The 115,343-nt window shown below is 55.3% G+C and carries 102 protein-coding genes, 1 tRNA gene and 2 pseudogenes (1 of these 105 only partly in view); 46 read left to right on the top strand and 59 right to left on the bottom strand.

Features of this window, described 5'->3' with window-relative positions; all coding sequences use genetic code 11:
* Positions 1-672 precede the first annotated feature (672 nt).
* From KVT28_RS01080 to KVT28_RS01065, 4 genes are all read right to left on the bottom strand, one after another.
* Positions 673-1,287, bottom strand: coding sequence for a recombinase family protein (locus tag KVT28_RS01080; RefSeq protein WP_217546414.1), 615 nt, complete (start codon positions 1,285-1,287; stop codon positions 673-675).
* A 145-nt stretch (positions 1,288-1,432) separates the two neighbouring features.
* Positions 1,433-1,774, bottom strand: coding sequence for a hypothetical protein (locus tag KVT28_RS01075; RefSeq protein ID WP_217546411.1), 342 nt, complete (start codon positions 1,772-1,774; stop codon positions 1,433-1,435).
* A gap of 225 nt (positions 1,775-1,999) precedes the next feature.
* Positions 2,000-2,209 carry a helix-turn-helix domain-containing protein gene (locus KVT28_RS01070; protein WP_217546409.1) on the bottom strand — a complete coding sequence of 70 codons (210 nt, stop codon included), beginning with the start codon at positions 2,207-2,209 and terminating at the stop codon, positions 2,000-2,002.
* Between the two features lie 261 nt (positions 2,210-2,470).
* The gene (locus KVT28_RS01065; RefSeq protein WP_217546407.1) at positions 2,471-3,325 is read right to left on the bottom strand and encodes a helix-turn-helix domain-containing protein; all 855 of its coding nucleotides are present in this window, start codon (positions 3,323-3,325) and stop codon (positions 2,471-2,473) included.
* Between the two features lie 211 nt (positions 3,326-3,536).
* On the opposite strand from KVT28_RS01065, the gene KVT28_RS01060 reads away from it, so the two are divergent.
* From KVT28_RS01060 to cmoB, 4 genes and pseudogenes are all read left to right on the top strand, one after another.
* Positions 3,537-4,652 carry a hypothetical protein gene (locus KVT28_RS01060; RefSeq protein ID WP_217546404.1) on the top strand — a complete coding sequence of 372 codons (1,116 nt, stop codon included), beginning with the start codon at positions 3,537-3,539 and terminating at the stop codon, positions 4,650-4,652.
* Between the two features lie 556 nt (positions 4,653-5,208).
* A pseudogene (locus KVT28_RS01055) lies at positions 5,209-5,553 on the top strand (hypothetical protein); the annotation flags it as partial.
* Positions 5,554-5,632: 79 nt separating this feature from the next.
* On the top strand, positions 5,633-6,361 hold the full coding sequence (gene cmoA, locus KVT28_RS01050) for a carboxy-S-adenosyl-L-methionine synthase CmoA (RefSeq protein ID WP_101764154.1): 729 nt from the start codon (positions 5,633-5,635) through the stop codon (positions 6,359-6,361).
* Positions 6,358-7,326 (top strand): tRNA 5-methoxyuridine(34)/uridine 5-oxyacetic acid(34) synthase CmoB, encoded by a 969-nt coding sequence (cmoB, locus tag KVT28_RS01045; RefSeq protein ID WP_110866314.1) that lies wholly within the window; start codon positions 6,358-6,360, stop codon positions 7,324-7,326. Before cmoA ends, cmoB begins: the two co-directional genes overlap by 4 nt.
* A gap of 3 nt (positions 7,327-7,329) precedes the next feature.
* Here the strand turns inward: cmoB and KVT28_RS01040 are convergent, their stop codons facing one another.
* The 3 genes from KVT28_RS01040 to cutC all read right to left on the bottom strand — a co-directional run bounded on the left by KVT28_RS01040 (position 7,330) and on the right by cutC (position 9,904).
* Positions 7,330-7,950, bottom strand: a complete 621-nt coding sequence (locus tag KVT28_RS01040; protein WP_101764152.1) for a LysE family translocator — start codon at positions 7,948-7,950, stop codon at positions 7,330-7,332.
* Positions 7,951-8,124: 174 nt separating this feature from the next.
* Positions 8,125-8,982, bottom strand: a complete 858-nt coding sequence (locus KVT28_RS01035) for a hypothetical protein (RefSeq protein ID WP_101764151.1) — start codon at positions 8,980-8,982, stop codon at positions 8,125-8,127.
* A 169-nt stretch (positions 8,983-9,151) separates the two neighbouring features.
* Positions 9,152-9,904, bottom strand: a complete 753-nt coding sequence (gene cutC / locus KVT28_RS01030; protein ID WP_101764150.1) for a copper homeostasis protein CutC — start codon at positions 9,902-9,904, stop codon at positions 9,152-9,154.
* Between the two features lie 85 nt (positions 9,905-9,989).
* Here cutC and KVT28_RS01025 point away from each other — a divergent pair, with 85 nt between their 5' ends.
* Positions 9,990-11,129, top strand: a complete 1,140-nt coding sequence (locus KVT28_RS01025; RefSeq protein ID WP_101764149.1) for a MalY/PatB family protein — start codon at positions 9,990-9,992, stop codon at positions 11,127-11,129.
* Here the strand turns inward: KVT28_RS01025 and KVT28_RS01020 are convergent.
* Positions 11,126-11,686, bottom strand: a complete 561-nt coding sequence (locus tag KVT28_RS01020; RefSeq protein ID WP_101764608.1) for a VOC family protein — start codon at positions 11,684-11,686, stop codon at positions 11,126-11,128. The two genes, KVT28_RS01025 and KVT28_RS01020, sit on opposite strands and share 4 nt — an antisense overlap.
* Positions 11,687-11,997: 311 nt before the next feature.
* On the opposite strand from KVT28_RS01020, the gene KVT28_RS28130 reads away from it, so the two are divergent.
* The 6 genes from KVT28_RS28130 to aroQ all read left to right on the top strand — a co-directional run bounded on the left by KVT28_RS28130 (position 11,998) and on the right by aroQ (position 18,349).
* A complete protein-coding gene (locus KVT28_RS28130) occupies positions 11,998-12,120 on the top strand; it encodes a hypothetical protein (protein ID WP_007889544.1) in 123 nt (40 codons plus the stop codon).
* A 170-nt stretch (positions 12,121-12,290) separates the two neighbouring features.
* Positions 12,291-14,021 (top strand): arginine--tRNA ligase, encoded by a 1,731-nt coding sequence (gene argS / locus KVT28_RS01015; protein ID WP_101764148.1) that lies wholly within the window; start codon positions 12,291-12,293, stop codon positions 14,019-14,021.
* A 403-nt stretch (positions 14,022-14,424) separates the two neighbouring features.
* The gene (locus KVT28_RS01010) at positions 14,425-15,804 is read left to right on the top strand and encodes an aromatic acid/H+ symport family MFS transporter (RefSeq protein ID WP_110866319.1); all 1,380 of its coding nucleotides are present in this window, start codon (positions 14,425-14,427) and stop codon (positions 15,802-15,804) included.
* A gap of 18 nt (positions 15,805-15,822) precedes the next feature.
* Positions 15,823-17,082 (top strand): gallate dioxygenase, encoded by a 1,260-nt coding sequence (locus KVT28_RS01005; RefSeq protein ID WP_217546402.1) that lies wholly within the window; start codon positions 15,823-15,825, stop codon positions 17,080-17,082.
* Positions 17,082-17,921 (top strand): amidohydrolase, encoded by an 840-nt coding sequence (locus KVT28_RS01000; RefSeq protein WP_217546400.1) that lies wholly within the window; start codon positions 17,082-17,084, stop codon positions 17,919-17,921. Before KVT28_RS01005 ends, KVT28_RS01000 begins: the two co-directional genes overlap by 1 nt.
* Entirely contained in the window at positions 17,918-18,349 is a 432-nt protein-coding gene (aroQ, locus tag KVT28_RS00995) for a type II 3-dehydroquinate dehydratase (RefSeq protein WP_217546397.1), read from the top strand. The genes KVT28_RS01000 and aroQ overlap by 4 nt, the downstream gene beginning before the upstream one ends.
* Here the strand turns inward: aroQ and KVT28_RS00990 are convergent, their stop codons facing one another.
* On the bottom strand, positions 18,350-19,576 hold the full coding sequence (locus KVT28_RS00990; RefSeq protein WP_217546394.1) for a LysR family transcriptional regulator: 1,227 nt from the start codon (positions 19,574-19,576) through the stop codon (positions 18,350-18,352).
* A 130-nt stretch (positions 19,577-19,706) separates the two neighbouring features.
* On the opposite strand from KVT28_RS00990, the gene galB reads away from it, so the two are divergent.
* The 8 genes from galB (at position 19,707) to KVT28_RS00950 (ending at position 27,169) form a co-directional block, all read left to right on the top strand.
* Positions 19,707-20,447: a 4-oxalmesaconate hydratase gene (gene galB / locus KVT28_RS00985; RefSeq protein WP_217546392.1), complete on the top strand. Its 741-nt coding sequence runs from the start codon at positions 19,707-19,709 to the stop codon at positions 20,445-20,447.
* Complete coding sequence (locus KVT28_RS00980; protein ID WP_217546389.1) at positions 20,444-21,157, top strand: 4-carboxy-4-hydroxy-2-oxoadipate aldolase/oxaloacetate decarboxylase; 714 nt, start codon at positions 20,444-20,446, stop codon at positions 21,155-21,157. The genes galB and KVT28_RS00980 overlap by 4 nt, the downstream gene beginning before the upstream one ends.
* A gap of 3 nt (positions 21,158-21,160) precedes the next feature.
* Positions 21,161-22,252 (top strand): 4-oxalomesaconate tautomerase, encoded by a 1,092-nt coding sequence (locus KVT28_RS00975; RefSeq protein WP_217546387.1) that lies wholly within the window; start codon positions 21,161-21,163, stop codon positions 22,250-22,252.
* Complete coding sequence (locus KVT28_RS00970) at positions 22,252-23,136, top strand: NAD(P)-dependent oxidoreductase (protein ID WP_217546384.1); 885 nt, start codon at positions 22,252-22,254, stop codon at positions 23,134-23,136. Before KVT28_RS00975 ends, KVT28_RS00970 begins: the two co-directional genes overlap by 1 nt.
* Before the next feature lie 116 nt (positions 23,137-23,252).
* Positions 23,253-23,708, top strand: coding sequence for a heme-binding protein (locus KVT28_RS00965; RefSeq protein ID WP_192411672.1), 456 nt, complete (start codon positions 23,253-23,255; stop codon positions 23,706-23,708).
* Positions 23,709-23,723: 15 nt separating this feature from the next.
* Entirely contained in the window at positions 23,724-24,251 is a 528-nt protein-coding gene (locus KVT28_RS00960; protein WP_101764137.1) for a sugar dehydrogenase complex small subunit, read from the top strand.
* Positions 24,244-25,845 carry a GMC family oxidoreductase gene (locus tag KVT28_RS00955; protein ID WP_217546382.1) on the top strand — a complete coding sequence of 534 codons (1,602 nt, stop codon included), beginning with the start codon at positions 24,244-24,246 and terminating at the stop codon, positions 25,843-25,845. The genes KVT28_RS00960 and KVT28_RS00955 overlap by 8 nt, the downstream gene beginning before the upstream one ends.
* 10 nt (positions 25,846-25,855) lie before the next feature.
* Positions 25,856-27,169, top strand: a complete 1,314-nt coding sequence (locus tag KVT28_RS00950) for a cytochrome c (protein WP_217546379.1) — start codon at positions 25,856-25,858, stop codon at positions 27,167-27,169.
* A 45-nt stretch (positions 27,170-27,214) separates the two neighbouring features.
* On the opposite strand, the gene KVT28_RS00945 is transcribed toward KVT28_RS00950, so the two are convergent.
* The 10 genes from KVT28_RS00945 to KVT28_RS00900 all read right to left on the bottom strand — a co-directional run bounded on the left by KVT28_RS00945 (position 27,215) and on the right by KVT28_RS00900 (position 42,915).
* Positions 27,215-27,622, bottom strand: coding sequence for a flagellar protein FlhE (locus KVT28_RS00945; protein ID WP_137385962.1), 408 nt, complete (start codon positions 27,620-27,622; stop codon positions 27,215-27,217).
* Positions 27,622-29,709 carry a flagellar biosynthesis protein FlhA gene (gene flhA / locus KVT28_RS00940; RefSeq protein ID WP_008110540.1) on the bottom strand — a complete coding sequence of 696 codons (2,088 nt, stop codon included), beginning with the start codon at positions 29,707-29,709 and terminating at the stop codon, positions 27,622-27,624. Before flhA ends, KVT28_RS00945 begins: the two co-directional genes overlap by 1 nt.
* Positions 29,702-30,853, bottom strand: a complete 1,152-nt coding sequence (gene flhB, locus KVT28_RS00935) for a flagellar biosynthesis protein FlhB (RefSeq protein ID WP_101764132.1) — start codon at positions 30,851-30,853, stop codon at positions 29,702-29,704. The genes flhA and flhB overlap by 8 nt, the downstream gene beginning before the upstream one ends.
* A gap of 87 nt (positions 30,854-30,940) precedes the next feature.
* Positions 30,941-31,804 (bottom strand): uroporphyrinogen-III C-methyltransferase, encoded by an 864-nt coding sequence (cobA, locus tag KVT28_RS00930; protein ID WP_101764131.1) that lies wholly within the window; start codon positions 31,802-31,804, stop codon positions 30,941-30,943.
* 11 nt (positions 31,805-31,815) lie between these two features.
* Positions 31,816-34,419, bottom strand: a complete 2,604-nt coding sequence (locus KVT28_RS00925) for a nitrate reductase (protein ID WP_110866335.1) — start codon at positions 34,417-34,419, stop codon at positions 31,816-31,818.
* Complete coding sequence (gene nirB, locus KVT28_RS00920; protein WP_217546378.1) at positions 34,416-38,483, bottom strand: nitrite reductase large subunit NirB; 4,068 nt, start codon at positions 38,481-38,483, stop codon at positions 34,416-34,418. Before nirB ends, KVT28_RS00925 begins: the two co-directional genes overlap by 4 nt.
* 10 nt (positions 38,484-38,493) lie before the next feature.
* Complete coding sequence (locus KVT28_RS00915; protein WP_217547516.1) at positions 38,494-39,282, bottom strand: ABC transporter ATP-binding protein; 789 nt, start codon at positions 39,280-39,282, stop codon at positions 38,494-38,496.
* 10 nt (positions 39,283-39,292) lie between these two features.
* Positions 39,293-40,165 (bottom strand): nitrate ABC transporter permease, encoded by an 873-nt coding sequence (gene ntrB / locus KVT28_RS00910; RefSeq protein ID WP_217547513.1) that lies wholly within the window; start codon positions 40,163-40,165, stop codon positions 39,293-39,295.
* An 11-nt stretch (positions 40,166-40,176) separates the two neighbouring features.
* Positions 40,177-41,430, bottom strand: coding sequence for a CmpA/NrtA family ABC transporter substrate-binding protein (locus KVT28_RS00905; protein ID WP_110866338.1), 1,254 nt, complete (start codon positions 41,428-41,430; stop codon positions 40,177-40,179).
* A 264-nt stretch (positions 41,431-41,694) separates the two neighbouring features.
* Entirely contained in the window at positions 41,695-42,915 is a 1,221-nt protein-coding gene (locus KVT28_RS00900; RefSeq protein ID WP_101764125.1) for a nitrate regulatory protein, read from the bottom strand.
* 487 nt (positions 42,916-43,402) lie between these two features.
* Between KVT28_RS00900 and KVT28_RS00895 the strand changes: the two genes are divergently transcribed.
* The 8 genes from KVT28_RS00895 to KVT28_RS00860 all read left to right on the top strand — a co-directional run bounded on the left by KVT28_RS00895 (position 43,403) and on the right by KVT28_RS00860 (position 52,387).
* Positions 43,403-43,894 (top strand): hypothetical protein, encoded by a 492-nt coding sequence (locus tag KVT28_RS00895; protein WP_101764607.1) that lies wholly within the window; start codon positions 43,403-43,405, stop codon positions 43,892-43,894.
* Between the two features lie 84 nt (positions 43,895-43,978).
* The gene (gene icmH, locus KVT28_RS00890) at positions 43,979-45,193 is read left to right on the top strand and encodes a type IVB secretion system protein IcmH/DotU (RefSeq protein ID WP_101764124.1); all 1,215 of its coding nucleotides are present in this window, start codon (positions 43,979-43,981) and stop codon (positions 45,191-45,193) included.
* Positions 45,193-47,307, top strand: coding sequence for a type VI secretion system membrane subunit TssM (gene tssM / locus KVT28_RS00885; RefSeq protein WP_217547510.1), 2,115 nt, complete (start codon positions 45,193-45,195; stop codon positions 47,305-47,307). The genes icmH and tssM overlap by 1 nt, the downstream gene beginning before the upstream one ends.
* Positions 47,308-47,320: 13 nt before the next feature.
* On the top strand, positions 47,321-48,019 hold the full coding sequence (gene tagF / locus KVT28_RS00880) for a type VI secretion system-associated protein TagF (RefSeq protein WP_110866339.1): 699 nt from the start codon (positions 47,321-47,323) through the stop codon (positions 48,017-48,019).
* 33 nt (positions 48,020-48,052) lie between these two features.
* A complete protein-coding gene (gene tagH, locus KVT28_RS00875) occupies positions 48,053-49,165 on the top strand; it encodes a type VI secretion system-associated FHA domain protein TagH (protein WP_217546375.1) in 1,113 nt (370 codons plus the stop codon).
* Positions 49,162-49,938 carry a PP2C family serine/threonine-protein phosphatase gene (locus tag KVT28_RS00870; RefSeq protein ID WP_137385968.1) on the top strand — a complete coding sequence of 259 codons (777 nt, stop codon included), beginning with the start codon at positions 49,162-49,164 and terminating at the stop codon, positions 49,936-49,938. The genes tagH and KVT28_RS00870 overlap by 4 nt, the downstream gene beginning before the upstream one ends.
* 13 nt (positions 49,939-49,951) lie before the next feature.
* Positions 49,952-50,902 carry a hypothetical protein gene (locus tag KVT28_RS00865; RefSeq protein ID WP_110866342.1) on the top strand — a complete coding sequence of 317 codons (951 nt, stop codon included), beginning with the start codon at positions 49,952-49,954 and terminating at the stop codon, positions 50,900-50,902.
* Between the two features lie 66 nt (positions 50,903-50,968).
* A complete protein-coding gene (locus tag KVT28_RS00860; RefSeq protein ID WP_217546373.1) occupies positions 50,969-52,387 on the top strand; it encodes a serine/threonine-protein kinase in 1,419 nt (472 codons plus the stop codon).
* Positions 52,388-52,393: 6 nt separating this feature from the next.
* On the opposite strand, the gene KVT28_RS00855 is transcribed toward KVT28_RS00860, so the two are convergent.
* Together KVT28_RS00855 and chaB are read right to left on the bottom strand one after the other, a co-directional pair.
* Positions 52,394-53,065 carry a gamma-glutamylcyclotransferase gene (locus tag KVT28_RS00855; protein ID WP_168197458.1) on the bottom strand — a complete coding sequence of 224 codons (672 nt, stop codon included), beginning with the start codon at positions 53,063-53,065 and terminating at the stop codon, positions 52,394-52,396.
* Positions 53,066-53,302: 237 nt separating this feature from the next.
* Entirely contained in the window at positions 53,303-53,533 is a 231-nt protein-coding gene (chaB, locus tag KVT28_RS00850) for a putative cation transport regulator ChaB (RefSeq protein WP_217546371.1), read from the bottom strand.
* Positions 53,534-53,900: 367 nt separating this feature from the next.
* Between chaB and chaA the strand changes: the two genes are divergently transcribed.
* Positions 53,901-54,986 carry a sodium-potassium/proton antiporter ChaA gene (gene chaA / locus KVT28_RS00845; protein ID WP_101764115.1) on the top strand — a complete coding sequence of 362 codons (1,086 nt, stop codon included), beginning with the start codon at positions 53,901-53,903 and terminating at the stop codon, positions 54,984-54,986.
* Positions 54,987-55,105: 119 nt separating this feature from the next.
* On the opposite strand, the gene kdsA is transcribed toward chaA, so the two are convergent.
* From kdsA to hemA, 6 genes are read right to left on the bottom strand one after another with little or no spacing between them, the layout of a single operon-like run.
* Entirely contained in the window at positions 55,106-55,960 is an 855-nt protein-coding gene (gene kdsA / locus KVT28_RS00840; RefSeq protein ID WP_101764114.1) for a 3-deoxy-8-phosphooctulonate synthase, read from the bottom strand.
* Positions 55,961-55,990: 30 nt separating this feature from the next.
* Positions 55,991-56,800, bottom strand: a complete 810-nt coding sequence (gene sirB1 / locus KVT28_RS00835; protein WP_101764113.1) for an invasion regulator SirB1 — start codon at positions 56,798-56,800, stop codon at positions 55,991-55,993.
* Entirely contained in the window at positions 56,797-57,195 is a 399-nt protein-coding gene (locus KVT28_RS00830) for a SirB2 family protein (protein WP_101764112.1), read from the bottom strand. Before KVT28_RS00830 ends, sirB1 begins: the two co-directional genes overlap by 4 nt.
* Positions 57,196-57,197: 2 nt before the next feature.
* Positions 57,198-58,037, bottom strand: a complete 840-nt coding sequence (prmC, locus tag KVT28_RS00825) for a peptide chain release factor N(5)-glutamine methyltransferase (protein ID WP_101764111.1) — start codon at positions 58,035-58,037, stop codon at positions 57,198-57,200.
* Complete coding sequence (prfA, locus tag KVT28_RS00820) at positions 58,037-59,119, bottom strand: peptide chain release factor 1 (protein ID WP_217546369.1); 1,083 nt, start codon at positions 59,117-59,119, stop codon at positions 58,037-58,039. Before prfA ends, prmC begins: the two co-directional genes overlap by 1 nt.
* A gap of 41 nt (positions 59,120-59,160) precedes the next feature.
* Positions 59,161-60,417: a glutamyl-tRNA reductase gene (hemA, locus tag KVT28_RS00815; RefSeq protein ID WP_061718543.1), complete on the bottom strand. Its 1,257-nt coding sequence runs from the start codon at positions 60,415-60,417 to the stop codon at positions 59,161-59,163.
* 216 nt (positions 60,418-60,633) lie between these two features.
* Here hemA and lolB point away from each other — a divergent pair, with 216 nt between their 5' ends.
* The 4 genes from lolB (at position 60,634) to KVT28_RS00795 (ending at position 64,598) form a co-directional block, all read left to right on the top strand.
* Positions 60,634-61,257, top strand: coding sequence for a lipoprotein insertase outer membrane protein LolB (lolB, locus tag KVT28_RS00810; RefSeq protein ID WP_101764109.1), 624 nt, complete (start codon positions 60,634-60,636; stop codon positions 61,255-61,257).
* Positions 61,254-62,123 carry a 4-(cytidine 5'-diphospho)-2-C-methyl-D-erythritol kinase gene (ispE, locus tag KVT28_RS00805; protein WP_217546367.1) on the top strand — a complete coding sequence of 290 codons (870 nt, stop codon included), beginning with the start codon at positions 61,254-61,256 and terminating at the stop codon, positions 62,121-62,123. The genes lolB and ispE overlap by 4 nt, the downstream gene beginning before the upstream one ends.
* Positions 62,124-62,247: 124 nt before the next feature.
* Complete coding sequence (gene prs, locus KVT28_RS00800) at positions 62,248-63,195, top strand: ribose-phosphate diphosphokinase (protein WP_006118899.1); 948 nt, start codon at positions 62,248-62,250, stop codon at positions 63,193-63,195.
* A gap of 227 nt (positions 63,196-63,422) precedes the next feature.
* Complete coding sequence (locus tag KVT28_RS00795; protein WP_217546365.1) at positions 63,423-64,598, top strand: GGDEF domain-containing protein; 1,176 nt, start codon at positions 63,423-63,425, stop codon at positions 64,596-64,598.
* Here the strand turns inward: KVT28_RS00795 and ychH are convergent.
* Positions 64,595-64,870 (bottom strand): stress-induced protein YchH, encoded by a 276-nt coding sequence (gene ychH, locus KVT28_RS00790; protein WP_061723496.1) that lies wholly within the window; start codon positions 64,868-64,870, stop codon positions 64,595-64,597. The genes KVT28_RS00795 and ychH overlap by 4 nt on opposite strands.
* Positions 64,871-65,127: 257 nt before the next feature.
* Here ychH and pth point away from each other — a divergent pair, with 257 nt between their 5' ends.
* Both pth and ychF read left to right on the top strand, forming a co-directional pair.
* A complete protein-coding gene (gene pth / locus KVT28_RS00785) occupies positions 65,128-65,715 on the top strand; it encodes an aminoacyl-tRNA hydrolase (protein ID WP_008107639.1) in 588 nt (195 codons plus the stop codon).
* A 111-nt stretch (positions 65,716-65,826) separates the two neighbouring features.
* Positions 65,827-66,918 carry a redox-regulated ATPase YchF gene (gene ychF, locus KVT28_RS00780; RefSeq protein ID WP_008107633.1) on the top strand — a complete coding sequence of 364 codons (1,092 nt, stop codon included), beginning with the start codon at positions 65,827-65,829 and terminating at the stop codon, positions 66,916-66,918.
* 67 nt (positions 66,919-66,985) lie between these two features.
* Here ychF and KVT28_RS00775 read toward each other — a convergent pair whose 3' ends face one another.
* Together KVT28_RS00775 and KVT28_RS00770 are read right to left on the bottom strand one after the other, a co-directional pair.
* On the bottom strand, positions 66,986-68,221 hold the full coding sequence (locus KVT28_RS00775) for an MFS transporter (protein WP_110866351.1): 1,236 nt from the start codon (positions 68,219-68,221) through the stop codon (positions 66,986-66,988).
* Positions 68,222-68,283: 62 nt separating this feature from the next.
* On the bottom strand, positions 68,284-69,237 hold the full coding sequence (locus KVT28_RS00770) for a sugar phosphate isomerase/epimerase (RefSeq protein ID WP_101764104.1): 954 nt from the start codon (positions 69,235-69,237) through the stop codon (positions 68,284-68,286).
* A gap of 323 nt (positions 69,238-69,560) precedes the next feature.
* Here KVT28_RS00770 and KVT28_RS00765 point away from each other — a divergent pair, with 323 nt between their 5' ends.
* Positions 69,561-70,442, top strand: a complete 882-nt coding sequence (locus tag KVT28_RS00765; protein ID WP_137385979.1) for an SIS domain-containing protein — start codon at positions 69,561-69,563, stop codon at positions 70,440-70,442.
* Positions 70,443-70,453: 11 nt separating this feature from the next.
* Positions 70,454-71,386 (top strand): ribokinase, encoded by a 933-nt coding sequence (locus KVT28_RS00760; RefSeq protein WP_217547507.1) that lies wholly within the window; start codon positions 70,454-70,456, stop codon positions 71,384-71,386.
* Between the two features lie 76 nt (positions 71,387-71,462).
* Here KVT28_RS00760 and KVT28_RS00755 read toward each other — a convergent pair whose 3' ends face one another.
* From KVT28_RS00755 to KVT28_RS00745, 3 genes are read right to left on the bottom strand one after another with little or no spacing between them, the layout of a single operon-like run.
* Positions 71,463-72,443: a LacI family DNA-binding transcriptional regulator gene (locus KVT28_RS00755; protein WP_217546363.1), complete on the bottom strand. Its 981-nt coding sequence runs from the start codon at positions 72,441-72,443 to the stop codon at positions 71,463-71,465.
* A 57-nt stretch (positions 72,444-72,500) separates the two neighbouring features.
* Positions 72,501-73,574: a sugar phosphate isomerase/epimerase gene (locus KVT28_RS00750; RefSeq protein ID WP_217546362.1), complete on the bottom strand. Its 1,074-nt coding sequence runs from the start codon at positions 73,572-73,574 to the stop codon at positions 72,501-72,503.
* Between the two features lie 16 nt (positions 73,575-73,590).
* Positions 73,591-74,829: an MFS transporter gene (locus tag KVT28_RS00745; protein ID WP_217546360.1), complete on the bottom strand. Its 1,239-nt coding sequence runs from the start codon at positions 74,827-74,829 to the stop codon at positions 73,591-73,593.
* Positions 74,830-75,043: 214 nt separating this feature from the next.
* Here KVT28_RS00745 and KVT28_RS00740 point away from each other — a divergent pair, with 214 nt between their 5' ends.
* Positions 75,044-75,430 carry a cupin domain-containing protein gene (locus tag KVT28_RS00740; protein ID WP_167391207.1) on the top strand — a complete coding sequence of 129 codons (387 nt, stop codon included), beginning with the start codon at positions 75,044-75,046 and terminating at the stop codon, positions 75,428-75,430.
* On the opposite strand, the gene KVT28_RS00735 is transcribed toward KVT28_RS00740, so the two are convergent.
* Positions 75,427-76,101, bottom strand: a complete 675-nt coding sequence (locus KVT28_RS00735) for a GntR family transcriptional regulator (protein WP_110866359.1) — start codon at positions 76,099-76,101, stop codon at positions 75,427-75,429. The genes KVT28_RS00740 and KVT28_RS00735 overlap by 4 nt on opposite strands.
* Before the next feature lie 115 nt (positions 76,102-76,216).
* Between KVT28_RS00735 and KVT28_RS00730 the strand changes: the two genes are divergently transcribed.
* The 4 genes from KVT28_RS00730 to KVT28_RS00715 are packed head-to-tail and all read left to right on the top strand — an operon-like array spanning position 76,217 to position 80,193.
* The gene (locus KVT28_RS00730) at positions 76,217-76,897 is read left to right on the top strand and encodes a DUF2848 domain-containing protein (RefSeq protein ID WP_217546358.1); all 681 of its coding nucleotides are present in this window, start codon (positions 76,217-76,219) and stop codon (positions 76,895-76,897) included.
* A gap of 8 nt (positions 76,898-76,905) precedes the next feature.
* Positions 76,906-78,249: an amidase gene (locus KVT28_RS00725; protein WP_217546356.1), complete on the top strand. Its 1,344-nt coding sequence runs from the start codon at positions 76,906-76,908 to the stop codon at positions 78,247-78,249.
* A 2-nt stretch (positions 78,250-78,251) separates the two neighbouring features.
* Complete coding sequence (locus KVT28_RS00720; protein WP_101764094.1) at positions 78,252-78,887, top strand: DUF4286 family protein; 636 nt, start codon at positions 78,252-78,254, stop codon at positions 78,885-78,887.
* Positions 78,880-80,193 (top strand): MFS transporter, encoded by a 1,314-nt coding sequence (locus KVT28_RS00715; protein ID WP_101764093.1) that lies wholly within the window; start codon positions 78,880-78,882, stop codon positions 80,191-80,193. The genes KVT28_RS00720 and KVT28_RS00715 overlap by 8 nt, the downstream gene beginning before the upstream one ends.
* Positions 80,194-80,267: 74 nt before the next feature.
* On the opposite strand, the gene KVT28_RS00710 is transcribed toward KVT28_RS00715, so the two are convergent.
* On the bottom strand, positions 80,268-80,471 hold the full coding sequence (locus KVT28_RS00710) for a hypothetical protein (RefSeq protein ID WP_101764092.1): 204 nt from the start codon (positions 80,469-80,471) through the stop codon (positions 80,268-80,270).
* A gap of 61 nt (positions 80,472-80,532) precedes the next feature.
* A complete protein-coding gene (locus KVT28_RS00705) occupies positions 80,533-81,150 on the bottom strand; it encodes a TetR/AcrR family transcriptional regulator (protein ID WP_101764091.1) in 618 nt (205 codons plus the stop codon).
* A gap of 307 nt (positions 81,151-81,457) precedes the next feature.
* Here KVT28_RS00705 and KVT28_RS00700 point away from each other — a divergent pair, with 307 nt between their 5' ends.
* Positions 81,458-81,667: a CsbD family protein gene (locus KVT28_RS00700; protein ID WP_007892931.1), complete on the top strand. Its 210-nt coding sequence runs from the start codon at positions 81,458-81,460 to the stop codon at positions 81,665-81,667.
* 43 nt (positions 81,668-81,710) lie between these two features.
* Here KVT28_RS00700 and KVT28_RS00695 read toward each other — a convergent pair whose 3' ends face one another.
* From KVT28_RS00695 to KVT28_RS00670, 6 genes are all read right to left on the bottom strand, one after another.
* Positions 81,711-81,989 carry a hypothetical protein gene (locus KVT28_RS00695; protein ID WP_101764090.1) on the bottom strand — a complete coding sequence of 93 codons (279 nt, stop codon included), beginning with the start codon at positions 81,987-81,989 and terminating at the stop codon, positions 81,711-81,713.
* Between the two features lie 332 nt (positions 81,990-82,321).
* Entirely contained in the window at positions 82,322-83,701 is a 1,380-nt protein-coding gene (locus KVT28_RS00690) for an NtaA/DmoA family FMN-dependent monooxygenase (RefSeq protein ID WP_217546354.1), read from the bottom strand.
* A gap of 19 nt (positions 83,702-83,720) precedes the next feature.
* Entirely contained in the window at positions 83,721-85,343 is a 1,623-nt protein-coding gene (locus tag KVT28_RS00685; protein ID WP_217546352.1) for an ABC transporter ATP-binding protein, read from the bottom strand.
* A complete protein-coding gene (locus KVT28_RS00680; protein WP_217546349.1) occupies positions 85,343-86,200 on the bottom strand; it encodes an ABC transporter permease in 858 nt (285 codons plus the stop codon). Before KVT28_RS00680 ends, KVT28_RS00685 begins: the two co-directional genes overlap by 1 nt.
* Positions 86,197-87,219, bottom strand: coding sequence for an ABC transporter permease (locus KVT28_RS00675; RefSeq protein WP_217546347.1), 1,023 nt, complete (start codon positions 87,217-87,219; stop codon positions 86,197-86,199). Before KVT28_RS00675 ends, KVT28_RS00680 begins: the two co-directional genes overlap by 4 nt.
* A complete protein-coding gene (locus KVT28_RS00670) occupies positions 87,216-88,826 on the bottom strand; it encodes an ABC transporter substrate-binding protein (RefSeq protein WP_217546344.1) in 1,611 nt (536 codons plus the stop codon). The genes KVT28_RS00675 and KVT28_RS00670 overlap by 4 nt, the downstream gene beginning before the upstream one ends.
* Before the next feature lie 299 nt (positions 88,827-89,125).
* Here KVT28_RS00670 and KVT28_RS00665 point away from each other — a divergent pair, with 299 nt between their 5' ends.
* From KVT28_RS00665 to gap, 3 genes are all read left to right on the top strand, one after another.
* Positions 89,126-90,361, top strand: a complete 1,236-nt coding sequence (locus KVT28_RS00665; RefSeq protein WP_217546342.1) for an acyl-CoA dehydrogenase family protein — start codon at positions 89,126-89,128, stop codon at positions 90,359-90,361.
* Positions 90,362-90,492: 131 nt separating this feature from the next.
* Positions 90,493-91,473 carry a GlxA family transcriptional regulator gene (locus KVT28_RS00660; RefSeq protein ID WP_217546340.1) on the top strand — a complete coding sequence of 327 codons (981 nt, stop codon included), beginning with the start codon at positions 90,493-90,495 and terminating at the stop codon, positions 91,471-91,473.
* Between the two features lie 78 nt (positions 91,474-91,551).
* Positions 91,552-92,562 (top strand): type I glyceraldehyde-3-phosphate dehydrogenase, encoded by a 1,011-nt coding sequence (gene gap, locus KVT28_RS00655; RefSeq protein ID WP_101764088.1) that lies wholly within the window; start codon positions 91,552-91,554, stop codon positions 92,560-92,562.
* Positions 92,563-92,600: 38 nt separating this feature from the next.
* Here gap and phoA read toward each other — a convergent pair whose 3' ends face one another.
* Positions 92,601-94,007 (bottom strand): alkaline phosphatase, encoded by a 1,407-nt coding sequence (phoA, locus tag KVT28_RS00650; RefSeq protein WP_217546337.1) that lies wholly within the window; start codon positions 94,005-94,007, stop codon positions 92,601-92,603.
* A 244-nt stretch (positions 94,008-94,251) separates the two neighbouring features.
* Between phoA and KVT28_RS00645 the strand changes: the two genes are divergently transcribed.
* Positions 94,252-94,339 (top strand) — tRNA-Ser (locus KVT28_RS00645).
* A gap of 117 nt (positions 94,340-94,456) precedes the next feature.
* Here the strand turns inward: KVT28_RS00645 and KVT28_RS00640 are convergent.
* The 16 genes and pseudogenes from KVT28_RS00640 to KVT28_RS00565 form a co-directional block, all read right to left on the bottom strand.
* On the bottom strand, positions 94,457-95,806 hold the full coding sequence (locus tag KVT28_RS00640; protein WP_217546335.1) for a VasL domain-containing protein: 1,350 nt from the start codon (positions 95,804-95,806) through the stop codon (positions 94,457-94,459).
* Positions 95,807-95,842: 36 nt separating this feature from the next.
* Positions 95,843-96,298 (bottom strand): type VI secretion system baseplate subunit TssE, encoded by a 456-nt coding sequence (gene tssE / locus KVT28_RS00635; protein ID WP_217546332.1) that lies wholly within the window; start codon positions 96,296-96,298, stop codon positions 95,843-95,845.
* The gene (tssJ, locus tag KVT28_RS00630) at positions 96,295-96,831 is read right to left on the bottom strand and encodes a type VI secretion system lipoprotein TssJ (protein WP_217546330.1); all 537 of its coding nucleotides are present in this window, start codon (positions 96,829-96,831) and stop codon (positions 96,295-96,297) included. Before tssJ ends, tssE begins: the two co-directional genes overlap by 4 nt.
* Entirely contained in the window at positions 96,809-97,876 is a 1,068-nt protein-coding gene (gene tssG / locus KVT28_RS00625) for a type VI secretion system baseplate subunit TssG (RefSeq protein ID WP_217546327.1), read from the bottom strand. The genes tssJ and tssG overlap by 23 nt, the downstream gene beginning before the upstream one ends.
* A complete protein-coding gene (tssF, locus tag KVT28_RS00620) occupies positions 97,840-99,594 on the bottom strand; it encodes a type VI secretion system baseplate subunit TssF (RefSeq protein ID WP_217546325.1) in 1,755 nt (584 codons plus the stop codon). Before tssF ends, tssG begins: the two co-directional genes overlap by 37 nt.
* 63 nt (positions 99,595-99,657) lie before the next feature.
* A complete protein-coding gene (gene tssA / locus KVT28_RS00615; RefSeq protein ID WP_101764081.1) occupies positions 99,658-101,229 on the bottom strand; it encodes a type VI secretion system protein TssA in 1,572 nt (523 codons plus the stop codon).
* Positions 101,229-104,609 (bottom strand): ImcF-related family protein, encoded by a 3,381-nt coding sequence (locus tag KVT28_RS00610; RefSeq protein WP_217546323.1) that lies wholly within the window; start codon positions 104,607-104,609, stop codon positions 101,229-101,231. The genes tssA and KVT28_RS00610 overlap by 1 nt, the downstream gene beginning before the upstream one ends.
* Complete coding sequence (locus tag KVT28_RS00605; protein WP_101764079.1) at positions 104,609-106,048, bottom strand: hypothetical protein; 1,440 nt, start codon at positions 106,046-106,048, stop codon at positions 104,609-104,611. Before KVT28_RS00605 ends, KVT28_RS00610 begins: the two co-directional genes overlap by 1 nt.
* Positions 106,048-106,311 carry a PAAR domain-containing protein gene (locus KVT28_RS00600; RefSeq protein ID WP_101764078.1) on the bottom strand — a complete coding sequence of 88 codons (264 nt, stop codon included), beginning with the start codon at positions 106,309-106,311 and terminating at the stop codon, positions 106,048-106,050. The genes KVT28_RS00605 and KVT28_RS00600 overlap by 1 nt, the downstream gene beginning before the upstream one ends.
* Before the next feature lie 392 nt (positions 106,312-106,703).
* Positions 106,704-108,695 carry a DUF3274 domain-containing protein gene (locus KVT28_RS00595; RefSeq protein ID WP_217546320.1) on the bottom strand — a complete coding sequence of 664 codons (1,992 nt, stop codon included), beginning with the start codon at positions 108,693-108,695 and terminating at the stop codon, positions 106,704-106,706.
* Positions 108,692-109,465, bottom strand: coding sequence for a hypothetical protein (locus KVT28_RS00590; RefSeq protein ID WP_146001314.1), 774 nt, complete (start codon positions 109,463-109,465; stop codon positions 108,692-108,694). Before KVT28_RS00590 ends, KVT28_RS00595 begins: the two co-directional genes overlap by 4 nt.
* Before the next feature lie 315 nt (positions 109,466-109,780).
* Positions 109,781-110,533: a hypothetical protein gene (locus tag KVT28_RS00585; protein WP_146001313.1), complete on the bottom strand. Its 753-nt coding sequence runs from the start codon at positions 110,531-110,533 to the stop codon at positions 109,781-109,783.
* 15 nt (positions 110,534-110,548) lie between these two features.
* Positions 110,549-111,556 (bottom strand): annotated as a pseudogene (locus tag KVT28_RS00580) (DUF2345 domain-containing protein); the annotation flags it as partial.
* A 158-nt stretch (positions 111,557-111,714) separates the two neighbouring features.
* Positions 111,715-113,658 carry a DUF3274 domain-containing protein gene (locus KVT28_RS00575; RefSeq protein ID WP_217546315.1) on the bottom strand — a complete coding sequence of 648 codons (1,944 nt, stop codon included), beginning with the start codon at positions 113,656-113,658 and terminating at the stop codon, positions 111,715-111,717.
* Positions 113,651-114,694, bottom strand: coding sequence for a hypothetical protein (locus tag KVT28_RS00570; protein WP_101764072.1), 1,044 nt, complete (start codon positions 114,692-114,694; stop codon positions 113,651-113,653). Before KVT28_RS00570 ends, KVT28_RS00575 begins: the two co-directional genes overlap by 8 nt.
* 1 nt (position 114,695) lies before the next feature.
* Positions 114,696-115,343: the 3' end of a type VI secretion system Vgr family protein gene (locus KVT28_RS00565; RefSeq protein WP_217546313.1), read on the bottom strand. The gene runs 1,848 nt beyond the window's last position; 648 of the gene's 2,496 nt are visible here — the last part of the coding sequence; its start codon lies off the right edge, out of view; its stop codon occupies positions 114,696-114,698.

Here is a 115,343-nt window from a genome sequence, read left to right as displayed (position 1 = left end):
TAGACACAGGATTTCGACAGACAAAGTATCTTTGCGAATATGGCTGATGGAGTGTTTTAAAATAGGCGGTGAAGCAGAAGTCACCGCACTATGGGCATCTTGAAGAGAGTGGCGTTAACTGACCAGTTAACAGATTACAAGGAAATTTTAACATAATGGTAACATTTGTCAAGCTTTATGTGTTGACTTGTCGTTAGATAAGTGATATGGGCAAGCAATTTAATGATACGCTATAACCTTCACTATTCGTATATCTGTGAGCAGGTTCAGTTGGAAGAGCGCGGAACATCGAGGCTTGAGCGCGTACATCACGCATTGCTCGTTGACGTTTGATTTCGCGCTGGCGATCTTCCTCAGAACAGTTTCTATTGTACTGAATCTCGGATTTGGAAAGTTTATCAGACATTGATGGTGACCTTTTGGGCAGGATAATTTGTTGTTTTCAGATTCTTTTCTAAAAAATCTGGAGGGATGGATTTAACCGGGATGATTGCTGGAGGGGGAAATATTTTTGGTCGAAAGTATGCGGTTATGTGCTTAGAGAACCCAGACTTAAGCTAAGCCCTCTGTGCAGAATATTAAAATATGGCGAACAGAATATTACCAGAGTGTGGCTCATGGCTTCTGGTTGAATCTGGTCACACAACCACTCGATCTAACCATAGATAGCCATCAAGCCAAAGTTTTAAGGACTTTGTTTACGAGACCTACAGAACAGCCTGAGAGTTTCGCTAATTCCTTCTGAGACATTGTTGGGAACTTGGCACGGTTAACCAGGATCTTCGAACGTAGCACCGTGTCTGCTGCCCTACCCTTATACAGACCAGCCTCTTTAGCCTTCTGAATACCCTGAAGCTGACGCTGTTTACGCTTCTCATAATCTTCACGAGCCATCGTAGCGAGGATCTCAACCAGCATCTGATTAATCGCCTTCATGATCCCATCAGTAACAGCGTTACCCGTTTGCATATTCATGTAGCTGGTGGGTACGTCTGCGATTACGAGTCTTAACCCACGTTCAGTGAGCAGTGTCTTGAGTTGTTCCCACTCTTCAGCGGATAAGCGGGTCAGGCGGTCTGTAGACTCAACTAAGAGGACATCATTCTTACGGGCATCCTTGAGCAGTCTGTTTAACTCTGGGCGCTGCAACGATGCGCCTGATGCGTTATCGACGTATTCATTGATGATGTTCAGATTATGTTCAGCAGCAAACTGAAGCATAGACTCACGAGCACGGTTAGCGTCCTGTTCCACTGTACTGGCCCTGAGATATAGCAGCGTATCCATATTAACCCCTGATGATATTCACGTTAAGTTGATTTAGACCCATTATACGTGAATCACTCACGATAAATCAATAACAGGACTTATCATGAACAGGAATATCTGCAAAATCACTTGAGGTATTAAGGCATACCCTATGTGAACAGGATTAGCTGGCAGATTTAAGCGGGGTAAGTTTAGAGTGGCGCTGGAATGTGGCTTGCGGTGAAGGGGTCACAGTTGAAGCCGGTTTGTTGTTATCGCTGGTGGTGCTTAGTCCAGCCTGTGCAGCAAGGACACGTTTGGACTGAGCACGTTTGTGATTGTTGTCAGATGCGAGGAGCTTATGTGCAACATCAATCTGCGTCTTCAGGTCAATTGTGCTGGTGGTCTTATCGTCAACACCGTATTTGCGAAGGGTTACAGCGTCTTTGTTCAGAATGGCTTGGAGGAAGTCATAAGCAGGTGAACTTGCCTCTGCTTCTGGTGCTGCTGTGTTTTCAGTGGTCATTATCAATGAGCCTTAGTTTGAAATGTTTTATACAGAGGAGATATCTGGGTAATCCTGACGGTGAACCTTAGAAGTTCACTCACAGAGTGATACCCATAATATTTCAATATAATCAATATTTTAATCTATATTGGTAGCTTTCAGGCCAATCAGGAAGATGATTGAGGGAAGTACGATAGGAAGACTGTGTGCGAGTAGGTTGAAGAGTTGCATTGAGATCTGTGGTTAGATGTTTGATGACATAACGCGATAACACTGGCGTTCAGAGATACCGAGCAGGCTGCTGATGGTGACCATCGTCAAGCCGAGTTGACGGAGCTTCGAGATCTCTGCTCGTCGGGTCACCGTTGATTTGTTGCTACTGATACCGAGTGTCCAATCTGGATTTTCCCGAAGGAAGATGATCAGCGCTTTTTCATGGCTGTTGAGTTTCAAATAGTGGCCTCCACGGTGATTGAATAGTACCAAGTGCCTTATATTGTCTGCTGTAGATACTGTGAAGATTGTCGATGTAGCTTTTTGAATAGCCAAGTTCATCGGCAATTTGCTTGTGAGTTTTGCCAGCAATCTTTAGCGTGAGGATCTGAGAGAGAAGCGTTGGACGGTCTCGTAATTGTGCGAAGAGTTGGATTTCTTGAGGAGTCATTAAAGGGCCTTACAGTGATAGTGCCCAGACTTGATAGTCTGAGCGGAGGATTAGTAATTGGGATTAGAGCGGTAGGATTGAGAGCGGTTAAATTGCTTAGGCTTCTTGTTCAAAGCAGTAATTCTGTTTGCACTCTTATGTAGTAAATCATGGTAGCTTTGTTCTGGTGTCTTGAGATCATTGTAAAGACCGACTGGACTTGTAGTGGATTCGTCATCCTTATCTGTCAGGTCAGGTTCATCTTCAAAGTTAGCAGTAATGTAATCTTCTGATCTGAGAACCATAGAATCATTATTAAAGTCGGTTAGCTCGTCTTCATCTTCGAAAGGATCAGAAGGCATACTGGCGTATGTCTCGGTCACATCTTCATCCTTCTGTTCAGATTTTTGTTCAGTTAGATTAAGACCGCTAACGCTCTCATCACTAATGAAATCATCTACGGTTAAGTCAGTATCCTTCGATAAGCCATTACCCTGTGATAGCGAAGCTTTAATGTTTTGACTTAGACCTTCATTTTCTAAACTGATCTTATCTTTATTATTATCAGTATTCTTATAGGAGGTCATTTTGACACCTCTGGAGGTAGCAGATTGACACCTCAGGACGTTGCACTTTGACACCTCTACAGGATTAACAGTTACCAGGTTGGAGTTGTTGAATCGACGAATTTTGGTAATTAGCCCTGCTTTTTCTAATGCACCTGTGGAACGGATGACCGTAGACTTAGAAAGCCCAAGCGACTTAGCAACATGTTCATTAGACGGGAAAACTTGAAGGCCGGCTTCTTGATAAGAAAGCAATGTCAGATATACAAGTTTATCAGTCGGGTTCAGGCCGGGAGACATCAGAACATCGTGATAAGCTTTTACGAAAGTACGTGGTTGGTTATTTAATACTGCATACATTAATACCTCATGGAACGCGTGGAAGAAAACTATATACAGATCCGCTACAGAAGCACCTATACCAGAGGTATCGCTTCCACACGTTTTAAAGTGCTAATGCAGAGGATTTGTATATTGTCTTGCGATGTGAGGTGAGAGAATCATTTCTGAAGAGATAATTTATGTTAACATTTATGTAACAAATGTCAACAATAATGTATAGAGAATGAGCATGAAAAGATTATCAAGAAACCCTGAAAAGTTCGAAGCATTAGACCTATTCACAGCATTCAGTCGCAATAGCGAGTTAAAGCTGCAATCACCTGAAGATGAAGAGAAGTTTCTTGATATGGTCAAGGCTTCGCTAAAAGTGTCTAAAGAGAACCCAATACTTTTGCACGGAAAACGTATGGAGGTTCTGTTCGGCCATCTTGCTGCTGGGCTGGGTGGCTGCCGAATGGTCAAAAATGAAGATACTGGTGGAGTAATTACCGACAACTCGGACATTCAACTACCCGATTACAGGTTAATACTGAAAGATGGTAGGCAGATATTCGTTGAAGTAAAGAATCAAGGACATCCGAGTCACAGGGCACAATTCCTTTTGTCCAAAGATTACGTAGAAAAGCTGCAAAGATATGGTGAAATGAACAATGTACCCATTTATTTTGCTATCTATTATCGCTGCTTCCGAATGTGGGCGCTTCTGCCTGTCAGCTCCTTTATCGAATTAAAGAAAAAATACACAACGAATCCTATTCACTCACTGGCTAATAGTGAAATGTCGATGCTTGGTGACCTTATGGTTGCCACTAAAGCACCACTCGTATTTGAACTTGTTGCTGATACATCCCAAGACAGAGATGTTAGTGACGACAATCAAGCCCAATTTATAATTGGAGATGTAAAAATATACTGCGGAGAGGATGAGGTTACGGATTCTGACGAGAAAAACTTAGCCTTTTATTTAATGCGCTTTGGTCGTTGGGATTGCGGTGACCCGGAGGCGATTATGGATGATCAGGATAATCTTCATAGTGTTCGCTATATATTCAACCCGGAGACACCAGAGAATATTGAGCGTGAGGGATTCGACTTCATAGGACATTTAAGTTCTATGATAACTGAAGCTTTCAATGAACAAACTGTATATGAGCGACAAATCACTGCAATCGACACAAAAAGTGAACCCGAAGTATTTTCCGTTAAGATTCCACAAAACTACAAAGGGAAAACTTTACCCCTATGGCGTTTCAAAATTGAGCCAAATCCAGACTTCAAAGGTGAACCAGGCGAACCGACGATGTTTGAATTAACTTCGGGGCAAAGGATAACTGATGATGACTAAGATTTGAGGTGCTATCAATTGAAAATACTCTTAGAGATACGTTAAAGAGAGGTTCAGAGGTCTGATCAGTGTTCTGTAAAGTGGGTCTGTTCAGAGAGAGGGAGTAAGCGACCGATAAGGCTCGTTAAGCGTAGCGGAGAGTAACTCTGTTTAGGTGACCAGAGTGTAAACAAAACTCTTAAAAGATCTGTTTAAATAAAAGCATTGGCGTCATGCGTGATTATGGATTAGATAAAAATTATCTCACACTGTCAATATCTATCAAGCACTTTTCATCGTACATTTTCTAATGCTAAATGTATGATAAATACTAATCCTAAAAAGGGGTATGTAGAGTGGGACATCTCAGTTCGTATAGTAAAGCAGAGTTAAGCTTGCAAGGTGGATGTGGAAAGGTCATCGGGGGTATCACCACTGCAAAGTGTGGTGATCGTCAACCAGATATGGAAGCGTGGCTGTGTGACGAATGCCATGATAAATGGCAAGCAGCCATCAGAAAGTTGCATAAAGCCAACGAAGAAAAGCCATGAATGACAGTGTATCAATGGATGGTTGAATCCTGGATAGTCGTCCGGTGCATGCCTCCACCTCACAGTCGGCCGCAGCGGTGCACGCTCGATCGCAAAAGCCGCGCGTGCCGCTGCATGTGGTGCGTACCGGTGCGCAACCGATGGTGCGTTTCATTGGCAGTGATAGCGTGGCGGAGAGCGTGCCGCTGTTTCAGCCATGGCACAGCAAGCTGCAAGCGTGGCAGCGGGATAGCGATCCGCTGCTGTTTATCCATATGCCGGATATGGGCGAGGTGTTTCCGCTGCTTCAGGCGTTGTGGCCACAGTTGCAGCAACTGGAACCAACCTTACGCGATCTGCCCGACTGGCCGCAGCAATCGAGCCTGTTCTAGACGCAACGCAAAGGGTGCAGCCTGCCCGCGTTTCTGCCAAAATAGCGCCCTTTCCGTTTTCTCTCCGGACCTTTTCATTATGTCTGATCGCGATACGCTATTTTCCGCGCCCATCGATAAGCTGGGCGACTGGACCTTTGACGAGCGCGTAGCTGAAGTTTTTCCCGATATGATTCAGCGCTCGGTGCCGGGTTATTCCAACATCATTTCGATGATTGGCATGCTGGCGGAACGCTTCGTTCAGCCGAATACCCAGGTTTACGATCTCGGCTGTTCACTCGGTGCCGCCACGCTGTCGGTGCGCCGCAATATTCATGTGCCGGGCTGCCAGATTATTGCCGTGGATAATTCACCGGCGATGGTGGAGCGCTGTCGTCGCCATATCGACGCCTTCCGCGCGGATACGCCGGTGCAGGTGATCGAAGCAGATATTCAGGACATCCATATTGAGAACGCCTCGTTGGTGGTGCTGAACTTTACCCTGCAATTCCTTGAGCCACCAGCACGTCTCGAGCTGCTGAAGAAGATTGTTAACGGATTGAATCCGGGCGGCGCGCTGGTGTTGTCGGAGAAATTCAGTTTTGAAGATGCCGATGTCGGCGAGTTGCTGTTTAACATGCATCACGATTTCAAACGCGCTAACGGTTACAGCGAGCTGGAGATCAGCCAGAAACGCAGCATGCTGGAAAACGTGATGCTGACCGATAGCGTTGAAGCGCACAAAGCGCGCCTGAAAAACGCCGGGTTCAAACATGCGGAGTTGTGGTTCCAGTGCTTTAACTTTGGTTCGTTGGTGGCGTTGAAATGATTGAGTTTGGCCGTTTTTATCAGCAGATTGCCACCGGCCCGCTCGCCAGTTGGCTGGAAGTGTTACCGGCGCAAGTCGCCGCATGGCAGCGTGAAAATTTGCACGGTAAATTCCGCGACTGGGAGAAGTCAGTTGATTATCTGCCGCTGCTGACGCCGCAGAAGCTGGATTTGTTGCATAGCGTGAGCGCCGATGTTGAGGATCTGACCGATCGTCAGCGTCTGGGCATTGAGAATCTGTTACGCAATTTGATGCCGTGGCGCAAAGGTCCTTATTCGCTGTACGGTACCGAGATCGATACCGAATGGCGTTCCGACTGGAAATGGGATCGCGTGTTGCCGCACATTTCGCCGTTGCAGCACCGTACGGTGTTGGATGTTGGCTGCGGTAGCGGCTATCACATGTGGCGCATGATTGGCGCGGGCGCCAAACTGGTGGTCGGCATCGATCCAATGCAGCTGTTTTTGTGTCAGTTCGAAGCGGTGCGTAAGCTGTTGGGTGACGATCGTCGTGCGCATTTGCTGCCGCTGGGCATTGAGCAACTGCCGGCGTTACAAGCGTTTGATACCGTGTTTTCCATGGGCGTGCTTTATCACCGCCGTTCGCCGCTCGACCACTTGATGCAGCTGAAAAATCAGTTAGTCAGTGATGGCGAGCTGGTGCTGGAGACGCTGGTGATTGAAGGCGATGAGAACGCGGTGTTGGTGCCGGGTGAGCGTTATGCGCAGATGCGTAACGTCTACTTTATCCCTTCTGCGGCGGCGCTGAAGAGCTGGCTGGAGAAGTGCGGATTTGTCGATGTGCGCATCGCGGATTACGCGGTGACGTCCGTGGAAGAGCAGCGTCGCACCAGTTGGATGACCAGCGAGTCGCTGGCCGAGTTTCTTGATCCGCATGACAGCAGCAAAACCGTGGAAGGTTATCCCGCCCCGCTGCGCGCCGTGCTAGTCGCGCGCAAGCCGTAATGTTTAACGCCGCGATAGCGCCAGCTTCGCGGCGAAGCCAATAAACACGCTGCCCGTCAGGCGATCCATCACTTTCAGCACCGCTGGGCGACGCAGATGCGCCGCAAAATACTGGCTGCTGCCAATTAGCACCGCATTCCATACCAAACCTATCACCATGTGCGTGAGCGCCATCAGCGTACACCACAGCGGCACCGACGCGCCCGCCGGAATAAACTGCGGCAGAAAGGTTACGTAGAATACGCCGACTTTAGGATTTAACAGGTTACCAAAGAGTCCGCGCGTGAAGCAGGCAACATAACTTTGCTCTTTACTCTGCGCGTGCTGCCCTTCTTCCGCTTGGGTGCGTGGGTTGATGAGTAATTTGACACCGAGATAGAGGAGATAGGCCGCACCGATCCATTTCAGCAGGTTATACGCCATTTCCGAGGCCAGCAGCAGCGCGCCCAAGCCTAAACCCACCGCAACGCCCCACACCAGACAACCCAGCGTAACGCCAAATGCCGTAGCCCAGGCACGTTTCCAGCCTTGCGCGGCGGCGGAACGCAGCACTAATGCAGTATCAAAACCGGGCGTGAGTGTGAGGATGGTGATGGCGAAAAGGAAAGATAAAATTAGTGTCATGCGATGTTCTCAATTGCTCCGGTGCGTTTCAGGCTGAAAACAAGGGCCGCTGCGTAAAGGCGTCGTGGACACATCCCTGTGGACTCTGCCGCCGCATCCATGCGGCGGAAGCTTTACTTCGCGGCCCTTGTTTCCAGCCTTTATGTGGGTTTTGTGGGTTTTGTTCGTTTTGCTTTAATCTTGTGCGGCGGTTTCGTTGGGTGCGTTCCAGTATTGGTATTTATAAGCGGAGCTGAGATGGCGTTCAATGGTGCCTTTGGCGAACACTTCGGTTTCATGCAGATAACTGAGCGTGCAGTTGCCCACTTCATCCCACAGCTGACACTCATCCACCGAGCGCAGCGTGCTGACTGGCGTGGTCGCGGTGCTGTTCAAACGCAGTTCTCGCCACTGGTTATCATAGCTATAAATATCTTTGCTGCGCGCGCTGGTGGATGAGGTTACCAATCCTTGTGGATTCCAGCGCCAGCTGCTTTCGCCGTTGGTCATATTATCGCTGCCGCGCGCCACGCTTTTTTCCACTCTGAACTGTTTGTCATAGCGATAAGTGGTATCGGTAAAGCCATCTTTGCCCATGCTGGTGAATTTATCGGATGAGCTGACAATGTTGCCATGCTGGCCGATTTGCCAGCTGATGGTGCCCTGACGGTTGTCGACCACTTCCTCTTGCCCTGCTTTAATCACCTTAACCATGTAGGCATATTCCGCCACCCAGCCGCGTTGAACGCGGGCGATATGCTGTTCCATCGTCAATAGAACATTGCCTTCATTTTTGTCGTAGGAGATATCGGCCACCATCAAATCGCCGCACTGATCAAACTGGCCGAGTACGCGCTTTTGCGAGTTCACATCTTTACCAAATTCACCTGCCACCACCTGACGCACCGCGCCTTTGGCATCGCCGCCCAGCATGATCCAGTTGTTGCTGCTGGTGATGTTTTTGCTCATCGGCGGACACGCGGTGCTGACCGCCAGCGCGACGCCGCAGTACGGGAATAGCAGCATTAAAAAGGTATAAGGGATGGATTTCATAAAGGTTATCCGTACGAAGCCATAGAGTAATCAAAGCATTATTTACGCGATCACGCTATCTCCGCGGGAATTGCAGATAAAAAGAACCCCAGTTAGAAGAACTGGGGTTGGTACTTGCAAACATCACGTCATTTGAGCTGGCGTGCTGCGCGGCAAAATCGGGGGGAATTCAGGCTACCCGGACGGCGCTCAACTGCGTCATGCTTTTCATGGCTTCAACCACATCACCATCAACGCAATAGCGACTGAATTCATCGGTTTCCGCTTCGGAGCACATGGAAACACCGGCTTTACGGTAGCGCATCGGCGAAGCGACTAAACGGCTGGCGGAGCTGTGGACTTCCTGCAATCCACTGTCGATGAACTTCTGGATATTGCTCAAACGTACGCCCGCACCGGCCATAATAATCGGACCTGTGCTGTGTTCATTTAGTTCCCTTAATAATGCAATTCCTGCTTCGGCACTCTGTTGCTGACCAGACGTCAGGATCCGCGCGATGCCTAAATCAGCCAGCACCTCAAGTGAGCGTTTCGGGCTGTGGCATAAATCAAAGGCGCGATGGAAGGTGACGTCCATGCCATCACACAGCTTCATAATCTGCTGCATACGAGCAATATCGACATGCGCATCTTCATCCAGCATGCCAATCACTAAGCCGGGAAAACCGAGTTCACGCATTAGCGCAACGTCCGATTTCATCGACTCAAACTCAAAGTGGGTGTAGCAAAAATCGCCGCCGCGCGGACGGACGATAGGATGTACCGGGATCGAAATTTCACGTCGTGCCGCTTCCAGCACGCCGGCTGAAGGCGTCAACCCACCTTCGCGCGGTGCACTGCACAGCTCCACGCGATCGGCACCGGACAGCTGCGCAGTCATTGCGCAGTCGATGCCGTAGCAACAAATTTCCAGTTTCGTCATACCATGCTCCTTCTCATGACTTCTGGCTCGGGATGAATGCTTCAGTTAGTCTACTTAATTGGACAGTTTACGTGGAACTCGCACTATGGCATTCGATTTTAATCAATGGATAGACCGTCGTCACAGCGATAGTTTGAAATGGCACAAATATGGTGATCGCGATGTGCTGCCGCTCTGGGTCGCAGACAGCGATTTTCGTTCGCCGCCGAGTGTGATTGAGGCCATTAAACAGCGCGCTGAGCACGGTGTATTTGGCTATGGCGCAACGCCAACCGGATTGATTGATATCACCCTTTCGCGTTTAGCGCAGCGCTACAACTGGCAGATTGAACCGGACTGGATTGTGTTATTGCCCGGCGTGGTGTGCGGTTTGAATCTTTCGGTCCGCGCATTCACGGAGTTTGGCGAATCCACCGTTTCCCCGACGCCGATCTATCCGCCGTTTCGCGGTGCAGCAAAGCTGGCCAACCGCGCACAGGTAAATTTACCGCTGCGTTTACAAGACGATCGCTGGGTGATGAATCTGGATAATAGCGCGATGCAGGGCAATGAACGCCTGCTGATGCTGTGTAATCCGCAGAATCCGGGCGGCACGGTTTATCGTCGTGACGAGCTGGAAGCGCAGCTGGCGTTTGCGCAGCAGCATGATTTGATCGTCTGCTCCGATGAAATCCACTGCGATTTATTGCTGTCACCCGGCGCACAGCACATTCCCTTTGCTACGTTAAGTGAAGATGCCGCACAGCGCAGCATCACGCTGCTGTCGCCATCGAAAACCTTCAATATTGCCGGATTGGGCGCGTCGCTGGCGATCATTCCCAATCCGGAGTTGCGTGCGCGGTTCAAACGCGTACGTGAAGGCATCGTGCCTGGCGTGGATATTCTGGCGTTGGTAGCTGCCGAAGCGGCGTGGCGCGATGGCGATACATGGCTGGCAGCGCAGCTGGATTATCTACGCGCCAATCGCGACTGGCTGGTGGCGCAGGTGAATGCACTGCCAGAATTGCAGATGGCCGCGCCGGAAGCGACCTATTTGGGATGGATCGACGCCAGCAAACTGGATGTCGCCAATCCGATGGCGTATTTCGAGCAGCACGGCCTCGGTTTTTCGCCGGGCCACGATTTTGGCGATGATAATTTCGTGCGCTTCAACTTTGGCTGTACGCGCGCCACGCTGGAACAGGCGGTCACGCGTTTGCAAAAAGCGGTCGCGGCGCGGCGTTAAGCCTGCTCACTGGCGACAATCTCTTCCAGTCGCCATGGATGAAACTTAATGGTGGTTTGCCCGTCCGTCACCGCCAGCGTCGGATTGGGCAACCGCTCGTTCTCGCCTTTGGGCGCGCTGGTTTTAAACGAGATGCCCGGCTGTGTCAGCGCATCATCAGAAAGCAGCGCCATCGCCCGCATGCCCAGCGTTTCCGGTTCTCCACGCAGTACAATCTCTACATGTTCCCACCCTTCGTGGCGATACAGCTTTTCGCCTGGCCACGGCAATTCAATCACATCAATTTGCCAGCCCGCCAGGTTCAGTGGCTGAAGCAGTTTGAACAGACAAATCGGGCGACCATTGATCATTGCCTCGGAAAACTGTGTGCCCATCTGCAATAAGCCAGATTTCCAGCGTTCTGCTGTTGCAAACTGGTGGCAGCGCACCGCGACGTGATCGGCTTCATGTTCAGCCAGGTTAATGCCTAAACGCTCAGAAAAATTCATCAGCGACTGCTCAAAACGCGCCATGTCTTGTTTTAAATCATCCAATTCCACAGGAAAGTGGGTCTGCATCATGCCTTACCTCTAATTCAGTTCAGGTTTACTAATCAATATGAAATTTGCTAACCGTTGATTCCGCTTGACAAAATTGTCGGATTCATCCGATTTAGGCGCTAAAAAGGCTAAAAACCGCATAAATAGACCATTCATTTCAGATTTATCACCTAATCAGGTCCAGCAGTTACTTTATGAAAGTAGGCTAAATATATGTTTTTAATCATAATAGTTAATACAATGAGATAAATCTTATTTAAATTGCAAACAATTGCAGCTTGAAACCCTTTCTTATAAATTTGGGTTTCACAACTACAAGGAACGGCCTTATGTCTATGCTCATTGTTGTCGCAGTCCTGATTGCATTAATGGGATTTGCAATTTCCCGCCATTGGAAGGTGCGTGAAGACAAAAGCGTTAAAAATCCTCGTCGTCACCCGCGGCGCCGTTAATCGGCGCTGGGGGCCCGATGTTGCCTGTCATCAGATACCGAATAGCTGACTCACTTTAACATTTCACGTATACTTCCCCTCTTATTTTTCCGTCCCGCCGCGCAGTTGCGGGATGACGACATCGGCTCGCCGCCTACAGGCGGGCCTTTTCAGCATATGAAGGTAACGCGGTGAATATTCAGGCTCTTCTTTCCGACAAAGTCAGTCAGGCAATGATTGCGGCGGGTGCGCCTGCCGATTGCGAACCTCAGGTTCGCCAGTCTGCGAAGGTACAGTTCGGTGATTATCAGGCAAACGGCATGATGGCCGTAGCGAAAAAGCTCGGTCAGGCACCGCGACAACTGGCTGAGCAGGTGATTCAGCATCTGGATCTTAACGGCATCGCCAGCAAAGTCGAAATCGCCGGTCCCGGCTTTATCAATATCTTCCTCGATCGTGCATGGCTGGCGGCGCAAACCGCGCAGGCGCTGCAGCTGCCGCGTCTTGGCGTGAGTGCGGTTGCGCCACAAACTGTCGTGGTGGATTACTCCGCGCCTAACGTAGCGAAGCAGATGCACGTCGGTCACGTCCGTTCCACCATCATTGGTGATGCCGCAGTGCGTACGCTGGAGTTCCTTGGCCATAACGTGATCCGCGCCAACCACGTCGGCGACTGGGGCACGCAGTTCGGTATGCTGATTGCCTATCTGGAAAAGCAGCAGAACGAACATCACGAAGAGATCGCACTGGCTGACCTGGAAGCTTTCTACCGCGAAGCCAAAGTGACCTACGATGCCGACGAAGCCTTCGCCGAGCGCGCGCGTAATTACGTGGTGAAGCTACAGGGTGGCGACGAATATTGCCGCAGCATGTGGAAGAAGCTGGTTGATATCACCATGAGCCAGAACCAGCAGGTGTATGACCGCCTGAACGTGACGCTGACGCGCAAAGATGTGATGGGTGAAAGCCTGTACAACGACATGCTGCCAGGCATCGTTGCCGATCTGCGCGAAAAAGGCCTGGCGGTGACCAGCGAAGGCGCCACGGTGGTTTTCCTTGATGAGTTCAAAAACAAGGAAGGCGAACCGATGGGCGTGATCATTCAGAAGAAAGATGGCGGCTATCTCTACACCACCACCGACATCGCCTGCGCCAAATACCGTTTCGAAACCCTGCATGCCGATCGCGTGCTCTATTACATCGATTCCCGTCAGCATCAGCATCTGCAGCAGGCGTGGACCATCGTGCGTAAAGCCGGTTACGTGCCGGAATCGGTACCGCTTGAGCATCACGCCTTCGGCATGATGCTGGGTAAAGATGGTCGTCCATTTAAAACCCGCAGCGGCGGCACTATTCGTCTCGCCGATTTGCTGGATGAAGCGGTTGAACGCGCGCATGCGTTGGTCAGCGAAAAGAATCCAGAGATGTCCGCGCAAGAGCTGAAGGATCTGTCGGAAGTAGTCGGCATCGGCGCAGTGAAATACGCTGACCTGTCAAAAAGCCGCACCACCGATTACATCTTCGACTGGGACAACATGCTGGCCTTCGAAGGCAACACGGCGCCTTACATGCAATATGCCTACACGCGCGTGCTGTCGGTGTTCCGTAAAGCCGGCATTGATGCCGATAGCCTGAGCGGTGACATCGTGCTGACTGAAGAGCGTGAAGCGCAGTTGGCTACGCGTCTGCTGCAGTTCGAAGAAGTGATAACGCAGGTCGCGCGCGACGGTACGCCACATGTGATGTGTGCTTATCTGTACGATCTGGCCGGTCAGTTCTCTGGCTTCTACGAACACTGCCCTATTCTCTCCGCCGAGGACGAGAACATTCGTCAGAGCCGCCTGCAGCTGGCCGCGTTAACCGCGAAAACGCTGAAGCAAGGTCTGGATACGCTGGGCATTAAAACCGTCGAACGCATGTAATACCTCTGGCGGAGAGCGCCGCAAACGGCTCTCCGCTTGCTTTCCCCCCTTTTTCCCCCTCTGACAAAATTCTGCTCTTCAGCCCGCTCTGAATAGCGCCTCTGCCGTGCCCAATACCCGCCATTCCTCAGCCTCGATACGCCCTCTCATTTTTCCGACACAGCTCACCAAATAAACAAAACTCATACCTTCATAACCATTTTATGGCAGACAAACTCGCACGCCATCCCTAATTTGGTTATGGAAGCAAGAACACAAAAACATGCAACAAGCTGTTTTAAAAGCTAAAAACTATAAAACTCACCCCCTGCAATCGGGTTAAAGTGATGCCCCCGGCCAATGTCAGGGCAGAAAAAAATCTCAACCCGATAACGTTATTAATAAAAAAATCAGAGCGTATCCTATGAGCAATCACGACATTATCGATGTAAAAGGCTGGATCGACGCCCGCCCGATCACCGGATACCAGTGGCTGACCCTCAGCCTGTGTTTCATCATCATCATGTTTGATGGCTACGATGCGGCAGCGATGGGTTTCATTGCGCCCGCGTTGATTGAAGACTGGGGCATCAGCCATGCAGAAATGGGGCCGATTCTCGGTGCCGCGATGTTTGGCGTGGCGATTGGCGCGCTAATTGCCGGTCCGTGGTCCGACAAATTTGGCCGCAAACGCGTGCTGCTGCTGTCGATTGCCGTCTTCGCCTGCTTCAGCCTGATGAGCGCCTTCGCGCGCACGCCGCTGGAAATGGGTGTGTTACGTTTTCTCACCGGTCTCGGTCTCGGTGCGGTGATGCCCAACTGCGTCACGCTGGTATCGGAATATATGCCGGAACGCCGTCGCAGCCTGATGATCACCGTGATGTACAGCGGATTTAATATCGGTTCCGGATTGGGCGGATTCATTGCCGCTGGCATGCTGCCACACTTTGGCTGGCAAGCGGTGCTGGGTTTAGGGGGCTTGCTGCCGCTGCTGATGTTGCCGCTGCTGCTGTGGCTGCTGCCGGAATCGGCGATGTATATGGTGGTGCGCAAAGTCAGTCGCGACAAGATTGCCGCCGTGCTCAAACGTCTGGGCGGCGAATTCTCTGCTGGCACCGCCTTTGTGCTCAATGCGCCAATCATCCCGAAAAAGGCGCAGGTGCTGCAGCTGTTCAGCCGCGGCTATGCAGGCGGCACGGTGGTGTTATGGCTCACCTACTTCATGGGGCTATTCGTCATCTACCTGCTTAACGGCTGGCTGCCAACCATCCTGCGTTCAGGCGGCGTGACGCTGGAGCGTGCGGCGATTGTGGCGGGCTTATTCCAGCTGGGCGGCACCTTTGGCGGCTTAATGGTTGGTGGGCTGATGGACCGTTTCAAAGCGAAATATGTGATTGCCCTGTTCTATCTGCTGGGCAGCTTCTGCCTGGTGTCGCAGGGCATCTGGAGCTTTGGCCCAAATGTGCTGGCGCTGCTGGTGTTCTTCGCTGGCGTCTGCATCAACGGTGCGCAAACCGGATTGCAGGCCTTCTCCCCGGCCTTTTATCCCACCGAAATGCGCGCCACCGGCGTGTGCTGGATGCACGGCATTGGTCGTAGCGGCGCCATTATCAGCTCGTCGCTGGGCGGCGTGCTGCTCGGCGTGTTCCCTGGGCAAACAGCCATTTTTATCGTTTTGTCGCTCCCGGCAGTTTTGGCGGCACTTTCCATCACCCGACATCACCCTGCACAGGTGGCCCGTCAGGTTAAAGGCATCGACCTTAACGACCTGCCGTCCCTGTCGCGTACCCTCAATAATCGATGAAGTAGAGGTCAAAAAATTATGGCTAAAATCATAGGCGGTTTAGCGGTTTCGCATACTCCCACCATTGGCTTTGCGGTCGATCACAACAAGCAGCAGGAAGGCGCATGGGCCCCGATTTTCGATGGCTTTGCCCCGATGCAGCGCTGGCTGGAGGAGAAAAAACCGGATGTGCTGCTGTATGTGTTTAACGATCACGTCACCTCCTTCTTTTTTGATCACTACTCGGCGTTTGTGCTGGGCATTGATGACGAATATGCCGTTGCGGATGAAGGCGGCGGCCCGCGCGATCTGCCGCCGGTAAAAGGCCATGCGGCGCTGTCACAGCATATTGGTGCCAGCCTGATGGCGGATGAGTTCGATATGTCATTCTTCCAGGACAAAGCGCTGGATCACGGCCTGTTTTCGCCGCTGTCGGCGCTGGCACCGTGGCAAGGCGGCTGGCCGATGCAGGTGGTTCCGCTGGCGGTCGGCGTGTTGCAGTTCCCGATCCCGACGGCGCGTCGCTGCTATAAACTTGGCCAGGCACTGAAGCGTGCGGTAGAGAGTTTCCCGGAGGATCTGAACGTTGCGGTGGTCGCGACCGGCGGCGTTTCACATCAGGTACACGGCGAGCGCTGCGGCTTCAACAATCCCGAATGGGATGCGCAGTTTATCGATCTGTTGATCAACGATCCTGAGCGCCTGACCGAAATAACGCTGGCTGAATACGCCACGCTCGGCGGCCTGGAAGGTGCGGAAGTAATTATGTGGCTGATCATGCGCGGTGCGCTGTCGGCCAACGTCGAGAAACTGCATCAGGATTACTATCTGCCTTCGATGACCGGGATCGCCACGCTGATCCTTGAAAATCGGTCACGCGAAGCGCCGGTCGATGTGCACCAGCGTCAGCGCGATAAGATCAACCTGCAGCTCAGAGGCGTGGAAAAACTGCCCGGCACCTATCCGTTCACCCAGGCGCGCAGCCTTAAAGCGCTGCGCATCAACCGCTTCCTGCACCGCATGATTCAGCCAGAGTGGCGCAAGCGATTCCGCGAAGCTCCACAGGCGTTGTATCAGGAAGCCGGACTGAGCGCTGAAGAGCAAACGCTGATTACCCAGCTCGACTGGCGCGGCATGATCCATTACGGCGTCAGCTTCTTCCTGCTGGAAAAACTGGGTGCGGTAGTGGGCGTCTCTAACCTGCATATCTACTCAGCGATGCGCGGTGAAACGCTGGAACAGTTCCAGCAGACGCGCAATCAGCAGGTGCTCTATTCGGTGGCGGGGAAAGCAGACTGATGTTTACGCAACCGGTCATCGACTGCCATCACCACGTTTTTGATCCAGTACACTTTCCCTGGGCGCCCGAGAGCGCCTATAACCCGGACGGGCACGAGCTGGCGACGCCGGATTACTATCGCGCCGTGATGCAGGCCTACAACATTCGCCACTCGCTGATTGTTGGCCCGACGTCGGGATATAACACCGATAACCGCTGCCTGCTGGATACCATCAAGCGCGGTGAGGGCCGTTTTAAAGGGATTGCCGTCACGCCGCGTGACGTGGATAGCGACACGCTCGCCAGCCTGAAAGATCAAGGCATCGTCGGCATTGCGCTTAACGTGGCGATGCTGGGCACCGAGCCATTTATTCAGCTTGATGCCCTGATGGGCAGGCTGGCGGAGTTGGATCTCTTTGCCCAGATTCAGGTGCAAAACGATCAGCTGCTGGCGCTGATGCCGCTGCTGTCACGCACCCGCACGCGTTTGCTGATCGATCACTCCGGTCGGCCTGACGTCAGCGCGGGCGTAGCACAACCAGCCTTTCAGGCGCTGCTGTCGCTGGCCGGCCAGCAGCGCACCAGCGTCAAGCTCTCCGGGCTGGCGAAATTCTCCCGGCAGCCCTATCCCTTCAGCGATGGACATCCCTATTTGCTGGCATTGCTGGACGCTTTCGGCGCGGAAAACTGCATGTGGGGATCGGACTGGCCTTTCCTGCGCGCCAGTGAACGCATGGATATGGGCACGCAACTGCTGCTGATCGAACAGCTGATCCCCGATGAAAAGAGCCGCCGTCAGGTGCTTTGGCACACGCCACAGCGGCTGTTTGGTTTTACTGAATTACAGGAGTCACGATGAGAACCATCTATGTACTGAACGGCCCGAACCTCAATCTACTGGGCACCCGCGAGCCAGAAACCTACGGTTCCGACAAGCTGCAAAGCGTCGAAGCGCTGTGCCGCGCAACGGCGGAAGAGCTGGGCGTGACGATTGAGTTTCGCCAGACCAACCACGAAGGGGAAATGATTGAGTGGATTCAGCAGGCGCGTCTCGAAGCGCAGGCGCTGGTGATCAACCCGGCGGCGTGGACGCACACCTCGGTGGCGATCCGCGATGCGGTCACCGGCGTGGCGTTGCCGCTGTGGGAAGTGCACATCACCAACGTGCACAAGCGTGAGCCGTTCCGTCATCACTCCTATCTTTCCGACGTCGCACAAGGCGTGATCTGCGGCTACGGCATACGCGGTTACCGCTATGCGTTGATGGAAGCGGCGCGCGCAGGTTGATTATTGGTCCCGCCCGCACACTTCACGCAGGCAGCGGATCAACGCATCCGCTGCCGGTGAGTGCAGACAGCCCGCCCGCACCGTCAGCCCGATAGCGCGATCGGTATCCGGCAAAGGCACCGGCAACGCCACCAGCGCGCCGGACGCCAGTTCCACTTCCAGCTGGTGCGCGGAGACCGCCGCCAGCATATCCGACTGCATCAGCAAGCCGCGCACCAACGCCAGATCGCCGGTCTCCACCACCGGATCGGGTGCCGGAATGCCCATCGCCTGAAAACTGTTATTCAGCAGATAACGCGCCGGCGTGGCCGAACGGGGCAGCACCCAACGCGCCGCGCGCAGATCTTCGGTAGAGAGCTCACGTCCCACCAGCGGATGATCGTGACGCGCCAGCAGCACCATGCGTTCGGAGAACAGCGTCTCGCGCGTGACGTCCAGCGCATCTTCATCGCGGCGCAGCGCGCCAAAAATAAAATCGATATCGCCCGAGCGCATCTCCGAGGCCAGCACGCCAAAGGCGCTTTCACTGGTGACCACGCGCACGCCCGGATAGCGCGCCGTCAGCATCACGATCGCCTGCGGCAGGATACGCGTGCGTCCCAGCGGCAATGCGCCCACGCGCACCGTTCCCTCAAGTATTCCGCTGCGGGCAGCAATATCGGCCGGAATATGGCGCAATTCATTCAGCGCACGCCGCACGTTGGCTTCGATTTCACGCCCGGCCAGCGAAGGCATCATGCCGTGCGGCGTGCGCTCCAGCAGCGCGATGCCCGCGCCGTTTTCCAGCACGCGCAGCGCGGCGCTCACCGCCGGCTGGCTCAGTCCGAGACGTGCCGCTACCGTCTGCATATGCCGCGTCTGGCACAGCGTGATAAAAATTTGCAGCCGACGCACGTTAAACAGCCACAGCGGTTCCGCATCGCTACGCTGCGCACCGCGTCCCTGCAATTTAGCCAGCCGCTGCGGCACCTGATGCAGTTCCTCAATCGCCCGCAGCGCACGCGGCAGCACACATTTACCGAAGTCAGTCAGCATCATGCCGCCGGCGTGACGTTCAAATAGCGTGACGCCTAAGGTGAGTTCCAGGTCGCGAATAGCGCGGGTAATGGCCGACTGGGTGCGAAATAATTCATCCGCTGCCCGTGAGACACTGCCTTGTGCTACCACCTGACTAAATGCCCTGATTTGCATCAAATTTGTCAGCTCCTGCGTGCCCTTTTCCGCCATCTTTCCCTGCCTGTTTTCACCACCGTTAGATGTCGCAATATAAATAAAACGCATACCCGCTGCAATGAAATGAATTATCGCCGCCAGGTGGGCAGTGACAGCATGGAAAAAAACAGCGGAGGAGTATGCCATGACTAACAACACCCCAAAAAAAACCGCGCTGGTGGTCAGCGCTCACTCAGCAGATTTCGTCTGGCGCGCCGGCGGTGCCATCGCGCTGCACCATGCGCAGGGCTATGATGTTCACGTTGTCTGCCTCTCATTTGGTGAGCGCGGCGAATCGGCCAAGCTGTGGCGCAAGGGGGAGATGAGCGAGGCGAAAGTCAAAGCCGCCCGCCGCAGCGAGGCGCAGGCCGCCGCCGAGATCCTCGGTGCCAGCATCGAATTTTTTGATCTCGGCGATTATCCGCTGCGTGCCGATAAAGAAACCCTGTTTCGCCTGGCGGACGTCTATCGCCGGGTGCAACCGCACTTTGTTCTGACCCATTCCTTGCAGGATCCCTACAACTACGATCACCCGCTGGCCACGCATCTGACGCAGGAGGCGCGCATTATCGCCCAGGCCGAAGGCTACCGTCCGGGCGAAAAAATCGTCGGTGCGCCGCCGGTGTACTGCTTCGAACCGCACCAGCCTGAACAGTGCAACTGGAAGCCGGATGTGCTGCTGGATATCACCTCAGTGTGGGACAAAAAATATCAGGCGATTCAGTGCATGGCCGGGCAGGAACATCTGTGGGAATACTACACGCGCGTAGCGCAGCAGCGCGGTGTGCAGGCCAAGCGTAACGTCGGCATTACCACCAGCCGCGACATCATTTATGGCGAAGGTTATCAGAGCATCTTCCCGCGCGTAACGGAGGATCTGGCATGAGCATCATCGCGAAAAAAGGCGTCGCGGTGCGCCACATCCCGCGTGCGGCAGCCACCGATATCGACGCGCTGGCGCGCTTTGGCGTCGCCACCGTGCATGAAGCGCAGGGGCGCAAAGGCTTGCTCGATCCCGCCCTTCGCCCGATTCAGCAGGATTGTGCCATCGCGGGCAGCGCGGTCACCGTGCTGGTCGCACCCGGCGATAACTGGATGTTTCACGTCGCGGTGGAGCTCTGCCAGCCGGGCGATGTGCTGGTGGTCGCGCCAACCTCGCCGTGCAGCGACGGCTTCTTCGGCGATCTGCTGGCGACCTCGCTGCAGGCGCGCGGCGTGCGCGGGCTGGTGGCGGATGTCGGTGTGCGCGATAGCCGCACGTTGCGTGAGATGGGCTTTGCCGTCTGGTCGCGTGCGGTATATGCGCAGGGCACGGTGAAAGAGACGCTCGGCTCGGTGAATGTGCCGCTGGTGTGTGCCGGGCAGCTGATCTGGCCGGGTGACGTTATCGTCGCCGATGACGACGGCGTGGTGGTGGTGGCACGCGATGAAGCTGCCAGCGTGGCGGCCAAAGCGCGTCAGCGTGAAGAGCTGGAAGAGAGCAAACGCCTGCGTTTAGCGGCCGGTGAGCTGGGCCTGGATATCTATCAGATGCGCCCGCGCCTGGCGGAAAAAGGACTGCGCTATCTCGACACGCTCGATCAACTGGAGGAGTAAACCATGCGCCAGCGTCGCATTCCCTGCTTACTGATGCGCGGCGGCACCTCCAAAGCCGCCTGCTTTCTGGCACAGGATCTGCCAGCCGAACCGGCGGCCCGCGATCGGGTACTGCTGGCGGTGATGGGTTCGCCCGATATCCGTCAAATTGACGGCCTCGGCGGGGCCGATCCGCTCACCAGCAAAGTGGCGATCGTCAGCGCTTCACACCGTGACGATGCCGATGTCGATTACCTGTTTGCCCAGGTCAACGTCGATCAAGCCCGCGTCGATTACGGGCAAAACTGCGGCAATATCCTCGCCGCCGTCGGCCCTTTCGCCGTCGAACGCGGGCTGGTCAAGGCAGGCAGCGAACGCACCCGTGTGCGCATTTTCATGCAGAACACCGGGCAGATTGCCGAGGCGGTGTTCGCCACGCCCGACGGTGAAGTCGACTATGACGGCGACTTACGCATTGATGGCGTACCGGGCAGCGCAGGCGAAATCGCCCTCACCTTCAAAGACATTGCCGGTTCGAGCTGTGGCGCGCTACTGCCAACCGGTCAGCCGCGCGATCGTTTTGATGGCATCGACGTCACCTGCATCGACAACGGCATGCCGGTGATCCTGGTGCGTGCAGCGGATGTCAATCGCAGCGGCTATGAAAGCCGCGACGCGTTAGATAACGACAGCGAGCTCAAGCAGCGGCTGGAGTCGATCCGCCTGCAGGCTGGGCCGCGGATGAATTTAGGGGATGTCAGCCAGCGTACGGTGCCCAAAGTCACGCTGCTGGCCGAAGCGCGTCACGGCGGCGCCATCAGCTCACGCACCTTTATTCCACACCGCTGCCACGCCTCAATTGGCGTGCTTGGCGCGGTCAGCGTTGCCAGCGCCTGCCTGATCCCCGGCAGCGTCGCCGACGGACTGGCACGCACCAGCCAGCAACCTCAACAGCGCCTGAGCGTGGAACATCCCAGCGGTGAATTTAGCGTGCTGCTACAGCGCGAAGGCGATAACCCGCTGGCAGGCTGCGGTCTGTTGCGCACCGCGCGTGCCATTTTCGCCGGTGAAGTCATGATCCCGGCGGCGGTCTGGCCTTCAACAAGGAGTAATTGATGAACATCACCTTTATCGGTTTTGGCGAAGCGGGCGGCATTCTCGCCCATGATTTACAGGCGCAGGGCAATGCGGTGACGGTATGGGATTGCAAAGCGCTCGCGGCAGAAACCCTGCCCGCGCTGCAGCAAAAAGCGCAGCAGAGCGGCGTGCGGCTGGCCGCTTCGCTGGCGGATGCATTGCAGGATGCCGCGCTGGTGTTCTCCACCGTTACCGCGTCGCAGGCCCTCAACGTGGCGCAGCAGGCGGCAGCGCGGTTACAGGCCGGGCAGCACTTTCTCGATCTCAACTCGGTGGCACCGCACACCAAACGCGCCGCGGCTGAAGTGATTCACGCTGCGGGTGCCAGCTATATCGACGTAGCGGTGATGGCGCCGGTGCCGCCTAAGCGGCTGGCCACGCCGCTGCTGATTGGTGGCGCTCAGGCTGCACAGGTGCAGCCGCTGCTGCAACAGCTGGGCCTCAACAGCCGCCTGCTGGGTGGCGAAGTGGGTGAAGCTTCAGCGATTAAGATGTGCCGCAGCGTGATGATCAAAGGCCTCGAGGCGCTGACCACCGAATGCCTGAGCGCGGCGCGCCAGTATGGCGTAGAGCAAGCGGTGCTCGACTCGCTGCACGCCAGTTTCCCGTCGCTGGGCTGGAACGATCAGCTGCCGCACTACCTGATTAGCCGCGTGGCGGAGCACGGCCAACGACGCGCCGAAGAGATGCAGGAAGTGGTGAAAACGCTGCAGGACGTCAAGGTACCGGCCGCCATGAGCGCAGCGATTGTTGCCACGCAGCAAGGGCTGATTGATGCGTTAAACGCCCGCTCCCTGCGCTATCAACAACTCACGCCGTTCGTCTGGCAACAGACGCTGGATAAGATCTATCCACCTCAATGAGTTATACGCATAGAGGTATGCGTTTTGTTTATCGGCAATTGTTTACATTTTTGCTACAGCGTAGCGTAAGCGAGACGAGAAGCAGGTTTTAAAACAATAACTATCGGAAGCAAAACATGAAGATTAGAGCATCTGTCGCCCTTTCCCTGCTGCTGGCAGCGGGTATTGGCCAGGCCAGCGCCGCCGCGCTGGACGCCAGCCACACCAACCAGGTAATGACCAGCGTCAAAAATAGCATCAGCGCGCAGCACAGCACCGGCTGTGTAGCGGTGGTTGATACCAGCGGTACGCTGCTGGCCTTCCAGCGCCTTGACGGCGCATCGCCGGGCTGCGTCGATGCCGCCATTGGTAAAGCGCGCACCTCGGCGCTGTATCACGCCCCTTCCCTGAAATTTATGCAGCGTCTGCAGAGCGGCGAAACCACGGTTCTCGCCATCCCGCACGCGGTGGCGCTCGGCGGCGGTTTCCCGCTCACGCTGCAGAATGAAGTGGTCGGCGCGGTTGGCGTCAGCACCCCCAAACAGGATCTGGATAATCAGGCTTCAGAGGCTGCCGCTCAGGCGCTGAAATAACTTTCGGGGATTTCCATGATGACTCTTTCACGCCGCCGGTTGCTGACCGGCACGGCGGGCCTGTTGGTGGCTGGCGTCCTGACGCAGGCGCTCCCCGGCAGCCTGGCCTTCGCCTCGCCACCGCTGGCCGCCGCAGTGGCACCGTCCGCCAGTTTTACTGCGATTTCCGTCCGATTAACCGGACTGGACCAGCCGGACGCCTTGCTGGCGCAGCGCCTCTACAGCTGGCTGCACGCGCATTTCCCGCAGCTGGACAGCCTGCTTGATACGCTCAGCGCGCTACTGCAGCAGCAACCTGCCGCCAACGGCAGCAGCCTGCTGACGCTGCTGAGTACCCAACCCAAAGCCCTCGGCGATCTTTATCAGGCGCTGGTTTCCGGCTGGTATCTCGGCGTTGTCGGCCCGCTGCCGCGCCCGCAATGTATCGCTTTTGAGAATATCGTCAGCTATCAGCTGGTGCGTGATTCCCTGTTACCACCGAGCTACGCGCCGGGGCAACCTAACTTCTGGACGCAGCCGCCTGCAAGGAGAGCACATGTCTGATTCATTAAGCGCCGATGTGGTGGTGATTGGCGCCGGCATTGCCGGTTCACTGGCGGCGCTGAAGATGGCCAAAGCAGGCGCTTCGGTATTGATGCTGGAGTCCGGTCCGGAGATTAAGCGCGATCAGGCGGTGGAGTATTTCCGCAACTCGCCGTTTAAGGGTGACTTCACCGAACCGTATCCGCCGCAGCCGTGGGCACCGCAGCCAAAATTCATTCCCAGCGATAACAATTACCTGATTCAAAAAGGCCCGGATCCCTATCGCGCCCAATATCTGCGCGGCACCGGCGGCACCACATGGCACTGGGCTGGACAGGCGTTCCGCCTGTTGCCGAACGATATGCGCATTCAGTCGCTGTACGGTATTGGCCGCGACTGGCCGATCAGCTATGACGAGCTGGAACCCTATTACTGCGACGCCGAATACCAGATGGGCGTGTCTGGTGACAGCGATCTGGCTTCACCGCGTTCGCGCCCTTATCCGTTACCGGGCATTCCGCTACCGTATGGCTTCGATCGTCTGAAGCAGCGACTCGGTCCGCTGGGTTATGAGGTGGGCATTGGTCCGCAGGCGCGTAACAGTGTCGCCTATGACGGTCGCCCGGCCTGCTGCGGCAACAACAACTGCATGCCGGTTTGCCCGATCGATGCGCAATACCACGGCGGCATCGCCGCGCGTAAGGCGCTGGATGCCGGTGTCAAAATCGTCACTAATGCGGTGGTGTTCCGCATTGAGGCTGACGACAAAGGCACCATTCAGGCGGTGCACTATCTCGATCAGAACAAAGCGCGCCATCGCGTCACTGGCAAACAGTTTGTCCTGACCGCCAACGGCATCGAAAGCCCGAAAATCCTGCTGCTCTCCACCAGCGATCGCTACCCGAACGGCATCGCCAACAGTTCCGGCATGGTGGGCCGCAATCTGATGGATCATCCAGGATCGTCGGTAGAGTTCTACGCCGATGAGCCGGTGTGGTTTGGCCGTGGGCCGATGCGTCCTGGCAGCATCAACAATATGCGCGACGGCGATTTCCGTGGTGAGCGCTCGGCGCTGCGTATCGACCTCGCCAACACCTCGCCGGTGCGTTATCTCACCGAACGTCTGGTGCGTCAGGGCTATTACGGCAAGGCGCTTAACGACAAGCTGGCCTTCCAGGCCGAGCGTTTTGTTCAGCTCAAGTGTCTGCTGGAGATGCTGCCGGAGCCGCAGAACCGCGTCACGCTGAGCAAAACCGAGAAGGATGCCTGGGGCATTCCCCGCCTCGAGGTTTACTACCGCTTCCCGGACTACGTGCATCGCGGCTATGACCAGTCGATGATCGACTTCCAGCGCATGGTGAAAGAGATGGGCGGCACCGAGGCGGTCTACAGCAAACGCGGCGTCTACGACAACAACCAACATATCACCGGTACCATGATCATGGGCAGCAATCCGCAGGATTCGGTGGTGGATGGTCACTGTCGCACCCACGATCACCCGAACCTGTTTATCGCCGGTACCGGTATTATGCCGTCGGCCTCGACGGTCAACTCAACGCTGACCGGAACCGCGCTGGCGCTGCGTATGGCCGATAGCGTTCTGGCAAGCTTGTAAGGAGCACCCGATGAAACCTGTATTGATTCAGGCCGCTATCGCGGTGGTCCTGATGCAGTGCGCCGTGGCGCAGGCGGCAGACAATGCCGCTCAAATTAAGCGCGGCGAATATCTGGCGCGCGCCGGTGACTGTACCGCCTGTCATACCGCCACCAACGGCCCGCTGTTTGGCGGCGGCTTTGCGGTCAGTACGCCTTTCGGCCAGATCTGGGGCAGCAATATCTCCTCTGATAAGCAGTACGGTATCGGCAGCTGGAGTGACGATCAGTTCGTTGCTGCGGTGCGCGACGGCATTGGCAAAAACGGCGAGCAGCTCTATCCGGCGATGCCGTATGACTCCTTTACCAAAATGAAGCGCGACGATGTATTGGCAATCAAAGCCTATCTCATGTCGATGCCGCCGGTGCATCAGGCTTCACCGCAAACCGACCTGCCGTTCCCATTCAACCAACGCTGGGGCATGCGCTTCTGGAAGTGGTTTAACTTCGATAAAGGCGAATTGCAGAACGATACGCAGCAGAGCGCGCAGTGGAATAACGGCCGCTATCTGGTTGAAGCGCTGGCGCACTGCGGCACCTGCCATACGCCGCGTAATCTGACCATGGGCATGGACAACGATAAAGCATTGGCCGGCGGCGATCTCGGCGGCTGGATGGCTTACAACATCACACCCGATAAGCAGGCAGGCATCGGTGACTGGAGCCAGCAGCAGCTGGTGACCTACCTGAAAACCGGCTTTGTCGCCAACAAAGCCAGCGCCTCCGGGCCGATGGCCGAAGCGATTGAGCACAGCCTGCAATATCTGCCCGAGAGTGATCTGCAGGACATCGCCACCTATCTGCGCAGCGTTAAGCCGCAGCCGGACGCGCAGCAAACCCGTGCGCGCGACAGCTGGGGACAACCTTCCACCGCGCTGATTGCACTGCGCGGCGCCGATGATGCGACCCGCAATGCTCAGCCCGGCGCGGTGGTGTTTGCCGGTAACTGTGCCAGCTGTCACGGCGCGGAAGGTGCGGGATCGGGCAGCGGTTTCCATGCCTATCCATCGCTGTTCCACCACACCAGCACCGGCGCGGCAGATGCGCTGAACGTGGTATCGGTGGTCCTCAACGGTGTGCATCGCCATATGCGCGAGGGAGAAGTCTTTATGCCGCCTTTTGCGCCTGAGCTGAGTGACCAGCAGGTGGCTGACGTCAGTAACTTTGTTACCCAGCAGTTTGGTAATCCGGCGGCGGCCAAAGTGGATGCGAAGCAGGTAAAAGGGTTAAGAGAGGATGCAAAACTGGCTTCACCCCCGATTTACGGTCAGGGAGATAAGCCTTAATTACTGCACTCGGCGGCGCGGCGCGCGTCGCCGAGGTAACACGCGTTACTGATAATTCACCGTCACTTCACTGCTCACCACGCGTAAGCCGGGCGGCAATGCGCCCTTCCCCTTAAAGCCAAATGCAAGATGCAGCGTCTCTTCCGCCGCCACGTTGGCTAAGCCGCGCGTACTGCCGCTGGCGCCTTCAATCTCGACACAACGATCGCCCGCACATAAGCGCACCACCAAACCCGAGGGCGCAGGACGGCTGAGCTGATAACGCCAGTACACCAGCGAAATATTGCCCGGCGCGCTGGAAGGCGCACGCAGCGCAGGCGTCATCAGCCAGTTACCGCGCACGCCAAGGCTTGGGCCGCTGGCGTTGGCTGTCCAGGCACCGCTGGACGCATCAACAGCCAGCGGCAGCGCCATCAACGGCATCAGCATTAATGCCCAGCACCAGCGACGCATTACTTGCCTCCAATGGTGGCGGTCATGCGGATTTGACGGTTGTCGGTCAGCTCCATATTCGACAGCACAATCAGCTGCGGCAGATTGCGCCGCAGGAAGCGTGCCAGCAAGGCACGCAGCGGATGATTGACCAGCAGCACCGGCGGCGCGCCTGCCATCTCTTGCTGCTGCAGTGCGCCTTGCGCCTGCACCAGTAAGCGATCTGCCAGACCTGGCTCGAGTCCACCGCCACCTTGCAGCGCCTGCAGCAACAGGCGTTCCAGCGTGGCATCCAGGCCGATCACCTGCACTTCGCCGTTGCCCGGGAACCACTGTTGGGTAATCGCCCGTCCCAGCGCCACACGCACAACGCTGGTGAGCTCTTGCGGATCGTTCTGCACTGGCGCATGTTCCGCCAGCGTTTCAATAATGGTGCGCATATCGCGAATCGAGACGCGCTCGGTCAGCAGGTTTTGCAGCACTTTGTGCAGCGTAGTCAGCGTGATGACACCCGGCACCAGATCTTCGGTCAGCTTCGGCATCTCTTGCGTGACGCGATCCAACAGCTGCTGCGCTTCCTGACGGCCAAACAGCTCGCTGGCGTATTGGCCAATCAGGTGATTGAGGTGCGTCGCCACCACGGTGCTGGCTTCCACCACGGTAAAGCCCTGAATCTGCGCCTGCTCTTTCAGGGCGCTGTCGATCCAGATCGCCGCCAGACCAAAGGCCGGATCGACGGTTGGCTCGCCCGGCAGCGAACCAGCGGCGGTGCCGGGGTTGATCGCCATCCAGCGGCCCGGATAAGCGTCGCCGCTGCCAATTTCTACGCCTTTCATCAGGATGCGGTAACGCGCGGGTGGCAGCTCCATGTTGTCACGGATATGCACCACCGGCGGCAGGAAGCCCACCTCTTGTGCCACCTTCTTACGAATACTGCGGATACGCCCCAAAAGTTCGCCGTTTTGCAGGTGATCGACCATCGGAATCAGGCGATAACCCACTTCCATACCGAGCGAATCTTCCAGCTGCACATCGGTCCACGACGCTTCCACCGTGGCCGGCGTTTCCTGGGTTTTCACCAGGCTTGAGGCTTCGGTTGGTTTCTTCGGCTGCATTTCGCGACCGCGTAACCACCAGGCAAGTCCTAATAGCGCAGCGGTAAACAGCAGGAACACCAGGTTTGGCATGCCCGGCACCAGGCCGAGCAAACCAATCACGCCGCCGCTCAGCATCAGCACGCGCGGGTTCTTGAATAGCTGCGTTACCATCTGCTCGCCGACGTCCTGATCGGTGCCCACGCGCGTTACGATGACACCTGCGGCGGTGGAGATCACCAGCGCCGGAATCTGTGCTACCAGGCCGTCACCGATGGTCAACAGCGTGTAAGTTTCACCGGCGTGACCGAGATCCATGCCGTGCTGCACCACGCCGACCAACAGGCCGCCGATGATGTTGATCACCATGATAAGGATGCCGGCGATGGCGTCACCACGAACGAACTTACTCGCACCGTCCATTGAGCCGTAGAAATCGGCTTCCTGCGTCACTTCGGTACGGCGTTGCTTGGCTTCCTGCTCGCCAATCAAGCCGGCGTTGAGGTCAGCATCAATCGCCATCTGCTTACCGGGCATCCCATCCAGCACAAAACGCGCGCCGACTTCGGCGATACGTCCCGCACCCTTGGTGATAACCATGAAGTTGATGATAACGAGGATGATGAACACCACGATACCGATGGCGAAGTTACCGCCAACGAGGAAGTGACCGAAGGCTTCCACCACGCGTCCGGCCGCATCGGCGCCGGTGTGGCCTTCCAGCAGAATGATACGGGTTGACGCAACGTTCAGCGCCAGACGCAGCAGCGTCGAGAACAGCAGAATGGTCGGGAAGGCGGCGAACTCCAGCGTGCGCTGGGTGAACATCGCCACCAGCAGCACCATGATCGACAGCGCAATGTTAAAGGTGAACAGCAGGTCAAGAATGAATGCGGGTAACGGCAGCACCATCATCGACAAGATCAACATGATCAGTACCGGGCCCGCCAGCACCTGCCATTGCGTGTCTTTAAAGTTGCCCGGTAAACGCAGCTTCTCGGCTAAATTAGCCATCGTTAGTGTTCTCTCCTGCAAAGTCCATGTCTGCCGGAACCGGCAGGTTTTTTGGTTTGTTTGGAATCAGGCCGCCTTCGCGCTTCCAGCGTCGCAGCTGCCAAACCCAGGCCAGCACTTCCGCTACCGCGCCATACAGCGCGCCGGGGATGAACTGACCAATTTCAGTGTGTCGATACAACGCACGCGCCAGCGGCGGTGCTTCAAGAATCGGGATGCGGTGCTCTTTGGCGAGCTCACGAATCTTCAGGGCGATATCGCCCGCGCCTTTGGCCACCACTTTGGGCGCGCTCATCTTGCCTTCCTGATACTTCAGCGCCACCGAGTAGTGCGTCGGGTTAGTGACGATAACGTCGGCTTTCGGTACATCGGCCATCATGCGACGGCGTGCCGCCGCGCGCATCGCCTGGCGAATACGCCCTTTAACGTGCGGGTCGCCTTCGTTTTGTTTATGTTCGTCGCGGATCTCCTGGCGTGTCATCTTCAGCTTTTTGAAGTAGCTGTAGAGCTGCCAGAACACATCAAAACCCACCATCGGGAACAGGCCCAGCATGATCAGCCCACAGCAGGCGGCGATCATCGACAAACCATGATGTAGCGCGTTGATCGGCGATTCGCTCATCAAACGCAGCATCTCTTCCCAATGGCTCCAGATGTACCAGCCAGCCACCAGCCCAACCAGCACCGCTTTCATGATCGATTTCACCAGCTCTGCAGCGGTTTGGCCGGAGAACATGCGGCCAATACCGGTGAGCGGGTTGAGCTTTTTGAGATCGAACTTAATGGATTTGCCGCTGAAGTTAAGGCCGCCCAGCGCCATCGGCCCGGCAATCGCCACCACCACTAAGCCGCCCATCAGCGGCAGCAGCGCGATCACAGCCTGCTTAATCAGGCTGCCGATATGACCAATGATCACTTTGTCATCGTTCACCATGCCGTGATCAAAACGAAATCCGGTGGCGACCATGCTGGCCAGACGCTCCGCCATGCTGTTGCCGCCGACCCACAGGATCAGCAATCCAATCAACAGCATCATCACTGAAGTCAGCTCGCGCGAACGCGGAATCTGCCCCTCCTCACGCGCTTTTTCAAGTCGGTGGGGCGTGGGCGATTCTGTTTTGTCCTCGTTACTCTCTTCAGCCACGACTTACCTCAGCTGGCAGGAATTCTGAGCATAGAATGCCAAAACCCTGACAGGCTAAAGCGCGGATTAAAGGGGGGAAATGTGAGCTTATTTAGCCATAAGTGAAATTGCGGGCTGATTGGTCGCCATAAATGGCGCCGCTACATTGCTCGAATGTGCATTAATCCTGACCGGTTGGCGATAAAAGTGCACCACGTCACCCACCAACAATAACGCCGGCGATTGGGCTTGTTGCACCTCAACAGTGTGTGCCAGCTCAGCCAGCGTAGTGATCATCACCCGCTGATCGGCACGCGTGCCATTCTCAATGATTGCCACCGGCGTCTGCGCGTTGCGGCCCTGCGCCTGCAGCTGTGCGCTGATGCTGGCGCTCCACTTCAGCCCCATATAAAACACCAGCGTCTGGTTATTGGCGGCGAGGCTGGCATCATCCAGCTGCGGTTCACCGCTTTTGCCGTGACCGGTAATTAACCGCAGCGACTGTGCGCAATCACGGTGCGTTAGCGGAATGCCGCTGGCTGCCGCGCATCCGGCGGCGGCGGTAATACCCGGCACGATCTGGCAGGCTATTCCCGCCTGTTGCAGATAGAGCATCTCTTCACCGCCGCGCCCGAAAATAAAGGGATCGCCGCCTTTGAGCCGCACCACTTGCCGCCCGCTGCGGGCTAAATCCACCAGCAGCTGATTAGTTTGCACCTGCTTTAACCCGTGGCTGCCGGGCTTCTTGCCGACATCAATCGCCAGCGTCTCCGGCGGCACTTCCGCCATGATCGCCTCGCTCACCAACCGGTCATACACCACAACGTCGGCGCTGTTGATCAGCCTCCATGCTTTTAAGGTGAGCAGTTCTACGTCTCCCGGCCCAGCCCCAACCAGCCAGACGCCACCTTGCGCGTGTTCGCCGTCACGCGGATTAAACAGCTTGTCGAGGGATTCACTGGCTTGCGTCATGATGTTTTCCGTTACTGCGCCACGCGCAGAGATGAGAGCAGTTGTTTGAGCTCCGGGATACAGGAGCCACAGTTGGTGCCGCATTTCAACACCGCGCCGAGCGCTGCCGGGGAATCACAGCCCTCAGCGATGGCCCGGCGAATCGCCACTTCACCGACGCCAAAGCAGCTGCAAAGGGTACGTCCGTGGCTGCCGCCCTGCGCCGGTCGCCCGCCCAACAGCGCATGTCGCTGCTGCGGCAAATCGGGCGGCTGGCTGAAGGCCCGCGCGATAAATGGGTGATCGATGTCTGGTAGCCAGGGCGCGGCATAAAAGGCGCATGCCAACTTGCCCTCGCGCCAGCCAAGCCAGTGCAATTGCTGTCCCGCCTGCGCCTGCTGCCATTGCAATGCGGACATGCCCGGCAGTTGCATCAGCCATTCGCCAGCATGAGCGCTGCCCGCCAGCACATAGCGCTGCACGCCGGGCTGTGGGGCTCGCGACCAGTAGAGTAGTGCAGGCGGCGTGATGATGTCCGGCAGCCACAGCCAGCCTTGCCACGCTGGACGCAGTAGTTGCAAGCGCACCGCCGTTTGTTTTAACGCTGGCTGAGCGGAATCGGGACAACAGCTGGCCGCGACTAATCCATCGACGTTGGCCTGCCCGCTGAACTGTCTTGTCCAGTGCATCGGCACAAAGATTTGCCCACGCTGCAGGCCGCTGTCGAGGGTGACGCGTCCGCTGCACCAGCCCAGCGCCGACTGCACGCGCGTCACATCGCCGTGGCTCAAGCCGTACGCCGCCGCATCCAGCGGATTTAGCGCGACAAAGGGTTCATCGTAATGCTGCATCAGTCGCGGCACGTTGCCGGTGCGCGTCATGGTGTGCCACTGATCGCGGATGCGGCCGGTATTCATCAGCAGCGGATAATCAGTGGTCATGAGGGTTTTAACCGGTATCGCGGGCGGCAGCAGACGCGCTTTTCCATCGGCATGGTAAAAGCGGCGATCGGCAAACAGCCGCGCGGTGCCGTTGGGTGACGCGGCAGTGATCGGCCACTGCACCGGGGCTAACTGGTCATATTGCTCACGCGTGATGGTTGCCAGCGCGCTGATATCAAAGGCGCGCGTGCCGCGATTCTCAAAACCAGACAGCGCGGCATGCTCGGCGAAAATCTCGCCTGGATGCTGCCAGGCAAAGGCCGCGCCAAAACCGAGTCGCTGCGCCACCTGCGCCAGCAGCCACCAATCCGCTTTGGCCTCACCGGCTGGCGCAATAAAACTGCGCTGGCGTGAGATACGCCGCTCCGAATTGGTCACGGTGCCGTTTTTCTCGCCCCATGCCTGCGCCGGCAGTAGCACATCAGCAAATTGTGCCGTGTCGCTGTGGGCGCTGACTTCCGACACCACCACCAGCTCGCATTTCGCCAGCGCGTGCGCCACGCGGTTACCTTCCGGCATCGAAACGGCAGGATTGGTACCCATGATCCACACTGCCTTGACGTCGCCGCGTTCGATGGCATTGAACAGATAAACTGCCGTCAGTCCCGGCTGCTGCGCAACACGATCGCTCCGCCAAAAGCGCGCAACACGATCAACCTCTGCTGCGCTAAAGCCCATGTGCGCCGCCAGCTGATTGGCTAAGCCGCCCACTTCACGGCCGCCCATGGCGTTGGGCTGTCCGGTCAGCGAAAACGGTCCGCAGCCCGCACGGCCGATTTTGCCGCTGAGCAGATGCGCATTGAGGATGGCGTTGTTGTTATCGCTGCCGGTTTGTGACTGATTGATGCCCATGCACCACAGCGTCAGCACGCGCGGCTGCGCTGCGAACAGCTGCCAAAATGCCACAATGTCATGCTCACTCAGCTGGCAGGCAGCGGCGACCGTCGCCACATCCCACGCCTCACAGGCGGCTAAGGTCGCTTCCACATTGGCCAGATGCGGCAACATACTGGCATCGATACCCGCATGGTGCGCCAGCCAGTTCAGCAGCCCGGCAAACAGCGCGCTATCAGATCCCGGTTGCAGCGCCAGATGAACATCAGCAAGGTCACAGCTGGCAGTACGACGCGGATCGATCACCACCAGCTGCATCTCAGGGCGTTCGGCTTTGGCCTGCACCAGCCGCTGCCACGCCACTGGATGCGCCCATGCCGCGTTGGAGCCGACTAACACCACAACATCGGCTTGTTCAAGATCGTCATAGCAGCACGGCACCGCATCGGCACCGAAAGCGCGTTTGTAACCCACCACCGCCGAAGCCATACACAGCCGTGAATTGGTATCGATGTTGGCAGAGCCAATAAAGCCCTTCATCAGCTTATTGGCGGTGTAATAATCCTCCGTTAGCAGTTGACCGGAGCCGTAAAAGGCCACCGCCTGCGGGCCATGTTGATCGATGATGCGCCGGAAACCCGCCGCCACATGGTCCAGTGCGGCATCGATACTGACGCGCTGACCATCAATCTGCGGCCAGAGCAAACGACCGTCATGCATCAGGGTCTCGCCCAGCGCTGAACCTTTGACGCACAGCCGACCGAAATTAGCCGGATGCTGGCGGTCGCCGCTCACCGGCGCATCGAGGGCTTTCACCTCCACGCCACAGCCCACGCCGCAGTACGGACAGGTGGTTTTCATGAGGCCGCCGCCAGCGCAATAATCGGCTGATGCCCGAGCCACACTTTGCCGCCCTCCACGCGCACCGGCCAGCAGCGCAGCTGATGCTCGGCGTTATCGAGACTTTGTCCGTCGCGCAGCCGCACGCGCTGCTTGTAGAGCGGTGATATCACCACCGGCTCGCCCGCTACGTCGCCGAGAATGCCACGCGACAGCACGCTGGCTTGCGTGCCGGGCTCAATATCTTCCAGCGCATAAATCGCCTCGCCCAAGCGGAACAAGGCCACACGCTGACCGCCTAACCGCGCACCCATGCCCGCAGACGGCGGGATAGCGTCGACAAGGCAAATGGCACTCCAGGGTTCTGCCGGCAACGTGGTAACGGGAATGCTGTCCGCCGTCGCGGGCTGACGCTGACCGCGCACCTGCACATAGTTGAGCGTCTCGTCAGGCTGCTCGCTGTTGACGGTGGCGGTAAACAAGGCGCGACGCGAAGGATCCTGCAGCGTGCTGTGCCATTCGCACTGATAGCGCTCCACCACGCGCTGCATCTCCTGCTCCAGTTGCACGGCTATACCGAGTGAATCTTCGATCACCACCTGACGCAGGTAGTCGAGTCCGCCTTCCATGTTATCCATCCACACGCTGGTGCGCTGCAGACGATCGGCGGTGCGCACATAGAACATCAAGATGCGGTCAACGTAGCGCAGCAGCGTTTCATCATCGAGATCGCTGGCGAACAAATCGGCATGACGCGGTTTCATCCCGCCGTTGCCGCAGACATACAGGTTCCAGCCTTTTTCCGTGGCGATTACGCCAATGTCCTTGCTCTGCGCTTCAGCGCATTCACGCGTGCAGCCGGAAACCGCCATTTTAATTTTGTGCGGGGCGCGCAGCCCTTTGTAGCGATTCTCTAATGCGATGGCGAAGGCGGTAGAATCCTGCACGCCGTAACGGCACCAGGTTGACCCCACGCAGGATTTTACCGTGCGCAGCGATTTGCCATAAGCGTGACCGGTTTCAAAACCCGCCGCGATTAAGTGTTCCCAGATATCCGGTAACTGATCGAGCCGCGCACCGAACAGATCGATGCGCTGACCGCCGGTGATTTTGGTGTAGAGATCGTAACGAGCGGCTACTTCACCAATCGCAATTAGCCCTTGCGGCGTAATTTCACCGGCTGGCACACGCGGTACCACCGAATAGGTGCCATCTTTCTGGATGTTGGCGAAGTAGCGATCGTTGGTATCCTGCAGCGGCAGATGTTCGGGCTTCAGTAAGTAGTCATTCCAGCATGATGCCAGCAATGATCCCACCAGCGGCTTGCACACTTCACAGCCCTGTCCGCGCCCGTTGAGCTGTAATAGCTGCTCGAAGGTGCTGATGTTGCCGACGCTGATCAGGTGATAAAGCTCCTGACGCGAGTAGGCAAAGTGTTCACAGATATCCTTCTTCACTTCCACGCCCTGACTGGCGAGCTGGAACTCCATCACCTGTTTGACTAATGCGCTACACCCACCGCAGCCGGTTGCCGCTTTGGTGCAGCTTTTGATCGCCGCCATGTCACCGCAGCCGCCCTGCACTGCCCCGCAAATGTCCGCCTTGCTGACGTTATGGCACGAGCAGATTTGCGCGCTGTCTGGCAACGCCGCGACACCCAGCGCTTTAGCCGGCGCACCCGCTAACTGGGGCAAAATCAGGCTTTCCGGCTCTTCTGGTAACGGTAACTGATTCAGCATCATCTGCAGCAGGCTGGCGTAATCTGCGCTGTCGCCCACCAGCACGCCGCCAAGCAGCGTTTTGCGATCTTTGCACACCACCAGTTTTTTGTAGATGCCCTTTGGATTATCGATCCACTGATAACTTTGGCTGTCAGCGGTGCGCCCGTGCGCATCGCCAAATGACGCCACTTCCACGCCGAGCAGTTTCAGTTTCGTGCTCATGTCGGCACCGCTGAACGCCAGTTCTTCCTGCGCCAGCTGCGCCGCCAGTACGCGCGCCATTTGATATCCCGGCGCAACCAAACCGAAAATTTGCCCTTGCCACAGCGCGCATTCACCAATCGCATAGACATCTGCGGCGCTGGTGGCGCAAGCGTCGTTGATCAGAATGCCGCCGCGTTCACCCAGTTGCAGACCGGCGGCGCGCGCCAGTGCATCACGCGGACGAATACCCGCTGAAAATACCAGCAGGTCCGTTGCCAGCAGGCTGCCATCGGCAAAACGCAGCTGCAGGCTGCCATCCGGCAGACTCTCAATCGCTTCAGTTTGCTTGCTGGTATGAACTTGAACGCCCAGCGCGCTGATTTTGCCGCGCAGCATCTGCGCGCCGCCGTCATCCAATTGCACCGCCATCAGACGCGGCGCGAACTCCACCACATGGGTTTCCAGACCGAGCTGTTTCAATGCGTTGGCGGCTTCCAGTCCGAGCAGCCCGCCTCCAATCACCACCCCGCGCGTCGCATTACGGGCACAGTCAGCAATCGCATCCAGATCGGCCAGTGTGCGGTATACAAAACAACGCGCGTGATCGTGGCCGGGAACCGGCGGTACAAACGGCACCGAGCCGGTCGCCAGCACCAGTTTATCCCAGGTCAATTCCGCGCCGCTGGCATCACGCAGGCTGCGTTTTGCACTGTCAATTGCCACCACTTCACAACCGCTGCGCAGTTCGATGCCGTGTTGCTGAAAGAAGTTATCGCAGACCAGTGACAAATCGTCCGCGCTTTTACCGTTGAAGTATTCGGTAAGATGCACGCGATCGTAGGCCATCTGCGGCTCATCGCCGTATACCACGATGTGATAGTGCTGATGCAGTTCACGACTCACCAGCTGTTCGAGAAAATGGTGGCTGACCATGCCATGTCCAACCACGGCGAGAAGAGGTTTGCTCATCATCTGGCTTCCTGCAGCGCTTGGCTGCGTTGTGTTGTCGTCAAGACCGAACAGTGCGTTAATGCCCACCTGCGCGGCCTGTTGAAGTTGTGGTAGCAGCGTGCCTGCCGCCTGGCTGTCGCCAAACAGCAGCACGCCGCGCAGTGCGCCATTGCGCAAAAACAGTCGGCGATAGTGCTGGTGCAGCGGGTCAAAGCTGCTGATGGCGTCGCCTTCGCTGATATCGCCCGCACTGAACATCTCAATGCCGCTGACTTTCAGCCGCGTACCGTTTTCCTGATAGTGAAAGTCGGCCACGGGTTCACCCGCCAGTTGTGCTGCCAGCACGGCGGCCTGCGTCAGACAAGGCGCAATCAAGCCAAAGGTTTCGCCGCTGATTTCGCAGCACTCACCCAGCGCATACACATGCGGAAGCGCGGTTTGCAGTTGACGGTTAACCAGAATGCCGCGCTGGCAAGGCACGCCCGCCGCCTGCGCCAGCGCGATCTCCGGCAGCACGCCGATGGCGATCACCACCTGTTCCGCTGCGATAACCGCCCCATCGCCGAGCGTGACGCTTTCGGCGTCAATGGCCTGCAAAGTGACGCCGAGCCGACAGCGAATACCGCGCTGTGCCAGATGCTGCTGCAACAGCGCACCCGCTTTGGCATCCAGCTGGCGATCAAGCAGCCACGGACGATGATGCAGCAGCGTGACGTCACGTCCACGCTGACGCAGCGCCGCTGCGGCTTCCACGCCAATCAATCCGCCGCCCAGCAGCACCACCGGACCTTGCTGCGCGAGCATGGCCTCCACGTCTCGTACCGTGCGGAAACCCTGCACCTGTGGGCGATGGATGCCGGGCAGATCCGGCATGCGCGGCCTCGAACCGCAGGCGAACACCAGCTTGTCCCAGTGCAGTGTGCGCTGGTCGGTTTGTACTGTGCGCGTAGGGATATCTACCTGCAGCGCCTCTTCCCCCATCAGCAACTGCACCTGATGTGCCGCATACCATTCGGGTTCGTGGAGCACCGTGTCAGCAAAGGCTTTTTCGCCCGCCAGCACCGGCGACAGCAGCACCCGGTTGTAATTGCCGTGCGGCTCACGGCCAATCACCGTGATGGCGTAGCGACCCGGTGCACGTTGCAGCAAGATTTCCACCATGCGCATCGCCGCCATGCCGTTCCCGATCACTACCAGTCGCTGCAACATGGTTGTCCCCTTACGCCACAGCCGTTTGCTTTTCATACAGGAAATGCAGAATCCGCTGACGCAGCTGGTGATAGCGCGGCTCGTCGGCCAGCGCTACCCGTGAACGTGGACGCGGCAGGTCGATGTTGAGAATGTCACCGACCTGCGCGGCGGGGCCGTTGGTCATCATCAGCACGCGATCTGACAGCAACACCGCCTCATCGACATCGTGCGTAATCAGCACAATGGTGGTATTGAGCTCCTGCTGGATGCGCATCACGCTGTCTTGCAGATGGGCGCGCGTTAGCGCATCAAGCGCACCGAACGGTTCATCCAGCAGCAGCACTCGCGGCTGCATGGCCAGCGCACGCGCAATCCCGACACGCTGCTTCATGCCGCCGGAGATCTCCGACGGACGCTTATGCAGCGCGTGACTCATCTGCACGCGATTGAGGTTGTGTTCGATCCACTCGCTCATCTCGCTTTTGCTCATTTTTCCTTTGAACACTTGCTGCACCGCCAGCTCCACGTTTTGGTAGGCGGTCAGCCACGGCAGCAACGAATGGTTCTGGAACACCACCGCACGCTCCGGACCGGGACCGCTGATTTCGCGGTTGTCACACAGCAACACGCCGCTACTCGGCTGCGTCAGCCCGGCTATCAAATTGAGAAGCGTGGACTTTCCGCAGCCGGAGTGACCAATCAGGCTGAGGGTTTCACCTTCGTGGATATCAAAACTGACGTTATCGAGGGCGAGGAACTCGCCGCCTGCGGTATTGAAGCGCTGGCTGACCTGCTGTACGCGAATAATTGGATTCATCATCGGCTCCTTATTTTTCCCAGCTAAAGCGGCGTGCCAGTAACATCAGCGCCTGTTCGAGCAGTAACCCGACCACGCCAATCACCACGATGGCAATCAGGATGTTTTCCACATTGAGGTTGTTCCACTCGTTCCAAATCCAGAAACCGATACCGAGCCCACCGGTTAGCATTTCCGCAGCGACAATCACCAGCCATGCGATGCCCATCGATAAACGCATACCGGTTAACACTGCAGGCAGCACCGCCGGGAACAGAATGCGGCGCATCACTGTCCACTCATTGAGCCGCAGCACGCGCGCCACATTGAGATAATCCTGCGGAATTCGCTGTACGCCTTCGGCGGTGTTGATCACCATCGGCCAGATGGAGCAGATGAAAATGGTCCAGCTTGATGCCGGTTCAGCGCGCTGGAACAGCAGCAGGCCAATCGGCAACCAGGCAAGTGGACTGACCGGACGCAGCAACGCGATGATCGGGTTGAGCATGTGCGCGATAAAGGTAAAACGGCCAATCAGGAATCCGGCGGGAACGCCCACCAGCGCCGCCAGACCAAAGCCGATTGCCACCCGCTGCAGCGAGGCGACCACGTTCCAGCCGATGCCCTGATCGTTGGGCCCGTTGTTGTAAAACGGATCGGCAAACAGCGTGACGGCGGCTTGCCAGGTGGCATATGGCGTGGGGAAGCCTTTACTGGACATTGAAGCCAGTTGCCAGACAAACAGCAGCAGAATCAGGCCGCAACTGGCGGGGATTAGCCGCTGCAGCAGGGGACGGAGCCAGCGTTGACCCGGACGCGGTGCGGGCGTTACCTTGAGTGCAATCACCTGCGCCGGTGGCGCGGCGATCGGCGCGGTATTGAGCGAGCGTGCTTCAGATTTCATCATGACCTCACTTAACGGCGTTTAAGGGCAAAACTGTCGGCATAAGCGGCGGGATTGCTGCCGTCCCATACTTTGCCGTCGAACAGTGTGCTGCTGCGCATCTCGCCGGCTGGGACGCTAATGCCGCCCACCGCGCTGGCGGCCTGTTTGTAGATATCAATACGGTTGATCTGACGCGCCACTGCTGCATAATCAGGCGCGGTTTGCACCATGCCCCAGCGCTTCATCTGCGTCAGGAACCACATGCCGTCGGAAATCCACGGGAAGCTCACTTCACCGTCGCGGAAGAAGCGCATACCGTGCGCGTCCTGCCAGCGCTGACCGAGGCCATTTTCGTACTGACCGAGCATGCGCCCTTCCAGCGTTTCCACTTTGGTGTTGATCCACGCGCGTCCGGCCAGCACCTGCGCGGTCTCTTTGCGGTTAGCGTCGGAGGCATCGATCCAGCGCGCGGCTTCCAGCACTGCGGCGGTCAGCGCACGGGCGGTATTGGGGTTCTCTTGCACCCAGGCGGCGCGCGTGGCGAGAATTTTTTCCGGATGATCCGGCCAAATTTGCTGTGTGGTGGTGGCGGTAAAACCGATGTTGTCGCTGATAGCACGCTGGTTCCACGGCTCGCCAACGCAGAAGCCACTCATGTTGCCCATCTTCATGTTCATCACCATTTGCGGTGGCGGGACCACCACGGTGCGCACATCCTCAAACGGGTCGATACCGGCGTTGGCCAGCCAGTAATAGAGCCACATGGCGTGTGTACTGGTTGGGAAGGTATGCGCGAAGGTAAAGCTGCCTTTGGCTTGGCTGGCGATTAATTTTTGCAGGCTGGCCGCATCAGTAACTTTCTGATCTTTAAGCTGATTCGCCAGGGTGATGGCCTGCCCGTTGTTGTTGAGCGTCATCAGGTTAGCCATCTCATGCTGAGGCCCGGCAATGCCCAACTGCAGACCATAAATCATGCCGTACAACGCGTGCGCGGCATCCAATTCGCCAGCGGTGAGCTTGTCGCGCACCGCCGCCCAGCTGGCTTCTTTACTCGGTTGCAGCGTCAGACCGTATTTTTTATCGAAGCCTTTTACTGACGCCATCACCACCGGCGCGCAGTCGGTGAGCGGAATAAAGCCGACGCGAATGTTGCTCTTTTCGGGCGCATCGGAACCGGCAGCCCATACCGCATTGCGTAATCCCGGCAGTAGATAGCTGCCACCGACCGCCGCGCTACCCAGGAGAAATTGACGTCGTGACAATGTGAACCGCGTTTTGCTCATCATGCGCATCCTGAAAAAAAGAATAAAAAAAGGCGTCCTCCCGCATGTCGCAAAAACATGGGGCCGGACGCCTTTATCCAAAGCACTCGCTTCACCGCCGTTGGCGAAACAAATGCGCAATGTCTGTAAGGTATTGCAAAACCTGTGCCAAAAATATCAGGCCGTTTTATCAAGGCTGGCGCTATAAATGCGCTGATGATGCGTCGTTTTTGCACTGCGCTGACGCACTCTACGCACAGGGTTTGTGCAGCTACCTCCTTCGAGTTATGCCTTGAGCGTGGCGGCAACCGCCAGCACCGCCAGGGCTATTTCCAGCACCCGTTTGTTCTGGTTCATGGCGCTCTTACGCAGCGCCTGCCACGCATCCTGCTCGCTGAAACCGTGCTGCTGCATCAACCAGCTTTTCGCCTGATCGATAATTTTGCGTTCATCCAGTGACGCGCGCATCGAGGCGAGTTCATCGGCCTGCGTCTGCAGACGCTGCGACTGCTCACGGATCAACGCCAGCACCGAACGCCCGAGCTGGGGCGCGAGGCCATTGCTGTCCAGCGTGGTTTCAACGCCTGACAGCCAGCTGGCACCCGCGATATAAAGCGAGAAACTGGCCTCTTCTCCGATGGCTATCGGCGGAGATTCACTGTGCTGGGCAGCCGCAATCGCACACTGACAGCGATTCATCAGCGTGGCGCACAGTGTATCTTCAATCTGTTTCATCTGATCGAGACGCGAACTGAGCAGACTAAACCACTGCAACACGCCATTTTCACCGCACTGTGCGCCGGTGCAGGCGATGCGTCTTAGCCGCTCAATTTGGCTGCCGGCATCGGCTATCGCCTGCCAGCGTTGTAGATTTTCCGCATCAGAAAATTGGCTGAAAGTCGCAAAGCTTTGCTCCTGCGCAGCGATCAACACCTGAATGCGCTGCCGTTGCGTCTCGGTAAATTCACCGGCAGCGAATCCCGCCGAACCGGTGGCGCGCTCCTGTCCGGCCAGCTCTTTGCCTTGCATAAAGCTAAATAGCGCGATTAACGCACGCGAGATGTCCGGCTCACTGGCGGTATCCGCCGCTTCAAATACCAGATTGAGTAAGGTGCAGATGATGTGATTAAACGCATCCATCGCCTGCGCCTGCGTCACGGTGCGGCTGTGTACTTGCTGACGCAGCGCCGGCAGACTGTCCAGCGCCTGAAGCGCAGTCGCGATCAGCATGCAAAATCGGCTATAGCCGGGCTGCGCCTCTGCTTCCGGCAGCACCGCCATTGCACGCTGTTCGCGCAGTTCTACCTCCGCAGCGCGCTGTGCTAGCTCTTCACCAAACAGTCGACCAGCCGAGCACAGCCAGATATTGCTGGCTCCACGTTCACGCTGCAGCACATGGATCAATTCACTGATGGCGGTAATCTGTTCGCCGGTCCGCAGCAACCGTTGCAGGCTCGCAATCTCGCTGGCGCGGCTAGCACGTAGATAGTTCAAAGCCCGATTCATTGCTTTCTCCAGCGGTTTAGCGGTGTAAACAGAGGGTTAAGCAAAAGCCATGCCGTGCTGCGTTTAAACGTGGCAGAATTGGGCCCGGAAATTCCGAAATTGAGAAAATTGTTTCGCAAGGCAATCTTTTTTGCTTCATACAAATAGATTAATCTTATTTACCATTTTCGTTTGGTACTAACAGCGACCAAATGCCGTTGCGCTGCCTCGCATCGTTAACTGCAGCGAATAAATTAACTAAGCTTATCTATCACCGTGACTATGTGTTTTATATCATCGGCCTGCGCTGCTTTTTCGCCCGCTAGCACGGGATTTCTCATGGTGCAATGGTTTGAATTCTCAAAAGTCTTAGGTAGACTTAGTTCAGCACTATCTTTCTGTAATCTGTCTGTTTTTTTGATGGCTTTCTCGCTGCTTAATCTGCCTGCCTTAACGGCCCGTGCCGCAGATTACTCTGCAGCTAATCTGATGAAATTTGAGGATCATGGTGAATAAGAGTCTCGTGCTTGTGTTGCTGGCGGTATTAAGTCTGGCTGCTTGCAAAGCGCCACCGCCACCCGTTACAGATGACACGCTGGTAACCAGTGAAGTGAATGGCGTCCAACTGGTCCATCGTCATGCGGTGGCAGCACCTGGCGAATTCACGCCGGTCAATGAGAGTTATCGCGCGCTGTATGCTGCCTCGGTAATGACCACGCCTGATTATGGTGGCAAGGTAGTGCGCTATCTTGATAACGCCAAACCGTTTGAAGTGCTCGGCCGTGTTGAACACAGCTGGCTGGCAGTGGCTGATGAGCCTAACGGCCAGTTAATTGGCTATATTCCGCCGAAAGCGGGCGTGGAGAGCAGCCGTTACGACGCGACCATTCGAAGCGATCGTCCGCGCCCCCGCCGCAACAGCAAACAGGTTTGTGTGGCCGTTGGCGGCGCCAGCAAGGCTTGTCGCACTAACGATACCGCGACCTGGATTTTAGACTGATAATGCAATCCGGCGCACAATGCCCGCAGAAGCGCTTGCTCTGCGGGCTGTGATTTTCGCCCTTGCCTGGATAACCAAGATTTAATGACTCAGGATTCCCTTGCTCGCGATGGCATTGTCGCGGGCAATGATAACCTTTTGCTTAATGCCGCAGCACCCATCCTGAATGCCGTGGTACGTATACGGCAGGCCGCGACACATGACGATCCTGCCGGATTGCGCCAGTTACTGATCGAAGAGATCCGCCAATTCGAACAACGCTGTAAACAAGCGGGCTTACCTTTTGAGATGATTATCGGCGCGCGCTACTGCCTGTGCAGCGTGCTGGATGAAGCCGCAGCGCAAACGCCGTGGGGCACGCGCGGCGTGTGGTCCGGCAACGGCATGCTGGTCACCTTTCACAATGAAAGCTGGGGCGGAGAGAAAGTTTTCCAGCTGTTGTCGCGCGTATCGCAAAGCCCGCAGCAGCATCTGTGGCTGCTGGAACTGATCCACTATTGCCTGCTGCTTGGTTATGAAGGCCGTTATCGCGGCAGTGACAGCGGCCGCGCGCAGTGTGAAGCCATCCGCAAACGCCTGGCACAACTCATTACGGAACATCGCCCGGCGAGCGCCAATCCGGCAGTGCCACTGGTGGAAGTGCATCCGCTGGTCAGCACCCTGACGCGTCCGATGGTGCCGCTCTGGGCCTGCGTTACCCTGGCCACGCTGGTGGCGAGCCTGATTTACAGCGGGCTGAACTGGCGACTCGGCAACGCCGCCGAACCGCTGCTGCGCACCATCTATCAAACCCCGCTGCCACAAATCACGCCAGGACGTCGCCCTACTTCCCCTCAAGCGCTGCTCGATCTGCATCAACGTCTGAATGATGTGATTGCCGCCGGACAGCTGGAAGTGAGCGACGGCGCGTTCGGCAGCAAAGTGATCATCCCCGCTGACAAACTGTTCTCCAGCGACGGCACGGTGGTGAATCAGGTGGGACGGGCGCTGCTGGCGCATGTCGCCAGCGCAATGAAAACCGTTAAAGGCACGGTGTTGGTGTCGGTGTACACCGATAACAGCCCGGTCGATGGCCGTTTCGCCTCCAGCTACGAATTCTCCTCTGCGCGCGCACGCGCCATCATGCAGCTGCTTAATCCGCAGCTCGCGGAAGGTCACAGCGTGAAAGCGGAAGGTCGCGGCGACAGCAATCCGCTGCTGCCGAACGACAGTAATGAAAACCGCGCCCGCAATCGTCGGGTGGAAATCACCCTGTTTGTGACACCGGAAACCCTCGGCAATCATCAGGGAGGCCAATGATGCGCGCATCACTGCAACATCTGTTAACCCATCGCCTGCTGTGGAGCCTGATTGGCGTCACGGCATTGAGCTGCGTGCTGTGGATGCTCGGACCGCTGTGGAGCTGGGGCGATACGCGCCCGCTCGAGCCGGTATTGCCGCGCCAGTTAGCGGTGGGTCTGCTCTATCTGCTCTGGCTGCTGTTCCAGTTTATTCCTGCACTGTGGCGCGGCTGGTTTAATAGCAAGTTGCTCAACCGGCTGCAGCAGATGAGCCAGGAAGAGTTATCCGATCGTCAGGCCACCGAAACCCTGCTGGCGCAGCGCTTCAGTGAAGCAGCGCTGCGTTTAAAGCGCACCCAGTTTGGTCGTCGTCATCAGCAGAGCTGGCTGGCACGTTTTCAAAGTCACTACCTTTATCAGCTGCCGTGGTACGTGATGATTGGCGCGCCGGGCGCCGGTAAAACTACCGCGCTACTTAACGCTGGCCTGCAATTCCCGCTCACCGACAGCCTCGGCAAAGCGGCAATTCGCGGCGTGGGCGGCACGCGCCACTGCGATTGGTGGTTCACCGACAGTGCAGTGCTGATCGATACCGCCGGACGTTACGCGCTGCAGGAGAGCCAACGCGCGCGCGATGGCGCGGAGTGGCACAGTTTTATCAATCTGCTAAAGCGCTATCGCACCCGTCAGCCGATCAACGGCGTGATCATGACCATCAGCGTCTCCGATCTGCTGACCGATTCAGCCGAAGCGCGCCATGCGCAGGCCAGCGCGCTACGTGAACGCATGGCGGAGCTGCATCAGCACACCGGCATTCACTTCCCGGTGTATGTGATGGTGACCAAAACCGACCTGCTGAAAGGGTTTATGAGTTTTTACGGCACGCTCAGCAAGCCGCAGCGCGATGCGATTTGGGGCTTCACTTTCCCGTGGGAACCGGGCAAACCGCATAAAGACGACTGGCACCGCAGCTTCAGCCAGCAATATCAGCACTTAGAACAGCGTTTACAGCAGCAGCTGGCCGACGTCATGGCCGGCGAGCGCGATCTCACCCAGCGCGCCGACAGCTTCCTGTTCCCGCAAGAGTTCAGTTCGTTGCGTCCGCTGCTGAATGAGTATCTCGATGTGGTGTTTTCCAGCCATCAGGAGCCGATCGCCTGGTCGGCGCGCGGCCTGTTCTTCACCAGCGGCACGCAGGAAGGTTTACCGTTTGACCGCATCATGGGCGAGCTGAACCGCAAGCTGCAGCTGCCGCATACCGGTGAAAGCAGCCTCGCGGCGTGGAATAGCGTCGATCGCAGCAGTCCGATCCCCGGCAACAAAGGACAGAGTTTCTTTATCCGCGATTTGCTGAGCGATTTAGTGTTCCGCGAGAGCGGCCTGGCGGGCAGCAATCGCCATTGGGAATACCGCAACCGCTTGTTCCACTGGATCGGTTATGGCGTGCTGACCGGCGCACTGCTGCTGCTCTCCTGTTTGTGGCTCACCAGCTATATTCAGAATCAGCGTTATCTGGACCAGGTTGCCGAACGCCTCGCGCCGATCACCACCCAGAGTCAGCAGGTGATCCATCAGCCCGCCGATAATATTTTTGATCTGCTACCCTTCTTAAATAGCCTGGTGAAACTGCCGCTCTCCGAGCGTTTTTCCCTCGACAATCCACCGCTTACCATGCGCGTTGGGCTGTATCGCGGCAATCAGGTCAGCGATGCGGCGTGGGCGCTTTATCAAAATGCGCTTAAGTCTTTACTGCTGCCGCGCGTGGCGCAGCAGATCACCAATTTGCTGCGTGACGATCCGGGCACCGATAACGAGTACAGTCGCAATGCGCTGCGGGCCTATCAGATGCTCTATCAGCCGCGCAATTATGACGGCGAGTTTCTGCGTGGCTGGCTGATGCAAAACCTGCAGCGCACGCTGCCGGATGATGTCAGCGCGCGCGATTTGCAGCAGCTCGACTGGCATCTGAGCCAGCTGCTGGATCAGCAAATTCAGTCTTCGCCGTATGCGCGTGACAATGCGTTGATGATGCGCAAGCTTGCGGAGAATCTGAAAAATGCCGGTGACAGCAGCAACACGCTGGCGATTGCACCGCACGTTGTTTCGCAGCGATTGACCAGACACAGTGAGTAATGGTGAGGTAATCATGCCGACACACACTGCGCCGGGCTGGTACGGCAAGTTACCGGCCACCGGCGATTTTTTGCGCCAGCGTCTGAGCGAAAATACCGTGACGCCGTGGAGCCACTGGTTTCAGCAAGGATTACTGCACTGGCATCAGCAAGCCGATGCCAGCACCGCACAGTTTTTACGTGCGCCGGTGTGGAATTTTGTGTTACCGCTTTCGCCGCTGCGTCAGCAGGTGCAGATGGGCTGCCTGCTGCCGTCGTGCGATCGCGTGGGCCGCAGCTGGCCGCTACTGGCGCTGCGCAGCTTCCCGCTGAGCCACTGGCACAGCGCGCAGCTGGCGATGTCCGGCGACTGGTTTCAGGAACTGGGCGCGCTGCTGCTGCACGCGGTGCGCGATCGGCTCAATCCCGATGCGCTGGAGCAGCAGATGCAGCGCCTGTCACCGCTGCTGGTGCCGGATACGCAGCGCAGCGACATCATGGATGTGATTGGTTTTGATGATTTACCCTGCACGCTGAGCTGGCGTGAAGTGGCTGACAGATTCGATCCGCAGCAGCACATGAGCTACTGGTGGAGTAATCGCAGTGACGGTTTTAGCCATGCCACCCATAAACACAGTGGCCCGCTGACTGCGCAACTTTTTTCATTATTGTTTAACCCGGCGTCTGGTGCACAGCCGGGCCGCAACGGCCTCTATCCACCGATGTTTGAATAGGCCGTGGCGTTTGCCTTGTTAACGGGATGACTCATGCAATTTACCATTGTGCAGTGCAATACGGATGTGCCCGCCAAGACGGTAGCCTTTAAACCGCCCGGCGGCACCATCGGCCGCAGTCAGGATAACGATCTGGTGCTGCCTGACGAATCGCGCGCCATATCGCGTCTGCAGGCGCTGGTGCATCTTTCGCCGGAGGGCGAGTGCCGCCTGACCAATCAGGGCAGCGTCACGTCGGTGGTATTGAACGGCGTCGCGTTGCAACGCGGCTCGCAAGTGGCGTTGCAGGATGGCGACACGCTGCAAATCGGTGAGTATGGGCTCGAAGTCCGCGACCCTAACAACCTGAAAGCCCGCCAGGACGATCCGCTGGCGTTCTTTGCCGACAGCAGCGACGACCCGCTCGGTATGATGCAGGAGTCGGAGGTGATTCCCGAGCCGGTTGCGCGTCAGGAGCGCCGCAACGATCCGCGTCTGGCGATTGATCCGCAAAGCGATGCGCCGACGCTGCCAGCCATGTTGCCGGGCGTCTCTCAGGACAAACTAATTGCCGCGCTGCTGGAAGGGATGGGGCTGAACAACGGCCATCAAACCACCATCACCGAAGAGCAGATGCGCGTAACCGGTCGCATGCTGAGCCTGTTTTCGCAAGGCACCGTCGCCCTGCTCTCCTCGCGCTCGATCCTCAAGCGCGGCGTGAAAGCCGACATGACGATGATCCTCAATGAGGCGAATAACCCGTTCAAGATTCTGCCGTCCGGTAAAACCGTATTGATGCAGATGTATCAAAGCCAGATGCCGGGCTTTATGCCGCCGGAACCGGCGGTGCGCGATGCGCTGGTGGATTTGCAGGCGCATCAGCTCGGCATGATTGCCGGTATCCGCGCCATTATTGCCGCCATGCTGCAATCGTTTAACCCGCAGCGCTTAGAAGAAGAAGCACGCAAAGATGGCGTGCTGCCCAAAATGGCGTTCAGTACCGGACGCAAAGCGGCGCTGTGGGATTACTTCTCACGCCACTATCAACGTACCGCTGGCGAAATTGAGGATGACTTCCATACGCTGTTCGGCGAAGCCTTCCTGCATGCCTATGATATGGAAGTGAATCAATATAAAGATTCTCAAACGCGGACCGAAGACGCATGAAGATGATGTTTGCCAGCCGCTGCCAGCAAGGCATGCGCGACGAAAATCAGGATCGTACCGGCGCCGAGCTGGACGATCATAAAGCCTGTTTTCTGGTGTGTGACGGCGTCGCCGGTTTGCCTGGCGGTGATATCGCCGCGCAGCTGGTGCGCGATACGCTGCTAACGCAGCTGCAGCACAGTGCGACGTTCACCCCTGAAAGCACGCGCGCCGCCATCGAACACTGCCAGCAGGTGCTGATTGAGGCACAGGGAAACAATCCGAATTTTTCACGTATGAGCACCACGCTCGCCGCGCTGTTTATCGACCGCGAAAAACAGCGCGCATGGTGGGCGCACGCTGGCGACAGCCGGGTTTATCACTTCCGTCATGGGGTGCTAAATCAGGTGACGCGTGACCACAGTCTGGCCCAGCAGTTACGCGAGGCGGGCTATGAAAATACCGGCATTAACAGTAATTTACTCTATAATGCGCTCGGTGTTGAGCCTGCCCGTCCGGCCACTTTTAGCGAGGTGATTACGCTGGCCGATGGCGATGCGTTTCTGGTTTGCAGCGATGGATTCTGGCTCAATCTCACCACCCACGAAATGGAACTGGCCCTGCGCATGGTGAATGCCTGCGAAGAGTGGCTGACTTTGATGGAACAAGCCGTTAACCGCAGTGTTAAAAGCGACAATCTCAGCGCTCTGGCCGTCTGGATTGGCGAACCGCAGGAAGCGACGCTGCTTTATTCCCAGGCTGATGCGGCACGTTTTCTGCCGTCACGTTATTGATCCAAGGATGCTTATGAAAGTGTGGTTGACGGGCTTCGCAACCCTGTTGCTGGCCGTAAATGCGCAGGCAGAAGATTATCGCGTGGTGTATTCCCCGAGCCTGTCATTAGAAGTCTACATTGATGACGTGGCGAGCAAAGCGCCCAACGACTGGTGCAAAGAGACGCTGCCGCTGCGCATCGTCTCGGGCAAAAGCACCGACTCCAGCATCCTGACCAGCTTCCTGCCGCGCGTCGGTACGCTGCTGGCGAATCAGTGCGGCCTGCTGGATGAACTGCCGTGGCAGATGACCAATAAAGAGGGCAGCGTGCTGGCTAACGGCAGCGCGGCCAAATTACAGAACTGGCGCCCGATCGTGCTGAACGATGCCACCGCCAGCGCCACCACCAGCAATGCCGCGCCGCTCGATTTGTCACGCCCGGCGGATAGCACGCCGCTGCAGCACTTTGCCTTGCCGGGCGGCTGCCATTTCCGTACCTGGTGGGATGACAAAGGCGAATCGCTGTTTATCCCGGATAACCCGAATCAGCACTGCTCCACCGAAGGCTGGCTGGAAGGCCCGAGCGAAATGACGCTGATGAGCGCTGGCAAAACCCATAATCTGGCGCTGAACTTCTATCAGGGCTACCCGATTGCAGATTTGAAAATGAGCGGTCCGCCGCTGGAAGTGGTCTCGGTGAATAACCAGCGCATGATTGTTACGCGTCCGGATGCCGATGATAGCTGGTTAGTGCTGCCGTTTGATGCACAACAGCATGTGTGGCGTTTTAGCGGCACACTACTGGTGAAGATGGACAAAACCGCCGATCAGGGCAGCGATGTGCTGAAAAAGCGGGTTGAGACGTTACGCGGCGTTTGGTCGCCGCAATTTATGCCACAGCAAAAAGTGACTGTGTTACTGATTGACACCCTGCATGCGGATCTCGCCGATCCGGCGATTGGTGCCTGGCGTAACATTAATTAATTAGCGGTCGTTGCCTGCCGTCATCGTGATGACGGGGCGCTACAGGACGTGTTCAGAGAGTTCACTATGTCGGCAAACGAAAACCATACACCTAACGCCCTCCCTGCGGGCTACCGGTTTAATGAATTTGAAATCAAGGAAGTGATTGGCGGCGGCGGCTTCGGCATTGTTTATCGTGCCTGGGATCATCAGCTGGAACGCACCATCGCGATCAAAGAGTACATGCCCGTCTCGTTGGCGGTGCGTGCGGCGGATATGTCGCTGGAACTGCGCGGAGAGCGTTTCCATAAGCTGTTTACCGCCGGTCGTAATAGCTTTATTCAGGAGGCGCGCCTGCTGGCACGCTTCAATCATCCCGGCTTGCTGCACGTGCTGCGCTTCTGGGAAGAGAACGGCACCGCCTACATGGGCACGCTTTATTACAGCGGCATGACGCTGAAAGAGTGGCAGATCACCAGTCCGGACAGCATTGACGAGAACTGGATCCGTCGTCTGCTACCGCCGCTGTTTGGCGCCATTGATACTATCCACGCCGCCGGTTATCTGCATCGCGATATCTCGCTGGATAACATCCAGATTCAGGAAAACCAGCTGCCGGTGCTGCTTGATTTTGGCTCGGCGCGCAAAGAGATCGGCAACCTCTCGGATGAAACCGAGATCATGCTGAAGCCCGGCTTTGCGCCGATTGAGCAGTACAGCGAAGAAGGCGAAATAGAGCAAGGTCCGTGGACCGATATCTATGCGCTAGGCGCAGTGCTGCACAACCTGATCACCGGCCATGCACCGCCGGTGAGCGTGGTGCGCTGCATTGAGGATAACTATCAGCCGCTGGTGGAGCGCAAGCCGGAAGGCTATTCGCTGCCGCTGCTGCACGCTATTGACTGCGCGTTAGCCATGAAGCCAGCAGATCGTCCGCAAAGCATTGATGCCTTTGCCAGCTTGATCGATCTGCCGGTCAGCGATGTCGAAGCGCTCTCCACCACTATTCCGCTCGTGGCTGAGCCGGTTGTGCCGGTGGAGCCGAGTGTTGCAACGCCGGAACCGCAAGTGTTGGCCGTCAATCATGCTGCTGCTGCCGTGGAACCTTTGACGCCGCGCAACGTGCGTCGTTTGTCGCCAGGTTTAGTGGTGGCCGCTGCGATTGCGGTGCTGGCGGTTGTGGTGGTGGTTTGGAAAGCGAATCATCACAGCGAAGCACCGCCGGTTGCCGCCAGCACCGCGCCCGCTGCGCCTGCTGCCGCAGCAGGCAACAGTGTAGCGAGCAGCGCACCGACGGTGGCGACGGTTTATCTGCGTTTGCAGGCGGGTGAGAATGTGATGCTGAATGGCGAAGCCCGCGATGTGAAGCCCTCCTCCAGCGGATTCGCTTCACTGAATCTGGCGGCGGGGAACTATCGCATTGAGGTGCGTAACGGCAACCAGGTGCATAGCCAATCGCTGACCATCGATAAGCCGGGAACCTGGCTGATTAATCCGGCGCAGTAATCCGTATCAGCGCGCTGCCGAATGACTCTGCAGCGCTCTGACATCTGCTGCCAGGCGCGTCAATGCCGCTTCCTGCATGCCACGTTTGCCTAGCTCCTGCTCCAGCGCGTAGAGGTATTGTGCGTTGGTGCCGAGCGGACCGCTGGCCTGAGCAATCAACGGCGCAATGGTGCTGCGGCAGGAATCGGTTTCATAAAGCGGATGACGCGGATCCATGATAAACACCAGCGCGGTAACGTTGCGTCCATCCTCCAGCTCCAGTTCACACCAGGTTGGCAGATAGCAGCCGGTGATCATTTCACGCTTCCACAGCAGCTCCAGCTCATCATGCAAACGCGATTCCGGTAAGCGGAACGCCAGTCCGCTGGTGGAACCGCCCTCTTTCAGCGCCAGCATGCGGCCAGGCGCGGTTACGGTGCCGCGACCGGCAATCAGACGCAGGCAAAACGCACGGTGCCAGCCCTCTAAACGACCCGGTGCCACTTCGGCCGCTTCAAAAATGGGATTCCACATCAGCGAGCCGTAGCCAAAAATCCACACCGGGCTTTGGTCAGGACGACAGGCCAGCGTCGCGGACAGCGATGCCGCACGCTTTTCACAGCTCCAGAACAGCGCTTCATCAATATCGCCAAACGATGTTTTACAATCTGCTTTTAACAAAAATTCCCGCGTTAACACTGTGGTCTCCTCTACTACGCTTACATCTTGCCGGTGTGGTTCCTCAAAACTGATGTCTACAGGCGACGCTCATTGCATCGTCTTAAGAGAAGACATTAATTCATTTTTAACAAAACATTCAAGATTGACCCCGATCACAAAAGGGAAATTCTGTGTAAATAGCATCGGCTGCCTGGTGAGGAACTTGAATGGCGAAGGGAAAAGTGCGAGGCGGGCCGCACCGGCCCGCAAAACAAACTAGTTTTTAGGGTGCCACTTGTCATCGTCACCTTTTGAGTACTCATGCTTGACTGCTGCCCAGGCGACTTTGTGTGCCACCTCTTCGCGCGACTCATCGCCACGCCGGTCGTCGGGATCTTTGTATTGGTCCCAGGCGCTGTTAAAGGTCTTTTGATAGATGGTTTGTGCGTGAGCCGGCAGGACATGACGCACGCTGTCTGGCAGCTCTTTGTTTGATGAATAAGGCATATTTCCTCCTGTTTCATACCCAGGGTTTAAGTCTGGATCATCTGGGTCAAAACGCAAACTGGTACTTTCACTGGCAGATGGCGTAAAACAGGTTTAAACCTCTATAAACTTCACCCTATACGACGATTAAACAGACCAATCTCATCTTTAATTGGGTGAGTGACTCATGCAACATAATGAATACAGGCGTTAATCCAGCGATAACACACTCTTTTGCCGTGTTATGCATAATAAACGCTTTTGGTAAAATCGCGTAAAGTCACAGCAGCACAGCTGATGAAAAGTTACACTGCGTTACGTCAGAAAACTCATTATATTTATCAGGCAATGATTGCCTGCTTTGTACTTTTTCCGGAGAGGATGGTAAATGCCTGGACATGAGAAAACCCGCCATACCGAGTACTCACTGATTTTCCCCGTTGCTGCGCTGGCGGTGCTGAGCTTCTTCGGCAACCAGACAGCGCTTCTGCCGGTTATCGGCATCAACCTGTTGGCATTAGTTGCCATTCTGTTTAGCGCCTTCAGCGTCGTGCGTCACGCCGACGTGCTGGCACACCGTTTAGGCGAACCTTATGGCTCGCTGATTCTCAGTCTTTCCGTCGTCATACTTGAAGTGAGTCTGATCTCCGCGCTGATGGCCACCGGTGATGCCGCGCCCGCGCTAATGCGCGACACGCTCTACTCGATCATCATGATTGTGACCGCCGGTTTAGTCGGCTTTGCCCTGCTGCTGGGCGGACGCAAGTTTGCCACGCAGTACGTTAATCTGGCGGGCGTAAAACAGTACATGATCGCCATTTTCCCGCTGGCGATTCTGGTGCTGGTGTTCCCCAATGCGTTACCTGGCGGTAACTTCACGACCACGCAGGCGCTGATCATCGCGGCGATTTCTGCGGCCATGTACGGCGTGTTCCTGCTGATTCAAACCAAAACCCACCAAAGCCTGTTCGTTTATGAGCATGAAGATGATGGCGACGATCCGCACCACGGTAAGCCTTCTGCGCACAGCTCGTTGTGGCACACCGCATGGCTGATCGTGCATCTGATTGCGGTGATTAGCGTGACCAAGATGAACGCCAATCCCCTGGAGAGTCTGCTGACAGAACTGAACGCCCCGGCGCAGTTCACCGGCTTCCTGGTGGCGCTGTTGATCCTGTCGCCGGAAGGTTTAGGTGCAATCAAAGCGGTACTGATGAATCAGGTCCAGCGCGCAATGAATCTGTTCTTCGGTTCGGTGCTGGCGACCATTTCGTTGACGGTGCCTGCAGTGACCATCATCGCTACCCTGACCGACCAGCAATTGGTGTTCGGCCTTGAGCCACCGCAGATGGTGATCATGAGCGCCGTGCTGATCCTGTGTCACATCTCGTTCTCAACGGGCCGCACCAACGTGTTAAACGGTGCCGCGCATCTGGCACTGTTTGCCGGGTATTTGTTGACGATTATGCTGTAAGACTAGCGGTCGGCATAGATGCCAACCATACGGAAATCGTGCATGTTGTAGGATCGCCATAAATGGCGACAAGCCAATAAAAAAGGCGCCATCGGCGCCTTTTTCACATTTCAAAACAATCAGTTGCTGGTATCCAGCTCTGGGAAGCTCTTCACCAGATCGTCGATTGCTTTCATCTGCACCAGGAAGGGTTCCAGCTTATCCAGCGGCAGCGCGGATGGACCGTCGCATTTGGCGCTGTTTGGCTCTGGGTGCGCTTCGATGAACAGGCCAGCAATGCCAACCGCCATGCCGGCACGCGCCAGCTCGGCGACCTGCGCACGACGACCGCCTGACGCAGCGCCGAACGGATCGCGCGTTTGCAGCGCGTGGGTAACGTCGAAGATCACTGGGCTATTTTGGGTGACGTTCTTCATCACGTTGAAGCCGAGCATATCGACAACCAGGTTGTCATAGCCGAAGTTGCTGCCGCGATCGCACAGGATAACCTGATCGTTGCCGCCTTCGACGAATTTGTCGTAGATGTTACCCATCTGGCCTGGGCTAACAAACTGGGGCTTCTTGACGTTGATTACCGCGCCGGTTTTCGCCATCGCTTCCACCAAATCGGTCTGACGCGCGAGGAAGGCCGGCAGCTGAATCACATCAACCACGTCAGCCACCGGCTGCGCCTGCGATGCTTCATGCACATCGGTGATGATTTTCACGCCGAAAGCCTGCTTCAGCTCCTGGAAAATCTTCATGCCCTCTTCCAGGCCAGGACCACGATAAGATTTGATTGAAGAGCGGTTCGCTTTATCAAAAGAGGCTTTGAATACGTAAGGGATCCCGAGTTTGTCGGTGACCTCAACGTAGTGTTCGCAGATGCGCATGGCGAGATCGCGCGATTCCAGCACGTTCATGCCGCCGAAGAGAACGAATGGCAGATCGTTTGCGACCTTGATATCGCCGATATTCACTACTTTCTGTGTCATGCCCTTTCCTTTCCTTTTATCGGGTAACGCTTAGTGCAGCGTTACCTGTTTCTGTTCAATTGCGTGAATCTGCACTTTAATCATCTCGCTGACCGGATCTTCAGGACACTGTTCAACGAAATAGGTCAAATCATTCAGCGCGATGTGTTCACACTCTAATTGCGCGTAAATCAAACCACGGTCGCGAATCTCGTAAGGATCGTCAGGATCGATCTGCAGCAGCACTTTGCTGACGTTCAGCGCCAGCTCCATCTGCTTCTCTTCCATCAGCGCGGATTTCAAGGTGTCGAGCATCTTGCGCATCACGTTGATGGTCTTGGCTTCGTCGAGATCGTCGTTATACAGCTTGGCGGTTGGGCTGATGTTGCCTTTCAGCCACACTTCCAGCGTATGCGTATCCAGCGTTTCGCCGTTGAACGGGTTGATCAGCCACATTTCGCCATCTAACCAGTCGGCACGCAGAATCAGCTGTGTCGGGAAAATCACCGGCATCAGCGGCAATTCCAGCTCATCGGCGATGTGCAGCAGGATCACGCCCAGCGACACCGCCGTGCCCTGACGGCTCTTCAAGACTTTGTCGATCCACAGCGCGTCGGAGAGATTGTAGACGCCGCTGGCGCCGCCAAATCCCCACTGACGATAGAACAGCTCCAGCAGCTTACCCAGCTGCAAATCGGCGTCCTGTTCGCTGCTGACAAACTCACGGGCTTCATCTACCAGCGCCGCCAACTGTTGTTGCACAGAAGGCGCGGAAAAATCATTGCGTATGGCGCATGTGGCACCAATCACCGCTTCACTCAACGGTGTTTTACTGTAATCGAGTTGCTCTGGCGAGGTCATACAATCCCCAATAACGGCATTTTGGTCATCGCCAGCTTAATCACAAACAGCAACGCTACGATTGCAATCAGGAAGGCGATCCAACGTGTCCCCATTTTACGTGGGCGACGGCTCAATGCCACGGAACCTAAGGCGATGTAGATAATAACCGCTAACAGCTTCTCCGTCAGCCAGCTTCCTTGCGGTGTGAACGGATAAAAATGCGTAATCATCACCAGCAGCGCACCGCTTAACAGCAAAAAGGTGTCGTTAACGTGCGGCGCAATGCGCACCCAGCGGCGTTGCAGCATCGCTGAGCCGGTGGTTTGCCAGTAGAAGCGCAGCAAAAACAGACAAATCGTCAGCGCGACGGTCAGCAAGTGAAAATGTTTAATCAGGGGATACCAGCTCGCCATCGTTATTCCTTATTAAAAAATTGTCCTAGTGTGACGCGCGGATTACCGCCGTAATCGTCAACGGTGCTCACCGCCTGATAACCATGCTGCGTCATGATGGCGCGCACGGCATCACCTTGCTGCCAGCCATGTTCCAGCAGCAGCCAGCCGCCAGCGTGCAGCCAGTGCGGTGCGGTGTGAATGATAAAACGTAAATCGGCCAAACCCTGATCGTCCGCCACTAACGCGCTGCGCGGTTCAAAGCGCACGTCGCCCTGCTGCAGATGTTCATCGGCGGCATCAATATAGGGGGGATTACTGACAATCAGATCAAAACGTTGGGCGGGAAGATCGTTAAACCAGTTGCTGAGGATGAAGCGGGCGTTATCAATGTGCAGACGCTGCGCATTGTCCTGCGCCAGTTCCACCGCCGCCGCGATGCGATCGCAGCCGATAACCTGGCAGCCTGGCCGTTCGCTGGCCAGCGCCAGCGCAATCGCGCCGGTGCCGGTGCCTAAATCCAGCAGTGAAGTCGCGGCGGCAGGCAGATGCGCCAGCGCTTGCTCCACCAGCACTTCGGTGTCCGGACGCGGGATCAGCGTGGCATCACTGACGCGCAACGGCAGCGACCAGAATTCACGCTCGCCGACCAGATGCGCAATCGGCTCGCCGTTGACGCGGCGCGCCAGCAGCGCATTCAGTTGTTCCAGCTGCTGCGCGTCCAGTTCCGCATCGTCAAAGGCAATCAGCCAACTGCGCGCTTTGCCCGTCACAAAACCCAGCAATATTTCCGCATCGCGCTTCGGGCTGTCGCCGCCACAGAGCGCTACCACAGCCTGCTGTAGCCAGCGACGGATGATCATTAATCCTGTCCAGCCAGCGCGGCCAGCTGATCGGCTTGATACTCCTGCACAATCGGCTCTATCAGCGCATCCAGCTTGCCTTCCATCACCTCATCGAGACGGTAAACCGTGAGGTTGATGCGGTGATCGGTGACGCGGCCCTGCGGGAAGTTGTAGGTGCGGTTACGATCCGAACGGTCGCCGCTGCCGAGCAGGTTACGACGCGTCGAAGCTTCAGCGGCATTACGCTTTGCCGTTTCCGCCGCGTGAATACGCGCACCCAACACCGCCAAGGCTTTGGCTTTGTTTTTGTGCTGTGAACGTTCGTCCTGACACTCCACCACAATGCCAGTTGGCAAGTGGGTGATACGAATCGCGGAATCGGTGGTGTTAACGTGCTGACCACCGGCACCGGAAGAACGGAAGGTGTCGATTTTCAAATCGCCGGCGTTGATTTCCGGCATTTCCGCTTCGGGCAGTTCCGGCATGACCGCAACGGTACAAGCCGAGGTGTGAATACGGCCCTGCGATTCGGTTTCTGGCACGCGCTGTACGCGATGGCCGCCCGATTCAAACTTAAAGCGGCCATACGCGCCATCGCCGATGATGCGGGCGATCACTTCTTTATAGCCGCCGTGCTCACCTTCGTTGGCGCTGATGATCTCAACCTGACAGCGACGCGCTTCGGCGTAACGGCTGTACATACGGAACAGATCGCCGGCAAAAATCGCCGCTTCATCACCTCCGGTACCGGCGCGCACTTCGACAAAGCACGAACGTTCATCGTCGGGATCTTTCGGCAGCAGCAGCACTTGCAGCTGTTGTTCCAGCGCTTCACGCTTCTCGCGTGACAGCTTTAATTCTTCCTGCGCCATCTCGCGCATTTCCGGGTCTTCCAGCATCATTTCGGCAGTTTCAACGTCTTCCTGCACCTGCTGCCATTCGCGGAAACAACGGGTGACGTCGCTAAGCTGGGCATATTCGCGTGATAACGCACGGAAACGATCCTGATCGGCAATCACGCCGGCATCGCCCAGCAACGCTTCCACTTCCTCGTGGCGTTCCTGGAGCGCTTCCAGCTTGGCAACAATAGAGCTCTTCATGTAATAGCGGGTATCCCAGTGATAGGTCGTGACTGACCAGATTACTCTAAACCGAGGCTGTCACGTAAGATCTGCAGGCGTTCGCTGTCGCCGTCGCGCGCGGCCTGCTGCAGTGATTTGGTTGGTGCATGAATTAAACGGTTGGTCAGCTTGTGTGCCAGTTCCTGTAGCACTTTTTCGGCGTCAGCGCCCTGCTGCAGCGCGGCCAGCGCGCGTTCCTGTAACTCGGCGCGCACCTGATCGGCCTGCGAACGGTATTCACGGATGGTTTCAACCGCGCTTTGCGCGCGCAGCCAGGCCATAAATTCGCCGCTCTCCTGCACCACAATGCTTTCAGCCTGCACGGCGGCGGCTTTGCGCTGCGCCATGTTCTGCTCGATGATCGCTTGCAGATCATCAACGCTGTAGAGATAGGCGTTCGCCAGCTTGCCCACCTCCGGCTCGACATCGCGCGGTACGGCGATATCCACCAGCAACATCGGCTGATTGCGACGTGCTTTCAGCGCGCGCTCCACCATCCCTTTACCGATAATCGGCAGCGGGCTGGCGGTGGAAGAGATAATGATGTCGGCATCGGCCAGACGGGTTTCGATATCGCCGAGGCCAATCACTTCTGCCCCGACTTCATCGGCCAGCAGCTGTGCGCGTTCGCGGGTGCGGTTGGCGATCATCAGCTTCTTGACGGAGTGTTCGCGCAGATGACGCGCCACTAATTCGATGGTTTCACCAGCGCCGACCAGCAGCACGTTAACGGTGCTGAGCGATTCAAAAATTTGACGCGCCAGTGAACAGGCAGCGAAGGCCACCGATACGGCGCTGGCGCCAATCTCGGTTTCGGTGCGCACACGCTTGGCCACCGAGAAGGTTTTCTGGAACATGCGCTCCAGTTCACTGCTCAGCGCGTGGTCGCGTGACGAATCAACAAAAGCTTTTTTAACCTGACCTAAAATCTGTGGTTCACCCAACACCAGTGAATCCAGCCCGCTGGCCACGCGCATCAGATGGCTGACCGCCGCGTTGTCCTGATGCCAGTAGAGGCTGTTGCGCACATCCTCTTCACGCAGATCGTGATAGTCACACAGCCAACGCACCAGCTTCTCCTGCAGGTCGGCTTGCTGCTCTACACTGAGGTAGAGTTCCGTACGGTTGCAGGTCGAAAGGACCACACCGCTCTGCACCATCGGCTGGGACAGCAGGCTATTCAGCGCCAGTTCCAGCGTGTCTGGTGTAAACGCAACGCGTTCGCGTAGCGCAACAGGTGCAGTTTTGTGGTTGATTCCGAGTGCAAGCAGCGTCATGTGATTCGGGTTGGGATATCCCAAGTGTTGTCAGGGTTTTGTGCAGCGCATTCTACAAGATGCCACAGGTCAAGAAAAGCCATACAAAGCCTATGACAGTAATAAGATTAAACTGATCGTGCGCAATTATTGCCATAACAGCATTGACGGCTTACATGCGGATGGTTAGCGTTACCGGTTACGAAGTAAAAACGTGTCTGAGGAGATGACCACGTGATGCATTTGCCCCCGCGCAAGTTACTGCGCCTTTTACCCCTTGCCAGCGTGTTACTGGCTGCATGTACCATTAACAAACCACAAGGTCCGGGCCCAAGCACCACATCACCGCAATGGCAGCAGCATCAGCAAGCCGTGGCGAAAATCAGCCAGTATCAGACGCGCGGTGCGTTCGCTTACCTGTCGGATAAGCAAAAAGTGTATGCACGCTTTAACTGGCAGCAAACCGCTGCGGATCGCTATCGCCTGCTGCTGACCAATCCGCTCGGCAGCACCGAATTGCAGTTGGATGCGCAAGGTTCCGTGGTGCAGATCGTGGATAACAAAGGCAAGCGCTACGTGAGTAACGATGCCGAGAAGATGATTTCACAGCTTACCGGCATGGATATCCCGCTCGCCAATCTGCGTCAGTGGATGATGGGCTTGCCGGGCGATGCCAGCGATTATCAGCTGAATAACAATTACCAGCTGCAAAGCCTCAACTACAGCCGCAACGGTCAGCAGTGGAAAGTGAACATTTCTGATTACGACAGCAAAGTGAATCCGCCGCTGCCGGCGAATCTGGAGCTGTCTGAAGGCGGTCAGCGCATTAAATTACGCATGGATAGCTGGACCACTCAATGATCACCACGTGGCCCGCGCCAGCAAAACTGAATCTGTTCCTGTATATCACTGGCCGTCGTGCTGACGGCTACCACAATCTGCAAACGCTGTTTCAGTTCCTCGATTACGGTGACACGCTGGAAATCACACCGGACAGCAGCGGCAAGATAACGCTGCTGACGCCGCTGACTGGCGTGCCGGATGACGAGAACCTGATTGTGCGTGCTGCGCAGGCGTTAAAAACCGTTGCCGCTGCGCGTGGCACCTTGCCCGCGCAGGCCGGTGCCAGCATCGCGCTGGAGAAGGTTTTGCCGATGGGCGGCGGGCTTGGCGGCGGCTCTTCAGATGCGGCAACGGTGTTAGTGGCGCTGAATCATCTGTGGCAAACCGGATTAAGTGTTGCTGAGCTGGCGACGATTGGCATCAAACTGGGCGCGGATGTGCCAGTGTTTATTGGAGGTCACGCGGCCTTTGCAGAAGGCGTGGGCGAACTATTGCAGCCGGCTGAACCGGCAGAAAAATGGTATCTGGTGGCGCATCCAGGCGTGAGCATTGCGACGCCTGATCTGTTCCGCGATCCCGAACTGACGCGCGATTCACCAATCCGCACATTAGATGAACTGTTACAGCGTCCTTTTCACAATGATTGTGAGGCTGTGGCAAGAAAACGTTTTCGTAAGGTTGATGAGCTGCTTTCCTGGCTGCTAGAATACGCGCCGTCGCGCCTGACTGGGACCGGAGCTTGTGTGTTTGCTGAATTTGACACCGAATCCGACGCACGTCAGGTGCTGGAGCTTGCCCCGAAATGGATTTGCGGATTTGTGGCGCGCGGGCTTAACCTCTCGCCGTTGCAGCGCACACTTTCTGGGCTAAAAGCGTCTACGTGACAGTGTCACCCGTTCCAGACACTGCATGTTGCGCATTAACACACCCGTATGAACATGCTCTTTGGTATTCGCCGGTTACTCTAGAGCCGTTCATTCTCTGGACGCCAAGCCTGAGGTTCTTCTCGTGCCTGATATGAAGCTATTTGCTGGTAACGCCACCCCGGAACTAGCACAACGTATTGCCAACCGCCTTTACACTAGCCTCGGAGACGCCGCTGTTGGCCGTTTCAGTGATGGTGAAGTAAGTGTACAGATTAACGAAAATGTACGCGGTGGTGATATTTTCATCATCCAGTCCACCTGTGCCCCCACCAACGATAATCTGATGGAGCTGGTTGTGATGGTCGACGCCTTGCGTCGGGCTTCTGCTGGTCGTATTACTGCTGTCATTCCTTACTTTGGCTATGCGCGTCAGGACCGCCGTGTGCGTTCTGCTCGTGTACCGATCACCGCCAAAGTGGTTGCCGATTTCCTTTCTAGCGTGGGCGTTGACCGTGTTCTCACCGTTGACCTGCATGCTGAACAGATTCAGGGCTTCTTTGATGTCCCGGTGGATAACGTCTTCGGCAGCCCAATCCTGCTGGAAGATATGCTGCAAATTGGCCTGGAAAATCCCATTGTAGTTTCCCCAGACATCGGTGGCGTAGTGCGTGCCCGCGCCATCGCCAAACTGCTCAACGATACCGATATGGCTATCATCGACAAACGCCGCCCGCGCGCGAACGTTTCTCAGGTGATGCACATTATTGGTGACGTTGCGGGTCGTGACTGTGTACTGGTCGACGATATGATCGACACCGGCGGTACGCTGTGCAAAGCGGCTGAAGCGTTGAAAGAGCGCGGCGCGAAACGTGTTTTCGCTTACGCTACTCACCCAATCTTCTCCGGCAACGCGGTGGAAAACCTGCGTAAGTCGGTGATTGACCAGGTTATTGTCTGCGATACCATTCCGCTGTCTGAAGAGATGAAATCTCTGCCAAACGTGCGTACTTTGACGCTGTCTGGCATGTTGGCCGAAGCGATTCGTCGTATCAGCAACGAAGAATCAATCTCCGCGATGTTTGAGCATTAATTCATCGCGTGAAACCGGGCCTCGTGCCCGGTTTTTCTTTGCACCCTGCCCTCAATCTGACTCACCGATTAAGCCACTTTCCCCATTGATATTTGCGCGATAAATTTCGTTAAATCTCGCTATTCTCGCTGCCATCCACTCTTTTCCATCAACTCGCATTGCCGCCCTTTAGCGCTCCAATAATTAATGGTATTTTCTTCCCCACTTTTTTAAGAGCTCCGACCACTATGACTCTCGACCTCTACACACTGTTTGTTTGCGAGCTCTTTGTGCTGGGGTTTTTGAGTATCATTTTGATTTTTGCCTGGGTCGGTGCGCAGTACGATCGCGTATTGGGCTGCACCACGCTGGCGCTGGTTTTAACCCTGGCGGCGGTGTTCCTTAGCAGCTTACGCAGTGCGGGATTCCATTTTTTACCGGTCGCGGTCGGCAACGTCATGCTGTTGCTGGCTTATGGCAATCTGCTCAATGCCTTCCGCATCTTCTGCGCAAAAGCGATTGGCCTCAGCTGGTTAGGCGGCGGTTTGTTGTGGGCGATTTTGTGCCTGTTCCCCGCGTTTTATCATAGCCAGCCGAAGCGCGTGCTGGTGGTTTGCCTGCTGTGCATCATCTACACCGGCGCGCTAATCCGCTTGCTGTGGCGCGTGCGCGCGTCGTTGACCGTCACCTTCTGGCCGGCGCAAATCCTGCTATGGATCCATTTGCTGTTTCACGTGGCGCGTATCTTTCTGGACGATGCGGTGGCGACGCCGGTGCGCGGTGCGATTGGCGGTTCCAGCTTCTCGGTGTATGTGATTCTTGAATCGATCCTGTTTGTTATTGGCCTGAGTTTCACCATTCTGGCGATGGTCAACGAACGCACGCAAATCGCCCATAAACAGGCATCAATGCACGATCCGCTCACCAGCGTGTGGAATCGCCGCGCGCTGTTCGAGCAGGCCGATAAAATGATATCGCGCAGCGCGCGACAGTCACAACACTTTGTCTATAGCGCGGTGCTGTTCGATCTGGACCATTTTAAAAGCATCAATGACCGTTTCGGCCATCAGCAAGGCGATCAAGTGTTAATCGATTTTTGTCAGGTGGTGCAGGCGTTGATGCCGGAGAGTGGACATTTTGCCCGTTTAGGTGGCGAGGAGTTTGCTGCGATCATTCCCGGCGATGCCGAGCAGGCGCAGCGGGTATGTGAACGTATCCGTTTGGCGACACAGCTGTCGCAACCTAACGACGTGCGTTATACCGTCAGCATCGGTTATGCCACCGCGCTGCAGCCTGGCGAACCCTTCCCGCTGTTGCTGGCGCTGGCCGATGAAGCGTTGTACCGCGCAAAAGCCAGCGGCCGTAACCGCATCGAACGTTATCTCGCGCAGTTACAGCCGCTGCAGCAAACCGTACTCACTTAATGTGATGAGTGATTGCGACGGCAACGCTTATCGCCGTAATGACGTAACCAGTAATAACGATCTTCCACGCGCTCACGTCCGCTGACGCGCGCGCCCACCAGCCACAGTAAAGCGCCAACAAAGATGCTGAACATCGCACCGTGCGCAAGGAATTGCGGCAGGTTGAGTGAAGGAAGCTGGTTGATAATGGAATAGCCGACGCCTAATACCATCGTCAGTAAACCCAAACACATCAAACCGTTACCTACAAAGCGGCAATTTTGACGTTTCATGATCCACCTCCATCCTTTTAAAAGCAAAACAGCACGTATGGTTAACTAGCCATAAGCTTAGGCAATACCTGCCGCTTAAGTTGCGTATAGGATCACATATCCTTCACAACCTTTGACAAATCTTTACCGCCAGCGCCTTGATTTCGATAGAAAATGATTAGTCACGTAGAGACATTATCTGTGGCGCGTGGCCTTTGTCATCCGTGCCACCAGGCAGTAAACTATCGCCCTTTCCGCAGCAAGACAGGATAAACATCGTGAGCAGCATTAAACTGATTGTGGGGCTGGCCAATCCCGGCGCTGAATACGCCGCAACCCGCCATAACGCTGGCGCCTGGTATGTCGATTTACTGGCGAGCCGCAACAATCAGTCCTTAAAAGACGAGCCAAAGTTTTATGGCTACACCGCGCGCCTGTCGCTGGCGGGAGAAGATGTGCGCCTGCTGGTGCCCACCACTTTTATGAATCTCAGCGGCAAAGCGGTGGCGGCGATGGCGACTTTTTATCGCATTGCGCCAGAAGAGATTTTGGTAGCGCACGATGAACTGGATTTACCGCCGGGCGTGGCGAAATTCAAGCAAGGTGGCGGCCACGGCGGCCATAACGGCCTGAAAGATATCATCAGCAAGCTGGGCAACAACAATAATTTTCACCGTTTACGCGTGGGTATTGGTCATCCTGGCGACCGCAATAAAGTGACCGGTTTCGTGCTGGGTAAGCCGCCAGCCAGCGAACAAAAGCTGATTGATGATGCCGTAGACGAAGCGGTGCGCTGCACCGAACTCTGGCTGAAAGAAGACAAGATTAAGGCGATGAACCGCCTGCACGCGTTCAAGGCGGGCTAAGGCCAATTCCCGCGCCGCAGAAGGCAATTCTGTGTATAATGCGCGAAATTTTTTGAATCTGTCGGCGCTATTGAACAGCGCTGCGCACTCAGTGAGAAAGGTAATCAGACCATGGGATTTAAATGCGGTATTGTGGGCCTGCCGAACGTCGGTAAATCCACCCTGTTCAACGCGCTGACTAAAGCGGGTATCGAAGCAGCCAACTTTCCGTTCTGCACCATCGAGCCAAACACCGGTGTGGTACCAATGCCCGATCTGCGCCTCGATCAGCTGAGCGAGATTGTTAAGCCACAGCGCGTCGTGCCCACCACCATGGAGTTCGTCGATATCGCCGGTCTGGTGAAAGGCGCGTCCAAAGGTGAAGGCCTGGGCAACCAGTTCCTGACCAACATCCGTGAAACCGAAGCCATCGGTCACGTGGTGCGCTGTTTCGAAAACGACAACATCATCCACGTTGCGGGTAAAGTTAACCCGGCGGAAGATATTGACGTGATCAACACCGAGCTGGCGCTGTCGGATCTCGACACCTGCGAACGTGCGATTCAGCGTTGCCAGAAGAAAGCCAAAGGCGGCGACAAAGATGCCAAAGCCGAGCTGGCTGCGCTGGAGAAGTGCCTGCCGCATCTGTCAGAAGCGGGCATGCTGCGCGCACTGAATCTGGATGCTGACGAGAAAGCGGCCATCCGCTACCTCAGCTTCCTGACGCTGAAGCCAACCATGTACATCGCTAATGTCAACGAAGACGGTTTCGAAAACAATCCGTACCTCGATCAGGTGCGTGCGATTGCCGAAGCCGAAGGTTCGGTGGTGGTGCCAGTGTGTGCTGCCGTTGAGTCTGATATCGCTGAGCTGGAAGATGACGAGCGCGACGAGTTTATGGCTGAACTGGGCCTGGAAGAGCCGGGCCTGAACCGCGTGATCCGCGCCGGTTATGCGCTGCTCAACCTGCAAACCTACTTCACCGCAGGCGTGAAAGAAGTGCGCGCATGGACCATTCCTGTTGGAGCCACCGCGCCACAGGCGGCGGGTAAAATCCACACTGACTTCGAGAAAGGCTTTATCCGCGCTCAGACCATCGCGTTTGAAGATTTCGTTGCCTTCAAAGGCGAACAAGGTGCGAAAGAAGCCGGTAAAATGCGCTCAGAAGGTAAAGAGTACATTGTAAAAGATGGCGATGTGATGAACTTCTTGTTCAACGTCTAATCTCTTAATCGCAATAAAAAGCCCAGTTAATTAACTGGGCTTTTTTATTATCAAAATCTCACTTCTTTCAGGCCGCTTTGTCCGTCATCGCCACCCGCGCATCCAACTCTTCAGGCGTTTTCAGGAATGGCGTCAATACACCGCTCAGAACATAAAGCCCGGCATAAATTCCCAGCACCCCGCCCGCACCCAGCGATGAGTAGAACAGCGCGGTGATGGCAGGTGCGATAAAGGCGCCCAAACCTGCGCCCAGATTCAGCACCGACATGGCCGCGCCTTTGCTGTCCGGGGCCAGCAGTGGGAACAGCGCCGACAGCGGCACATAACCGGCCATGGTAATACCGCACAGGCACAGCACCAATGCCATCACATAGAAGTTGTGACCCAGCAGCTGCGGCACGGCCCAGACCAAAATCAGCACCGCCGCATAGCCAAATCCACCGACCCACATGATGGTGGTACGCCAGCCAAACTTATCGCCGAAGAAGCCAAAGAACAGGTTGGCGAAAATCGCCACCAGGAACACCGCCGACCACATATGCAGCCATTCGGTTTTGCTGTAGCCGAAACTGATCAGATAGAGCGGCAGGAAGGTCGCCAGGCCATATTGGGCGATGCCGTTTACCGATTTCACCACCAATCCCATCGCAATCACCGGACGCTGCAGAATGGTGATGCCTTTAATCAACTCCGCCGCGCTGAAAGGATGAATTTCAGATGCCGGTACCACGTCGCGGTTCACCCAAATGCCTAACACGGAGCCGACGACCACAAATACCATGCCGACCCACAGCACATGAATTTCGCCCATCACCGGCAATGCCAGCGAGGAGAAGAACGGACCGATGACGCTCAAACCCAGCGAGAAGGTAAACCAGAACCAACCCACTGCGGTAGAACGGCGCTCCACCGGCGTGCTGTAGTTAATCCAGATGAGAAACGAGTAGGCAAACAGTGGATAACCGATGCCGCGAATGGCATAAAACGGCAGCATCCAGGCCATGTGCATGGTCTTGAGGCCAACGCCGATAAACCCGATACTGCCGATAACAAAGGTGATCAACCCATACAGCATCACTTTGCGCGGGCCGAGGGTTTGCACCAGTACGCCGGTCACCCAGGCCGCCAGCGTCACGGTGACACCGTATGCGGTGATCAGATAAGAGGCTTGCGCGACAGACAGCCCTTTATCCACCAGCCAGATGGCAATCCACGCTTGTTCTACACCATCGCCGATCATGAATATCGCGAGGCCGATATAGCCCCAAAGCAAGTTTTTAGGCAAACCTATTTTGTCGAACATAGTTTCCCCCGTGTCAGACACTGACTGGTGGTAGTTAATAGAGGTAAGTTTTGATTTTGTTTTTATTCAGCGATGATTTTCATCAGCATGCCCTGCACTTTCAGCGCATCCTGGCTTTTAATCAGCTGATCGATTTCATCAATGCTCAGGCGATCAATAAAGCTGGAGAGCGCTTTATACATGCGAATGTTTTGCGCGCATTCGGCAACCGGATCTTCACGGCTTGGGAAGGTATCGAAATAGATCAGGCCGCTGAAGTTAACGCGTTTTGCGTAATAGATGTATTCCAGCGTCTGCATCAGGTGCACGGAACCCAGCATCAATCCATCATCAAAATGGCCATAACCATCATTCAGGTGGAAGCCCACCAGACGGTTTTTGCGTGCCGACTGGAACAGTGAGAAAGCGGGATTCTCTTTCTTCATGATCATGTGACAGAAATCGAGGGTAATACCGAGATTGTCAGAGCCCACGTCATCAATCAGCATCAGCGTTGAAGAGACATCGCCAATAAAGGAGAAGGTGCGCGGCTCATACGGCTTATATTCAAAACTGAATTGCATATCCGCGTGTGCCTGGGTCACGGTCTGTAATGCGCTGACCAGCCACTCATAGGCGCGGAAGTAATCCTGCTGGAATGGATAATCATAACCATCATAGCCAAACCACAGCGTGACGGTATTGCCGCCGAGGTATTTGCACATCTCTGCGGCTTCGAGGGTAATTTCGATCGCTTTTTTACGCAGTGCGGCATCAGGATTGGTGAATTCACCCTCGATGAACTCTTTGTTATAACGCAGTGCGATGCCGCCCACCTGCAAATTGTTATCGGCGATGGTCTGTTTAATCAGCGCTTTATCCTGACCAATAAAGTGTTCCGGATAATTCAGCTCAATATGCGTCAAGCCCGCAACGCTACCCATACGCGTAATAAGATCGCAAGTATCCATGTTGTTCTTCGCCGCAAACAGATCGGCTCTGGAGCGAAATGAATTTATACGTGATGAGAATTTCATTTTTTAAATTACCTTTAATGGGATTTCCATGTTCTTATAAATGAGAATATTCATCAGGTAAATGCGATCAGCTAAATACTACCGCTAATAAAATAAATGATAGATTTATAATAGTAAAAATTTTACCGCGAGAAAAATCATTGTAATACAATAGCTTAAATAGCTATTTTACTGTTAATGAAATAACAATCGCAATAAGGATAGTTTTGTTTTACTGCCAGTAAAATGCATCAGTAAAACGTTTTACAACGTGTGATCCAGTTAACACTTTTCCCCTAACTGCCATGCTAGCTTAGCGACAACATTTTTAATGAGCGCGCAAAATGCATAATCGACTTAAAGGCAATGAGATATTCCTGCTGGCTCGCACCCTTGCGCCTGAGCTGGGAAAAAAGGAACGTTCAATTGCACGTTTTATTGACGACAATCCACAGTCATTATCTAAAATGTGCATCACTGATATTGCGAATTATCTGAATGTTAGCGTATCGAGCATTACTAAAGTATCGAAGAAACTCGGCTTTACCGGTTTTCACGATCTGAAAATCAATATTGCCCGGCAAGTCAGCACGCAGGAAGATATCATCGATATTCCGGTAATCCCCGATTCAGAAAAATATGTCGAGCAGGTGATTGAAAGCACCTTTTTAAATTCGGTGCTGGCACTGCAGGATTCCCTGAGCGTGATTAACAGTGCCGTGATAAAAGCAGTGGCGTATCTGTTTATTAATAAACCAGAAAGCGCACGCATAGTTATTGCCGGGTGCGGTGGCTCAGGTTCTATCTGTGATGACTTCAATCATAAGCTGCTGAAGATCGGCATCTTCTCGTCGGTGTTTAGTGACAGCCACAAGCAGCTGATGACCGCCTCATTGATGCAACCCGGCGATATCCTGCTGGCGATTTCTCACTCCGGCCAAACCACGGACATTATTCAGATGGTAAAAGCGGCGAATGAGAACGGCGCAGAAACCATCTGCCTGACCAATTATCCCAACAGCCCACTGAGTTTAATTGCCCGGCACTCGATTATCTCGTCGGTTAAAAACAATCCAATTACCGGAGAGAACGCCACCACGCGCATTGTGCATCTGAATATTCTGGATGCCATCTTTACCCTTATCGCCAGCAAGACCAGCGAAAAAAGTCAGACCAGTTTACACAACACCAGAAATGCGGTTGCGTCCAAGCGCACCGCCAATTAAGGGCCGAAATGATGAAACATAATATTGTTGTTATTGGCAGTCTTAACTACGACATTCTTGTCCAGCAGGATCGCCTGCCGGAAATTGGGGAGACGTTTACCGGCAACGAATTAATGTTGATGCCGGGCGGTAAAGGGGCAAACCAGGCGGTTCAGTGCGCCAAGCTGGGGCTGAACGTCAATATGGTGGGCTGTGTGGGCAATGATATCTATGGCAGCGAACTCATAAAATCACTAAATGAAAATGGGGTATCGGTAGATAACATTAGCCAGCGCGGAAAAACCTCGGGCATTGGCATCGTGCAGATTCTGGAATCCGGTGATTACTGCAGCACCATTATTAAAGGCGCAAACTACCTGATTAGCGAACCCGATATTCACGATGGATTATTTAGCGATCGGCCACTGTTAATCCTGCAGTCAGAAATTCCCGATCGTGTGGTTGAACGTGCCATCAGCGTGGCCCGCCGTCACGATTGCCAGATTTTGCTCAACAACGCGCCGGCGCGCGAAATCTCTCCGCAGACGCTGAGTCAGGTCGATTTACTGGTGGTGAATGAGACCGAGGCCAGCTTTATGAGCAAAACGGCCGTCACGTCGGTTAAGGAAGCGATGATCTGTGCAGCAGCGCTACAGCAGAAGGTAAATGGTCGGGTGATTATCACGCTGGGCGAGAAAGGCGCGGTGTTATCCGGTGATGCAGCTGCCAGACATTATCCCGCCGTGGTCTGCCCGGATGTGGTGGATACCACCGGCGCAGGGGATTCCTTTATTGGCGGCATCGCCTATTGCCTGGTGAACAACATCGCTCTGGAAGAAGCGATTCCTTTCGCGGCTGAAATCAGTTCCTGCTCAATCCAGAAATATGGCGGTCAGAGTTCTTTCCCGATGCTGCCTGATGTGGCGCACGCGCTGACGCAAAACCGCCAGCGCCTGTTTGGTTGAAAAATACGGACCTGAAGCTCTGAGCGTCACCTTAACATCATCAAACCATCAACTTCGCAGCGTTCGTAAACGCCGATTAAGTACTGGCGCGCACCACAAAGTGCCAGTCCATCATAATGCGTTGAGCCGGCGAATCAGGTTGATCGATCTTATTCAGCAGCAAGGTAAACGCCTTGCGCCCCATATCGCGCGACGGCTGCGCCAGCGTGCTCAGCGGCGGCGTGACCATTTCGGCGAGGTCTGATCCATCAAACCCCGTCACAGCTATATCCTGCGGCACGCGCAGCCCGGCGGCGTGAATGGCTGACAGCGCGCCCGCCGCTAAGGTATCCGACACGGCAAACACGGCATCTGGACGCTCGGGCGCTGCCAGCAAGGCCTCCATCGCCTGTTTACCGGCATTAAAACTCAGCTCGGTGGCGTACGTGATGGCCTGCCAGCTGCGCGCTTCATGGATAAGTTGCTGCTGATAACCCGCTTGCCGCAGCTGCGCATATTTATAGCTGAGATCGTGGTTGATTAAGGCAATACGCTGTCGTCCCCTGCCCGCCAGAAACGCCACGACGTGCTTTGATGCCTGCACATCATCAATGCCCACGCAGGAGACATCACCGGCATCGGCGTATTCCGCGCATTGCACCCACGGCGTTTCGCCAATCAGCTGCGCCAGTTCTGGCAACTTACTGAACGCATCCATAGTGATAATGCCATCCACCATTTTCCCGGCCAGCAATTGCAAACTGGAGCGGGAGCGCTCGATATCTGAGCCAGAATTGCACAACAGAATGCGATAACTGTTTTTCTCCGCCTGCTCCTCAATGCCTTTTACCAACTCGGCACAAAAGGGATTGGAGATATCCGACACCATCACGAGAATCATTGAGCTACGTGCAGTTCGCAACTGACGCGCTAATAAATTTGGCTGGTAATTACTCGCTTTAATAGCGTGCAGGACTTTCTCACGATTCAGCGCTTTTACCGTATCGCTGTTATTCAGTACCCGTGAAACTGTCGCCACAGAAACGCCCGCTAAGCGGGCGATTTTTTGGATGGACATGCTTGCAACTCTTGCTCAGTCAGATACTACGGAGGCTAGCATAATTTCGCGCCCGCCTTAATCATGCGAATCTGCCGCATTTAACCCCAACTGGGCGCGGATGCTGGCTGCCTGCTGCGGTTGTGCGGCAAAGTCATCAAATGCCCGTTCGGCCACCGGAATGATGTGGCGACGAATGAAGTCGGCGCCCTCGCGCGCGCCGGTTTCCGCCTCTTTCAGGCAACACTCCCACTCCAGCACCGCCCACCCGGCATAATCGTACTGCGCCAGCTTGCTGAAAATGGCCGGAAAATCGATCTGTCCGTCACCGGGTGAGCGGAAGCGACCAGCACGATCTATCCAGCGCTGATAACCGCCATACACGCCGCTACGTCCGTTCGGCAGATATTCGGCATCTTTAACGTGAAAGGCCTTAATGCGCTGATGGTAGATATCGATGAACTGCAGATAATCGATATGCTGCAAGTGCAAGTGGCTGGGATCGAACAAGATGTTGCAGCGCGCATGATTGTTCACTAACGCCAGGAAGCGTTCAAACGTCACGCCATCATGCAAATCCTCACCGGGATGGATCTCGTAGCAGACATCAATGCCGTAGCGGTCAAACTCGTCCAGCACCGGCAGCCAGCGCCGCGCCAGCTCTGAGAAAGCTTCACTCAATAGCTGAGGATTGTGTGGCGGCCACGGATAGAGATATGGCCAGGCCAGCGAACCGGAGAACGTCGCGTGGGCCTGCAATCCCAGGTTGGCTGACGCGGCAGCTGCCTGCTTCACCGTCTGAATCGCCCACGCGGTGCGCTTTTCTTTGTCGCCGTGCAAGGCGGCGGGGGCAAAGCCGTCGAAGGCGCGATCGTGCGCCGGATGAACGGCAATCAGCTGGCCCTCCAGGTGCGTCGATAATTCACTGATCTGCAAGCCGTAGTTGGCCAGCAAACCCGTCACTTCATCGCAATAGGTTTGACTGGTTGCGGCGCGCGGCAGATCAAAAATTAGAGGGTGATTACAGGGTATCTGTAGCGCCTTGTAACCGAGCGCAGAGGCCCATTGCGCCAGCCCTGCCAGCGAATTAAACGGTGGCTGTTGCCCAATAAACTGCGCGAGAAAAATTCCCGGTCCTTTTAACGTTTTCACCTACACCTCCCATCAATCAAACCGCTTCATCCCGGTATTTAAAGGTGAAGAGGAAAAGAACGGCGATCACCGCTGCGGCAATTGCGGGGATCCACCAGAATGTTGCCCAGTTTTGTGCCGTGCCCTGTCCGGCAATCAGGCGGTTATACAGCGCGCCCGAGATCTGCGAACCCAGCAGCATGCCAATACCGTAGGTGAACATCACCACCATGCTCTGCGCCTGCCCTTTCACTTTCTCGCCGGCGATGCGGTCGGTGTAGATAAAGCCCACCACAAAGAAGAAGTCATAACAGACACCGTGCAGCAGAATGCCCATGTAGATCAGTGCGCGGCTTTCATCGTTCATGCCCATGGCAAACAGCGCGTAGCGCACAAACCACGCCACCATGCCGACCAGCAACATGTATTTGACGCCAAGGCGGCGGAACAGCAGCGGGATCACCAGCATGAGGACGATTTCGGACATCTGACCAAATGACATCGCGGTACTGACGTTACTCACGCCCGCATCCGCCAGCCAGGACGCGGTGTAGGCGTAATAGGTGCCGAGCGGGATGGAGATCAAGGTGGCGCAGAGAGCAAACACGAAGAAGTGACGGATTTTCAGCAGCGCAAAGGCATCCGCGCAGAACAGATCGCGCACTTTTAGCGGCATGCCTTTCGCCGGTGCAGGCGTATGCGGCAGCGTCAGACTGTAAATTGCCAACGCCACCGAGCAGATTGCGGCCAGGGTGAAAATCGCGGTACTGGAGGCGATGCCGGTAACACCAATAAAGATGCCCGCCACAATCCAGCCAATGGTGCCGAACACCCGCACCACCGGAAAACTTTTGTCACTGCTGGCCAGGCTGTGAAAGGCAATGTTGTTAGAGAGCGCCAGCGTCGGCATAAAACACAGCGTATAGCCAAACAATAAGCCAATCAGCAGCGCGCCGTTTTCGGCCACCAGCGCGCCCGGGACAAACCATAAAATCACCGCGCCCGCCAGGTTCATCACCGCCATGACTTTCTGTGAAGGGAAGAAGCGGTCAACCAACATGCCCAGCACAAACGGCGACAGTATTGAGGCGATCGGCCCTGCTGAGAAAGCATCACCAATCAGCAATGACATGTTGTGCTGCGTCATCACCAGCCCGAGCGTAACGGACCAGCTTCCCCAAATGAAAAACTGCATGAACATCATCAATGACAAGCGGGGAATCAGCAGACGCTGCTGCCTCGCCGCGATCTCAGAACCTGTAGTTGTCGAAACCATGCTGACCTCGCGCCAAAAAGAAATCGATTACATTCCACTGAGAGAAACAAAGTAATCGATTACTTTAAGCAGTTCCTGGTGACCGATCACAATTCTTTTACAAGTGACCCGAGCATCACCGAGCGGCTTAGGCTGACAGTGATTGCACGCGCAGCCTTGCTGATTTGCACTATCCTGTGCGGGAGAGATTTTAATGACGATTCAGAGGAATGGGATGAGCGCCGATAACGAACATGAAAACAGTGCAGAAACGCTACTGCAAAGCGGGCAAGCCTGGAATGGCCAGCATATTGAACACTATCCAGCCGGTAAGCCCGAGATCACGGTGATGAAGATGACCATTCCTGCACATTCCGAGCTGCCGTGGCATACGCATCCGATGCCGAATACCGCGTATATTTTATCGGGATCGCTGACTATCGAAGACAAAGCCAGCGGCGAGACTAAAACGTTTAACGCTGGCGAAGCCTTTAATGAATCCATCGATATTGCCCATCGTGGTTTCACCACGGATCAGCGTGCCGAGCTGATTATTTTCTACGCCGGGGTTGAGGGCATGGAACTCTCTATTCCGCTGCCGGGTGAAGAAGCCGAATATTAATTATTCAGCAGCGCCTGTTTAAACGAATAGATATGCACCCGCGCCGCCTCTTCCGCTAGCTCGGCATTTCCCTGCTCCAGCGCCGCAATGATCGCTTCGTGTTCGGCGATGACTTCGTTCATGTGCGCAGCGCTGGAAAGCGTGGTGGCCCAGAAGCGCTGCGCCTGCGCGTGGATAATGCTGAGAATATCGGCCAGCCGACCGTTGGCGGCGATGTCCGCCAGTACCTGATGAAATTCGCGGTCCAGCAGCATCATCTGTTCGCGATCGCGTGAGGCGCTGGCATTGGCAATGCGCTGATTCATCTCCCGCAGATAGATGATCTGCGCCGCATTGACCCGCTGCGAAGCCAGCCGCAAGCAAAGCGCCTCATTCACCAGACGCACCTCAATTAACTCCAGCGCATCATCAATTGACAGCGGCGACACCATCACGCCCTTGCGCGGGATAATCTGCAACAGCCCTTCCGTCTCCAGTCGATGCACCGCCTGATTCACCGGCGTTCTGCCCATCTCAAGATCATCCATCACCTGCGCGATATTGAGATAGTCGCCCGGTTTGTAGCGCAGCGTGATCAGCCGGTGCTTGAACGCCAGATAGGCGCGCTCGTTAAGCGAAATGCTTTTCGGGGTCGTCGGCGAGCTCACATTTTCAGCCATCACATTACTCATCACGCAAATCCTTATTAGGTAACTGAGACATATTACACAAAAACCTGGCATGAAAATGGCTAGATTGAAATCACAGTGAAATTTCACACGCATTTCTCACCTGGAGATCGATCCCATGCAATTACGGTTTACAACAGATTACGCCGATGCGGCAGTGCTGGATGTTGAGATTAATCAACTTGTTATCGCGGGCTGGGTAGGACGCGATCAGGAAGCGGTGCTGCACCATATCAGGGAGCTGGAAGCGCTGGGCGTGCCCGCTCCTGGTGCAGTGCCGCTGTTTTATCGCGTCGCAACCAATCAATTAACTCAGGAAACGCAGCTGGAGGTGGTCGGCGATCAGACGTCCGGTGAAGCTGAACCCTTCGTGTTTTTCCATCGCGGCGAATATTGGGTTTCGCTGATTTCCGATCATACCGATCGTCATCTGGAAACGTTCAGCGTGGCGCTATCGAAACAGGCGTGCATCAAACCGGTGGCCGGTCACGCGTGGCGCATGGCGGACGTCAAAGCGCACTGGGATCAGCTGGAGCTGCGCGCCTGGATCAACGTCAACGGTGATTGGGTGACTTATCAGCTAGGCGCCCTCTCCTCGCTGCTGACGCCACTTGATCTGTTGAGCCGCTATTTTGCCGCGGGCCAGGTTGAGGAAGGTTTCGCCATGTCGTGCGGCACGCTCAGCGCCATCGGCGGGATTCGTCCTGCCAGTGAATTCCGTATGGCGCTGCACGATCCGGTGCTGAACCGCACGCTGGAACACACCTACATCACTGGCTCGCTGCCGGTTATCGCCTGAGGTTCCCTATGACAACGTTATGGCAAGCAAGCCAGCAGCTGCTCGCCGGGCAAATCAGCCCTGAAACCCTGACCCAGGATGCACTGAGTGCCATTGCAGCGGAAAGCGGAGAAGGCAAACGCGTCTACACCAAGGTATATACCGCTGCTGCGCAGCAGCAGGCCGCACAAGCCGGCGCGCGCTGGCAGCAGCAACAGCCACGCAGCGCGATTGATGGTCTGCCCATCAGCATCAAAGATCTGTTTGATGTCGCCGGAGAAGTCACTACCGCAGGTTCCCGCTTGCTCAGCAACACCAGCCCAGCCACGGCGAACGCCAGCATGGTGGATCGGCTGCAGCAGGCCGGTGCCGCCATCGTTGGCAAAACCAATATGAGCGAGTTCGCCTTCACCGGCCTCGGCGTCAATCCGCATTACGGCACACCCGCCAATCCGTGGCAGCGCGCGCAGCAGCGCATTCCGGGCGGTTCCTCTTCCGGTGCAGCGGTGGCGGTGAGCGACGGCATGTGTCTGGCGGCGGTTGGCACCGATACCGGCGGTTCGGTGCGCATTCCGGCGGCGCTGTGCGGCTTAACCGGTTTTAAACCGAGCGCCAGCCGCATCGATCAACGCGGAACGCTGCCGCTGGCGGCATCGCTCGACAGCATCGGTGTGATCGCTCACGACGTGCGCAGCTGCTGGTTGCTCGATAGCGTGATTGCCGATCGGCCGCTCACGCTGGATGAACGCACTCTATCGGACGCGCATTTCGTTATCCCGCAGACGCGCGTGCTGGCTGGCCTTGACGAACACGTCAGCGCCGCCTGGCTGCATGCGCTTGATGTGCTGTGCGCGCAGGGCGTGAAAATCACCGAGCTGCCGCTGCCAGAGCTGGCAGAACTGGACTCCATTAACGCGCGTGGCGGCATTACCGCGTGGGAAGCCTGGCAATGGCATCAGCATTACGCCCAATCCCAGCCAGAAGCCTACGATCCGCAGGTTCTGACGCGCATTAATCGCGGCAGCTTACTGAACGAAGAGGATGCCGCCGAACTTTACCAACTGCGCGCCGACTGGAAACAACGCGTCGAGCAGGCGGTTGCGCCCTTCGACGGCATCCTGATGCCGACGGTGCCGTTGATCGCGCCGACGCTGAGTGAGCTTGAGGATCCCGCGCGCTACATGCAGGTCAATCTGCTGATGCTGCGCAATACCAGCGTGATCAACATGCTGGATGGCTGTTCAATTTCTCTGCCTTGCCATCAGCCCGGCGCTGCGCCGGTTGGCCTGATGCTCTCTTCCACCCATGGCAACGATGCTGCGTTACTCAGCTGGGCTGCCGCGATTGAAACCACCCTGAAACGGAGTAGCTGATCATGACTCAACCCCACGGCATGCTGTTTGTCGCCACCCATATCGATGCTGCAGATGAAGCGGATTTCAACCAATGGTACGACCACGAACACGTTGAAGAGCGCGTGGCCATCAGCGGCTTTCTTAGCGGCACGCGTTACCAGGCGGTGGATGCCGAACGCAAATACCTCGGCCTGTATGAAACCGCATCGCTGGAAGCCTTTACCAGCGCGGATTATCACGCCGCCTTCACGCGCCAGACCGAATGGTCGGTGAAGAACCTCAACAAAATGGTCAATCCGATGCGCCGCGTCTGCGCCATCTCGCATCAGCATGGACAAGGCACCGGTAGCCATCTGGCGGTGCTGACCTTAAAAGCGGGTACAGATGTTGCATCGCTGGGCAGCTGGCAAAGCAGCGTGCAGCAAACGCCCGGCTATATCGCCTCACGTTTGCTGACGCCTGACACCACCCTGAGCTCGCCGCTGCCACGGGAAACCAGCGCAACGCGACCAATGCATCCGATGCTGCTGCTGACCTGCCGCGACGCCCAGGTGTGTAAAACCCTCGCCGCCGATGCCGCGCAGGCACTCAACGCGGACGTACAGCTCTACTCCCTCAGCTGGCAGTTAACCCAACAGGAGATGGCTCATGGCTAATACCGATTCAACGTTGCCGCACGCGTCAGGCGCGCGCGCCAGCCACAGCAAAACCGGTCGCCTCGCGGCGGCCAGCTCCATCGGTACCGCGCTGGAGTGGTATGACTTCACGGTCTACAACATCATGGCGGCGCTGGTGTTTAACCACGTCTTTTTCCCCAGCTTTGATCCGCTGGTCGGTACCATTCTGGCGTTTTCCACCTATGCGGTCGGCTACATTTCCCGTCCGGTGGGCGGCTTTATCTTTGGTCATCTCGGCGATGTCGCCGGGCGTAAAGCAGTATTGATCACCACCCTGGTGATTATGGGCGTTACCACCGCACTGATGGGCCTGCTGCCTGGCTATGCGGTGTGGGGCATCTGGAGTCCGGTGCTGTTGGTGGCCTTGCGCTTTATTCAGGGTATTGCATTAGGCGGCGAATGGGCCGGTGCAGTGTTGCTGTCGATGGAGCATGGCGATGCCAACAAGCGTGGCCGTAACGCCTCGTTTGCGCAGGTAGGTCCCTCGTGCGGTACCTTGATTGGCACCGGATTTATCACGCTGGTAACGGTTGCGTTGAGCGGCGAGCAGTTTCAGGAGTGGGGATGGCGCATTCCGTTCCTGCTGAGTCTGCTGCTGGTGATGTTTGGCTTATGGCTGCGTCGCGGCGTAGAAGAGACGCCAACCTTTGTCGCGATGCAGCAGGCGGAGAAAACCACGCATACGCCACTGAAAGAGGTGTTTGTTCGCTATCCGCGTGAGCTACTGATCGCTGGCGGTTCACGTATCGGCTCCGACGTGTTGTACGCGTTGGTGGTGGTGTTTACCCTCACCTACGTCACCACCGTGCTGCAACTGCCGCGTCCGCTGGCGTTAATGGCCACTATGCTCGGCGCGATTGGCAATGCGATTACGGTGCCGATGTTTGGTGCGCTCTCCGACAAGCTCGGCCGTCGTCCGGTCTACATTGCCGGTGCGCTGCTGGCGATGGTCTGGTCGTTTGTGTTCTTTGTGCTGCTGGATAGCTCGCAGCCGGTGCTGATTGTGCTGGCGGTCATTGGCGGCTTGCTGATTCATGCGGTGATGTACGGACCGCAGGCGGCGTTTGTCACCGAGCAGTTCCCCAGCCACGTGCGCTACGCCGGATCGTCACTGGCTTACACGCTGGCAGGAATCATTGGCGGTGGCTTTGCGCCCCTGATCATCACGACCTTGTATAAAGAGATGGGCAGCACGCTGTGGGTATCGCTGTATGTCAGCCTGGCGTTGCTGATCACACTGTTTGCGCTGTGGAAGGCGAAAGAGACCGCGCATCGCCCGCTTTAATCAGAGAGGTGTTTGGCGAGGGATTGCCAGACTTCAGCAGAGGAGAACAACAAGGCGCGGCACGCGCGACCCTATTAGTGCAGTTTTTTCGCCAGGATACGAATGGCTTTCTCGCAGGCGACTTTGGTTTTGCTGTCGGTGGAGCGCAAACTTAGGCGATACAACGCGCCTATGAGTTCCTGAACGGTAAGCGCTTCATCAGGACGCAGGATACGTGTCACTACCCTGCCCACCAATGCGCGAATCTCTTCCGTAATATCTGAATCTTCGTCTTTCACTTGCCCTCCGGCTTTACGCTTCGCTTATTTAGGAAGTATCCGACTCCTAATTAGACAAATTTTAGTCCAGCAGCTTCATAACTAACTTGATGGTCTCTGGTTCATCTTTTACATCGGTGATCTTGCCCACAACGCGCATGCCAAAGGCGATGCAGAGGATCAATCCCGCGGCGGTGTCCACATCCAGATTGGGCGTGACCGAGCCATCTTGCTGGCCCAGTTTGAGCAGCGAGGCGAGGAAGTTTTTATTACGAATGACCGCTTCACTCACCAGTTGCGAAAGATCGTCATCCAGCACCTGCAGCTCTACCGCGCTGCCCACCACTAAACAGCCGGTGCGACCTTCCACCGCCCGCGCGGAATCAAGGTAAAACTGCAGCAGCTCGCCGAGCTTCTCACGGCCGCTGGTGAACTGTGCCAGACGCTGGCGCAGATCGGCATTGCGCACCGAAAGATAGCGTTCAAACACCAGCAGAAACAAACTGCGCTTATCTTTAAAAGCCTTGTAGATGCTGCCCGCTGTCAACCCCATCGCTTCGCCCAGATCGTTAAGTGAAGCCGCATGAAACCCCTTCTGACGAAAAACAATCATGGCTTTGTCCAGAGCCTGTTCGATATCGAACTCTCTTGGGCGGCCACGTTCTCTGCTTTTCATGTCGGTGGGTTGCGTTTTACTCATACGGATGGCATCAGGGAATGCGGGTTTCCAAAAGTTGACGGAAATGTCTTATCGACGATTACTATATCGCAACCCACCCTTGCCTGTATAGCCGGGAAAAAATAATGCCTTACAGAGCAAAGAGTTAGTGAATCACTTTTGGCTATTAACGGTTTTTTTCTCCACGCTGGCTCACACATTCGCAAATTTATGAGTCAGCTCACAGCTCAGGCAAGCAAAGCGCAAATCCTGTGCCAGGATTAATTCACCCGCTGGCATCAGGCCAGCGAAGGGCAGCACACAGTCACCACGAAATAGGGAGATCAACATGAACGAAGATCGTATTAGCGGCAACTGGAAGCAGTTCAAAGGGAAAGTGAAGGAAAAATGGGGCGACCTGACCGATGATGACATGACCGTGGTTGAAGGAAAACGCGATCAGCTGGTCGGCAAAATTCAGGAACGCTACGGTTATGAAAAAGACCGTGCGGAAAAAGAAGTTAAAGAGTGGGAAGATTCGAATAAGTACCGCTGGTAACGCCGCGCCGTTATGCCGGACAACTTTGTCCGGCATACAGCGATCAGTGCTGCGTTGAGTCATCCGCCGAAACGTTTTTCGCTCTAAAGCTCATCACGTTCTCTTCCGATTGTTCAACCTTGTCGGCTGTGCTGCTGTTCGTCACCAGCTCTAAAGCCAGTCTGGCGATCCGTACCTCTTCCGCCGTCACACCCGCATGTATCATCTTCTCTAATTGCGCGAGCAGCGTGGTACGCGAAACCGGCGCATCCTGGTTAAATAATTCCATCACCGCATCACCAATCGCGATGTCGCATAACTGTTTGTCATTACTGTTTTTCATGGGCTCTCTGTAATCGTCTCAACCAACCCTGGCCGGGGGATCCTGACGTGGCTGAGCATACCCACTGAGAAAAAAACGTCAAATACAAAAAAATGTCGATGCAATCGAAAATGCTTCGACATTGAAGGCTATACGTTAAACGTCGAGTTTGCGGCCTGTCAGCCACTCCGGGATCGCGGGATCGCGGTGTTAGCGGAAGGAATTGTGAAGATAATGGCCTGAAAAAGTATTGAGTCTATGAGGATATTCATTAATATTTATTGCGCGATAAATCGCGCCGCTGCCAATACGTGCACTGATTCTGTAGCGACGCAATTTATTCCGCGACCGCATTAACTCAGCGTCAACTTCCGTTGCGGATGCGTCGCCGGCAGCTTGCTCTCCTTTCGGAAAATCTTCTCGCGCAGCGTGCCTGGCTTGTACGCCGTTTGCGCCAGGCCGCGTTTTTGCAGCACCGGCACCACGTGTTCAACCCACTCATCCCACCAGCCAAGCGTGGTGACCGGCACCACGTTAAAACCATCAACGCCGGCATCAGCAAACTGCTGCACCCGGTCGGCGATCTGTTCTGGCGTACCGGCGAAACGGCCGGGTAGCAGCGCGTGTTGAATCAGGTATTCGCGCCAGGTCAGCACGCGACCTTGCCCATAATCGGCATCGACCGCGATACGGAATTTCGAGCGCATGTGCTGGCTGAACTCCTCGCGCCGGCTCAGTTCGGTCAGCGGCGTATCGGGATCGATATTCGCCAGATCGATGCCCGAACCGCCGCTGTAGAAGCCCTGCAATGCATTGATATCAATGTTATCGAACAGATATTGCTGCTTACGCTTCGCCTCTTCCTCGGTCGATCCAATCACGGTGGAAAGCATCACCAGCTTCTTCAAATCCTCCGGCTGGCGACCGTAATCCACCACATCCTGATTAAGGATGGCGATATCTTTGCGCGCGGTGTCTGGCGTTTGCGATGGCAGGAACGTCACTTCGGCGTTACGCGCGGCAAAGCGGCGTCCGGCATCCGAGTTGCCGGCCTGGAAGAACACCGGGCTGCGCTGCGGTGACGGCTCAACAATGTGCGGCCCTTCCACCCGATAGCGCTTACCGACGTGGTTGATTTTGTGGATCTTGTCAGCATCGAAAAAGCGGTTAGTAGCGGGATCGTGCAGCACTGCGCCCTCTTCCCACGACAGTTCCCACAGCTTATATGCCACATCGAGATACTCCTGCGCCCATTCGTAGCGCTCATCGTGCGGCACAATGTCCTGATAACCGTAGTTGCGGAAGCCGTTGGAGAGATACGAAGTCACGATATTCCAGCCGATGCGACCGCGGGTAAATTCATCCAGCGAGGAGATTTGGCGCGCAAACGAGAACGGATGAGTCTGAATCACGTTGCTGGTCACCACCAGACCGAGATTTTCAGTCGCTAAACCCAGCGCCGAAAGAATGGTGATCGGATCGGGCTCGGGGAACTGGGTGCCGGCGCGCATGGTGGTTTTGCCGTCGCCATATTCGATGTCATACACGCCCACTACATCGGCGATGAACAAGGTATCAAACAGCCCTTTTTCCAGGGTTTTCACCGTCTGCACATAGGCTTCAAGCTGGTTGTAGTTGTACTGCACCTGACCTTCCGGCGTGCGCCAGTAACCGTGGCTGTGATGATTCGGTGTGAGATGCAAAAATCCGTTATAAATTAGTTCGCGTGACATGTTCGCTCCAGTAGCAAAGTTAGGCAGTTTCCAGCGCGGCCAGGCGTGGCAGCGAGGCAAGTAACGTCTGGGTATAGGGATGGCGCGGGCGGTAGAACACCTCATCGGCGGCGCCCTGCTCGACCGCCTGGCCGTTCTGCATCACCAGCACGCGATCGCTCATGTGATGGATCACGCCAAGATCGTGCGAGATAAACAGATAGCTGACGCCGAGCTGCGCCTGCAGATCGCTGAGCAGATCGAGAATCTGCGCCTGAATGGTGACGTCCAGCGCCGAGACCGCTTCGTCGAGCACAATCACTTTGGGATGGGTCGCAATCGCGCGGGCAATCGCCACACGCTGCCGCTGGCCGCCCGACATGCGCGCCGGCCATTGGTTGAGATGCTCCGCGCCGAGCCCAACCGCTTGCAGCAGGCTGATCGCCCGCTCGCGTGGCGTTTGCGTCGGCGCCTGCCGATCGAGTGCAATCGCATCCAGCAGGATGTCTGCCACGCGCCAGCGCGGATCGAACGAAGAGAGCGGATCCTGATATACCACGGCAATCTGGCGACGAATGGCACGCTGATCGGCGGCGGACGCATGGCTCCACGGCTGGCCGGCAAACAGCACCTCGCCGCTGTCCGGTGATTCCATCGCCAGCGCGATGCGCGACAAGGTGGTTTTACCGGAACCCGACTCGCCGACAATTCCCAGCGTCTCGCCGCGCTTCAGGGTAAAGGAAACGTCATCGACGGCGCGGTGCCCGCGAAAACGCTTCATGATATGCCGCGCTTCCAGCAGCACTTCATCCGAGGGCGTTACAGTTGGGATTGGCACGCTGGGTGCGCTGCCGGAAAGGCGTTGTCCTTTGGTGTGTTCGCTGGGAATCGCGTTTATCAAACCTTGGGTATACGCATGCTGCGGCTGTTGCAGCACCTGCTGCGCTGAGCCCGCTTCCACAATCGATCCGCCCTGCATCACCAGAATTTGATCGGCGATTTTTGCCACCACCGCCAGATCGTGACTAATCAAAATCACGCTGGTGCCGCGATCCAGCATCAGGCGCAGCACTTCCAGCACCTGCGCCTGTACCGTGACATCCAGCGCGGTGGTGGGCTCATCGGCGATCAGCACATCCGGATGCAGCGCAATCGCCGAGGCGATCAATGCGCGCTGGCGCAAGCCGCCCGACAGCTCTCCCGGCCGCTGGCTGGCGCGATAAGCCGCCTGCGGCACGCCAACCTCTTCCAGCAAGGCCTGCACTTTCTGCTGGCGGCTGGCGGCGTTGCCCCAGCCATGCAGCGCCAGCGCTTCGGCGATCTCTTTGCCCACCGGACGCAGCGGATCCAGCGACACCAGCGCGTCCTGCAAAATGAAACCCACTTTGCTGCCGCGCACCTTGCGCCACCAACTGTCGCTCCGCTGCTGCAGCGTCTCACCGTGCAGCCTCAGCGTGTCAGCCTGCACGTGTAATCCGTCACCGGCTAATCCCACCAGCGAACGGGCGGTGACGCTTTTTCCCGACCCCGATTCACCCACTAGCGCCAGACATTGCCCGCGTTGCAGCGCGAAGCTGACGTTCTTCACAATATGGCGCGGTTGCCCGCTTTCGCTGCTGGCCCAGATATTCAGGCCGCGCACATCAATCACATTGTTGCTCATTAGCGCGTCTCTCCTTCCGCTCGCTGTTGGATGTAGCGGCCAATCTGCGTAAACGACAGCGCCACCAGCACAATGGCAATGCCCGGCAAGACTTCCAGCCACCAGGCGACGGTGACGTTAATTTTTCCGGCTTCAAGCAGCGCGCCCCACTCCGGCGACGGCGGCACCACGCCTAATCCAAGAAACGACAGACCGGATGCCCACACCACCGATTGCCCGATGCCTAACGCCACCAGCGAGAACAGCGGCCGGAACACGTTGGGCGCGATGTGTTGGGTAAACAGCCGTGGCCACGGATGTCCGAGCGCACGCGCCGCTTCGACATAACCGGATTGTTTGACCTGCAATGCCTGGGCCCGCAACAATCGCGCATAGCCGGGCGCGGTGCCAATGCCGACCGAGATCAGCAAACTGCTGGCGGAGGGACCCAGCAGCGCGACAAACAGCAGCGCCAGCAGCAAGGTGGGAAACGCCAGCAGGATTTCCAGCAGACGATTAACCGGCTCCGCCAGCCAGCGCGGTCCCAGCGCGGCGCTAAAGCCGAGCACCACCGCACCCAACAGCGCAATCACCATCGCGCCGATGCCAATCAGCAACGACTGACGCGTGCCCCAGATAATGCGGCTGTAGAGATCGCGGCCGATGTCATCGGTGCCGAGCCAGTTGGCCCACGAAGGCGCTTGCAGCGCGCGATAGAGATTGGTGCTGAAGGGATCGTGCGTCGCCAGCACGCCAGGCGCGATGGCCGCGACAATAAAGAACAGCGCGACAATGGCGGAAAGCAGCACCGAAAGCGGCAGCTGCCAGCTGACGCGCGCGGTGCGCGGTCCGGCGTAATCCGTGAGATGAGTTGTCATGCGCGACCTCGCAGGCGGGGATCGACGATCAGGTAAATCAGGTCAACCACCAGGTTAATGACGATGTAGAGGAAACTGATGAGAATCACGATGCCGGAAACCAGCGCAAAATCCTTGTTGCTCACCGCATTGACCAGCACGTTGCCGAGGCCCGGGCGGGCAAACACCGCTTCCACCAGCACCGCGCCAGAGAGCAAATTGCCAATCGCCCAACCACTCAACGTGATGGCCGGAATCAACGCGTGGCGTAACACATGGCGCAGCCGCACGCCCGCCAGACTCATGCCGCGCGCCCGCGCCGACAGCACAAACGGCTGCTGCATGCTGCGTTCAAATTCGCCGCGAATGGCGTGACCCATAAAGCCCGCCAGCGGAATCGCCAGCGTGACGGCGGGCAGCACGGTGCCGAGCAGGCTGGTGCCGCCGACCACCGGGAACCAGCGCAGACCGATGGCGAAAACAATCAGCAGCAGAATGCCAATCCAGTACTGCGGCAATCCGGCCATGATGGTTTCCACTGCCGAACCGAATGCCGCCAGCCGACGGTTACGTCCGGCGGTGAGCAGCGTCCACGGAATGGCGATGATCCACGCCAGCAGCAGCGCGGCAATCGCCAGGGTAAAGGTCGGCAACAGCTGCTCGGCGATGATGTGCACCACCGGCCGCTGTAACTCAAAGGAGAAACCAAAATCGGCGTGCAGCAGCCGCCAGAAATAGTGCAGATACTGCTCGACAATCGGCTTATCGAAACCGTACTGCGCGTTGATCGGTGCCAGCTCCGCTGGCGTGCGTTCAATCACCTGCCCGGAAGTGATATTCAGCAGGATGGTAGCGCGATCGCCCGGCAGCACCGACAGCACCAAAAACGTCACGGTGATGGTGCCCCACAGCACGAACAGCGCGGAGGCGATGCGCAGTGAAATCCGCCGCAGCAGCGACGCCGTACGGCTGCGTGGCGCGGCAACGCTGGCCACATCGGCGGTGCTGTTTTGCGGCGACGATGACGTTAATTCACTCATGGCTGCTCCTGCACGAAGTAAGCATCGTTAAAGTTCAGCAATCCGTTGCCCTGATCCTGCCAAAGCCCGCGAATGTTGTTGGCAATGGCAACGTTGTAGGTGAAGTTGTAGCCGCCGATGGCAATCGCCTGATCGTCAAACCACTTTTGCAGCAGGTCGAACTTTTGCTGGCGCCGTTGCGCATTCGGCTCACGCTGCGCATCAAGGATTTGCGCTTCCACTTCGGGATTATTGAAAAAGCTGGTGTTGTTGCCGTTGAACGCGCCGTTAAGCGCATGGTTGTAGACGATGTCGAGGATGTTGGGCGACGGCCAAACCCAGTAACCAAAGCTGATTTCTTTATCTGCCGGACGCGAACGTGCGCCGGCAAAGCCTTCGGTTTGCGTTAGCGGGATCAGATCCAGCTTGATGCCAACGCGTTTGACCTGATCCTGCACCGCCTGCAGCATCAGCGCGCCCTCCTGGTCGATAATCGCCTGAATATACGGCAAGCGCGCATCCAGCGTTTTGCCGTCTTTGGTGCGATAGCCGGCGGCATCGCGCCCGGTCCAGCCCGCGGCGTCCAGCAGCTGATTGGCTTTGGCGATATTGAGTGAATAGCGATCGTCAACATTGAGATAGAGCGGCGTGCTTTTACTCAGTGAACCGTTGCCCTCATACGGCACCGCGCCTTTGAACACGGTTTTGACGATCTGCTTGCGGTCCAGCGCGTAAGCAAACGCCTGGCGCACCCGCTGATCGGTAAACGGACCGCGCTGCACATTAAAGGAGAACGCCTGCGGTCGTCCGGTGGCGACATAAGAGAGCGTTTGATAGTGACGCTGCAGCGCCTGCCACTGCGCGGACGGCGGCTGATAAATCACATCCGCGCCGCCGCTCACCAGCGCGCCCCAGCGCGTGGTGGCATCCGGCACGAACTTCCACTCCAGATGCTTGATATATGCCGGGCCGTTGTGGTGCGCGTTTGGCGGCGCCCAGCGATAGTCGTCATTGCGCACAAAACTGATGCCATCGCCGCGCACCCAGCGCGCCACTTTCCACGGTCCGGTGCCGACCGGTCGTAAGCACTTCTGCTCGCTGCTGTGATGCGCCAGTGAATCGGGTGATTGAAATCCATAATGACCATTTGCCAGCACGTTATAGATTTCAGGATTCGGCTCAGATAAATGTAGCGCCACGGTATAATCATCGACCTTGGTAAATCCGGTCATATAAGTAAAACCGTGCCAGCCTATGCCTTTTTGCCACGCCGGATAATTCGCAATAACCGCATCGGCATTAAACAGATCGCCATCGGTAAATTTAACGTCGTGGCGTAGATGAAAAGTAATGGTTTTACGATCGGTGGATTCACTCCAGCTGGCAGCCAGCCACGGACGAATCTGTCCGTTGTCATAACTCACCAGATAATCAAAAACCTGACGCGATAAATAAGCTTGCTGCACCCAGCCGCCCCACAAGCATGGCGGCTCCTGCTCGTGCAGATAAACCAGCGTGACGTCACTATAATGGGGCGGCACGGTCTGCGCGCTGACGCTTAAGGGCAACGCACCACTTATCGTCGCCCATATCGGTATGAATAAGCGCTGAAGAACCTGATATTTCATTTCTCACTATTTCCCGGTCAAACGCTAATAACAGATTTCGCGTGGATCTATTCCGCTTGAAATTATATTTTCTGGAAATTAATGGGTAATTTTCGGAGTCGCATTTGAATAGAACACAGATATAAAGCGCGGCAAATAACAATAGTGGCAGTCAATATGCAGAAATGAATCATCTGTTCCATATAGTGAAATAAGCTGAGTTTAGTTATTTGGCGAAATAGCTTACGCAGAAAAAGCATTAAATCGCGCCCGATGGCGATGACATAGTAATGAAAATTTCTATGCTGGAGAGAAGCGTCATGTCGCACATCGAATCAGGTTGGGGAGCTGGCCCGTCATCTCGTTATGAACAGCTGGCGGAGCGTTTCCGTCCTGTGTTCAGGAACATACGCGCGGGCGCGATTGAGCGAGAGCTGCAGCGTCAACTGCCGCTGGAGCAAATTGCGTGGTTGAAACAGAGCGGTTTCACCGCACTGCGCGTGCCGGAGAGCCATGGCGGACTCGGCGCGACGCTGCCTGAGCTGTTCGCGCTGCTGATTGAGCTCGGCGAGGCGGATTCTAATCTGGTGCAATCGATTCGCGGTCATCTCGGCTTTGTGGAGAACGTGCTGAACAGCGGCAGCAGCCCGTTTCAGGATAAGTGGCTAACGCGCCTTGGACGCGGTGAAATCGTTGGGCCAGCGTGGAGCGAAACCGGCGATGCGCGTCAGTCTGAATTCTCCACGCGCATTGCACGCAGCGGCGAATCATGGCGGCTCAATGGCCGCAAGTTTTACACCACCGGCTCGCTCTATTCTGACTGGATTGATATCGGCATCACCGATGAAAACGGCAAAGGCGTATCGGTGACGGTTTCCCGTACGGCGGAGGGCGTGACGGTGCTCGACGACTGGAACGGTTTCGGCCAAACCCTGACCGCCAGCGGCACGGCGATTTTTGCCAACGTGGCGATCGCCGCCGATGACATCAACGAAGAGATTCATTTCAGGTATTCACCGGCGTTTTATCAGCTGATTCATCTGGCGACGCTGGCTGGCATTGGCCGCGCGCAGAGCGGTGAAGTGGCGCAGCAGGTGGCATCGCGCACCCGCACTTACAGCAACGGCAATGCGCCGCGTGCCGCGCAGGATGCGCAGATTTTGCAGGTGGTTGGACGCCTGCGCGGCGCAGCCTACAGCAGCGGCGCGATTGTGCTGCACGCCGCCAGCGCGGTGCAGCGAGCGTATGACGCCCACTTTAGTGGCGATCAGGAGGTGGAGAACCATGCGGTGGCGATCGCCGAGTTGGAAGTGTCGCAGTCGCTGAATGTGGTGAGCGATCTGCTGCTCAATGCCAGCTCGACGCTGTTTGATGCGCTGGGCGCGTCGGCCACGCTGAAACCGCTGGGCCTGGACCGCTTCTGGCGCAATGTGCGCACCCTTTCCTCGCACAATCCGCGCATCTACAAGGATCGCATCGTCGGTGATTTCGCGGTGAACGGCACGTTGCCACCCGAGCAGTGGCGCATCGGCGTAGCGGATAAATCATCTTTATAATCAATGTGGATGATTGCACCCTCCCGTACGGCGCAATTTATTGCGCAATAAATTGCGCCGCTACGGATTGTGCATGATATTGCCGCCATGAGACACTCTGGCTTATTCCGTCAAAATGTCTATTTCACGCCATGAAAACCTTTCTGATTATTGTGCCCGACGGCGGCATGCTGTTTGAAGCGGCAGGTATCGCCGATATCCTGATGCGCGCCAATCAGCATCTGCCGGTTGGCGTCGATCAGCAGCGCTATCGCGTCAGCCTCGCCACTACCCAATCGCATCAGGTGATCCACGGCCAATCCGGCCTCAATCTATTAGCCGATCTCAAGCTGGCCGATCTCGATCCGCGCACTGCGTGGGACACCATCATGATCACCGGGCGCGGCGACAGCGTGGAAGAAGGCAATATGGTGGTCGATTTCATCAAGCTGGCGGCTCCGCAGGCGCGCCGCGTGGTGTCGGTATGTGGCGGCGCGATGCTGCTGGCGGAATCCGGCTTGCTGGCAGGTCGCCGCGCCACCACGCACTGGCGCTTGCTCGATACCTTGCAATCGCGCTATCCAGCGATTCAGGTGGAAGGCGGTCCGCTGTTTATTCAGGACGGACCGATCTGGACCTCCGGCGGCGTCAGCTCGGGCTTTGACCTGACATTAGCGCTGGTGGAAGAGGATTTCGGCTTTAGCGTGGCGCGTGATATTGCGCAGGACATGGTGATGTATCTGCGCCGTCCCGGCGGACAGATGCAGTTCAGCCGTTTTCATCTGCAAACGCCGAGCGGCATTGGCCCGATCGGTGAACTGCAGCACTGGATCCGCGCCAACCTCGCCGAAGATCTCTCTGTCGAGAAACTGGCGGAGCGCGTCGCCATGAGCCCGCGCAACTTTACCCGCGTGTTCACCCGTGAAACCGGCGCGCCGCCCGCGCGCTATGTGGCCGAAGCGCGCCTCGCCGCCGCGCGTGAACAACTGGAACAAAGCAACGACACGCTGGATCGCATCGCGCAACAGACCGGTTTTGGCAGCAGCATCAATTTACGCCGCAGCTTTGAGCGTCAGCTGCATCTCACGCCGGGCGAATATCGCCAGCGCTTCCACTGTCGGAAATTGGCGTAAAGTGATCCTTTTTTGGCGTTTACGCCATCACACCATCGGCTTAGAGTGACTCCAGCATCTTCGGAAAAGGAGTCAATCATGACTAAGATCGGCATTAACGGCTTTGGCCGTATCGGACGTAACGTTTTTCGTGCAGCGCTGGGCAGCGATGATATTGAAATCGTCGCCATTAACGACCTCACCGACAGTAAAACTCTCGCGCATCTGTTGAAACACGACTCCCTGCTCGGCAGGCTACCGGCGGAAGTGGAAGCCGGTGAAGGCGAATTACGCATTGATGGCAAAGCGGTGCGCGTGTTTAGCGAGCGCGATCCGGCGAATATTCGCTGGCGCGATGTCGGCGTGGATATCGTGATTGAAGCCACCGGCTTCTTCACCGAACGCGACAAAGCCGCAGTGCACATCACCAGTGGTGGCGCGAAACGCGTGATTATCTCCGCGCCGGGCAAGAACGATGACCTGACAATTGTGCTGGGCGTGAACGATCAACGTTACGATCCGCAGCAGCACTTTGTGGTGAGTAACGGCAGCTGCACCACCAACGGCTTAGCGCCAGCGGCGGCGGTGCTGCACCAGGCGTTTGGTATCGAGCACGGTTTAATGAACACCACGCATGCTTATACCAACAGCCAGGTGCTGCACGATCAGCCGGAGAAAGATCTGCGCGGCGCGCGGGCGGCGGCGTTGTCGATTGTGCCTTACTCAAGCGGGGCGGCGAAGGCGTTAGGTCGGGTGATTCCGGAGCTGGAGGGTCGATTGACCGGCTATTCCCTGCGCGTGCCGGTGCCGGTGGTGTCGATTGTGGATTTGACCGTGACGCTGAAACGCGACGTGACCGCAGAAGAGGTGAATGACGCGTTTAAAGCCGCGGCGGCAGAAGGTCCGCTGCAGGGGATTCTTGGATACAGCGACGAGCCGCTGGTATCAAGCGATTATCAGGGCGATGCCCGTTCATCGATTATTGATGGGCTTTCGACGCTGGTGATTGGCGGCAATCTGGTGAAGATCCTTGCCTGGTACGATAACGAATGGGGCTTCTCCAATCGTCTGGTGGATTTAGCGCGGTTGATGGCAAAACGCGGGTTGTAAGGTATAACGGTCGCCGTTAATGGCGACCGTTATCCTGGCTACTTCAACCCCATCGCATCCTTCAGGGTAAAGAACAGATCGGTCTGATCGGTCAAGCCCACCACGTTAGCCGCATGCGGGCCGTACGCCGCAATGCGCACCTGCGTACCAGTGTGCTCCTGCGAATCCTCTTCTGAATTGCCGTAGCTGATGGTCATCACCGCGCCATCTTTGGTATTCACCGCTTGCGTCAGACCCGGCGCTTTGGTGCCATTCTCCACGATCTGGCTGCTGTGCGCGTGGTCGGCGGTCACCACCACCAGCGTGTCGCCATGTTCGCGCGCAAAGGCCAGCGCCTGCTGCACCGCTTCATCCAGATCGACGGTTTCACCAATCTGACCGCATGGATTGGCCGCATGATCCTGCTTATCAATTGACGCGCCTTCCACCTGCAGGAAGAAGCCTTTCTCATTAGTGCTTAGCAGATCGATGGCTTTTTTGGTCATCTGCGCCAGCGTCGGTACCGAAGCCGGACGCTCTTTATTCACTTCACAGGTCACCACCGGCTTATCAATGTTGCCGTGATAGCTGGCTTTCGGTCCCTGCCAGCGTACCGGCATATTGCCGTCGGCGAACAGGCCAAGCACCGGTTTACTCTGGTCGGCCTGCTGAATGGCGTTCATGCCATCGAGATTATCAACCCACTGATAACCCAGCGCCTGTGCCTGTTCGCGCAGGGTTTTACCCTGATACTCGCCAGCTTTGGCGGTTTCACTAAAGGATTTCGCGCCGCCGCCCAGCGTGACGTCCGCACGGGTTTTTAGCATCTGCTCGGTAATCGATCCTTTACCGCCCTGCTCCAGCGCGTTAGTCGGGCACAATTCGCTGGTTTTCTCCGGGCCGTAGCATTTGCGCGAAGTGACGTGGGCGATCAACGCTGCTGGCGTGGCATCCTGCAGTTCAGCAGTGGAAACGTTGCCGGTGGCTTTACCGGCGGCTTTCGCCAGCTCAAGAATCGTTACCTGATCTTTGCCGTTCACGTCGACGCCAATCGCACCGTTATAGGATTTGGTGCCGGTGGCCCACGCGGTGGCCGATGCGGCGGAATCCGTCACGTAATTCGGCTTGTGGGTTTTCTTATCCAGTGAATAGTGCGTGTATTGACCGGTGAGCGGCAACGCATCAAGGCCGGGAAAGAAACCGCCTGCGCCCCGCGCCTGATTACGCGCGGCGGTGATTTCCGAATCTCCCATGCCGTCACCAATCAGCAGAATCACGTTTTTTGCGGTGCTATTACTTAATGACGCTCTTAGCGCTTCGGTCTGGTCGCCGGTGAGACGACGCGCGCCGCCGTGCTCGGTGACATCGCCGGTAGCAGCGCGGGAATAGTGTGCATCGTCTGCCACTGCTGATGTCGCGATCAGAGAAGCCAGCAGCGTAACCGTAAAGAGAGGTATCTGTTTCATTTATAAGCATCCTTTTCCATAGATATAACCAAATGTTTCCGCGGACAAGTCTGCGACAGTGCGGTGACATTTTTGTGACAGAGAGGGAATGATTTGATGACAGAATCGCCATGATGAGCAGGCCAACGGCAATACGCTCAGAGCTTAAGCGAATAGAACAAAAGGAGAAAATAGCGCTTGACCCTTTTCAGCGATCTCCCTATAGTAGCGCCCCGTTGACCCAGCGCGGTTGACAAAAAAATGTGGTGAGGTGTCCGAGTGGCTGAAGGAGCACGCCTGGAAAGTGTGTATACGGCAACGTATCGGGGGTTCGAATCCCCCTCTCACCGCCACATTCTAAAGAAGAGCCTGAACGAAAGTTCAGGCTTTTTTTTGCCTGTTTTCTGCGAGGGGGATTCGAACCCCCGCAAAGTTTGATAGCTGCGAATACCGGTTAGCTGCGGATTTTGCTAGTCCTGCTCTTTTGACGATGTAGCTATCGTTTGGTAACTGGCGATAAGCTGCTTCAGGTGCATTTCCGCTTGTGTTAACTGATTCTGTGTAGCGTCATCGTCCGATTGCTGCAACACGCGCAGTTCCTCTTCCAGTGGCACCGTTACGTTGAACGCCTGCGTCATATTGTAGACCGCTGTTTTCAGTTCGCTCACCGTCAGATATTTGCCGCGCTTCTCGTCAAGTCCATTCAGGCGCTGCGACAACGCGTTGAGCTGCTCCATGCCCTGTTGCCATCGCTGCATTTTATCTGCTGGCATTGCTGCCGCGTTAAGCTGCTTGTTCCAGCGTGCGCTCATCGTTTTAACCGCATCCGAATCAGGCCACAACAGGCTGGCCTGCATTACCAGCGCATTACCGAGCTGCAGATTCCAGTCCGGCGATACGTTTTGTAGCCGGTTCAATTGCTGCTGCGTTTGCTCCAGCCATGCCGCTTCGTTTAGCCATTCGGGGGGATTCGCCTGCAGCTCAGCCATCATTTCCGGTGTGAGAGGCGCAGGAAGTGGTGATATTGAAGCCAGTAATGCTTGCTGTAACGGAGATTCCTGCTCAGTTTTTTGCACAACCAAATAGCCTATAGCGGCGATAAGTGACACGCTCAGCAGCGTCGCGCCCACGCCACTGATAAATGCCCGACGCCGCAGCCGCCGCAAATCGGGTGCAGGCGCACCCGCAGAAGGAACATACACCCAGCCGCTGACTTCTGCACTTGCTAACGCCAGCGCGGGCTTCTCAATCGGAACGACTTCAGGCAGCTTGGCCACAGCATCAGATGTTGAAACATCGCAGTGTTCCAGCATCACCACCGCACTGCAAATGCGGTCCAGCAGCGGATCAATCTGACTAAGCTGACGCAGTTCAAGACGTTGCAGATGATCGCCAACCTCGCTGAGCAAGCGTGCCGCCTGGCTCAGCGCCGTTAAGTCTGCTTCGGTTATTGTTTGAGTACGCAGGAATTGCTGCAACCGACGACTCAGTCCCGCCAGCAGTTCGATACGTGAATGTGCCGGTTGCGGCCATAACGTCGGCCATTCGCGGGTAATCAATGCCACCAGCACCGCCAGGCCTTCCGTCATACCGGCCGATCCTGCTGTGTTCGCGCGCGATAGCGTGTACCAGACCGCGCTTTGCAGCTCGACGCCGTTTTTTTCGAACAGCGTTAAACAGAGCACGGAGACATGCGGCCAATCCAAATCCGGACGCGCCGGGTGGCTTAGCTTCTGCATTTCCTGACGCAACGCAGCATATTCGGCAAACGCGCGTGGATCGCCGCCGGTTTTGACGAAGCGAGGTTGAGATGAAGTCATTGCTGTGTTCCGAAAAGCCCTAATCAGGCAAAAAAATTAAACAGATGCCCTGGCATCCAGATATTGCTGCTGTTTCATGTGACGGATCATCACGCGCCCTTCCGGCATAAATTCGGTGCCGAAGCGCACCAATCCGCCCTCTTTGAGTTCGGCATCAATGACATAGCGCAATTCGCCGGGCATGCTCTGTTCCAGTAACACCACGTCAATGCGCTTCAGGCGCGGCTCGTATTTCAGCAGCACCTCAGAGAGCGTATACAGCAGCTGATGCGCGGTGCCGGGCATGCCCTGCAGGATGCGCGTCATATCGGGCAGGCCATAATCGGGGATATGCGACAGCGATCCGGCGCGAGTATTGAGGATGCGCTGCATGTTATCGAGCACGGAGAGGATCACCTGATCCTGTTCCTTCACACGGTCCAGCTCCAGCCCACCCGCGAAGCTGCCTTTCAGCAGCTCATACAGCGAAGGTTGATGATTGCCGCCACTCATGGTTTTGCCTCGGTGATCAGGCGCAGGCTGTTGCTGCTTAATTCAATCACGCGCGCTTTATCCGGGTCTAAATCGTTGCGCTCCAGCACCAGCCGCCAGCTGTTTTTCGCCATATCCGGCTGCTGGAACAACGCGACTACCGCGACAAATTTAGCTTCTTTTTCCATCGGCATATTCAGCGAAACGTCGCCGCCCGGCGTCAGCACCACATCGCGGTCGGCGAGGAGTTCGGCTTTGAGCACGTCCGCCGCATCGCCGATCAGTTGCTGATATACCGCGCCGTCAAAAGCTTTGCGCTCGCTGAGCTGGAACACGCGCACCATCACCGGCTGCGACAGCGGATTATGCTCGCGGCTGTCGCTGTTGAGGCTTTCACGCGCGCTGAAATCCAGATGCAGGGTTTTAATCTGCTTGTAGAAAATCGCGTCAAACGCCGCGACGGATCCATCGGTGACTTTCTGCTGCAAACCGCAGCCGCCAAGCAGCAACAGTGCGCTGCACATCAAAATTTTAATCAAAGTGGTAACTGACACGTCGCTGCTCCTCGCAGGGTTTGACCGGGCGCATGCCTGCATAGCAACCCAGTTCAGTAGTAAAAGTTTGGGGGATGTCGCTGCACGCTTCGTCCGCGCCCAGCACGCCGGTCATGCCGAGCCAGAACGGCGCATCGCCCAGCTCTGGCGGGGCCAGCAGTTGCGTCTCCAGACACAGCCGGATGCGCGCGCGATAGCGCCAGCCGAGATAAACCCGCAGCATCACCAGAAAATCCTGATACAACTGGCCGTCCGGCAGCCAGCGTTCGGCTTCGTTCGGGCAGGCGGTTTGCAGTTCGATCAGCAGCTGGCTGTTGGCATCCATCGCCTCATCGCCGAGTGGCGCGTTGCCATCCAGCACGAACTCGCACTCCAGCGGATGACTCACCGGCACCGGACGCAGACAGTACGGCTGCACGGTCACCGAGGTGTTCGGCGCAAGCAAACGCACCAGCGCGCGAATGCCCTCTTCCGTTCTGCCCGGCTGACGCATGACGCCGAGCAGCGCCAGAAAGCGTGAAACCGGCGTGGCGATATGCCTGCCGGTGCCGGGAATACCCAATCCCACCAGCCCGAGCAGCGACTGCGAAGTGCTGTCGCCACCGCCCGCTTCGAAGGTCGCCGGATACGAGTATTTGCGCCAGATGCGATAAAACTGCGTCAGGATGCGGTGGTTAAAAATATCGAGAAAGCCCTGCAGCGCTTCATGCCCTTCATCGCGCTGGGTAATATCATCTATGTAGCTGCCCGGCAGCGGCGAATCCACGCCGTATAAACCTAAAAAAGTGGTACGCACCACCGGCGGCGCGACGGCATCTGTTTCACTGTACTCAAACGCCTTCAATTCACCCGCCGGAAACCCCATGCCGGGATGCGGCAGTAGCCGCACCGCGTCGTTCTGCGGTTTGCTGGTGCTGCCGAGCGGCGGCTTATCTTTATGCTGATGCTCTATCAGCTGACAGAAACGGTAAAAGTTCAGCCGCGTCAGCTCCTGCTCCAGTCGTGGCGTCAGCCGGAGATGCGGCGATTGTGCTTCTCTTCCCATTCGAGGCGCTCTCCGGTTGGCTGCAGGATTAAAATCAGACGGTTAAACAGGTGAATGTCGGTATACAACGCGAAGAAGCGGCTGAGCATTTCGCCAAACAGGCAGATATCGCCGCTGCCGGCAAAGCCGCTGCTGTCGAGGGTGATTTCAATCTGCACGCCGCGTAGAAGATAACCCTGCTCAAAGCGTTCGGTCTCTTTGTGGCAGACGTGCAGGATGGCGTCCAGACGGCGGCGGTTCATTTCGCTGTGTGTCCAGTCGTACAGCGCCAGCGTGCCGCGCAGCACCTCGGCGTTATCCATCATCCACAGAAAACTCGAGCCGAGATGGCTCAGCACGCGCCAGTGAAAGCGATCACGATTGGGCGGATAGCACGGCAGCGTTGGCGCGCACAGGTTGCGCATCTGCATCGCCACGTCGGTGCTGCTGACGGCGGTATCCAGCAGCGTGCTCTGCAGCGCGCGACGCGGCAGCTGGCCGTTGGTGCCGGTGACGCTCACCGACAGGCTTTCGTTCTCCGGCAGGCTGTGATTATCAAAGGCTTCGCCGCCGAGGATCATCCAGGTTTCATGCAGCCCGGACGGCCCGCGCCGCACGCGCGTGTGATAGTAATGTTCCGGCGCTTCGTGACGCAGCATGCCGCCTTTGTGGCGGAAGCTGCTGAACGGCACGTACGGCAGCCCTTTCGAGGAAATCACCGAATCCACCGAGTAGATTTCGGTATGGCCGTCCTGCACGCGCATCGGGCGCAGCATATATTCGGTCTGCAATCCGTTGATCATCAGCGGATCGGATTCCATCGCAAACAGGTTAATCACCGGCACGGCGTTAAGGCGCAGATGTTTTTCACTGAACTGAAAATCGTGCTCCCAGCGCTCGGCCAGCACTACGTCGATTTCAAACCATGGCAGCGACGCGGGCAGTGCAATCTGTTCCAGCCCGCGCAGATTCACCGCCATAAACTTCTCGCGGAAGGTGAAGTATTCCAGCAGCAGCTGATAGCCGCTGAAGCTGCCCTCATCGCCCGGCCACAGACGATCTTCCTCGCTGAAGCCCTGTGCGCTGAAGTGCCCGTCAAAGCGGCGGCTGTCGGTTTCACCAGGCAAACGCAGTGCGATGCTGGCGACGTTAAGCGTCAATGCTTCATGCAGCGCACAGGCCAGCGGCGCATCAGCGTTGAGATAGAGCGGAATGCGGCTGACGTCGATGCGGCTCCAGTCGGCCAGCGCGCCGCCGTTGAAACGCAGGCGAACAACTGAGCGTCCGGCGGCATCGGTGGTTAATTTTGCCGACTCCAGCGCCAGCGGCAGCACCTGCACGTCGCGCGTGGTGGTGTAGCGACAGCGCGTGCCTTTTTCCCCTACCGGACGTGAGATTACTTCAAAGCCGCGTGCCAGCCGCATTGGCTCTTTCATCTCACGCCAGTCGGGCGTGAACTCCACCACCGACATCGACGGAATGGTGCGCAGATAGTGTGGCCACAGCAGGCTGACCAGCCCTTCGGTGAGTTCCGGCAGATCGTCGTCGAGCTTTTCACGCAGGCGACCGACCATAAAGGCAAAGCCTTCGAACAGTCGTTCAACGTAGGGATCGCGCGCGCCGGCTTTGTCCAGATTGAGCATCGCCGCCTGCTCAGGATGCGCGCGTGCGAACTCTTCGCCAGCTTCCTGAAGGTAGCGCATTTCAGCGTCGTAATAACGCAGAGTTAAATCGTCCATGGTATTCACATCAGTAATGTGCAGCCCGAACCAGTCAGGCAACAGGAAGTTAAAAAGCAGAAGTCAGCTGCAGAGGATGGCGGCCCTGACCGGGTCAAGCGTGATGAGGCCGGATAACAGCGAGTCCATTTCCGGCTGGATGCGCGTACGTTCACTTTCACTGCGCGCGGCTCGGGCACGCAGCAGCTTCAGCCGCCGGGCGCGCACTTCGAATAATAAGGTTGGTTCCCACTGCGCAAGCGTCAGTGCGCCGGCATGCTGATTGAGTTCATCCAGCAGATACAGCGCCATTTCACTTTTACCGAATTGCTCGCACACTCGCGCCATTAGCAGACGTATTAACCACTGATCTCGCAAACTATTGGTGCCCGGACGCATCTGCAGCCATGCCAGTGCGGCTTCCACGCTTTCCGATTCCGCTTTATCCACCGCCTCGTTTTCCAGGGACAGGATGTCGTTGTCAGGTCCTGCAACCAGCGTGTCGCTCTCCGCAAAGCCCACGTCGCTCATCACTTTTTGCGCGATCCAGTTGCGCGTCACCTCATCGGCAAACGGTGTGCCGTCTGAATACGAGAGCGTTTCCAGTCCCGGCAGCCTTGATAAAAGTCCATGCAAATCCTGCTGCACAATGTTCGCCAGCGCCGCGCCCTTGTCCTGACGATTCAGCGCTTCACAGGCGTACCACTGAAGATCGAACCACACGTGATTGATGGCCTGCGCAAACAGCGAGTCCGTCAGTTCCAGCAGTTCCGTCCAGCTTTGCTGCAGATACAGGCGCTTAAGGTGCGCACGGTGATCGGGTTTTGGCGGCGGCAGACGCGTATTGCCGCCGGTTCCAAGCGCGGGAAGATTGAGGATGGTATCCCAACGTACGCTTTTCATCAGATGGTGGGCGGAAAGCCAGCCGCCGGGCTGCTCGCGCAGGTAGTTTGCCAACACTTTCGCCTGTGCCTTCAAAGTTTCACCGGAGTTAACCGGCGCGAGTTCAGCAAGCGACGAATCATCCACGTCCCTATGTGTCGGGCTGTTGAGTGGCACCATCGCGCTGGCACCCCCGTTCTGAGCTAAACGCAGCTCCAGTGCGCGCAACAGCGGCTGAAGCCCGTTGCGTTCATCTTCATTAAGTGCATCTTCAATCAGCAGCAATGCACCGCTAATGCGGCAAACCCGCGCGACATCGGCTTCCGGCCATAACGTCAGGCTGTCGAGCATTCTGGCGCTGCCGAGCCAGGCCAGCGCGCCCTGCCGACTGCGGCTGCGTTGTGGATGAAGCTTTCCACCAAACTTCTGCAGCGCGGCGGCCAGCAGTTCCAGTCCTTCCGCCAGCCCCTGCTCGCCGTCCTGATGCAGGCGCGCCCACGCGTAAAAGGTGATAACCCGGATATCCTTGCTCACGGTTGTCAGCAGCGATTCCGACAGGCGGGCGATGGTGTCGGTATCAAAGCCGGAAAGCTTGTTCACCTCTTCACGGATCTGCATAAACTGATCGTCGTAAGCCGGATCGTCTCCGGCGGGCAACGCTTCACTGATCGGTTCCAGCCAGCGCGTCCAGTTGCTGCAGCGTTGTTGTGCATCGGTTCTCAGCGTGGACTCATCCACGCCGCAGGCGTGCACCAGTTCGGTCATTGCGCTCATTATTCTGCTCCCTCCATGTCGGTAATGACGTCATCCGTAACGGCGTCGCGCGGGGCCATCGCCTCGGAGGCACTGGCAGCATCGACGCTGAATATTTCCGTCGGCAGCGTAAAGCCGCGCAGGCGCAGCAGCGCCAGCGGGCCGTCGCGCATCTGCGTGCGCAGCACCCACGTCAGCGTACGCTTATCCGGCGTGGTGAAGCTCAGCAACCAGCGGCTGCGATCGAGACGTTCACGTTTGGCCTGCTCCAGCCAGCGGATAAAGCCCCAGGTGCCGGGATAATCACCGTAAATCTGTGCACTGCTTTTCACACCGGTCCAGGTCAGCAACGTACCCGGCTTCAGGCTGTCGCCCGGCCAGCGCATCGCCTGCCACGTCGCCATCTGGTTGAAGTAGCGCAGCGGCTGACCATCAAGCATCAGCTGGGTTTCCACCACGTCTGGCGCAGCGCGGCCCTGTAGTTCAAAACTGATGCCCTGCGTGCCGTCAGTAAACAGAATGTCGGACAGCTCGCGCAGCTGATTCACCGCCTTGAGGAAAGCGGAATTAAACGTCAGTCCCTGACTGTGTGCTGCATCCGGCACCCAGCTGCTGCCCTCTTTCTGTAGTACGCCACCGAGGCGGCTGCTGAGGAAGCTGTCGATGCGCCCGGCATCGCGGCGGATAAACTCCGCCAGCATCGGCAGTGACGCGTCACTTTGTCCCGCCGCGAATGGATAGCGTCCGTCAAACGCGGTGCGCCAGTTTTCCACGATGGAGCGCTGCCACTGCGCGTTCAGGCTCACCGCAGACGGTTGCAGGATGGTTTCCCACGCCTGCGTCAGCGGCTGCACGAACATCGTCTGGCCAAAGCCGCTCCACTCTTCGCCGAGGCTCGCCGCCATCAGGCTGCCGTATTGCTGCGTATCAGTAAGGTCAACGCTTTTGCCCTGGAAAACCGTCTGCGCCAGGGTTTGCAACATCTCCTGTGGATCCGGCGCGGCGGCCACCTGCTGCAGACGCAGGCGCACGCGGGTGATGCGGGTGAGATAGGTTTGCAGCGTCAGGCTGCTGTCGGCGGCCATCAGCTGAGAGCCGCTGTTTTTGCCGGTCAGCGCCAGCAATGGGCCGAAGGTCACATCCAGCGGTCCTTCAGGGCCGGTAGCTTTCTGGCTGATAACCGGCTTGTCTTTCTGGCCAATCAGGTCTTTGGCCGAGTTGATCAGCGTGTCTGACAGCGCCTCACGCTGCTGGCCGGTCTGGCCCTGCCACGCCAGCGTGTTCATTAATGCAATCAGAGGCGACTGGCGCACGTCGCTCATCAGCGTCAGCTGATCCGTAACGTCGGCGATGTTCTGCGCCGGATTGAGCCTGATACCGTTGAGGAAGTTAAGCCAGCTGGCGGCGAAGTCACTGAAATAACGTTGCGTTAAACGGGCCTTCAGCGCCTCCGGGGAAATCTCCTGCGGCACCGCGCTGCGGCTGTCGCTGAGCACCCAGTCGATTTCATCGCGACGGGTGTTGGCCGCTTTCTCAATCTCCTGGCGCACGCCGCCTTCCCACGCCTGGCGAGTAAACACGCCCGGAACTCTGTCGTCACTGCTGAACAGCCGGCGCATATCGGTGCCCGGCGTCATATCTTCCAGCGTCAGGTCGGTGTAGTTGCGGCGCACGTCGCGCAGGACGTTCTGATACAGTGTCATCTCGGCGTTGCGCTGGCCGGTCTGCAGCAGCAGAACCTGACGTACCTGACTCAGCAGCGACGCATTGGGTTTGATGCGCCAGCCGGGCTGGGACGGCAACGACGCGGCATAGAATGCCCACAAATCCGGGGCCAGCGTCTGCCACAACGACGTTGAAATGCCTGGATATTCCGGCTGAACGGTCGCCATGGTCTGCGCATAAAACGCCGGTTCGGCACGCTCCGGGCGCGCCATCATCAGCCAGGCCTTTAACTGCTTATACCCCGGCTGCGCCAGCGTGGCGCGCAGCGGGCTGGCAGCAGGCAGGCTGGCCAGATAGTTCAGCTTATCTTCCAGCGCGATGCGCGCCGGTTCGTGGATCAGCCGCTGCGCCGCGACGCCGTACCACGGCAGCAGCGCATCATGCAGCTGCTGCGTATGGTTAATGCCGAAGCGCTGATACCAGGGCGCACCGTGCTCCAGCCAGTGCTGCTGCTGACCGAGATCGTTACGCAGGCCGTGCAGCGCAATGAGCTGCGCATCATCAACCTTCGTTGAATTCACCAATACCTCGGCTTTATCCGCCGCGCTGACAATCTGATGACGGTTGAACAGCGAAGACGCCAGCATGCCCGCGCCAGCGAGCAGCATCAGGCTCAGCAGCGACCAGGCCAGGGTCTGTTCCCAAGGCAGCCCGGTGCGACGACCTCTGGCGCGGTCTGACGCGATGCCCTGCCAGAGCGCGCTGTCGGTTAATGCGTGAGGATGCAGGCTGTCAAGTACAGGCTTTGCTTCAGGCAGGCTGAACATCAGACCACGCAGCAAACTGCGGCGCGCGGGGTCCAGCCAGGGCGCTAAGCGCTGCTGCCAGGCCTGACTTTCACCGCTGCCGAACTGCTGCGACAGGCGCAGCAGCCAGTCGTTACTGAGGCTGTGATCGACCTGTGCCAGACCGCGATCACGCAGTGGCGCGATCAAGCTTTCAAGCTGCTGCGCAACATTTTCCGGCAGCGCTTTGGCCGGAAACACTGCGCCTACCGCGTTGTTCTCACGCTCTGGCTGCGGCCAGTCACTGCGTCCAAGCTGCCAGATCCACACCGGCGCGCGCCAGCGCAGCGCGGCGGCAATCTTCTCCAGCGAGCGCATCGCTGCATCGCTTTTTTGTGGTGTCAGGGTGGAATTTGAATCCTGAACCAGCACAATGCCGTCCAGCGGACGGCTGCGGCGCAGCTTGCGCAGCGCGGCGTATTTTTCAGCATCTAACTGAGCATCGAGGCTACCACCGTAAATAAGAACCGTCCGGTTACCCTCCATCCACACATTTTTGCCGAGTCCCGGTACAAGCGGGCTGATCGCGGCGTCGTCGCCGACCACCAGAAGCAGACGAACTTTGCTGCGCCAGAAGAGGTTGTAGCGTGAGCGAAGATAGTTGCTCATATCGCTCGCCAGGCATGTGGAAGCAGTGGCAGAGGCAGGCATATCTTCTTTTTTGTCACCCGATGGCCTGACCGGGACGCCCGCATTCAACGGACTGAATAAGAAGAAAATCACCGTACATATCAGGCACGCGAGAAAAACAAATCCCGTCAACGGTAACCAAAACTGACGGGTGGTTGCTTCAACGGGTAAGGCTTTTAGCTGGGATAGCAGGAATAAAAAAAGCAGTAAAACGGACACGGCAACGAGCCCGTACCCCAGCAGACGAAAGAAGTTTTTCATTATTTTTTATTCCTTTCGTGCTCACCGGCAGCACGGAAAAATCCCGGCAGCAGCGCGCTGGCCACCACCTTTCGTAACGCGAATGCCAGACCCGGTAAGGTCACGCCAAGTACGGCCAGTAAAGTGATCGTTCCCCACCACGAAAATAACCAGACCGGGAAGGCAAAACCTAAAGACCAGATAAGAAGAGTATTAAGCAGCACCGCCAGCATCATTCCACCGGCAGGGAAAGGCGCGGCCTGCGCCCGTTCGGGGGAAGTGTTCATCAGCGGCATTTTCCTGCCAGCCACCATCGCCCAAGCCTGTTTATCATCGGCCCACACCAGCCACTGGCTACCCATGTCGTAATTGACGGCTTCGATTGCCGCAACGGGCATCAGCCAGCCGGCAAGGTGGCCGTAACGATCGCAGCCTTCATCAAAATCAATGAGTCCCGCCATCGGCGCGGAACTGCGAAGAGACAACGGCAGTTCAAATACGGCAGACGTCAGTTGCTGACGCTGAGGGGCGGTGAGTCCGCTGAACCACACCAGCCCAACAGATGAAGATGGTTGCTGGTTCATCTCTTTAAGCTCTTTTAGCTCGGCTGAGAGTTCGCTGGTTTGCAGCGGCATCGCCCGAAAGACTTTTACGGTTTCTCGTTGCTGAACAGCAGAAAGCAGTGACGGGGGCGCGAGTAATAACGCGCTGGCAAATTCAGCCAGGGTTTCATTTACCTGACGATAATGGATTGCCAGAATCAGTACCGGGTTGTGCGATGCCAGCAACTGGTTATTCCAGAACTCAAAAGGATACTCAGCGGGCAACACATGAAAGGTGGGCGTCCACGGCAGTGCATGCTGTTTCCACAGTGACGCAACACGCTGCTTTTCCTGCTCCAGAGAGGCGGCCGAGGTCTGGATGACAACGGTGAGCGCACCACCGGGATACCAGTTTGCTAACGATAGTGCTACCTGCTTCAGCAGCGCCTGGCTAAGCTGCTCAAAGCGTGAAATGCCGGGGATGAGCGCTTCACCGGCCAGCAATGTGGTGGGTTTATCAATAACGTCTTTTTTTGCGACCAGCCCTGTTAACTGAGGGACGCAATCCGTGCTCACCGTTAAATTTATCTGATTAACCACGCACAGATGCTGATGGGCATGCTGCTGCCAGGCGGCATGCACATTCAGTCGCCAGCTGTTCCAGTAAAAAGCTTTCAGAGCCTGAACTTCCCAGCCTAATAAATACACCGTCAGGATTGCCATCACACTCACCAGCATCGCTGCGGCCAGCGGCAGCCAGGCTCCGGATGAAAGGGAAGACAGTTCTTCCGCTGAACCAGAAAATAAAAGCCAGGCAACACTGATTAATACGCAAAAGAAAATAATAAAAAAACAGATCCACGGAGAACATGCGCTGGCGGGTGTCCGCTCAGGCACTTCCGGTACTGACCATCCCATTAGCCGATCTCCATATCCGGCAGGCTGGCGATAACCACCGAGCCACATTCCGTTTTGCAGCCATGTATTACGATCCCACGGCCATTTTCTTCATAAGATGCAACATCGCATTCGATAATACGGTTGGTGCCATGTAATGGGCAGGACACCGTATCATGCAGCAGGGCGGCATTTTTTCCCTGAATATCGAAAGTAGATGATGCAGATGTGACTTTGCCGCCGTGAGACGTAGAATCTCCCAAGACGATTGCGAGTTTGCCCATTATTATGACCTATATTTTATTTACTGAACGGCGGGTGGAATAACTTATTTAATAAAACTGACTAGGCGGAATCATTAAATGTCATTTAAAATCACCTAAACAAAAGAAGGACAAGTAAGGCATTAACTCCAAAGAATCATCTAATTATCGGAACACCATGATAATCGAGAACATTAAAAACGCAGAAAGAAAAAGAAACTAACAGAAAAAACACAACCACATAATTCAAGCCACTTCTTTTAGTTAAGACCCAATATATCAACGTCAGAACACTGCCTGATAAGATTGCGTATAAAAACATCACCAGATAAATTACCCCAAGCATTCTTTCCTCATTAAAAATCAACCAACTCTTAATTAAATTTTAACTTGCAATACAAAAACAAGTAACATCACCCAAAGTTAATTGATGTTCGTGAATTAATTTTTTTATTCATTTCATACCATTCAGCCTTTCTCTTTTCGAGTTCTACATCAGAAATGGTTTCTGTGAATATTTCAGCTGGAATTGGTGGGATGTTTAGCTGGCCTGTTTCAAAATAAGTGTCATATCCCTTAGTCCAGTCTGCCATATCACGCAACTTTGCCATAAAATTCTTATCCCAAGTAGCATCACAAAAACCAATAGGAAAATCATAGGTGACTACCCGTCGCATAAAGTCAGGGCTATTAGGTAATGTACTGTGATCGGTTGGTTGAGAAATATAAGCACCTACGCGAATACGTCTCTCCTCATCAGTTTCAAGACGCATCACTGGCTCAAACTGAGGGAATGCTTTGCCTGATGGTTGATAAGCACCTGTTGGAACTTCTTTTTTGGGATACAGCACAACAAAGTTATTAAACGTATCATCATTAGGAACAACAACTGACTTTTCATCTTTGTCAGATTTTTCGGAAAATTGTCCCCAACCCTTTCCCTTATGGGAAATGGGCATTTCATCCCATTCACTACCATCACCTAGACGTTTAACGTCAAAATCGGTCATTTGGTCAGCAAAAATAGGTTTAGGAACCTCTTCTGAATTAATAGTAATGGTTTGATATTTTGGCGTAGAATATGTTGGGTAATTACCGCCATCATCCCAAAAAGGTTTTCCGTCAGGCAAAGGCCAAAAGGGGGTTTTAAAATTCGGCGCGGCCCCACAAGAGGTCGAACGTGCCATCATTCGTTGAAATAAATGTCCTTTGTGGGCCGTAATTAATTTATGTGGTTGTTGCTCCAACCCACTATTAGGCAATCCTTGCCAACCAAGGCTTAATAGAGGAGATGATCCCATGACCCTGTCGTGTGGGTTACAATATATATATAACCTACCGTGATTATCTCTTTCAGGGATCTTTTTTCCCGATGAAGATTTATGAAATATATCTGGTGTCCAAGGTTGATTGTCTGAAGATTTACCAACAGACAATTGATTGTATTTATCCGGTTGCAGAAAATTAGAGCGCTCAGCTATTCTATTAATAATTGCCTCAAGAGTCTGTTCGCGTGCGGTGTCTGTAATGATCTCTTTATCTTGTGTAGAGAATTTATCCGTAATTTTCGGTTCCATTGCATAAGGTGAATTCAAAATGAAGAGACAATCAGGTGCTTTCTTAGCTAGTGACGTTGCTGCTAGAGCAATCATGGTTCCCTGACTGTGAGATATTACACTAACAGTGTCTCGTGGAAATTTATCACGGATAGAATCCATCAAATCAGCCAAGCGCTTTGCTGCATGTGCATAATATTTCCTTGGTGGTGCAGTCTTGAGCAAACGGTCAAAGTCTGGTGCAAAATCCTGCACTTCCAGACCTAAATAACGCATCCTCTCATTAAATCCGACATCACTCCAAAGTGATACCAAATTATTTGTTCCGTTTTGGAATGGCCCTCCTCCCCAGAACCAAGGGCCTTTCCCTCTCAATTCTTCTAATTTCAATCCTTTTTCTTTAAGAAGATGGTAGTCTTCATTATTTTTATTAACTAACGGTATTTCATATGTTCCTTCTTCACCATCAACTGCTCTATAACCCCAATAAAAAGGAACCACCGGGGAATTAGCCTCACCCGCATTAAGCAACACCCGATCCAATTTATAACCTTCTAAATCAAATATATTGTCACAGTTATATTTATTAGGAATCAGTTCAAAAGATGTTGATTTTAAACCCAAGCGTTCATTAAGCCCTTCACATATATTTCTTTCTGCTGTTGAATACCACTCTCCAGTGGAATTAACACCATGCACGAATAAAATGATCCCAGGGTGATGTATAGGATGTTTACACTCTGCCCTTACTTTAATACTTTTTGGAGACGGACTGCTTTTAAAATAAGGATTCCCGTTATCGCCAAGAAAACAATTAGACTCGCGAGTAGGATCGTTCACTTTATTCATTTCATAACTCCACTACTAGCCTTTAAATACCTAATGCTTCGAGGTTTGATATTGTCATCACAGTGGAATCGTTCATCAATTGATTGCGCCTCAATTTTGAAATCTGGGTTATCAATCCATTTGCCAACCTTATCTTTACTTCCGATGGATATTATTCGCTTTAATAATTCCTTGTGAATTCTATCCTGTATATAAACTGCATCATTGGTAACAATCACTGTATCACTTGGAAGTATATTTTCACTTTTGTGCGACTTAGCCCCCTCCCTTAAACTTTCGCTAACTATATAATGCTCCGAATTCCCATATTTATAGTTAACAAAGCGATGGGGGTATGAAATTAAATCATCACCTGCAGCATAGATAAACTCACCATTAAAAGATAAAACATCATTCTGTCTACTTATTGAGAATTCATCTTGAGGATTTTTATCGTCACCTTCCAGCCCAGCGAATATCTTTATCTTTTTGTTTGTATCATTGTAATACACAAGCCCACCACTGTGACAACTGACATAATTCTCTAAAGTAAAGAAGCGATGATTGTCTATGCGATAAACCACTTGCGGGTCAACATCGATCTCAACACTCCTGATAGCCCGACCGCCCGAACCACTTGGAAAGCCATAACCAAAACTTCCACCTACAGTAGCTGCTATCATAGGTAATACAAAATTCCAAACAACAATCATCACCACTGCAAGAGAAATTAATATAGCTAATATTATTTTCTTTCTTCTGCTCATAGTTTTACTTTCAGTATTATCCATTGTAATACCCCAATATTATTTTGATACCGGATTAAATGTCAGGATCTTATCGTAAACAATTTCAGATTGAGCTAGTTTTGTCTCGGCAGATGCAGAAACTACGCTCTCAATAGTCTTACCACCCGGCATGGTGGTGCAATACGGCAGGTTGAATATCGGATGACCCGTTAACGAGGAGGATGCTTACATTCAGCCCTGACTTGAACACTTTTTGGTGAAAGACTGCTTCGAAATTGAGGACTCCCGTTATCACTAAAAAAACAAGCAACATCTCGCGTTGGTTCTTTTCCATTCTTCATATTAGTGAACATCCTGTCAGTTAGAAATGTACTTTATTTTTCTAGGTTTGATACTTTCATTACAATGAAAACGATCATCTATTGACGCACTATTCAATACTAAGTCTTCATCATTGATAAAATTATAATCACCTGAATTTAATGGCGCCTTATGACTGTAGTAAAACTCACTCAAAATACTTGTTTTAGCAAGTACAGAATCACTCATGACTATGATGGAAATATTTGGACCAGCAACTTTCATAAAGGAATCCTTTGATGAGTCATTTACATCCTGAAAAGATATAAAGTGAGTAGAATTACCATACTTATAGTTAATATCCCTAGTAGGATATGCAATGATATTATCTCCAGCAGAGTAGATAAATTTACCAATAAAAGATAAAACATCATTACGCTCACTGATAGAAACCTCATTCTGAAGTTTTTTATCACTGCCCTCTATTCCAGCGAGCTTCTTAATTCTTTTATTTGTGTCATTGTAATATACAAATCCACCACTGCTACAACTCACATAATTTTCAAAGGTGAAAAAACGATGATCATCTATGCGATAGACAACTTGCGGATCAACATCGATCTCAACACTCCTGATAGCCCGACCGCCAGAACCACTTGGAAAGCCATAACCAAAACTTCCACCTCCAGTAGCTGCTATCATAGGTAATACAAAATTCCAGACAACAACCATAACAACTGCTAGAGAAATTAATATAGCTAATGTTATTTTCTTTCTTCTGCTCATAGTTTTACTTTCAGTATTAACCATTGTAATACCCCGATGTTATTTTAATGCCGGATTAAATGTCAGGATCATATCGTCAACAATTTCAGATTGAGCTAGTTCTGTCTCGCCAGAAGCAGAAGTAACTCCCTCAATCACTTTTCCTCCCGGCTTAGTAATGCGGTAAGGCAGGTTGGCTATCGGATGACCTGTTAACGCATTTGTGGCGACAAACTTCTCATCAAAAGTTTCTGGTGAAAATGACTTCATCACACCTTCCATATTCGCTGCACCAGCTTTACTTATGCCCGCATTTTTAACCAGCAGTTTGCCCGGTCCGCCAATCTCCACGTTGCCGCCTTTAAGCCTGATATAACCGCCGCCGCAAATCAGCGTCAGCTCATCCTGCGCCGTCACGACCAGCTTCCTGCCGCTCGAAATATGAGTGTCCTGCGTTGACCAGGTCGTCACGTTTCCGCCCTGCGCCTGCACGTCGATATCGCCCCGGAAAGTAAACAGCGTCGCGCCCTCGCGGCTGTACAGGCTGATTTGTTTGCCTGCCGCCACGGTGAAGTTCTTCTGCGCGCCGAGGTCCATCTGCTTTCCGGCGGTCAGCGTCAGGTTATCCTGCGCCGACAGCTGCATATTCCCGCCGCTCACCAGCGCCACGCCCTGCGGCGCGCTGCCCAGCAGCACTTCCTGCTGCATGTCTTCTATCTTTTTCTGCAGCAGCGCCTGCTGCGCGCTGGCCGCCAGCGACTGCATTTCCGTCAGCGCGGCGGACAGACGCGACAGCGCCGCCTCCATGTCCTTCTGCTTACCCTGTGCCGCTGCCTGCCCATCGGCGCTGATAAACAGCTCTTTGCCAGCCCGGATGGCGCGCCAGCCGTCGGTGCGCAGCTCAAAGCCTTCGCCGCGCGGCTGACGCTCGCCATCGACCAGATGCCCAAGATTCAGCTGGCTCTTGCCACCGTATTCGGTACTGAGCTTGATGTGCTCCTGGCCGCGCGTGTCATCGAGGCGCAGCTTGTTGTTCGCAGGCGTGCGCAGCACGTTGCGCCTGTAGTTCAGGATCAATACGGTTTGTGCCAATGGGCAGACACCGTATTATTCAGCATGGGCAGCATTTTTTTTCTGAATATTTAAAGTCGATTATGCAGACGTGACTTTGCCACCGTCGGACGTATAATCTCCCAGGACGACCGCTAGCTTATCATTATTGCTACCTATGCTTTATTTACGGCCCTATATACCGGCAACGTCATTTGCTCTCGATTAAATTTATCTGTGACAGTATCTCTGCTAATTAAATCGGGTTCAGGTACTTTGTCAGGTACTCCACTAAACAGGTAAGGATCCTCACCCTGTACCCAATCAGCTTTTCGGCGCAATTCATCCATGAAGGCTTTATCCCAAGTTGCATCGCAATATCCTATCGGCAAATCATAAGCAACTACCTGAGCCATAAACTCAGCGCTCATTGGTAAAGTACTGTGATCAGTTGGCTGAGAAACATAAGTTCTCAGGCGAAGATCCTTTTCTTCAAAAGTTTCCTCCCGAGTCACAGGTACCATCTGAGGTCTAGTTTTAGTGCCTATATTACTAAAACCGATTAATACATCTTTATTTGGATAAAGATTTATGTAATTGTCATATGTATTATCATTCTTATTACTGCCGCCAACTTTAATTTCTCCCCACCCATCTTTTTGTTCTTCTACACTATGTTCAGCCCCTACTCGGGTTCCATCAAATCTTGCCAAGCTTTCAGGTTGAATCGGTTCTGGAACTTTTTCTGCATTGATAAAGACAGTTTGCCACTCAGGAGGGTTAGGATATGTAAAGCTGCTACTTTGGTATTTGTCGCCTGCATCGTCCCAAAAGGGTTTTCCGTCTGGTAATTTGGCAAATGGTGTTTTAGGATTGGGAATATCACCACATGGCGTACTACGCGCAAGCATTCTCTGAAAAAGTGCACCTTCGTGCTTTAGTAATAAAGGATGTGGCTTACCTATAATATTATTTGGTAATCCTTGCCAACCAATTGAACGTAATGGACGAGACCCCATTACACGATCATGAGGGCAGAAATATATATATGTCCTACCGTGATTATCTCTTTCTTGAATCTCATCGCCATTTTTAGATAACAAAATCACATCCGGCCGCCAGTTTTTTTTATTACTTGTCTGACCAACACAAAGCCCACCATAGCCAATAGATGATAAATGTGTTTTCCTAGTAGCTACTTTACTAACTATAGCAGATAAAGTGCTTTCGCGTCCTTCAGGAGAAATACATTCATCGTCAGTAAGTGAAGCTTCAGTAAGAATATTGTGCTCCAATGCATAAGGTGAATTAAGTACAAATAAAGCATCAGGTGCATGTTCCGCTATCGCTACTGCAGCCATTGCTATCATTGTCCCCTGACTATGGGATATGATCGTAACAGTATCTTTCGGATATTTATTACGTACACTGTCAATTAAGTTAGCAAGACGTTTCGCTGCATGTGCATAATATTTACGTGGTGGCGCATTGGTTAGTAAACGATCTTCGTCTTCATTAACCCACTGTACTTTAAAACCAGAGATGCTCTCCTTAAAACCTTTGTCACTCCATAAAGAATGTAAATTATTTGTACCATTTTGAAATGGTCCGCCCCCCCAAAAAAATGGTCCCTCCTCTGCAATTTTTTCATTGGAAAAGCCTCGTCTTTTGAGTTGATGGTAGTCTAATCCTTTCTTATTAGCTAAAGGTATAACATACTTATTCTCCTCACCTTTGATTGAAGAATACCCCCAATAAAATCGAATCACTGGAGAATCTCTTTCATTTTTATTTGTTAATGGTATGACTCGCTCTACTAAAGGTTCATTCGCGACTTTTTCATCACTAACATATACTTTAGGTTTTAACTCAAAAGATGAATTATCAAGTCCTAACCTCTTATTTAATCCAGAACATAAATTATCTTCTGCACTTTTGAACCATTCCCCTGTAGAGTTCACACCATGAATCAAAATAATAATCCCTGGTAAATGAGGCGGCAAATCACATCCGCCTCTGACTTTGCAATTCTTATGTGAAGGGAATGATGTCCATGATGGATGTCCGTTATCATCAAATTCACATTCAAGTTCACGGATTGGCTCTATTCCATTACTCATGATCAATCACCTCTTTTCTTCCGTCTTTAGAGATATATGTTATTCTTTTTGCTCGTTCATTCATATTGCATCGATATTTATCATCCCTATCCATTTTGGAAAAAATCGGTAATTTTATTTTATTTTTATAAATTTTTTTTTCTTCCTTCCCAATGAGATCTCTTAATTCATCAGCCATGCGATTAATCTCATCACTCGTTGGTACTGGTTTCAGTGTTTTGGCGTAGGAGTAAATGTTAAAACTTTGATCGTAAACATCAGCGTAAGAAAGCTTTCTTTTCTCAATCTCTGACTTTATGTTTTTGTAAACAAGCTTATCCCAATAATTGTAAATATTTATCAACTTCCCTGACTCGTAGTAGTAGAAAATCACCCTCGTTATGTCGTTATAAGACCTCTTATAATCATCATGTAGAGGTTCTTCCTCAGACTCATCTCTTAAATAAACACCATTATTGTTTACGACTACCTTAAGTTTACTAAATCGCTTAGGTGTATCATAACCATCTTTAATAGAATTATAAATAAAGGTCTTACCATAATCAGGAGAGAAGTAAAAGAAAACAGGACAACCTCTTTCAGAATTACCACTACCACAGTACTGTTGCGTCGACGCACCAGGAAATGCAAGATAACCGTTATTGGCCCCATTAATTATGGTACCCTGATAAGCCGAAACACTATTTCCTTTACTGTATGAGAAATCATAAAAATCATTATTGAAACCCACAAAAGTCTTAATCCCCCTCTGGGTATCATTATAATAAACCTGCCCACCCTTATCGCATGAAATATAGTTCTCCAGCGTTAAAAAACGATTTTTATCAATTCGATAAATGATCTGACTGGGTGCATCTGTATCAACCTTACGCGCTTCGATAGTTTTTTGAGAGCCACTCATCCCCCCTAAACCGACTCCGAAACTTGCCCCCATGCTATGCACTATAAAAATTCCAAAAATCTTATAAACACCGAAAAATATCATAAGAATGACAAAGGCAATGAGAACCTTATTATTTGATGAGTTCCACATCATATTAATTTACCTTGCTTAAGGTGATTATCATATTGTCAATAACATCAGATGAATTGAGAGAAGTTGCGCCAATGCCATCGGTGATACCTGAAAAAACAGAACCATCTGGCAGGGTAATGCTATAAGCTTTGCCTGGTAGTGGTTCTTTCGTTAACGCATTCCTGATAATAAACTTCTCATCAAAACTTCCCGGCTCAAACGACTTCATCACGCTCTGCATATTTGCTGCCCCCGCCTTACTGATGCCCGCGTTTTTAACCAGCAGCCTGCCCGGTCCGCCAATCTCCACGTTGCCGCCTTTCAGCTTTATATAACCGCCGCCGCAAATCAGCGTCAGCTCATCCTGCGCCGTCACGACCAGCTTCCTGCCGCTCGAAATATGCGTGTCCTGCGTTGACCAGGTCGTCACGTTTCCGCCCTGCGCCTGCACGTCGATATCGCCCCGGGAAGTGAACAGCTTCGCGCCCTCTCGGCTGTACAGGCTGATTTGTTTGCCTGCCGCCACGGTGAAGTCCTTCTGCGCGCCGAGGTCCATCTGCTTTCCGGCGGTCAGCGTCAGGTTATCCTGCGCCGACAGCTGCATATTCCCGCCGCTCACCAGCGCCACGCCCTGCGGCGCGCTGCCCAGCAGCACTTCCTGCTGCATGTC

It is taken from the genome of Pantoea sp. GbtcB22, assembly GCF_019091025.1.
In the GTDB taxonomy this organism is placed as follows: Bacteria; Pseudomonadota; Gammaproteobacteria; order Enterobacterales; family Enterobacteriaceae; genus Pantoea; species Pantoea leporis.
Note: the sequence above shows the minus strand (reverse complement) of the source record. Positions and strands in the feature narration are given on the sequence as shown.

Coding starts and splice junctions, on each gene's coding strand:
- KVT28_RS01080 (WP_217546414.1), bottom strand. CDS start 1,287: ATGGATACGCTGCTATATCTCAGGGCCAGTACAGTGGAACAGGACGCT.
- KVT28_RS01075 (WP_217546411.1), bottom strand. CDS start 1,774: ATGACCACTGAAAACACAGCAGCACCAGAAGCAGAGGCAAGTTCACCT.
- KVT28_RS01065 (WP_217546407.1), bottom strand. CDS start 3,325: ATGTATGCAGTATTAAATAACCAACCACGTACTTTCGTAAAAGCTTAT.
- KVT28_RS01060 (WP_217546404.1), top strand. CDS start 3,537: ATGAAAAGATTATCAAGAAACCCTGAAAAGTTCGAAGCATTAGACCTA.
- cmoA (WP_101764154.1), top strand. CDS start 5,633: ATGTCTGATCGCGATACGCTATTTTCCGCGCCCATCGATAAGCTGGGC.
- cmoB (WP_110866314.1), top strand. CDS start 6,358: ATGATTGAGTTTGGCCGTTTTTATCAGCAGATTGCCACCGGCCCGCTC.
- KVT28_RS01040 (WP_101764152.1), bottom strand. CDS start 7,950: ATGACACTAATTTTATCTTTCCTTTTCGCCATCACCATCCTCACACTC.
- KVT28_RS01035 (WP_101764151.1), bottom strand. CDS start 8,982: ATGAAATCCATCCCTTATACCTTTTTAATGCTGCTATTCCCGTACTGC.
- cutC (WP_101764150.1), bottom strand. CDS start 9,904: ATGACGAAACTGGAAATTTGTTGCTACGGCATCGACTGCGCAATGACT.
- KVT28_RS01025 (WP_101764149.1), top strand. CDS start 9,990: ATGGCATTCGATTTTAATCAATGGATAGACCGTCGTCACAGCGATAGT.
- KVT28_RS01020 (WP_101764608.1), bottom strand. CDS start 11,686: ATGCAGACCCACTTTCCTGTGGAATTGGATGATTTAAAACAAGACATG.
- KVT28_RS28130 (WP_007889544.1), top strand. CDS start 11,998: ATGTCTATGCTCATTGTTGTCGCAGTCCTGATTGCATTAATGGGATTT.
- KVT28_RS01010 (WP_110866319.1), top strand. CDS start 14,425: ATGAGCAATCACGACATTATCGATGTAAAAGGCTGGATCGACGCCCGC.
- KVT28_RS01005 (WP_217546402.1), top strand. CDS start 15,823: ATGGCTAAAATCATAGGCGGTTTAGCGGTTTCGCATACTCCCACCATT.
- KVT28_RS01000 (WP_217546400.1), top strand. CDS start 17,082: ATGTTTACGCAACCGGTCATCGACTGCCATCACCACGTTTTTGATCCA.
- aroQ (WP_217546397.1), top strand. CDS start 17,918: ATGAGAACCATCTATGTACTGAACGGCCCGAACCTCAATCTACTGGGC.
- KVT28_RS00990 (WP_217546394.1), bottom strand. CDS start 19,576: ATGGCGGAAAAGGGCACGCAGGAGCTGACAAATTTGATGCAAATCAGG.
- galB (WP_217546392.1), top strand. CDS start 19,707: ATGACTAACAACACCCCAAAAAAAACCGCGCTGGTGGTCAGCGCTCAC.
- KVT28_RS00980 (WP_217546389.1), top strand. CDS start 20,444: ATGAGCATCATCGCGAAAAAAGGCGTCGCGGTGCGCCACATCCCGCGT.
- KVT28_RS00975 (WP_217546387.1), top strand. CDS start 21,161: ATGCGCCAGCGTCGCATTCCCTGCTTACTGATGCGCGGCGGCACCTCC.
- KVT28_RS00970 (WP_217546384.1), top strand. CDS start 22,252: ATGAACATCACCTTTATCGGTTTTGGCGAAGCGGGCGGCATTCTCGCC.
- KVT28_RS00965 (WP_192411672.1), top strand. CDS start 23,253: ATGAAGATTAGAGCATCTGTCGCCCTTTCCCTGCTGCTGGCAGCGGGT.
- KVT28_RS00960 (WP_101764137.1), top strand. CDS start 23,724: ATGATGACTCTTTCACGCCGCCGGTTGCTGACCGGCACGGCGGGCCTG.
- KVT28_RS00955 (WP_217546382.1), top strand. CDS start 24,244: ATGTCTGATTCATTAAGCGCCGATGTGGTGGTGATTGGCGCCGGCATT.
- KVT28_RS00950 (WP_217546379.1), top strand. CDS start 25,856: ATGAAACCTGTATTGATTCAGGCCGCTATCGCGGTGGTCCTGATGCAG.
- KVT28_RS00945 (WP_137385962.1), bottom strand. CDS start 27,622: ATGCGTCGCTGGTGCTGGGCATTAATGCTGATGCCGTTGATGGCGCTG.
- flhA (WP_008110540.1), bottom strand. CDS start 29,709: ATGGCTAATTTAGCCGAGAAGCTGCGTTTACCGGGCAACTTTAAAGAC.
- cobA (WP_101764131.1), bottom strand. CDS start 31,804: ATGACGCAAGCCAGTGAATCCCTCGACAAGCTGTTTAATCCGCGTGAC.
- KVT28_RS00925 (WP_110866335.1), bottom strand. CDS start 34,419: ATGAAAACCACCTGTCCGTACTGCGGCGTGGGCTGTGGCGTGGAGGTG.
- nirB (WP_217546378.1), bottom strand. CDS start 38,483: ATGTTGCAGCGACTGGTAGTGATCGGGAACGGCATGGCGGCGATGCGC.
- KVT28_RS00915 (WP_217547516.1), bottom strand. CDS start 39,282: ATGAATCCAATTATTCGCGTACAGCAGGTCAGCCAGCGCTTCAATACC.
- ntrB (WP_217547513.1), bottom strand. CDS start 40,165: ATGAAATCTGAAGCACGCTCGCTCAATACCGCGCCGATCGCCGCGCCA.
- KVT28_RS00905 (WP_110866338.1), bottom strand. CDS start 41,430: ATGAGCAAAACGCGGTTCACATTGTCACGACGTCAATTTCTCCTGGGT.
- KVT28_RS00900 (WP_101764125.1), bottom strand. CDS start 42,915: ATGAATCGGGCTTTGAACTATCTACGTGCTAGCCGCGCCAGCGAGATT.
- icmH (WP_101764124.1), top strand. CDS start 43,979: ATGACTCAGGATTCCCTTGCTCGCGATGGCATTGTCGCGGGCAATGAT.
- tssM (WP_217547510.1), top strand. CDS start 45,193: ATGCGCGCATCACTGCAACATCTGTTAACCCATCGCCTGCTGTGGAGC.
- tagF (WP_110866339.1), top strand. CDS start 47,321: ATGCCGACACACACTGCGCCGGGCTGGTACGGCAAGTTACCGGCCACC.
- tagH (WP_217546375.1), top strand. CDS start 48,053: ATGCAATTTACCATTGTGCAGTGCAATACGGATGTGCCCGCCAAGACG.
- KVT28_RS00870 (WP_137385968.1), top strand. CDS start 49,162: ATGAAGATGATGTTTGCCAGCCGCTGCCAGCAAGGCATGCGCGACGAA.
- KVT28_RS00865 (WP_110866342.1), top strand. CDS start 49,952: ATGAAAGTGTGGTTGACGGGCTTCGCAACCCTGTTGCTGGCCGTAAAT.
- KVT28_RS00860 (WP_217546373.1), top strand. CDS start 50,969: ATGTCGGCAAACGAAAACCATACACCTAACGCCCTCCCTGCGGGCTAC.
- chaB (WP_217546371.1), bottom strand. CDS start 53,533: ATGCCTTATTCATCAAACAAAGAGCTGCCAGACAGCGTGCGTCATGTC.
- chaA (WP_101764115.1), top strand. CDS start 53,901: ATGCCTGGACATGAGAAAACCCGCCATACCGAGTACTCACTGATTTTC.
- kdsA (WP_101764114.1), bottom strand. CDS start 55,960: ATGACACAGAAAGTAGTGAATATCGGCGATATCAAGGTCGCAAACGAT.
- sirB1 (WP_101764113.1), bottom strand. CDS start 56,800: ATGACCTCGCCAGAGCAACTCGATTACAGTAAAACACCGTTGAGTGAA.
- KVT28_RS00830 (WP_101764112.1), bottom strand. CDS start 57,195: ATGGCGAGCTGGTATCCCCTGATTAAACATTTTCACTTGCTGACCGTC.
- prmC (WP_101764111.1), bottom strand. CDS start 58,037: ATGATCATCCGTCGCTGGCTACAGCAGGCTGTGGTAGCGCTCTGTGGC.
- prfA (WP_217546369.1), bottom strand. CDS start 59,119: ATGAAGAGCTCTATTGTTGCCAAGCTGGAAGCGCTCCAGGAACGCCAC.
- hemA (WP_061718543.1), bottom strand. CDS start 60,417: ATGACGCTGCTTGCACTCGGAATCAACCACAAAACTGCACCTGTTGCG.
- lolB (WP_101764109.1), top strand. CDS start 60,634: ATGCATTTGCCCCCGCGCAAGTTACTGCGCCTTTTACCCCTTGCCAGC.
- ispE (WP_217546367.1), top strand. CDS start 61,254: ATGATCACCACGTGGCCCGCGCCAGCAAAACTGAATCTGTTCCTGTAT.
- KVT28_RS00795 (WP_217546365.1), top strand. CDS start 63,423: ATGACTCTCGACCTCTACACACTGTTTGTTTGCGAGCTCTTTGTGCTG.
- ychH (WP_061723496.1), bottom strand. CDS start 64,870: ATGAAACGTCAAAATTGCCGCTTTGTAGGTAACGGTTTGATGTGTTTG.
- ychF (WP_008107633.1), top strand. CDS start 65,827: ATGGGATTTAAATGCGGTATTGTGGGCCTGCCGAACGTCGGTAAATCC.
- KVT28_RS00775 (WP_110866351.1), bottom strand. CDS start 68,221: ATGTTCGACAAAATAGGTTTGCCTAAAAACTTGCTTTGGGGCTATATC.
- KVT28_RS00770 (WP_101764104.1), bottom strand. CDS start 69,237: ATGAAATTCTCATCACGTATAAATTCATTTCGCTCCAGAGCCGATCTG.
- KVT28_RS00765 (WP_137385979.1), top strand. CDS start 69,561: ATGCATAATCGACTTAAAGGCAATGAGATATTCCTGCTGGCTCGCACC.
- KVT28_RS00760 (WP_217547507.1), top strand. CDS start 70,454: ATGAAACATAATATTGTTGTTATTGGCAGTCTTAACTACGACATTCTT.
- KVT28_RS00755 (WP_217546363.1), bottom strand. CDS start 72,443: ATGTCCATCCAAAAAATCGCCCGCTTAGCGGGCGTTTCTGTGGCGACA.
- KVT28_RS00745 (WP_217546360.1), bottom strand. CDS start 74,829: ATGGTTTCGACAACTACAGGTTCTGAGATCGCGGCGAGGCAGCAGCGT.
- KVT28_RS00740 (WP_167391207.1), top strand. CDS start 75,044: ATGAGCGCCGATAACGAACATGAAAACAGTGCAGAAACGCTACTGCAA.
- KVT28_RS00735 (WP_110866359.1), bottom strand. CDS start 76,101: ATGAGTAATGTGATGGCTGAAAATGTGAGCTCGCCGACGACCCCGAAA.
- KVT28_RS00730 (WP_217546358.1), top strand. CDS start 76,217: ATGCAATTACGGTTTACAACAGATTACGCCGATGCGGCAGTGCTGGAT.
- KVT28_RS00725 (WP_217546356.1), top strand. CDS start 76,906: ATGACAACGTTATGGCAAGCAAGCCAGCAGCTGCTCGCCGGGCAAATC.
- KVT28_RS00720 (WP_101764094.1), top strand. CDS start 78,252: ATGACTCAACCCCACGGCATGCTGTTTGTCGCCACCCATATCGATGCT.
- KVT28_RS00715 (WP_101764093.1), top strand. CDS start 78,880: ATGGCTAATACCGATTCAACGTTGCCGCACGCGTCAGGCGCGCGCGCC.
- KVT28_RS00705 (WP_101764091.1), bottom strand. CDS start 81,150: ATGAGTAAAACGCAACCCACCGACATGAAAAGCAGAGAACGTGGCCGC.
- KVT28_RS00700 (WP_007892931.1), top strand. CDS start 81,458: ATGAACGAAGATCGTATTAGCGGCAACTGGAAGCAGTTCAAAGGGAAA.
- KVT28_RS00695 (WP_101764090.1), bottom strand. CDS start 81,989: ATGAAAAACAGTAATGACAAACAGTTATGCGACATCGCGATTGGTGAT.
- KVT28_RS00690 (WP_217546354.1), bottom strand. CDS start 83,701: ATGTCACGCGAACTAATTTATAACGGATTTTTGCATCTCACACCGAAT.
- KVT28_RS00685 (WP_217546352.1), bottom strand. CDS start 85,343: ATGAGCAACAATGTGATTGATGTGCGCGGCCTGAATATCTGGGCCAGC.
- KVT28_RS00680 (WP_217546349.1), bottom strand. CDS start 86,200: ATGACAACTCATCTCACGGATTACGCCGGACCGCGCACCGCGCGCGTC.
- KVT28_RS00675 (WP_217546347.1), bottom strand. CDS start 87,219: ATGAGTGAATTAACGTCATCGTCGCCGCAAAACAGCACCGCCGATGTG.
- KVT28_RS00670 (WP_217546344.1), bottom strand. CDS start 88,826: ATGAAATATCAGGTTCTTCAGCGCTTATTCATACCGATATGGGCGACG.
- KVT28_RS00665 (WP_217546342.1), top strand. CDS start 89,126: ATGTCGCACATCGAATCAGGTTGGGGAGCTGGCCCGTCATCTCGTTAT.
- KVT28_RS00660 (WP_217546340.1), top strand. CDS start 90,493: ATGAAAACCTTTCTGATTATTGTGCCCGACGGCGGCATGCTGTTTGAA.
- gap (WP_101764088.1), top strand. CDS start 91,552: ATGACTAAGATCGGCATTAACGGCTTTGGCCGTATCGGACGTAACGTT.
- phoA (WP_217546337.1), bottom strand. CDS start 94,007: ATGAAACAGATACCTCTCTTTACGGTTACGCTGCTGGCTTCTCTGATC.
- KVT28_RS00640 (WP_217546335.1), bottom strand. CDS start 95,806: ATGACTTCATCTCAACCTCGCTTCGTCAAAACCGGCGGCGATCCACGC.
- tssE (WP_217546332.1), bottom strand. CDS start 96,298: ATGAGTGGCGGCAATCATCAACCTTCGCTGTATGAGCTGCTGAAAGGC.
- tssG (WP_217546327.1), bottom strand. CDS start 97,876: ATGGGAAGAGAAGCACAATCGCCGCATCTCCGGCTGACGCCACGACTG.
- tssF (WP_217546325.1), bottom strand. CDS start 99,594: ATGGACGATTTAACTCTGCGTTATTACGACGCTGAAATGCGCTACCTT.
- tssA (WP_101764081.1), bottom strand. CDS start 101,229: ATGAGCGCAATGACCGAACTGGTGCACGCCTGCGGCGTGGATGAGTCC.
- KVT28_RS00610 (WP_217546323.1), bottom strand. CDS start 104,609: ATGAAAAACTTCTTTCGTCTGCTGGGGTACGGGCTCGTTGCCGTGTCC.
- KVT28_RS00605 (WP_101764079.1), bottom strand. CDS start 106,048: ATGGGATGGTCAGTACCGGAAGTGCCTGAGCGGACACCCGCCAGCGCA.
- KVT28_RS00600 (WP_101764078.1), bottom strand. CDS start 106,311: ATGGGCAAACTCGCAATCGTCTTGGGAGATTCTACGTCTCACGGCGGC.
- KVT28_RS00595 (WP_217546320.1), bottom strand. CDS start 108,695: ATGAATAAAGTGAACGATCCTACTCGCGAGTCTAATTGTTTTCTTGGC.
- KVT28_RS00590 (WP_146001314.1), bottom strand. CDS start 109,465: ATGGATAATACTGAAAGTAAAACTATGAGCAGAAGAAAGAAAATAATA.
- KVT28_RS00585 (WP_146001313.1), bottom strand. CDS start 110,533: ATGGTTAATACTGAAAGTAAAACTATGAGCAGAAGAAAGAAAATAACA.
- KVT28_RS00575 (WP_217546315.1), bottom strand. CDS start 113,658: ATGAGTAATGGAATAGAGCCAATCCGTGAACTTGAATGTGAATTTGAT.
- KVT28_RS00570 (WP_101764072.1), bottom strand. CDS start 114,694: ATGATGTGGAACTCATCAAATAATAAGGTTCTCATTGCCTTTGTCATT.